Source organism: Thermococcus sp. Bubb.Bath (genome assembly GCF_012027595.1).
Taxonomy (GTDB): Archaea; Methanobacteriota_B; Thermococci; order Thermococcales; family Thermococcaceae; genus Thermococcus.
The window spans coordinates 384,721-495,235 of sequence record NZ_SNUR01000001.1 but is presented as its reverse complement, the minus strand read 5'-3'; the positions used below and the strand labels follow the sequence as shown (position 1 = coordinate 495,235).

Below are 110,515 nucleotides of genomic sequence, written 5' to 3'. Positions count from 1 at the left end.
TGTGGCCGTTAGACTTTCTTCTGAGTACGGGCTGTTACCTAACGATGCTCTTCTACTTGCCACTGCGGAATACTATGGGGTGGAAGCTCTGGTATCCCTTGATTCAGACTTCTCGAATGCATGTAAACGGGAGGGAATATCTCTAATATCCTCTCCCGATGAACTGGAGGTGTGATCATGAAATCCCGCGTCGTTGAGCGCTTCAAGTTCGAGGCGGCCCACGCGGTCATCATAAACGGGCAGGCTGAAGAGATACACGGGCACACCTTCCGCGTTGAGATTGCAGTGGAAGGCCCGCTTAAGAACGGCTATGTCATCGACTTCCTGGAGCTCCGGGCGATTGTGGATAGGATAATCGAGAAACTCGACCACAGGAACCTCAACTCGCTCTTCGAGAACCCCACAACCGAAAACGTCGCCCTCTGGATAGCTGAGGAGGTCAAGAAGAGATTGCCAGAGGATGTTAGGCTCAAGCGCATCGTCCTCTGGGAAGGAGATGAAAACGGCGTAGAGTTTGAGTTTTAGGTCTTTTCGGTGTGTATCTCTTTTATACTCTCAACCATGGTGATGCTGTTTTTGGAACCGTTTAGATCAATCTTGCCTGGAAGCAAGGACTTAACTGGGACTGTCCGGCTTTTCTCTTCCGTGGGTGCCCAGTTTATCAAATCCCCTTCATCAACTTCAAGCGTCTTTATCAGTCCAACGGGACCCTCGATGATGTACTTGGCGGCTTTTTTAGGAGTGTACAGTCGCCATTTCCTGGCAGTCTTGAAGTCAACGACGCGCCTCGTGGAGTCAAGCCAGATTACATCAATGTTGCTCAGCATGAAGAACATGTGAATTGAAGCGTTTGCCCTTGTTTCAGCCGGTAGAACGAAAACAAGGGCTTGACTAACGTTCTTTGTGAGCATTAACCCCCTAAAGCGTTTAAAGAACGTGTCCGCCATCCTGACTGTCCCGTGCCAGACTCGGTCTTTTGTTTCATTCCTCAGCATATCCCTCAGGGAAGAGTCACTGCGGGGACTAAAAGTGTTTTGGAAATCTAAAAACAATGAAGAAAGTGGGAGGCATCAGAGAGTGCTTTTCCCGGCTCTCTCTCCCAGCTCAAAGCCCTTTCTAAGGGCCCTGAGGTTTATCTCTTCGGTTCCATGTGGCACGGCATCCTGAACGGCCTTTTCTATTGCTTCCTTGCTAACAATACTGGTCCACGCCGTTAGGAGGCCGAGGGTTAGTATGTTCATTGTAAGGCTCAACCCGGTTGTGTTCTCCGCTATTTCAGTCAGCGGAAGGGCCACAACGTCGAGCTTCTTCTCGAACTCGAAATCCCTGTGGGGAACAAGGTCTTTCTCGACTATGACTTTAGCGCCCTCCTTCACCGTGTGGAGGTACTTGGTATAAGCCTCCTGCGAGAAGAAGACCGCGTAGTCAGGCTGGAGGGTTTTGGGATAGTCTATGGATTCATCGCTGATGACAACCTCAGCCTTGCTCGCTCCACCCCTTGACTCCGGACCGTAGGCCTGCGTCTGAACTGCGTAGAGTCCCTCATAGACGGCCGCCGCCCGTCCGAGGATGACACCGGCAAGTATGACGCCCTGACCTCCGAAACCGCTGAACAGGACTTCTTTCCTCATTCTTCCCACCCCATCATCTTCTTGGCACGCTCTCTGTATTCCATGTAAGACCTCACCAGACCAGGTCTGTCCCTGTCCGCGAACTCACCTATCACGACCTTCCCCTCAAGCTCTTCTGGGGACATCTTCTTGGCTTTGTTCAGCGGGACGGTTATCTTCTGGTACCAGCGCAGCAGCTCAGGTGCGGTCTTCATCCTGTTCCTCCGTCCAAAGCTGACCGGGCACGGGGAGAGGAACTCGACAAGGGAGAAGCCTTCCTTCTGAAGGGCCTTCTTTATGCTGTTGATGCCCTGGAGGTAGTTGAAGACGCTCCACCTGGCAACGTAGTTTGCCCCCGCCGAGACGGCCAGGCCCGCTATGTCGAAGGGGTTCTCAAACTGACCGTAGGGAGCTGTGGTGCCCTTGAGGCCCTTGAGCGTCGTCGGGGCCACCTGGCCGCCGGTCATTCCGTAGGTGAAGTTGTTGATGAGAATCACAGTTACGTCGAGGTTCCTCCTTATCGCATGGATGAAGTGGTTCCCACCTATGGCAGAGGTGTCTCCATCGCCCATGAAGGCGATTATCTTGAGGTCGGGGTTTGCAAGCTTTATGCCCGTTGCAAACGCTAAAGCCCTTCCATGGGTGGTGTGAAGGCCATCGAAATTGACGTAACCCGGCACACGGGAGGAGCAGCCGATTCCACTGACCCACACTATCTCGTCCTGGCTGTAACCAAGGTCGTCTATTGCCCTTAGGGTGAACTGCAGGGCGGAACCTATACCGCAGCCAGGGCAGAATATTGTAGGGAGCATCTCCTTCCTGAGGTACTTGTCCCTAACATCATAAGCGTCCTTGAGGTACATCATCCCACCACCTTTTCCGCAATCTCCATCGGGGTGTGAACTTCGCCGCCTACCTTAGGTATCAGTTCAACCTCGGCCTTCCCGTTGGCACCCTCTTTCACGAGATGGTAGAGCTGCCCCATGTTCATCTCTGGCACGAGGATTTTCTTCACCCCTTCCGCGAGCTCCTCTATCATGTCAAAGTCAAAGGGCCACACTGTGTGGAGCTTCAGGAGACCTGCTTTAACACCCCTCTCGCGGAGCATCTTAACTGCCCTTATGGCGGAGCGTGAGACTATTCCTGTGGAGACTATGGCAACATCCGCATCGTCCAGCCCGAACTTCTCGTAGCTGATTATGTCGTCTTTGTGATCCAGGATTTTTCTATAAATCCTCCCGATGAGCCTCTCCTGAACTTCGGGCTCCACCGTCCTCGGATGACCGTTCTCGTCGTGCGTTAGGCCGGTAACGTACGTGCGGTAGCCCTTTCCGAAGATTGGCATTGGTGGAACGCCGTCACCGTGTGGGTCTCCGAAGGGAAGCCTCGCCTCCTCCTCGTTAGCCGGAAGCTTCCTGTTGATGACCTCTATCTCATCGGGCGTCGGAATGTAGACGCGCTCACGCATGTGGGCCAGCTCTGCATCTCCAAGGAGAACAACCGGTGTTCTGTACTTCTCGGCCAAGTTGAACGCCCTAATGGTCAGGTCAAAGGCTTCCTGGACGGTGGATGGGCTGAGGACGATTAGCATGTGATCCCCATGTGTACCCCAGATGGCCTGCATTATGTCTCCCTGGGATGGGAACGTCGGCTGCCCAGTGCTAGGGCCACCGCGCATCATGTTGACGACCACTATCGGCGTCTCAGTCATGACGGCATAACCCAGGTTCTCCTGCATGAGACTGAACCCAGGCCCGCTGGTTGCGGTCATGGCCTTCGCCCCGGCCCAGGATGCGCCTATTATCGCGGCTATGCTTCCAAGTTCGTCCTCCATCTGTATGCTCACGCCATCAACTAACGGCATGTATAGCGCCATTGCTTCGAATATCTCGCTCGCAGGCGTAATTGGGTAGCCTGCGTAGAAGCGGCAGCCCGCTAGGATAGCCGCCCTCGCTATGGCTTCATCGCCGGGTATAAAATCGGCTTTTCCGACTGGAAATGGATATCTCATTTTGATCCCTCCTCAAAACCTACCCTAAAGGCACGGAGGTTTATCTCCTCAGTCCCCTTGGGAACGTGCCTTCTAATGGCTTCCTCAACATTCTCCTTCTTTACAACGCCTGTCTTTGCCACGAGGTAACCGAGGGCCACCATGTTCACGGTTAGTGCAAGACCAGTACTCTCCTCGGCGAGCCTCGTGAAGGGAGCGCCTATGTAGTCCCTATCGGGCTTGACAAGGTCCGTCTCTATGATAAGAAGTCCATCCTTCCTTAGCGAATCCTTGACAGTGTCGTAGCCGAGCTGGGCCAACGCTACCAGGACGTCCGCCTTCGTGACTATCACATCGTAGATGGGTTCCTTCGATATTATCACGTCCGCTATCGAGTGGCCGCCCCTGCTGGCCGAGCTGTAGTCCTGGGTCTGGACCACGTTGAGGCCCTCGATGGCAGCGGCCTCACCGAGTATGACCCCGGCCAGGACGACGCCCTGACCGCCTATGCCAGCGAATCTAATCTGCATCGTTCTTACCCTCCAGATAAGATTTTGTGAAAGTCAAAAACTCCTCAGCATACTCCAAAATCTCCCTCGCATCCCTTCCGGTATACTCAACGAAAGCGTCGTAATCGGCCGTGTGACGCATGTTGAGGGCTTTGGAGTAGCCCGTGTAGAGTCTCGCGGGCATTTCGCCAGTTTTCACGCACTCCTTTCCAAGCTGGGCGTGAACCCCCGCATGGCTCTTCGGTGTTATGCCCTTTGAGATGAGAAGTGCCCTTGCACAGTAGAACATTGCGTAGTATGCGCTTGAGATGGCGAATGCATAGTGCCCGCTCTCAAAGAGTTCCTTTGAAGCGGCGAGCCTCTCTTCGGCTTTTCTGAGCAGTGCTTTCACTTCTTCCGCGTTCATACTGCCACACCCTCCGTCTTCGCAGTGGTGTAGAGGCTGTCCTCTCTGGATGTGTGGGGTACTATCATGACCGAAACACCGAGCTCAAGGGTAAGCTCAGCGCTGAGCTTCCCTATGGCGCCCCAGTCTTCTGGCCTTATTCCGTCTCGAAGGATAAGGAGGACGTCAAGGTCGCTGTCCTCTCTGTAGTCTCCCCTAACTCTCGAACCGAAGATGATAACCTCGTCTACCCTGTCTCCAAATGCCTCCCGTATTCTCCTGCCTACGAGCTCGAACTCCATCTCATTCACCCTTAAGCCCGAAGTGCTCCTGAACCTCGTCTATGAGCTTGTTGAGCTCGGTAACGAACTCGGGTCTCTCCCTGTTCACAAACTCGCCGATGACGAACTTACCCTCAAGCTCCTCCGGCTTCATCTTCTTCGCCTTGTTTATTGGAACCGAGTTCTTGAGGAACCAGCGGAGCATCTCTGCAGGTTCTTTCATCCTGTTCCTCCTTCCGAACTGAACTGGACACTGGGAGACGACTTCAACGAGCGAGAAGCCCTTCACCTGGAGGGCCTTCTTTATGCTCTCAATGAGCTGGTAGACATGTGCCGTAGTCCATCTCGCTACGTAGGAGGCACCAGCAGCAGCAACCGTCTCAGAAATCTGGAGCGGATGCTCGATGTTCCTGTATGGGCTTGTAGTAGTCTTTGCTCCGAACGGCGTTGTGGGAGCAACCTGACCGCCAGTCATTCCGTATATCATATTATTAACAAGGATGACGGTTATGTCGATGTTCCTTCTGGCTGCGTGGAGAAGGTGGTTCCCGCCTATACTGGCCAGATCACCGTCCCCGCTTATGACGACGACCTTCTTGTCGGGAAGGCCGACCTTAACGCCGGTGGCAAAGGCTATCGCCCTCCCGTGGGTCGTGTGGAGCGTGTCGGCAAGGAAGTATGGTGAGGCTATCCATGCGGAACAGCCTATACCGCTGACGACAACCAGGTCTTTTGGGTCTATCTTAAGCCCGTCAACAGCGTTGGCAAAGGCGTTGAGAACCGTTCCGCCGCCGCAGCCGGGACAGAGGGCAGTAGGAAGGGCCTCCTTCCTGAGGTACTTAATCATCGGATAAGTGGAGTAGATTTCCTTCGCCATCAGGCAACACCCCTTATCTCGCGCAGGATTTTCCCAACGGTGAGCGGAACGCCGCCTATCCTGTTCACTCCCCTGAGCAGAACGTCGTCGTTGAGGTAGCGCTCGACCTCGATTATCATCTGTCCGAGGTTCATCTCAGCTACAAGAACCGCTCTGACATTCTTTCCGAGCTCCCTCATCCTCTCGCCGGGGAACGGGTGAACTGTCTTCGGCACGAAGAGACCTGCCTTTATTCCCTCTTCCCTCGCCTTGAGGACCGCTCCAAGGGCTGGACGAGCAGTTACGCCCCAGCTCACCACGAGGATTTCAGCATCCTCGGTGAAGTGCTCCTCGTACTTCTCGTAAATGTGCCTGTTCTGTTCTATCTTCCTGTGAAGTCTCCTCACGAGTCTGTCGTGAACCTCAGGGGTGTAAACATCGCGGAGACCGTTCTCCTTGTGTGTCGAGCCAGTAACGTGTGTGAAGTAACCGTGGCCGAAGAGCGGCATTGGTGGAACGCCGTCACCGTGTGGGTCTCCAAAGGGAAGCCTCGCCTCCTCCTCGTTAGCCGGAAGCTTGCGGTAGGCTATCTCCACCTCCTCAACGTTGGGAATCCTTATCTGCTCCCTCGTGTGCGCCAGAACCCCATCGAAGAGGAAGACAACCGGGTTCCTGAGCTTCTCCGCTATGTTGAACGCCCTTATTACCTCCCAGAAGGCGTCCTGACCGCTCGTCGGTGAAACCGCTATTATTGGATGGTCGCCGTGGGTGCCCCAGCGGGCCTGGAAGAAGTCTCCCTGAGCCCCCTTGGTAGCCTGGCCGGTTGATGGACCGCTCCTCTGCACATCGACGAGAACAAGGGGCGTTTCAGTCATTGCCGCATAGCCGAGGTTCTCCTGCATGAGGCTAAACCCAGGGCCGGAGGTTGCAGTCATGACCTTGAAGCCGGTCCATGAGGCGCCGACCATCGCCGCTATGCTGCCTATCTCGTCCTCCATCTGGAGGTAGTAGCCGCCGAGCTTGGGAAGCTCCCTCGCCATCGTCTCGGCTATTTCACTTGAGGGGGTTATTGGATAGCCAGCATAGAAACGGCAGCCAGCGAAGAGCGCACCGTAGGATAAAGCCTCATTTCCCTGCATGAAGTAGTTGCCGGGCTTGTAGAGTTTTTTGAGGAGAGCAACTTGCTCCGGCTCGTCGCCGCGGATTATCATGCGTCACCACCTTACCGAGATGGCAAAGTCTGGGCAGAGCAGCTCACAGAGCTTGCACTTAACACACTTCTCCGCGTGGACAGGGACGGGGTAGTGGACACCCTTTTCGCTGAGCTCTTCGCTCCATTCAAAGACCTTCCTTGGGCACATTTCAACGCAGATTCCGCACCCCTTGCAGAGAAAAGTGTCGATATCGATCTCAACTATTCCCTCTGCCTTGCCGATAACGAGGTATTCTTCCTTCTCAACGGTGGTCTTGCTTTCGACGTCTGCCATAATCATCACCCGCGATTTGCTAAGCCTTTTTACGTTTGTCAACATTTAAAGCTTTCGTGGGTGGACATTAATGTCCATTAAAGAAGTGGTGATTGGGTTTATACACCCTGTGAAAAAGATGGAAGAAATGGGCCAGAATTCAATTCTCCCAACAAAAAGATCCAACCCACGTTTAACATCCCGCTAGCCCTCCCATATTCTAGGTCGTGGAGCATCACGGATGGTTACTAAGTTCATGAAAATAGAAAATTTTATAAGCATTTACGCTTTATTACTTAAGGTGATTTATAGTGACACGATTAAGAAACTACGTAGGGTTGTTTATTATAGTTTTAATTTTAAGTGGGCTCGTGGGAGTTACCAATACAACCTATGCAAAAAGTGAAGCCAGTTTTGTAACTCCCAATGAGGCAATGCTCGTGGCTCAAAAGCACTTACAATGGGCGTATGCAAACATACCGGATTTCAGGGACTGGAAAGATGCAAAGCTTTCCCAGCCTGTGATGTACTACTTCCCAAACGGGACAAGGAGCGCCTATGAATTTACTGTGCTTGTGAAGGGAAAACCTGATGGCTTTATACTCGTAGCGGCACAGAGGTACATGCCTCCCGTTCTTGAGTTTGGGAAGGGAGAAGCGCCAAGCAAAAGACTGGGAAGACTCGGTTCAGCCAGAATTCAAGGATTTTCAACAAAACAGCACAGGTTGCTGTATTATGGTGGATTAAGCTACAGCGTGGAACTTGGAAACGGAAAAACTCTAAATATTCATGGTAGATCAATTTCAGTTCCAAAAGCCGTCAAATTAGAGTTTTGGCACAAACCGTACATCTCATCTGCAGAGACAAAAGGTGATATACACCCCATGTATACTTATGTAGAGAAACATATTCCAAATGTACCAACTTGGACTACAACAGATCCAGGAAGCTACCCAACTGTATATCCCTACAACGTAGGTCCCAACGGGGATCCTTGGTCTTGGTGGGATGGATGTGCACCGATAGCTGCTTCAATGGTGATAGCTTACTATGAGCCCCAGCTCCAGGATCCCTGGAACAGAGAGGCCTTGATTGATATTATTCACCATACTATGAAAACAGATGAAAATGGAGGCACTCAGATTTTCAATGTAGCCCCTGGTATAGAAGATCTCTATGAAGAGTACCAGCATGTTTCAAACTTGATAGCACTCAACAACTTCGTCAGAAATGACTATAATGCTTGGCTGGAAAGTCGTTCAATTGGATTCTATGATGCAATATCTGATATTAACAATGACTATCCCCTTTTACTATTGATGATTAATGGTAGCTCTGCATTAGATCGCTCCCAAGATTATGGGAATCATGCAGTTACTGTAGTTGGTTATGTTGGATATGCTGGTGCATTTTACTGGGAAATTCATGACACCTGGGACAGTGAAGATCACTACATAGCAGATAAAAATTGGGAGGAAGCATGGTTTGTCTTTATACGTGAGAAGTAATACGGGGGGATAATACAATGACTAGAAAGAGTTATCATTTTTCCCTTTTAATTCTTTTCTTGATCTTGATCGGTGGTATCATCGCGGCTGAGATAGGTAGTAGAAACGATGAATGCTTCTCCAAGGTGCCCGTGAATGCGAGCGGTGTTAAACCTCCGCTCGTAATTGGACCCGGCTATCCTCCCAAGGCCCGGTTTGAGGGAGTAGCCATTGATGAAGTTGTAAACGGCAGTCCAGAGCATATATTAGCTGGCTTCTTCAACTTCAGGCCCTTAAACTGGACTGAAAAAAGGCCGAAGTGCTACTTCAGGGCACTGGAGGGCTTTTCAGAGAACTGGACAGGTTTTGTTCTGCCGGGAACTTCCCCTTCGAACGTAACCCTTTCGGGGAGGGTTTACCTGGCACTCTACGTATATCCCAAGGAGACATCCATTATAATCTCAAGAGTTGAGTATGGGAAAACCCCTGAAGAGTCCAAAATAGCCGAGGCCTTTCACCTTAAGTATCCGAAAAGCCCGGAGAAATACCTGAAGGAATACTCGGACTCTCTTAAGGAAGCGGGGTACACCCAGGTTAGGAAGCTCCAGGAGGGGGCCATCTTTGAAGGGGATAAGAATGCCCTGCTTGTACTAGGACTTGAGGACGAGGGTAACATCTATCTCCTGCTGGCAAAGGGAAGCAGAGAGGACATTTCAAAAATGATAAACGCTTTTGGAGGTTAATAGAAGGTGAGCCGGATGAAACTTCAAAGAATCATCATTCCTATTTTTGCTTTTGTGTGGGAATTAATACCCCTCTTTAAAAATCATGGAGGATACTACATTAAAGGCAGAATAGTTCATTTTGAGAACTGGACTGGCGGCCCCGCCGGAAGGCCCTACGTCTGCTGGAGGGAGTATTTGCCCTCTCCAATTTTTGTTCTTCTGGTTCTTCTTCCCGCGCTCGTACTCTTAGCTTTGTATATTTTTCACCGGGATTTATCCCTTAGAAATCTTGGCCTTTCCATGTTGTTTTCACTATTGAGCGTGATCATAGCACCGGTTTTTATTTCCGATTTCTCCATTAATCTCATTCTCCTCATGCTTGTGTCCTTGAGTAGTGGGATCGCCCTTGGAAAGAATATGGGGGAGAAGACAAGCCTCGCCTTTGGGGGATTTCTACCGGGACTGGTGGTGATATGGGTAGTATATGCTCAATTATTCCACGGTGCGTGTTAGATGTGCCAACTGGAGCGTCTTCTCTCCAATCTGTTCTAGTTTTATGACTGACTACTGCTTGGGAAGGGACTCATGTTGCGTACTGATGCGCCTTAAAGGCGTTTGGTTATAAAGAGCAGCTCGCAAACTTTGCCCTTGAAAAGAGTACTCAAAGAAATAGCGAAAAATCTGTGAAAAAATTCACCACGTAATCAGCTGCCAGTCAAGAAGGCCGTTTTCTACTATGTAGCTCCAGCGTTCGCGACACTCAGGTTTTAGGTTCTCCAGGTGACTTAAGTCCTGCGTCGCTGAAAACTTCTTTATTGCCCTTCCAATGGACCTGTCGTAGTCGGTGAGGCAGTTGTGAGGGCCCCTCCTCGAACCAGCGCCGACGGGATCGCTCAGGATTCTCTTGTGGGGGAACTTCCTCTTCGCCCAGATGAGGACTTCAACCGCACTCCAGAGCCACGGCGGCCGGTATTCCCTCTTTTCCCAGAGCCTCTCGTAGAGTGTCCCCTTCTGGATGTCGGTTATGTTGATTGAGAACGTATCTGTGTACGGTTCAGCCTTGATTATGCTATCCTCGGCGTCCTCAATGCCATCGCGTTCGCTCAAGAAAATCGGCTTGAGGAGGAGGTAAGTCTTGACCTTGGCGCCCACTTTGTGGGTTATTTCTGCAGCCCTCACAAATTCAGAGAAGGTGTTCCCTTTGTTTATAGAGACGTCGGCTATATCATCGCTCGCCGTCTCAAGGCCGATGGCCACCTCAAAGTGCTTGTCAGGGACTATCTCGGCGAGCTCTTTAACCGCTTCATATCTCACCAGCTCGCTCCTGCTCTCTATTACTATCTCCTCAACTTCATCCAGCTCCGCGAGGAGTCCGAAGATTTTCCTCCTTGTTTCAGGTTTGAGCTCGCCGTTGTCGAGGAATGAGCCCGAGGTGAACATCCTCACCGCGAAGGGACCCTTCTTACCTTCGATTTTCTTGAGGGCATCCCTCACGTAGTCCACTATCGCCTCCTGGCTCCACTTCACCTTCGGCGCGGCTGTTGGATAGGCGCACATGTAGCACGGCTCACCGACGCGGAAACGGTAGCAGCCTATCGTGGGCAGGATTATGAAAAGGGCCGTTCCGGTTTTTCCGGCAACGTTGTCCTCGCTCGTCCAGTATGTCATTTTCTCACCTGAAGCCCGCTGGGGGTTAGGGTTTTTAAAGGTGAGCTATGGCGGAACCTATTTATATATGGTGAACCAACGGAAAAATGGTGAGAACATGGAAGTTCTGGTGAAGCGGCTGGATTCTCAGGGGAGGCTTCTCCTCCCAAAGGAACTGAGAGAGAAGATGGGGGAGGAGGTAATCATAGTTGACCTTGGGGACCGGATTGAACTCCTGCCGAGGAAAAAGGTTAATCTCACTAAGTTCTTTGACAGCATCGATGTCGAAGAGCTGGATGAGTGGGAGGAACTTAAGAGGGAGCTGTGGTCGAAGTGAGGTTCATAGACGCCAACGTTTTCATATACGCGTTCCTCCGGCCCAGAAAGGAACCATCGGAGAACGTCAGGGCCATCAAAGAGAGTGCAAAGGGGATACTCGGGAGAATCAGCGAAGGAGAAAAGGTCGTTACCACGGTCGTTCACCTCAGTGAGGTGGCCAACGTAATCGAGAGCATGGCCGGAAAGAAAAAAGCAGTTGAGATACTGATGGGCATACTGACTGCGGAGAACATCAAAGTACTGAACGTGTCGACCTCTGATTATCTGAAAGCAACCCTTGTGGCAGAGGAAAAGAGTCTCGGAATAAACGACGCCCTGGCTTATGTGAAGATGAAGGAAGCTGGTATCTACGAGGTTTATACCTTTGACGGAGACTTTGAGAAGCTTGAAGTCAGGGTTGTGAGGGATTAAAAATGAGAATACTCCTCACCAACGATGACGGGATTTACTCCAACGGGATTAGAGCGGCGGTTAAAGCGCTTAGTAAGCCCGGGGAAGTCTACGTCGTTGCTCCACTCTTTCAGAGGAGCGCGAGCGGGAGGGCCATGACGCTCCACAGGCCGATAAGGGCCAAGCGCGTTGATGTGCCGGAGGCAAGGGTTGCCTACGGGATAGACGGCACCCCGACGGACTGCGTCATCTTCGCTATAGCGCGCTTTGGGAAGTTTGATTTGGCTGTTAGTGGGATAAACCTCGGTGAGAACCTCAGCACCGAGATAACCGTTTCAGGGACTGCCTCTGCCGCAATAGAGGCAGCCACCCATGGGATTCCCAGCATCGCGATGAGCCTTGAAGTCGAGTGGAAGAAGACCCTCGGGGACGGCTCGGGCGTGGATTTTGGGGTTTCTTCCATCTTCCTGCGGAGGATTGCGGAGGCCGTCCTTAGAAAAGGCCTTCCGGAGGGGGTGGACATGCTCAACGTGAACGTGCCGAGCGATGCAACGCCCCAAACGCCCATCGCTATAACGAGGCTCGCCAGAAAGCGCTACAACCCCACCGTCGAGGAGAGGATAGACCCCAAGGGCAATCCCTACTACTGGATTGTGGGGAGGCTCGTGGAGAAGTTTGAGCCGGGAACCGACGCTCACGCCCTCAAAGTGGAGAGAAAAGTTAGCGTAACGCCGATAAACATCGACATGACGTCGAGGGTGGATTTTGAAAAAATCCGAGGCATTCTTTTGTAGCGCGCAGGTAGGTTCTTCCCGAACCCCAAATATTCCATAAGGCCAAGAGTAAGCCGTATTTTCCCATATTTTATCGAAGGGGAATCCTTAGATGGCCTTTTCGATTTAGACATGGAGGCTTCACAAGATATTTATAACCTTAGGGAGATACTTCCTCCCGGTGATACCATGAAGAGGATTGCAGCAGTAATCACCCTGTTTGTTTTGTTTGGAGTTTTTGGATTCGCCATGGCCAGCGCAACTACTGTGGCAGTAGATATAACCCACGGTGAGAACGCCAAGTATTTAATCGACCCCTCGACACTTACGGTGAACAACACGACTAAAATTCTCGCCCCTCCCATAGTCCAGGGAGTTGGGGACATGAAGTGGGCATACTTCGGCACCGACAGCAGCCTCGTTAATGAAAGCAACGGCAGCATCGAGTACCTCGGCGACACCATAACAGCAGACGCTCTTAAAAACGTGGACATCCTCATCCTGGGACAGCCAAACAGTTCATTCAGCCCGGACGAACTCCAGGCTATCGCAAACTGGTTCGCTCAAGGCGACAAAGTTCTCTGGGTTGCAGCCGGCAGTGACTACGGAAGCGGGGTCCAGGCCCAAGACGTTGCTGACAGTGTTCTCGACCATCTCGGTTATGGAAACCTCAGGATTGACCCCTGTTCAGTTGAAGACCCGAGCAGCAACGCCGGAGCCGGCTATCGTGTTGTTGGCCACGTCAACCCCGACCCTAACACGCCCTTTGCAGGAGTTATAATCCAAGACTTCCAGAACGGCGGAAAGGTTCTCTACTATCGTCCTGGCGTTGTCGCCTGGGTGGATGACAAAGGTAACTGGCACGCTCTCAACGCGACCTCAAAACCCCCGCTCACTTACAGGATCGTTGTTACCAGCGAGAACGGTACTATCGTCGAGAACAACGATTCACCTGCCAACGCTTATCTCGCCGGTGACACTGGAGTATTCACCCTCCTCGCAGCCCAGATAATCCCGCTTGGCAATGGTAAGCAGAGTGTTCTCATTGTGAGTGGTGGGAGCCCCTACGGTGACTACGAGCCGACTTGGAGCCCGCTCTACCACGGTGTTAAGCTCGACGGTCCACAGTTTGTTAACAATATTCTCCACTGGGCCGCGATGGTTGCTCAGTACGGTGTCCCCAAGGAGATAGCTCACATCAGCGACCCAGTTGGTGACGATCACGGGCCAGGAACTTACACTTACCCAACCAACCCAGTATTTAACCAGACCGGCCTCTTCGACCTCACCGGCGTCAACATCAGCAAGGCAAATGGGGTCTATATATTCAGCTTCCACTTTAAGAACCTTGGTGGCAACCCGTGGAACGCTCCAAACGGTTTCAGCCTTCAGATCATAGAAGCGTACCTCGACTTCAAGAAGGGCGGGAACACTTCTGCCATCAAGCTCGCCGCTAACGGTCCGGGAAGCAACGTCCAGCTTGACCCGAACCACCCATGGAACCTTGCCTTCAGAGTCTTCGGCTGGGGCAAGTACCTCGTCCTCCCAAACGGCACAGTCCTTGACGACCTCAACGTTTTCACTGCTAACAATACCATAAACGTCATCGTTCCGGCCAAGTACATCGGCGACCTCAACGTTAACACCACCAGGATAGCAGTTCTTGTTGGTTCACAGGATGGGTACGGTGTTGATCAGTGGAGGGCTGTTGGTGTTAACGCGTCACAGTGGGTTATTGGTGGTGCTGATCCCAACGCGGTTATCGCTGGAGTCGCCCCGCGCGTCATGGATCTCCTCGTTCCGACCTGGTTCAAGCCGACTCAGGAGGAACAGCTCAAGAGCTACGATGCCAACAACGACAAGCTCGCCACCGTCCGCATGATCCCGCTCACCAAGCCGGAGACAACTACTTCTTCGAGTTCCCCTACAACGACCACAACCACGACTACTACCAGCTCCTCAAGCAGCTCAACCACTACTACAACCACTAGCTCTTCAAGCAGTTCAATAACTACCAGCAACAGTATGACTACTACTTCACAGCCGACTACCAGCTCACAGTCGAGTACTACTCCGTCTTCAAGCAGCAGGAAGGGAACGAGCATTTGCGGTCCGGCGGCCATCGTCGGCCTCGCCATCATACCCCTCCTCCTAAGAAAGAAGAAGTGAATTATTTCTCTTTCTTTACTTTTGACTTGACTTAAAATTTCAGAGCCATCAGAAAGCTTTTATTCTAAGCCCTCTACATCCCTCCGGTGGAAAACGTGATGGGCGCTAAAACCGGCATTTTCATCGTGGCCTTAGTTCTCATGGCTCAGTTTGTTTCCGCATCAGGTATAGTTATTGAGGAGATCAAACAAAATGGCATGACCTCGCTGATGAGCGTTGACTCTGGAGACTTCATCGTCGCAGGCGGAATCTCAAACGGGACGGGTCTTGGTGACTTTGATGCCGTGGTTTACAGGTTTAATAGTTCAGGTTCCCTAGTGTGGGCTAAGGCCTACGGGAGTCAGGGAAGGGATCTTTTAACAACTGTGAAGGTGATAAATGGAAATCGGATACTAGCCGCAGGGGGAAGCTCCTACTTCGGAGGGGGCTGGATATTCGAGCTGGACGGAGACGGAAACGTCCTATGGAGTCGTTCTTACAACACGGAAATAATCACCTCTGTTATCCCATACGGCGACGGTTTTCTGGCGGCCTCTTCAAAGTTAGGGCATGGAATAATCCTCAAGCTCTCTAGCAATGGGAGCCCCCTCTCTGGCTACATGTTTGACTTCAATTACAGTGTGGTGCCGGTTAAGCTGGAGGCACTTCCAGATGGCTCAATCTTCGTCGCAGGCATGATCCATTCCCCCGCCACTAACTCACAGGACATGTGGCTCGCGGAGATATCCAACAACGGAACCGTCATCTGGCAGCGCTCTTTTGGAGGAAACGGGACAGAACAGCTCTACGATATGGAAGTAGATGGAAAGGGAATAACCCTCGTTGGATACACGACTTCCCCCTCTCTAGGTGTGAAGAACAACGTTGACCTCCTTGTAATTAGAACGGACCTCCAGGGGAACCTCTTATGGGCAAAGAGGGTTGGGAGTCCCCAGAACGACTGGGCCAACGCGGTAACGCTCCTTCCTACTGGAGAGCTCCTCGTGGGAGGGATAACCTACGCTATTCCATCCCTAAGCGCTCAGGCGTGGTTGCTCGTCCTAGACTCCGCTGGAAACGTTGAGAGATGGATAACCTTCGGAGGAAAGGGCTCCGACTGGATAAGAGGGATGGTTACACTTCCAGACGGCAGAGTCATCCTTGTCGGCGGAACCAACGGAAAGACAAACGGTCTTGGGCAGCTGTTAAGCTCCAACCCGCTGTTCATTATGCTCAATGGCACAACGTTCCACTTTGAAGGATGCAACCTAAACGTAAAGAGGCCGCTGTTCACCGTGAGCTCGGTCTCTCCTGTGGTGTGGACCGGCCCTGCAGGGCCTCTAATGAAAGTTAGAATAGCCTCGGCGCCCGTGGAACCAGAGGTTAAGGCCCTCAGCCCATCGGTAAGTGTGTTGTGTCCTCAGAGGTCTTCATCATCTCCCATCACGTCCCCTACAACGCATACCCCTACGACTCCCTCCACAACCTCCAGCTTAAAGCCCAGTGAAGGAACCCAGAGCTCAACTTCAAACTCAGCTTCCCCCTCATCCTCCAAGGGTGTATCCTCCTCCGGACATGAGGGAAGCCACGGGATCTGCGGGCCGGCTTTTCTCCTCCTTCCGACGTTGATTGCAGCCATGCTTATGGCAAAAAAAGGGAAGTGAACACAAACATATACCCCGTTACTTTTCCTATTTTTGTAATGCAACCACTTAAAGAACTGATTCCAGTTCTCAAATTCTAGCTCTCAGAGATCTTCCAATCCGAGGGCCAGTTTCACGGCTTTCTCCGCTATCACATTCATCGGGTCAATGAGGGGAACGCTCAAATCTTCCTGCTTTAGCGCCACGCTGACCTCAGTGCAGCCGGTTATTATTCCATCTGATCGCATTTCAAGCTTCTTTGCAACTTTTAGCAGAAGTTCCCTCCCCATTTCAAGATTACCGGCCTTTATCCCTTCGTATATTGCCCGCATCACCTGCGCCTGATCGTTTTTACCGGGCACTGCTATCTGAACGCCGTGTTTCAGGAGTGCCCTGTGGTAGACGAGCCCCTTTATGGTTCCGTTAGTGGCGAGGAGGCCTACCTTTCTGAGCCCCGTTTCTCTAACAACCTCTGCTGTCTCCTCTATCATGCTGACGAGTGGAACCCTTATCGCTTTCTGAATGGTCTCGGCGAAGAAGTGGGCCGTGTTGCAGGGCATTATTATGAAGTCCACTCCCCATCTTTCGAGTTTTTTCGCACTGGCCACAAGTTCGGGCCTTGGGTCTGGACCGTTTCCGAGTATGAAGGCAGTCCTGTCCGGTATCTTCGGGTTGTTGTAGATTATTATCCTCGGATGATCCTGGTCACGCTTTGCGGGGGTTTTCTCGACTATCCGCCTGAAGAGCTCCGCCGTCGCCAGCGGCCCCATTCCCCCGAGGATGCCAATGACGCGCTCTGACATTTTACCCCTCTTTTTCATTCTTGCACGAAAAACTTTTTAAGGTTTTCGTTATGACTGAAAACATAATGTCGTTATTCGACATGTTGAGGTGAGGAATGTGCTGAACTACAAGAGGGTAACGCCGAGGAAAGTTCCGGATATAGAGGAAAGGAAGGTCTACCTCGTCGGCGGTGGTATAGCCTCACTGGCTGCGGCGGTTTTCCTCATAAGGGACGCCAGAATGCCCGGAGAGAACATCAACATCATAGAGAAGACTCCGGTCAACGGCGGCTGTCTCGACGGCTCCGGAGACCCCCAGAAGGGCTATTTGCTAAGAGGCGGCAGGATGTTCGAGGAGCACTACGAGGCAACCTGGGACCTGCTTGGGAGCATCCCCAGCCTCGATGACCCGGAGAAGACGATACTCGACGAGGTTGTTGAGTTCAACAAAGAGTACGTTGGCTCCTCCAAGTGCCGCCTCGTCGGCACCCCGGGCAAGAAGGTCGACTTCAGCAGGTACGAGCTCAGCGTGAGGCACCTGAACGAGCTCAACGAGCTCATTCTCACCCCGGAGGAAAAGCTTGGAGGGGTTACGATAGAGGGGTGGTTCTCGAAGGACTTCTTCCAGACCAACTTCTGGTACTTCTGGGCTACGATGTTCGCCTTCCAGCCCTGGCACAGCGTCGCCGAGATGAGGCGCTACATGCTCCGCTTCATGCATCTCGTCAAGGGCCTCAACAGGATAGAAGGGGTTAAGAGGACTCCCTACAACCAGTACGACTCGATAATCCTCCCGATACAGAATTGGCTCAAGGAGCGCGGTGTTAACTTCATCATGGACACCACCGTCGTCGATGTCGAGATTGAGGAGAGGGACGGAAGGAAGTACGTCACCAAGCTCTACACGAGGGGGCAACAGGAGGGCGCAATCGAGGTCGGCGAGAAGGACCTCGTCTTCATAACCCTCGGCTCGATGGTGGACAACTCCACCTACGGCGACTTCGAGCACCCGCCGGTTCTCAACAGGGGAGAAGGCGACAGCTGGAGGCTCTGGAAGAAGTTGGTGGAGAAGGACCCGTCCCTCGGAAACCCCGACGTCTTCGCCGGCGACATCGACAAGACCAAGTGGGAGTCCTTCACGATAACCTTTAAGGGAGACAAATTCCTCAGGATGCTGGAGGAGTTCACGGGCAACAGGACCGGAACCGGCGGACTGGTCACGTTCAAGGACTCCTCGTGGCTGATGTCCATCGTTGCCTTCAGGCAACCGCACTTCAGGAACCAGCCCGAGGACGTAACCGTTCTCTGGGGCTACGGTCTCTTCGTGGACAAGGAGGGCGACTACATCAAGAAGCCGATGAGCCAGGCCACCGGAAAGGAAATATTCCTCGAACTTCTCTACCACCTCGGCTGGCTCGATAAGAAGGACGAGCTCCTTGAGAGCGTCATAAACGTCAGGACTGCCATGATGCCCTACATCACCGCCCACTTCATGCCTAGGAAACCCGGTGACAGGCCGCCGGTTGTCCCTGAGAACTACGCCAACCTCGCCCTGATGGGGCAGTACGTCGAGATACCTGGAGAGTGCGTCTTCACCGTTGAGTACTCGGTCAAGTCGGCCATGATAGGAGTTTACACTCTCCTCGACCTCGGCAGGGAGGTTCCACCGGCCCACACACCCTACCACGAGGTTCCTGTCATCATCAGCGCCGTTGAGACCCTCCTCGACAACGACAAGAAGGAAGCCCTGAAGCACAGCCTCGGCCTCTACCTGGCCGGAAGGCTGTGAATCCCTTTTCCTTTTTGTCCCAATGAAAACCGGTAAGAATAGAAATACCGGGTTACTCCTCGAGCCAGACGGAGTCATCACCGTAGTAGTTCAGTTTAATGACGAACAGCCTGAAAGGCTCGTCCTTCTCGTTAACCACCCAGTGGACGGTCTTCGGCTTGACGAGGAAGATGTCTCCGGGCTTTGCCAGGTATTCAGTCTCCCCTATCCCCAGCTTTGCCTCACCGCCCATTATGTAGAACAGCTCGTACTGGCGCTCGTGATAGTGTTTTCTGACGGTCTGGCCCGGCTTGACCTCGACAATCTGGGCGTAGCTCCCCTCAGGCAGTTCACCCTCAAAGAGCGGGAGCTTTCGGTAAGTCCCGCGGTCAATGAGGTTTTTGATTTCGGCTTTCATAGTGAATATTCCGAACATGCAGATAAAAACGTTGCGAGGTTAGAGCCCAGAGAGTATCTCACGCTCCCATCACAGCGAAAAGATTATAATATACGGTATGTCCTTATATATGATTGGAGGTGGTAACATGTCGCATCAATGGAAGAGTGCACTTTTAGTCATAATAACCGCGGTTCTGGTGGTTTCGGTGCCAGCGGGGGCATCCCCCGTGAAATCTGAACCCCCTATCCAAACATGGTACGTTAGAAACGTTGTCTGGGCAGGACAGCTGGATAACCACCCGGTTATAGTCGCGGTAAACGGGTTGAAAGAAGCCATTGTTTTGACCCTCAACGAGAGTGGAGGAATCCGCACCATTTTCAGGTACCCCTTTGAGGCTGAGAGGGTCGTGCCCTGGGGGAAAACCCTTCTCCTACTTGGAGAAGACGGTACTGTGATGGACATAAACCCCTTCACGGGGAAGGTAAAGTGGTCTATCAAGTACTCGGGAGGAAGTATCCGGGACGTTTATCCAAGCGGTGACGATCTATACATAGCCGAGAGTTCCGCCAACTCCATAATCCTCCTCCTAGTCAACGGCACGGGCTCCATATTAAAGTCCGATGAATACATCCTTCCAGTTAACGTTTCGATAGCCAGCACCAGGGTTCTGGTGTCCCCTTCGCTGAAGGTCTACCTTCTGATTGGAACAGTAAACCACGGCAGTATGAGTACCTTCCTAGTTGAGACTGCAATCAACGGAAGTCCCATTCACACTGTGGAATATCCCCACTTCATTGTGACAGCGGCTGCATGGAATGGAAGGAGCATAGCCATGGTGGGATTGAGCGATGAAGTGAGCATAAAGTATGACATGGGAAGTACAACCGTCCCAGCCCTCCTCATTGTGGGTCCAGATGGTTCTGTTGATATGGGGAGGGAGTACAACATAATAACTGCGATTGAAGGATCAGCGGCAGAACTGGCGGAGAAAAGCGACCTGGCGATGGTATTCAAATCGCTCTTCAATTCCTCGACGTATGGGATGGACTACACGGGGAACCCCCTCATTTCACAACAGCTCCTAGGGGGAGCCTCCAGTGGCAATGAAACGATAAGGCTGGCTCTGAACCCGCTGGTTTTACCTGCTTACATCAAGAAAGACGGAGACGGATACACGGTTGGGGCAGTTCTCGTTGGCAGGGACACCATTTGGGAAACGCCCAAGGTCATTCATTTTAGGATTTCCCCAGATGGAAAGTTCGATAACGGCATCTACATAGAGCCTAAAATGGACGCGAGTAAGGTTACCTCTGCGTATCCAGGTTCATACAATGGAAAACCCTTCCCCGTTTTTTCAGCAGGGGGCAGCATCCTCACCCATATTGGGGAATCAACAGGGGACTTAATTTATCTCCCCAATGTGGAGGAGTTATACACACTCAACGGGACCGACGGGAAGCCGCTGCAGGTGGCCAAATTAAGCACCCCCTGTTCAGGGGATTATCTCATAATAGCAGAGAACAATGGTAGTTCATGGAAGCTGTTTAAGGGCAAACTTCCCTGGGACGGTGATATAACCGACATCCGGACCTCCGAAAAACTGATGTACGTCGAAATTGGGGATATGTCTTCAGGCCATTACGCTCTAATCAACGGAAATCGGGTTGTGTGGACAGGCACCACTTCCGGAAGGACAATTATGTACTTCGGCGAACACGGACTAGTAACCGCGCCTGCCGGCGACATGTCTCTGCTGCGGGAGATCGAGTACGTCAACGCTAACGGTAGTACGTTCAGAATCCTCCTGAACAAGAGCCACCTGTTACCGCGGGAGGCTTCCGATGCGGTCATTTCGGGGGCTGCTCTCGCTGACAATTCACTGATATTGGGCGTCAAAGGTTATGGTGTAGCCGCTTTAAACCTCAAGGGAAGTCCCTCAATAACATGGACCAAATCCATCGGTGGAGAAGAAATAACGGACGTTGCATCATCCGAGGGAAGAATACTCGTCCTTACTCCGTCTCATCTGGTGGCTCTGAACCCCGATGGGGTGGCAACTTGGGCACTGGAGCTTAAAAAGCCCTTTGACGCCATCAAAACAACGAAGGATGGGAGGATTCTCCTCCTCCGGAAAGGAACTCCCTCAAATGAATACATCGGTGTGACGTTCCTCCTGTTGGACAAGGACGGCAGACTGCTCAAAGGGGGATACCTGACTTCGATTCTCTCATTCACCATGTCAAAGTACCAGCTTAAAGAGAAGTTCAGCGTGAACGGCACCTATCTAACATTCAACACAGAGAAAATTAATCTGAAGGGCTTTACGGCAAACTCGTACGGTCTCCTGGGTCCAAAAGTCAAGGTGGACATTTCCAACTCTGAATCCCTTGAGAAGATCCTGAACATCATCCGCGAGAAAGCAAAAGAACCGGCACTTTCTCTGAACGAGACAACACTGGGGGACATCTACGCTGAGAGGTGCCCAGAGAACATGCTCCAGAACGGCCCCATCAAAAGCGTCTCCGACATGACGAAGATACATTATGACAACTCCACCTGCGAGTACACTACCACGTTTTATGAAAGTCCTATCTCAAGAAGCGTAAAGACTACCAAGCCTAAAATCTTCGCGGCTTCGCTGGACATAGCACCGGATTACACTTACATCTCTCCCAAAACGACAGAAACCGAGAGTCACAAGGGTATCTGCGGGCCTGCAGCGATCCTGGTTATGACGCTGGCAGTGGCCGCAGTCTGGAACCGGAGGAGAGGAATTAGATGACTCACAGCATCCCGAGTTTTGTCTCCTTTATTTCTCCTCTTAATTCTCCGGTTTCACCTCAATTCGAAGCTTTCAATGGAATTTTGAAGCGGGGAGACAAAAAGATCGCTAAGAGTGCTGTATGAGCTGGAGGACGTCCAAAAAAGCCACCACGAGACCGGGAAGGAGGTATTGCCCAGGGGCTGATGTTCCATCCGATGACCACCATGGCCAGTCCAAGGAGGATATATGTTGTGATGGCTATCAGCCCTGCTTTAGGTGTACTTATCTGTGTTTTAAAATAGAAATAGATGAGAAAGGAAATGCCCAGGACTATAATTACTCCAGCCCACGTGTTCATTTTTATCACCCTCACGGGCCAGGAGTCCATCCACTGCAATATGAACCCCAGCTACATGCACTGTAATCCACCTGCCATGGCTTAGACAGCTTCCAGAAGTCTTTTGTGGCCACAAGTTTAAAGAAGGTATGAAGCTCTGACCAGTTTTTCCTGAACTCTGCCCACTGACTTTGTAACTGCAAAAGGATTCACACAGCCCTTGACCTCGGGATACCTAGGGTAGCTGATCACGTAGGCACCATACGCTCCCACCATAGGGAGGGCTACAAATACGGCCAGCAGTGCACGCTTCCTCATTGACCCCCCCAACAGGGTTTTTGCATTATACTATTCTCGCTCATCATATGTAACATTTTTGCTTGAAATAAAGTGGGAATGATAAAGTTTTAATTAGATTATACACAATTCTAGTAATAGGAAGCTCGATCTTCTTTCGACCTTCATCGAAATGTTCAATTTGTCTCAAAAGACTTTTATATCCCAGGGGGAACATATCCTGGACAAATGTCAACGGTGATGGCCATGGAAGAACTTGAAAGGGCCCTTCGGTGGGCTGAGAAAAACCTCAAGGCGGACTACATAGAGCTCCGCTATGAAGACTTGAAGAAGACAACGCTCGGCCTTAAGGACGGCGTTTTTACGAGCTTTACCGGCAAGCTCCAGGGAGGCGTTGCCATAAGGGTTCTGGCGGACGGAGCATGGGGATTTGCCTCGACCAGCGATCTCACAAACCTTGAGAGGAAGATCGAGGAGGCCTACAAGCTGGCAAAGGCAGCGGCACAGACCAAGAAGGAGAAGATAGAGCTGACCGAGATAAAGCCGGTGGAAGACTTCGTCAAGAGCAAGATGAAGGTCAAACCGAGGGAAGTTGACATCGAGGAGAAAGTGAACCACCTCCGCGAGCTGGAGAAGCTCCTCAAGGAAGACGAGGCCGTAAAGAGCGTCCAGGTACGCTACGAGGACGGCGGTGGTAAAAAGCTCCTCCTCACCAACGAGGGGACCAGAATAGAGTGGGACTACAACTACCTCTATCAAGGGACATATGTGACGGGCAAGGCCGACGGCAAGCTCGCCATGGCTAGGGACAGCATTGGAGCAGTGGACTACGGCTGGGAGCTGATGACCGAGAGGGAGCCAAACGAGAAGGTCGCCGAGAGGCTGAAAAGGAAGATGTGGAGCCAGCTCAAAGGTGTGGCTCCAAAGCGCGGCGAGTTCCCCATCGTCGCTGGCCCGATAGTGGTCGGGATTATAGCGCACGAGGCCTTGGGGCACCTCGCTGAGGCGGACCTCACGATAAACTCACCCTTCAAGGACTTAATCGGCAAGCAGATAGCCCCAGAGTATGTCACAATGAGCGAGAGGTACGTTGACGGCGGCTTTGGAAACGATCGCTATGATGACGAGGGCGTCCCCGTCAAAGATATCCACATCATCGAGAACGGGATTCTCAGGCAGATAATGCTAAACCGCGAGTACGCGGCCAGGTGGGATATAGAACCAAACGGACACGCCAGAGCGGAAAGCTACCGCTATCCTCCGATAATCAGAATGAGAAACACGCTCTTCGAGCCAGGTGACCACTCATTTGAAGAGCTGATTGAGGATGTCAAGTTCGGCTACTACGTCGTTGACTTCAGAGGAGGACAGGCACAGCTTAACAGCGCCTTCCAGGTCGGAGTGCAGGAGGGCTACGTCATCAGGGACGGTGAGATCGCCGAGCCGATAAGGGACACCTCAATTACTGGAGTCGCCATCGAGGCCCTCAAGAAGATTTCAGCGGTCGGCAAGGACTTCGGCCTTGAGGTCGGCTTCTGCGGCAAGGGACAGACGGCCTTCGTAAGCTCCGGCGGCCCGCACATGCGCTTCGACGGAGGAATAATCATCGGGTGAGGTGGTGGAGATGGAGAACCTCATACGCTTCGGCGAGAAGTTTTTCGACGAGCTTGAGATAGCGGTCTACCGCTCAAGGGACGTTTCGGCGAGCGTCGAGCTCAACGAGATTTCTATAGCATCAACGAGGAGCGGCGCAGTAACGGTAATCCGCGGGATTAAGGACAGGCGCCTTGGGTTGGCTATTGTCGACAGTGACGAGCCGGAGAAGGTGAAAGGGGCCATAGAACAGGCGGCAAAGATGGCGAAGCTCAACTCACCCGACGAGAAGTGGGTCTCCCTCCCAGAACCGGGCAAGTACAGAGAAAAACCAAAGCCGAACTACGAGCTCAGGGAAGCCTCACCGAATGCCCTCGTCGAGATGCTTGTCCGCGGCATGAAGCTCGCCCGCGAGAAGGACGAGAACCTCGTCGTTGCAGGTGGAGAAGGCGGTGTAAGCTGGGAGGAGAGGAGGATTCTCAACTCCCACGGAATAGACGTTTTTCAGGAGGGCGGGGCGGCGTTCTTCTTCCTGGAATTCGTTGGCAGGAAGGGAGGCGTCGTCACCCCGGGAATCTTCGACTTCGACGCGCGCAGAGACCTAAACCTCGACGTTGAAGGAGTCGTCGAGAGGGCCTCCCAGAGGGTCCAGTGGGCCTACAACGTCGTGCCGAGTAAGAACGAGGAAGTACCGCTAATCTTCGGCCCCTGGGCCATAGCTGGCCTCTTCAGCTATGCTCTCCTTCCAGCCTTCAGCGGAGAAAGGCTAGTTAAGGAGACGACGCCCCTGGCAGGGAAGATCGGAGAGAAGATAGCGAGCGACGTCATAACGCTCTACGACGACCCGTTCCACCCACTGGCCCTCGAACCAGTGGTAGCGGACGGTGAGGGCGTTCCCACCAGAAAGAACGTCCTCATCGATGCTGGAACCTTCAAGGGCTTCGTATGGGACAACTACTGGGCGAAGGTTCACGGTACCGAGAGCACCGGAAACGGTAAGAGGGACGTAAGGAGCGGCGGAATCAGCATAGGCTTCCACAGCACAGTGATAGAGAAGGGGAAGCGCCCACTGGAAGACATTATATCAGAGATAGACAGGGGCTACCTCGTGGATGGCCTCCAGGGTGCACACTCAAGCAACCAGGACAACGGAAACTTCGCGGTAACCGCTAACCCCGCGTTCCTCATAGAGGACGGTGAAGTTAAGGGGTCGAGCGTCTTCCTCATAGCCGGCAACGTCTACGAACTTCTCCAGCAGGCGAGCGAGGTCTCAAAGGAGCAGACTGTAATGCCCTTCATGAACACGATAATAACACCGCACATAAAGTTTGAGAACGTGAAGATAGCGGGGAAGTGATGCCTTTCCTTTTCTAACATTTTTGGTGTCTTATTGGGAAAACGCCTGCGCTATAACCTTGTTTTCCACACAAAACAAACCTTTCACTTCCAAACCCTAAAATCTATCGCGATGTTGAACTGCCTCGGCGCGTAGGGGCGGACCTTCCTCTCGTCGAGGAACTCCACTTTAAAGCCCAGCTCCCTCGCGAAGGCCTTTATCTTCGCCTCGTGCTCCGAGAACAGGTCTTCCTCCGGGCCGAAGCCGTAGTAGTGGATTGTTCCGCCGGACTTAACACTCACCATGGCCTCCCTCAAAAACTTACCCGCGAACTTGGGGAGGTTCATTATCACTCTATCAGCCTCGACCTGGCCCACTATCTTCCGCACATCGCCGAGGATGGGGATGACGTTGAAAGCTTTGTTGAGCCTCCTGTTCTCCTCAAGGTACTTTATCGCCCAGGGGTTTATGTCGCAGGCAAAGACGAGCTTTGCCTTTTTGGCAAGGAGGATTGAGTAGGGGCCGACTCCCGCGAACATGTCAAAGACTACCTCTCCCGGCCGGGTCTTCTCGAAGACCCTCATCCTCTCAGTGGCGAGCCTCGGCGTGTAGTAAACCCTTGCGACGTCGAGCCTCAGCCTTATCCCGTTCTCGCGGTGGAGTGTTTCCGTTCTCCTCTCACCAGTCAGATGGATCAGCTCCCTCACCCGATATTCCCCGGAGACACTGCTCCCCTTTGCGAAGACCGCCTTTATGTGGCGGTGGACTTTGAGGATAGCCTCCCCGATGGCGTTTCCATACTCCATGAGCTCTTCGGGGAGTTCGATTATTGCGATGTCGCCGATGATGTCAAATGAACTCGGGAGAAGCGGCCTCAGCTCATCTGGAACTTTCACGACCTCGCGGTAGCTGTGGGGCCTTATCCCAGTCTCCTTGAACTCGGCCTCGACGAGTTCGAACCCCTCTACTGGCCCTGTGACGGGGAAGAATACAAAATCGCCTTCGCGTTTTGGAGAGTACCCTTTAGCCAGGACGCCGAGTTCGAGGAGCTTTCTTCTCATCCTCTCTGCTTCACGCTTGGGGACTTTTACGGCGAGCATCGAATGGAGTTGGATGGATGGTTAAAAAGATTTTTCAGCTAGGCAGTTTGCAGTTTGCTTCACCGCCTTGAACACACTAAGAGGAGCAGGCACTCATGAAACCGCAATTTATAGAGTAGAACCCTGATAAAAGGCACCATCACCTACTCCTGCCCTCCGTTAAGATGCTCGAACAATAGCGAACGCTGATTTTTGCTGTTAATACTATAAAAATGGGGCGAATCCAAATGGATATTCAATTTGAAAATAAGCCAGTTTGAACAGTTAATCACATTCCGCCAGCGCTTTCGTCAGAAAGGGCTGTTTGGTGCCCCGGCCGGGATTTGAACCCGGGGCGCGGGCTCGAAAGCTACAGTCCTCCCCCCAAATGCCGTTAAATGCGTTTTGGTCTCAACATAAAGAGGCATATAAAAAATGGCTCTCCCTCAGAGTTGCCACAGAGGAAACGAAGCGCCGTTACCCCGCCACCCTTGAGAAGTTTTTCAAGGCATATATGATTCAGAGTTATGAGGACCTCCAAGAAGCACTAATATCAATAGAATATAAGAGGCACATCACAAAGGCTCTCAGGAGTTTTGTGAACTTTCTCAAAAGCAGGGGACTGATAACACGCGAGCAGCATCTTGATCTAAAAGAGATCATCTGGACGAAGCCAGTCAAGCCACGGAAGGTAAATGTTTCAAATGAGCAAATAAGGGCCGCTTTAGAGTATTACGAGCAGAAAGATCCTGTTCTGGCAACAATCTACAAAGCTCTGGTTTTCTCTGGTCTAAGATTAAAAGCAGTGGTCGAGCTCTTCAATGAGTTTGACCGGGAGAAGCTGATCCTTCCAGAAGAGCACCCAAACATCGCGAAATACCCCTTACACCGCCAGAAGGGCCAAAAGAAAGCCTTCTACGCATACCTGCCGCGCGACTTTGCCCTTTCTGAGCTTGAACAACTTCCTCTTGACTATGAGCATGTAAAGAACAGGCTCCGGGTCAAACTTCGCTCAATTAGGGAAACAGAGAAGAGCGTCAAGTTCTCGGCTGCAGCAGTAAGGGAATGGTTCGCGACGTTCCTGGCAAGACAAGGCTGCCCGTTTGAAGTCATCAACTTCATCCAGGGCAGGGCTGAGCGCGGAGTTCTGGAAAAACATTACCTCAATCTGGAGATTCTGGCCGATGAGTGGTATTCTGCGGTTGTTGACGACCTGAAGAAGGTTTTGGAGGGTGAGGGATGAACCCAATTCAGCTTATCTGGCTTGCTTTTGGTGGAGTATTCGTGGTAGTGCTCTCTGCGCTGGCGTATGACATGTTTGCCACATGGTGGGAGGCTCGAAAGTGGGCCTCGAAATATGAAAAAGTCCTGAAAAGATGAAGGAGGTGAATGGAGGATGGCCCGGGGGAAACTAAATGAAACTGGCTCGTACGTGTGGGGTTTCTCAATTGATGATGAGACGCACAGGATGATTGAGGAGCTCTCCGCGTCATTGGGGTTGAAAAACAAGTCGGCAGTTGTTAGACTTGCAATCAGAAAACTCTATCGGGACACTAAAATCTGACCTTTGCGAATTTTTCTCATCTGCTTCTACGCTCTTTCTCATTTCAGTTTCGAGGATTCTTATATATCAGAAGCATACTCTCATTTTTAGGCCCTCCGGGCCCTCCTCCACTCTAATCAGGCTTTTTCAATCGGCAAAGTCCTCTGGAGGCGGTAGTATGGACGCTCTTGAGAAGCTTGAGCGGGAAGTTGAGTTCTGGAAGCGGTACAACTCGCAACTCTCTGAAATGCTGAGCGGACTACAGAAGGAGAAGGCGAAGACGGTACGGATTCTGCAGCAGAAGCAGGCCGAGCTCGCACGTTTGAAGCAGGTTCGCATGACAAAAGCGCGAAGGGTGACGGCGACATGAAGTCGAAGAGTGCTCTGCAGCTGGCCCTCTTTCTGCTGATCGCGGCTTTCTGGTTCAAGATCGCGTGGCCAGTGATGACGAAGGAAGCATTAGCTATCGGAGCGGTCGGCGGTGTGATAATGCATTGGGCAGTCACGAACAAGGGGAACAGGGCGCTGGTCATTATCGAGCCCTTCACGAGCGGCTGGCGCGTGCTACTCTACGACATGATGCTCCTGGCCTTCTTGGCGGCGCTCTATCAGGCGAACGGCACGGCTCTTCTCAACGCGCTCAAGAACTCTGTTCAGAACCTCGCGCTTCTGCTGGCTCTGATCGGTGGAATTGGGGTTGACTATGGAGTTAGGGGGTGAGAACTTGAGAAAGCTAGGCGTTTTGCTGGCGTTGATAGTGCTCGGCTCGCTCTTGACGGTAGGGACGGGCTCGGTTAGGGCAGATACTAGTTCGGGGTATCAGTTCATAGTGAGGGAATACTATTTGGATACGGTGAATATCTCGGCGACGTCGGTTCAGGATAGCAACATCTGGTTACCTTCTGGTTCGACGCTATCGGTTCAGGTTGAGCCTGGTCAGGATTATATCGACTATGTGTTTAGTGTATCGACACTTTCAGACCTTTACGCACTATTTGTTTACGACAGGACAAATAAAATGCAGTTCGAGAAAGCAATAAATGACGTTAAGACGCAGCTGAACATTACTTATACGCTTTCGTCAACAGAGTATTACATAAACGGCTTAAGTGGTGTTACAAAAATATACGCTTATGGTGTTGTGAAGGGTGCGAACTGGATTGGGTCTAATACTTTCATCGGGGAGGTTCAGCTTTCTAATGCTACGACTGTCGCCTTTGCGGGCTTTGATTTGAGATCAGATAGTTCTGACGAGGCTGTTGGCGTCTATGGAATTCCTGACATGGGTGTCTATAACTTCTCTGATGCTTCGACGTGGTTCGGTGTTGCGGCTGTCCATTCGAAAGCGACGTCAAATCTCGGTGTTTCAGAGGATAAAGGACTACAAACGAGGACGGGGGTTCATGTTGGTATTGCTTTGAAGATTTATGATTACTGGAACTCTAAATATACTGGAGGGGCAGCAACAATAGTTATTTTTGGAAATGGGGATACGGTAGTATCAAAATCTGGTTTCACAGTAACTAATCAGCTGGACGTTATCCCTTATACTGATAACGTTCAGTTCTCGCTTAAGGACGCTCTAAGCGGTCAGAGCCTTTCGGGTGTAACGGTGAAGGACACGGATGGCACGGTTTTGGGCACGGTGGACGATGGGGGAACTTTGGAGCTCACAAAGGGCACGCATACGCTCACTTTTGAGAAAAACGGTTACTGGAGCGTTACTAAGACGATTGACGTTCAGGGGGACACTTCTCTTTCTGTTCAGATGTATCCCTCCAGCGCGGCTTTCACGCTTGAAAACTTCCCTACAAACATCAGCATTCCTGAGAACACCATCTATACGCTCACTTTTACTCTCTCACCAATCACTACCGACGCGACCCACAACACTTACCTGAGCATTTCAGGTCTCCAGAACCTTGTATCAGTTGAAAAAGACGGCTCCGTAGTCTCTCCAGAATCGGGGAAATACTACCTCGGCGACATCAGCGGCCCGACGCAGGTTTCTATTAAGTTTAAGGCAGGAGCAGTTGGCCAGCACGGGTTCACGATTGCAGTAGAAAGCCACGATGCTATTCAGAGCAAGACTTACACGACGACGAAGAGCGTCGCCTACCAGGTTGAGCCGCTCCCGTTCTCGGTGCAGATGCCTTCAGAATGGCAGGTTGGACAGAACGAACTGATTGTTAGTGAGAGTAGTGGTCAAAGCTACCTCATTACTGCAATTCTGAAGGATAGTCAGGGCAATGAAGTTTGGAGTGATTCATACGCATTTAGTCCATATGAGGCGCACACTTTCAAGCCAAAAATCCCGAAGGAAGGCTCCTACACGCTCGATCTGCAGTGGAACGGCCAGACTGCAGAATATTCCATCCAAGTGAATCCAGCCATCACCCTCAAGACGAAGACCCTCACCGTGCAGAAGGGTAGCGAGGGCGCGATCGTCATTCACTTCAAGAACCCAAGTTCCGACGTGCAGTACTACACGATCGTGGTCTCCGGCGGCTTCCTATCCAACCCAATTAACCAGAGCATTTCAGTTGCCCCGCTCACTGAAAAGAATGTTTCAATAGCGTTTGCGGTTCCGGATCATCTCGAGTACGATGCATACGAGCTGAATGTTGTGGTTGATCAGGGGAATGCGCAGGTCTTTCAGGACAAGGTAGCAGTCAGCATTAGCGGTTCGAGTGGGTTCCACCTATTGGGGGGTGGAAACAGCCACGGTAGAGTCTTCATCTACCTTCTTGCAGGGCTACTTGTGGCCGGCCTCGCGGTGGTAATGGTTAGGCGGAGGTGAGCAGATGAAGCTCTTCTTTTCACTTTTTTCGAAAAGCAATGATGAAGAAGATGACAAAGAAAAGGCGAAGAAACAGCGGCCTCGGAATGCAAGGAGGGTTGTGGCAGGAACTGCGATCATGTTGCTCATGGTAATGAGTATCTACGCACAGCCTGCGGCAGCGTTCGGATTCAGTAGCATTACCCACATGGTGTCAGGCACTGTGAATAAGGTCAAGAAGACTGTTGAGGGCATGGGGGCTGGTGCTGTAGTTGGGGCAGCGATAGGTGCAGTGGTTGGTTCGATTGTTCCGGGAGCGGGTACTGTTGTAGGTGCAGAGGTCGGGGCAGCGCTCGGTGCTGCGATTGGTGGCTATCTTGGGTATCGCTCAAGTTCGAGTTCATCCTCGTCAGGTAAGGACGATGATTCTGTTATAATTTACAACCAGCAGAACGCTACCACGGAGGATGTTCTTAATGATAAGGATGTTGTGTCAGGTACTGCAAAGGTGCTAGATGACACGCAGCAGGCTGCGTACAAGCAGATAGCTGAGTTGAACGCTGTTCTTCGTTCGGACCTTACTGAATACGATATTTCTGAGACCGGAGCAACGGGGGATCTTTGGGCTAAGATTTACGCTCCTCAGAAAGTCTATGGCTTTAGTGCGTTTCCAGTTCAGGTCGAAGTATTCACGAAAAAGAGCAATATTCCGTTCAGTTATGTTCACCTGCGCTCTGTCAAGGTTTATATCAAGGAGCAAAACTCAAGCATTCCTCTGTGGACAAGGACATGGGATTATGGAGATGGTAGTGAGGGGCTCAATGGACAGAATGTCGTTTACTCGACAGTTCTCAAGGTGCCAGACCCGTATCAGTATTCAGTCAAGCAGATGATAGATACTGGACAGGTTAACAAGGACCTCATTATGGAGCTCTTCAACAATGCAACTACAAAGCATTGGGAGATTTTCGTTGACATTGATGCGTATCGTGAGGAGTGGCAGAATGATCCACAGTACACGGATCAAAGCTCGTGTGAGGCGCAGCCCAACCATAAGTGGGATGCAAACACTTCGACATGCTATGCGAAGATCATGGATAAGGATATCGATTACCACATAGAAACCACGTCTGCATGGATGCACGTTACAATGGCTAGAGACATTGGGCTGTTGACTCAGGGAATGTACGCGAGTCTGCCGATTAGGTTTGCAAAGACAAATCTGGCTTCGAAGTGGACTCTTTACCAGGAGAAGTTCGTTGGGTCAGTTAGCAACTTTATCACATTGACATATGCCGCTCCAGTACATGTCATGGGTTCAACCGCTGATTACAAGTTCTACATTGCCCCGAATCCTGGTTACTTTAAACCGCTGAACATCACGATGACTGACGATTTCAGGTTCTTCACGGTTCGCGTTAGAGATGGTGGTTCATGGGAGCTTGCGGATTCAGTCTTCGGACATCTTGGGGATCTTACGGAGACTGGAGTGCCGAAAGACCTCAACGCGCATTATACAACTGGAACAGACGTCCTAACGTATGAGGTATTTGGTATTGCTTACTTCACTATTACTCGGAAAGACGGCCAGCAGATCCCAATTTGGGAAATAGTCTGGCCAAAGGTTTCAGTTGAACCAAATGAGCGCCAAGTACTAGATGATCCACAGGTTCAGCAGCTGGTGACGATAGTCAATCAGAGCACTCTCACCGCTGATGATCTTGCGCAGTTGAAAGCAAGTGTCAATGCTCTCATTAACGGTCTAAACGAGAAGCTTCAGACGGCAAAAGCACTAGAAGAACAGGCTCATGGTGTGGGGAACTCGGATGCAGAGAGTTATGCGAAGAAAGCAGAATCCGCATATCAGGCTGCTATTGATGCTTTGAACCATGCTGCGAGCTCAAAAGACAAGCAGCAGATTCTAAATTATCTCAATGCTGCCAAGAAGTATGAGCAGGCCGGTGACTTCTACATATCTGCTTCAAAGAAGGCCATGTACGGTGCTCCAGAACAGGCAAAGCTCGACGCAAAGATGGGCGATCATATATCCAATATTGCGGAGCAGTACCAGCCCCATATCAGTGTATTTGGCACAGCAAAGAACGCTTTGAGCAAGAAGATCCTCGGAATTCCACTGTGGATGATTCTCGTGATTCTCTTTGCCCTAGCTGGAGCTTTCGTGATTTGGAAGAAACTGCTCTGAGGTGGTGAAAAGATGGGTGACGGAAAAGGCGGCGGGGGCGCTGGCCCTCGCTTTTCAAAATGGAGTTTTAGGGTAGTGGTGACGGCAATACTGGCCCTGATGGCCTGGTACGCGGGACAGCACAACGTTACAGCACAGCAGTTTAACGAGGCCTTCGCCAGAATCCCGTTTACCGCCATACTCCTCGCCATGTTCTTTGACTACGGCCTGGACAGCGGCAAACTCTACGACAAGATGGTCAAGAAGCCGAGCAACAGGATGGTGGGGCTTATCTATGCCCTAATTGCCACAGGAGTGTTCTTCTTTGCCTTCCTGTGGCTGATAGCGGGCAGTATTCAGGCGGCCAGTGCTGCGGCAGTAATAGCATCCGGCGCAGTGGCCCTACTGGTCCTCATGCCGAACACCGGAACAAGCGAGTGGGTCCTGTGGATGTGGGTGGCTGAGACGCTCGTGACGGCCGGAAAGTTCCTGACAATCCTGCCGGGGGTGCACTGAAGTGGGAAACAATTTTCAGGTCCCAAAGCACGGGCTGATACTGCTTAGAGGCATCCTCGCGGGCTTAATGTTTGCCGGGTTGTTCTGGTACGGTGACTCACATGAGGCCACAGTTTCAGATCTCGTCAAAGTCATTGCAGGGACAAGCTTCTGGCTAATCCTCGGCGCAGAGCTCCTCGACAAAATAGCGGGAAGAGAAGACTACGCGAAGATGTACGCCTGGATGGGCGGCAAACTTGGAAGGGGCGGGAGTACTGGTGGCCTTTTCGCGGTAATTATCATGAGCTCGATAATCTTCGCGGCGGCCCTCTACTTCGTGGCCGGTTCAATTACGTTCAACCTCAATAGTTACTCTCCAGCGACGCTTCTGTGGGCCGGCCTGGTGGCCACGTACATCACCCTCCCTGAAACAGGGGATAATGAGCTCCTGCTCTGGATCTGGCTCGGCGCTACAATTGCAACAAAAGGGCAGTACATACACCAGGCCCTGCTCCTCCCTGGAGTGTTCCATTTGACCAAACTCCTCCTTGCGAGGCTCTGAGGTGATTAGCAATGCTCGGCAGGATTGCAGCAGCCATCATCGTTTACATCCTCTGCGTCTTTCATTTCCAGCACAGCATGGTTACAGTGGGCCAGCTCTTTGGCCTCAGTGGATTTTGGGCGCTCTACATCCCCTCGGCCCTTGTAGGGCTTTCAGTTTACAGGATTGCGGATCTGGAGAGTTGGGGTATTTGGGACGCGGCCAGCTTCCTCATCATCGGGAGCATCATCATGCTTGCAATGACCTCGAACCCTGAAGCTACCGCCTACGAGCTCGTTAAGGGCGTCGTGAGCTTCAGCGTTGCCGCCATCCTCGGCGCTCTCGCATTCAGAGGGGGTGCGAACTATGGACGTTAACAGCGTGATCAGTCAGTTTCAGAGCATAGCGCAGGCGCACCCGTACCTTGCCCTTGCAGTCATCCTCTTCCTGCTTTCAATGTTCTCAAAGAACAAGCTCTTAGATTACTTGCTTTGGTTCCTCGCAGCGATAGCCTTGCTCAAGGCATTTGGCTTATCAGATACTTTCTTTTCTTTCCTGAAGTCAGTTCCTAGTACGGTAAAGGAAATGATAAGCATGTTTGGAGGTGCTTGAGAAATGAGGAAGAATGAGAGACAGATGTTGACTCTTGCCCTGCTGGTCCTGTTTGGGGCTATTGCCTGGTGGGCGTACCACGGTGGAGGCGGCGGTTTCGTGGACATAACCAACACCCTGAGTGGGAATACTACCAACACGACCGAGACCTATCAGCTTGCGGTTTCGGACCTTGCCGCGACCGTTGATCAGTCCACTGGCCACGTGGCGGTTTCGTTCAACCTGACGAATGAGGAACACTTCAACATTTCCAGCGTTCAGGTCCTCTACGCGCTCAACGTCGCAGACCCGAACAACGCAACTTATACGGCTGCCAACGCGACCGAGGTAAACGGCACGTACAAAGTCGAGATCCCGAGCAAGTTCGGTGACGTGGTTTATTACAAGGTCAAGGTGGCTTATAACGCCGGAAAGACTCTTGAGAGCGATGTCAAGAGCATTACCGTCAAGGATACGACCGCTCCGACTCTGAGCTCTGTTAGCCTCGACTACAACAGCACAGCTGGAACCTTCAGCATTAACTTCAACGCGACCGACAACGACCAGATAGCGGCCTATCATGTGTATTGGGCCGACCTCGGCACTAACAACACCGTGAGCAATACGACAGTCTTCACCGAGGTCAACGCGACTACCCTGCCGGTCGTTCTGAGCAACATCACTGCAAACAACTACTATGCATTCTACTTCAGTGTCGAGGACCTGAGCGGCAACAAGGCCATGCTCTTCAACGAGAGCAGCCCGTACATCATTCAGGCCAACTCGACCACAACCTGGCCGGTTGTCGTGAAGCAGAACTCTAGCTGAGGTGGGCTGATATGTACGCCCACCGTTCCTCCCCTTCTTTTTCCCGTGTGATACTCCGGCTGTTCCTGTTGATTTCGGTTATTTTGGGGAGTTATTATGCGTATTCGGCCTTTCATCAGGTTGACCCTCTCCAGGCGCGGCTTCATGCGCTTGGTTATCCTGAGAAGGGCTTTATCATGACTGGAAACATCATCCGGTGGGCAGATGGGCATCTAACAGTCATGCAGGGGGATTATGTCGAGAACTATCCGATCACGGCAGCGGCAGCGTACTCTGCAGCTGAGAACTATCTAGCTCCTTACAATCTAAAGCTCAAGGCGCACGGGTATGCTCTCAAGGTCAAGGAAAGCAGCCTAACGGAGATGGAGAAGGACGGTCAGAAGTACTTTGTTTTTGAGGTTCAGCTGGATACGGGCCGCAACAGCCTGTTTGCGGGCATGGTTTGGGTCAACCGGAAGACTGGAACGGTTAGCTTGAAGGGCCTTTTGGGGTGAGAACAATGAACTTTCGAGGTATGAAAACACTTATTCTTATATTAGTATATATGATATTGTGCTTTGGGAGCGCGTCAGCATACACATGGACCGGAGAGGTCGGGGCAGGGCAAACCCTATATCTCTCTGATGGTCAGCTCAACACGACTGTCCAGGTGCTCCCTGATCCGGTAGCCCTGCTTGAGATTGGCAGTACTCCATACTTCCTCTTGAATGGGACGGTTCTGCTCGGCAGAATGAACCTGACGGTCGTTCCTGTCAACTACACCACGATGAGGATAACCGTTAGCTCTGAGAAGCCCTTCTCGGCCACGTTCTGGCCGATCACAATAACAAAGGTCGTGAACAGGACAATAATCGTGAACCAGACGAACGAGACGCGGGTGAAAGAGCTTGAGGCCACTATTCATGAGCTGAATACCACCATTCAGAACCTGACTACGCAGATAAAGCAGCTCCAGGACGAGAAGGCTAACCTTGAGACCCTCATTAGCCAACTCAACTCTACAAATACTGCTCTCGTTGCCAGCCTTCAGAACATGAGCCTAAGAATTCAATCCCTCCAGGTGGAAAAAGCCGAGCTGGAGAAGACAAAAGCAGCGCTCGAACAGGAGAAAGAGGCCCTACTAAGTCAGCTGGCTGAGGCGAATCAGACGATCGCAAACATGAGTTCTGAATTAGGAGAGTTGAATGCTACGAAACTTGAGCTTCAGAAGTTGAATGAGACCCTCAGGGAGAAGGACCGGAGGATACAGAACCTTACTGCGATTAATTCAAGACTTCAGTCTGAGAAGAAACAGCTTGCCGGCCAGGTTGCAGCTCTTCAGAACCGTACGAAGGAGTTTCCAAAGCTCCAGGCTCAATTGTTAAACCTCACAAAGGAGAACCGGCAGCTCAAGGAGCAGCTGGCGAACCTCACGAACAGGTACAACCAGCTGAAGGCGAAGGCTGATTTTCTTGAGCAGCAGAATGGAGAGTACAAGCAGATCATAGATCAGGCGATGAAGTCGACAAGCGAGAAGAACAAAGATCAGTATATCGAGCAGGCGAAGAAAGAGAGAACATGGGGGTCAATTCTTTGGAAAACGCTGCTTATCAGCGGCATAATTGTTGGGCTCATTGGATATGGACTCTATCGGAAGAAAAGGTCGTGGGAGCTTGGCCGCCTCTAAAAAGGGTGTGTGGGAGAGTTACATAGTTTTATTTTCAAAGCACAAGAGGAAAAGGCTGGAATTAAGAAAAAGAAAGAGGAAAACGCCTAATCTCTATAATTAATGACGATTGGCGCCGTATTTGGCAATCATAGAAAGCACCTGGAGGTGTGGGTTAGATGGGGGTATCGATATATATCGGAAAGAACACGGACAAAGAGAAACGGTACGTAGAGCTCAAGGAGACTGAAGCAAATCACATCACTTTCCTTGGGCCGAGCGGTAGCGGGAAGACCACGGTCATGAGGGCCCTCGCAGAGGAAATCTTCGACAAAGTTCCAGGAGCCCTGGTGGTAGTCATCGAGCAGAAATACGATAAAAACAAGGCAAAAGACCTCATGGACTTCCTAGCATTCGCGGCAAAGAAAAAGGGAAAGGACTTCGTTAAAGAGAACTTTCAGGGCATTCTCCAGTATTACAACCTCCTTTCCAATGATGGAGTGACGTACGGGAAGCCTGGCGATTTTGCCTTTGGCTGGCCCAACTGGCCCTTTACGACAATTCCTCCGTTCCCTGGAGATAAACACTCCATCCTTAGCTGGCACGGGTTGAAGCCAAAAGCGTTCCCTGTTAAGAGGATAGTTTTCCGGCCCACGCGAGACCTCGGAGTCATTGAAAGAGACAACAACTGCTCGGCCATCTCGGGAACAGTACGGTATAAAGACGTGGATTTTGAGTTCATCTCCCGGCTCGGGCAGATAAACAGGAACACAATCTATGGAAGGGTTATCAGGCAGGCGTGGGACCTCGAGAGGAAAAGGGATCCTGATGAGCTCGAGCGCTTTGGGTATGAGTGGGAAAAGAAATACAAGCCCAACTCCGCTGTCCCAAGTCAAACCCTCCTCAGCATCCTCGAGGTCTGCGCGCTCCTCAGGAGTGACACAATCTTCTCAAAGCACAAAGATTTTACCTCCGAACTTTCGACCGACACAATCAACGTCATAGATTTCTCTGCCAACTCCGAGCTGACGCCCGCTGAGGAGGCCTGGATATTCAAGCATCTGGTTATGTACATCGTGACCAAGTTCGTCCGGTTCAGAAATACTCCAGTATTCTTTATCATCGACGAGATCCAGAATCTCCTCCAGCATCCTGACGGCAGAAAAGCCTTAGACAAGCTGAACAGGGAGGGCCGTTCTAATTGGGTGAACATTATTAGCGGAACTCAATACATGTACGGCCTGCCTGCCTTCCTCATATACGGCGCAGCTCATCTCGGCATAATTGGAAGAATAGCCAGTGCTGACGATGAGCTTCTTCTTAGAAAAGTCATCAGGGACTTTAACCGCATCAAAAACCCCAAAGTGAAGAGCTTTCGGGAGTATAAGAACGTGAAGCCCTGGTTAAAGGGCCGTGGCTGGTTCTCCTTTGATAAAATGTACACGGAGCGGATTTACTTCCGCCCGCCACAAAGTTTGTGAGGTGATCGAGATGGTCTGGCCGTTTGGAAAGAAAAAGAAGGAAAAGGATCTTGAGACGTCTGCGCAGGTCCTTGAGGAAAGCGGAGGCATTACCATAATACCTGAAAGCAAGATAAAAGAGCACGCTGAAAAGCTCCGCGAGCTGAATTATAAGTTCGCCCAAGTTTACGAGCCAAAACAGAACATCATCATCTGGTTCAACGGGAAAGAAAGCCGCGTTATCGGGTACCCGGTGGGGCTGCGGGAGGACCTAAACGACTACGTGATACTTTATCAGGTTCGCCCGCCGAGCTGGCTTGACAGCGTTGTTTACAGCCTTCTCCGCGTTGTTGGCAAGAGGCCGCCCACGGCCCTCCTCCGAGCCCCAAAGAAAATAACGTACTTCGGAGATGAGACCATTACGATCCTCGCCAGCGCTTTCATCCTGAACGAACACTACGAACATGAAGCCGTGCCCCTGACTGCGGACCTCGTTGATGCCAAACTCTACCTCGCCCTCAAGCAGGAGAACGATATGCTTTGGGACCTCATTACCATCCTCCGCTACCGCGTGCCCGAAGTCGTAGAGGATGCCATGAAGATGAACCCGAGGATTAAGACGTACATGAGCACAAAGAACCAGGACCAGGACGAAGGGAAGAAAACAGAGAAGTTCGGTGGGGTAGAAGTGGCCTTTGACGACAACCCCTTCAAGCGCTGGAGGGTGTAACATGATTGAAGACGCTTACCAGGTCGTTCCTCACGGTCTCGATGACATCCTGAGTGATGATGAAAAGCCAGAGGAGAAGAAACAGAAAAAGAGTGGGGATAGCCGGCCCGGAAAACTGCCAAAGGCGGCTCTGAACAAAAAACTCATCACGGCTATCGTGAGGAGGCTCCGCGTCCTCTACCTCGACGTCCCAAAGAAAGAGGACAGGATACTTATCAATGAGATCCTTGATGATCTTGAGCAGCTGATGATACTGAACGGGATTGCCACGGACCTATTAGATGAAAAGTACAAAGAGGATTAGGAGCGTCCCCTTTTCATCTTCATCGCCCATGGTCGCTCATCGCCCGCGGAGCTCTCCGGGACGCTGATCCTTCTCACGGTGCATCCCTGGCTTCATGAAGATCCACTAGGGCCAACCTCTCAAAGGATCAAGTATCTAAACGCAGAAAGCTATATATTAAACTTTCGCCACAGCGCATTGGAAACCTTAAGAGAGCGATACTGTACTACTGCACAGTAGACCCCCCTAGGAGAAATCTTTAAGTTATTATACATCATTATCTTACTGAAGGTGAGAACTATGGAAGCAATATCCTCACGGACGAGCACATGGGATAATATCATCGCAGATAGATTCGTCAATGAGCTATTTGATAGTATTCTTGGCTCGTTGGATCCCCGATTTCATTCTGATTATGCAATTAGGCGGAAACATCTTTCTAAAGTTTTCAATGAATTGCTACAACTAAAAACGCTTCCAATCGAGAGAAAAGAGAAAATAATAAACAGACTTGTCCAGGCCTTACCGGAATACCCTCATAAAGTTGCATACATAGAATCTAAACTCAAAATGCTCAGAATACTTGAAGAAGAACTCCCCGATATTCTGGTCGAACTAGAAAGGCTCCAAAAGTACATCGGCTTGCAAGAAATAGAACGCTCACTCAAAATAGACACAATCAAACAGAAGAACAGCATAGGTGCATTGAGAGAGGCTATAAATGAAGTCATTTTAAGTACTGACGAGGATTTATCCCCTTTAGACATTGAAAAGTACCTAACCTTAGACCAAGCCCTATCTCTTCTAATGGAGTTATATAAGAAAAGCATTCAAGGTGGGACGATTGGGGACTTTGGAAAATACGGGCCATATATTTTAATACTTCTTCTCAGAACATACAAAGTACTTACTGGTAAAGGAGACATCAAAGAGCTCCAGGAAGACATTATTGAAATAGCACCAATAATATCCAAAGGCGGGGACGAGGAAACCCTAAAAACTGTAGTCACGTTGGTGGGGTAAAGTGGAAATCGTGTTTCTTGACACTAACCTCTTTTACGCCACAATACTTAAGAATGATGCCCACCACGAGTTAGCAACTAAGACAATAGAAACTCTAACACGGAAGGGTACTCCAATAATAATACCCGAGGCAGTCTCCCGGGAGCTCCGCCAAAGTTTCTACCGCAAGTACCTAAACGCCCAAAGTCGTATAATCCATCATTATCGAAAGGCAATACGCCACGGGCTCAGAAATCCCCAAGAGATCTTCCAATACATTCAGAAGGAAACACTAGAATACGCCAACCAATACGACAGAAAATCCCTAAATATGTATCAGTACCTTCTTGAATACATCCAAAAGAACCAGTTGCTCTCCAAGGAGAACCGGCCCCAATTTGCCAAACTCCTCAGCGACCACCTAATACAACTAATGTCAAAAATTCAGCCAATAGAAGACCGGGCAATTTCTCTAAACCTCAGGGAGGAGGAACTAGAAATCTACAGAGACATTTACGACAAAGTTGGATACCTCTTCAAAGACGAACCAGACGCAGAAATATTCTGCCAAGTAGCCTCCTCAGTAGCCACAGAGGGAGAAGATGCGAAATTTATCTTATACACAGCAGATAGAGAATTTTCAAAAACCGGAACAAAGGCTGTCGAAATATTAAACCAAGAGGGCTACAATATAAATCTTGAGATCAGATACCTACCAGAACACCCTATCCAGGACTAATTTCCCACTTTGCACATGCTCTCACCTCACGACAACTGCCCGACCTCGTGACCATCGACAAAGAAGCCAACTTTCCTCCTTATCTAATTATTATCTTCCTCCTTGCATCTTGAATGATAATCTCCTTGGAGCGGCCTTTCCTCCTTATGTCTCCCTCTAAAATTACAACTTCGGCGCCGAGCTTTCGGAGTTTCTGGACATAGCTGTCAATGTCTACATTGGCACCCACATCGAGAATTACCGCAATCACCTCATCAAAGTATTCTACATAGTCCAATACCTGGCCCACTAACCTTTGGAGTTTACTTCTGCTCTCTGCAATCTTGATTTCAATACCAATCCTGCCTCCGATGGCAATGTCAATCTTCTGATCCCCTACAGGGTACTGCCGGGTAACACGGCTTCCAAGGCGTGCCTTAAGGTACTGATAAAGTTGTTTCTCAAGGTCCTCCTCATCCCTCACGGTCTCCGGCTCAAAGTCAAAGAGGATGTCCAGGATATCGGGTTCTGATGAGTAACCCTCTTCCTTTGAAGCTTCTCCAACTGGTCCTCCCTCACTATTGAGTGACTCAACGGTTTCCTCATTTAGGTCAATTGTCTCAACATCAGTAGCCTGCCCTCCAAAGAGTTGAGCCTTATAATTATCAAGTTCTTTCTGCTTTTGCTCCTTGAACGCCTTTAATGCTTCATTAGCCTCTTCCAGCCATTTTTGGAAATGCTGAACCACGTGGCGAGACTTGACCTTGTATCTCTTGGCAACCCCTGCTACCTCCTCAAGAGTCAAGTGGCTGGCAACAACATCAATGAGCTCGTCTTTATTTCGGATTTTGTAGCGCCTTTTTTCCCCATTCACAGTGGTTGTTCTGTATGTAGGTATGCCCTTAGCGGCGCACACTGCCTCAAGTTGTCTCATTTTGAGCTGAGATAATATCTCACGTTTGGCCTCGAACTCCTTCTTCATAACTTCCTCCCTGAACTTCTTCTCAGCTTCAGATATCTCCCTTTTGATCTCTAGCGCCTTTGCATGGTATTTTGCTTCCTTTGCAGCCTTATCCATAGCCTTTTTAGTGGCGTCCCCGACCTTCTTAAGAAACCCACCAATACCCATTCATACCCCTCAAACTCAGTTTTAGCACCCTGAACTTATAATAATTTCCGTCCGTAATCTTTACGCTCACTTTCCGTAGTGGGGTTTTACCTCTCTAACTCGGCTCGGGATAGTGAGATAATGAATCAGTCGCTTAACGGTAAACCTTATTTAACCAAAATGTCAAATAGCACTATACGGGGAGGTTCACATGGAATTTGGCCCCCACTGGCCAATCGAGCGGTCCTTACATTGATCACACAGGTGAGGGTATATAGTAGATAAGGATAGGTATTCATAAAATCAGCACGCCCGAGGTGAGCCAATGAAAGAAACCAAAGAACCACTAGCGAAGTTCCACGCACGGCTGGACAAGGAGGGAAGGATAGCTATCCCTAAGGCAATTAGAGAAGCATTGAATATAGAGAAAAACGATTACGTTGAGGTCATTATTCGCAGAATTGAGATCGATTCTGAGAGATCACTAATCAGAGTTCTTAAGCAAGGGTATTTAGTGGCTAGGGTAGGAACTAAAGGATTAATTTTCCTTCCAGCTGATCTCAAACGTGATTTTGGGCTTCATGAGAAAGACATCATTGAAGTCTTACTGCTTGGATATCACAAATTTGACGAATTGGTCAGTGAAAAAGGCAAAAAACTGCTCTCAAAGGTTCAAGCATCGGGTAAATGGATTGAGGTCAAACAAGGTGAGCTCATTCCAGAGGACAAAATCATGAGACACTTCACATATGTTTTTGTTTAGTTTAAGTTTAATATTAAGTACTTATAATATAATATATAATATAGGGAAGAGCAGAGAGTAGCATTGGTTCTTTAGAGCAATTTCCTGGCTGTTTTTGAAGTGGTCTAATTAATATGCAGGAAAAATATTTAAGTTTACGATTTCAAAGCGTCATGTTTAGGATCTTTTCGATGATTCTTACTCATTAATGTCCACGCAATCTTTTTAAGGAAATCCTTCGTACTATCTTACGAGAAATATTCTCGTATGAGAAAAAATCTCGAAAGGTGAGGATGATGGGAAGACGGGCAAGATATGACGGACCTGTCAAACGCTTTGAAGCATGGTTGCCCTTTGACGCGTACAAGGAGATGGAAGAAGAAAAGCAGCGTAGGGGCATTTCGTGGTCAGAGTTGATTCTTGACATGTGGGCTAAGTACAAGGCCACGAGAAGGTGAAGTTTATGCGAATACCCGCGAGAGGTCCTGGCCGCCCAAGGAAATGGAAAAGTCCACTGATACAGTGGAGAAGCGATATTCCTTTGGACGATTTCGAGTTTGCTGAAGAAAAAAGAACTGAGTTGGGCCTCTCGCGGGCAGAGTTCTTCCATGCTCTGCTTTACCATACCAACTGGAGCGTAGTAGAGCTTCATTCAGAGAACAAAAAGAAAGACGAACAAATAAAAGAACTTGAAAAAGAAAACGAGGAACTTAAACGCCTTGTCAAGAGCCTCCAGGAGCGCATTGAAAAGCTCGAACTTGAGAACCAGGCGCTCAAGCAGGGCCGCTCGGTCAGATCCTACCAGGACGCGAAGATGCTCAAGGCCCTGGCAGAAAAGGCCCGCGAGGGCGTGAGCTGGAAGGCCCTCTGTGCTGAGGTCCTCGGCCTGCGCGATGAGAACAAGATCAAGCGCCTGCTCAAGCTGGCTTTTGTCATCAAGAAGGACCAACACAACAAGTTCCCGGACACATTCTACCCGAAGGATATTGCCGAGGAGTTCCATGAGTGGGCCCTCAAGCGGCCAGAGGGCGTTGCCGATGTGATTGACTACGTCCTCTACAAGGAGGACACGCTCAAGGCCGCGAAGGGCCTGGCCGTTGGAAAGGCCGTGGGGGTTGGAAAGGCCGTGGGGGAAAAAGCGCCGGTCGTGACGGCCCTCAAGAGCGGGAGGACCGCGGAGCAGTTGATTGATGCCGTTTTTGCCGTTGCCCACCATGAGTACATGGGACTGATTGAGAAGAGGAGGGGGAAGGAGGCGAAAGAGTTCCTGCAGGAGCAGGTCCCTGAGCGGTTAGAGAAGGTCCTACAAAAGATCGACCCTGCTGACAGACGCAGGGCAGTTCTGGCAGTGATTGAGCGGCACGAGGCCGCTAGCGATTGGAATGAGGCTTTCGTTTCTAACCTGAGGCGCGTTGCCATGCGCCTTCTGAACGCGCACTATTCAAAACCGCTGGAGGTTGAGGCCGATGTCTGAGTTTCCCTTGAGATAGTTCCCCTGGAAGACGTCTGAGTTGCCCCTGAATGAGAGGTTGCCCGTTTCCAAGAAGACCAAGCAGTATCTCCTGGAGTTCGTCCGGAGTCATAGGAAGGAGGTTAGGGACGTGGATGATGCGATCTTGTTCCTGCTGAGGTTCTACTACCAGCACGGGGGCGAAAACCATGAGTGAGCCTATGCCTGTTGAAGAGTTCGTCCAGGTCCTGCTGGACGAGATGCCCGAGAGCGTTAGGTCACAAGTAGAAGTAGAGATGGTCAAAGGCACGAACGTCGCGTGGCTGTACTTCAAGAACGGAATGAAGGCGCACTTGATGTCTTCTCAGGGCGGAGTCAGAGTCCTTGCCACGTGGGAGCAGGGGATTGCTGAAGTAAAGCTAACCGCTAAGGGACTTAAGAGTGTTGACGAGGTTCTCGCTTTCCTTGTTCTAGCAGGAAAGGCCCACAAGTGCTTAGGGGGTGGCCCCTGATGGTAGCCGAGTTCTCTGAGAAGGTCAGCATTACCAAACCCTCGGAGGTCCCGGGCGCAGTGGTGCTGAGCCTCACAACACCGGCCTCGTGGGAGGATTTTCAGGGCTTCCTCAAGGCGGTTGAATCCCTGCAAAGCGATGGTTTCGTTGTTCGCTCGGTCGAGTCGAGCTACAAGCTGTTTAGAGTCTGGTTAAGGAGGGAGGAGGAATGAGCGCTGAGGTGTTGGATGACAGAGCTCTGGAGCTGGCTGGAACGGGCTCAGGTTGGGCAACAATCGCAGAGTGCAGGCTGAAAGCATCGGACAGGGGGCTTGAACTCGTCAGTGTTGACAGGGTTTGGTTCGAGGACTACGTTGACGATCCCGCGTGGCTCGAGGAAGAGCTCGAGGTTTGGGGCATCAGGAGGAAGTTCAGGGCCCACTTCTACAGGTGGAGGGGCTTCAAGGAGGAGGATGGAGAATCCGCTCCGGACCTGAACCGGTGGTATGTTGCAATCTCGGACCTCGAGGAGGCTGGAGAGCTTGAGCTGTGGTTTTGAGGTGGCGAAAATGGCAGAGGCAGATTTCTGGTCTTGGGTCTCGGAAGAGAAGCGCAAGCTGGACACGGTGTTGGAAGGGGTCGAGGAAGTGCCGGATTTGCTGACTTACCTGGAGCGCGAAATCCAGGTCGCGAAGGACGCGGCGTTCTCGCTCAGCATTCGCGGGGAGAATGGGGCCGAGTACTGGAGGGGCTACGCGGACGCGTTGGAGGACTTGATGAAGAAGATTCAGAGAAGGGAGGTGAGAGCATGAACCCGCGCGAGGTTTGGGTCAAGCTCGGTGAGGGGGGCTTGCACGCCCACAAGACGAACGTCTACGCGGTCATCAGGAAGCTGAAGCGCGGCGGGTACTCATTCAGGCTTGTCGAGCGTGGCTTCAATGGTTACATGGTCTCCACAAGGACGGAGCGCTACGAGAGTCTTGAGGCCCTCTTCAAGGAGGTTTCGCCGGAGGACCTCTACCGTGCCATCCAGAACCACCCTGACCAGGAAGCCAGGGAGGTTTGGGCCGAGGAGCTTGAGTTCCTGAAGGGCCTTCTCGAAAAGCCGGCTGAGAAGAAGGCCGCCACGCCAACGCGCCAGACGACGCTCGCGGAGGTGATCCCGTGAGCACTTCCTTTCAGACGGCCCTTGAGCTCTACTCGGAGCGGGAGCAGCAGGAGAGGCGGAGGATCCTCGCGGCGGCGCAGGGGTTGAAAAAGCGGGCCGAGGCGTTCAGGAGGACGTACAGGAAGGACATCATGAAGGAGATTATGGAGGTCCTCCTCGGGGGTGGAGAGTGATGGTTCAGTATTTCTTCTTTGGAGTTGGTGAGGGATCATCAAGAAAGGCAATAGAAAGCTTTGCTCCCCGCAGGTTTAATGTCATGATCAACTACGCCAGCGCGGTCAAGCCGATTCCAAAAAACGTCAACAAACTCTTCATTGATTCGGGCGGCTTCAGCTTCTTCTTCAAGCTCCGGGAATATCCAGATCCTCATGAGAAGTACCTTGAATTCGTCCTGAAAAAGAACGCTGACTTCTTCGCAAACAGAGACTACCCCTGCGAGCCAGAGGTTCTCCGCCAGACTGGTCGCACCGTCATGGAGAATCAGCTCAAGACTATCGAGAATCAAATAGCAATACAGGATCTTATTGACGACCAGTATCCTGAGCTCAGGAATCGCTTCGTTGCAGTAGTCCAGGGCTGGACGCTCGACGATTACCTGCGCATGCTCGATGAGATGAAAAGTCAGGGCCTCCTCACGAGGCTAATCGGCATTGGTTCGGTTTGCAGACGTGGACAGGAAAGGCAGATACGCCGCATCATCACCACTCTCCGTGCAGAGCTCCCGCGTAAGTATGGGCTTCATGCTTTTGGGGTGAAATTCAGCGTTCTGAAGTATAAAAACGTGTGGGACGCGCTATATTCGGCAGACAGCCTCGCGTACAGGTATGGCATTGATAGGGTGAAGGATCCGAGGCCAATCCCTGAGCAAATACGTGAATCCCTTGGAAAATGGATCAACCGGCTTGATGCCCTCGCGACGGCCCACTCAAATCAAATGAGCCTTATGGAGGTGATCTAATGGCTTCCCGCACTGCTTTTGTTTATCAGGATGCGCTCAGCATTGATGACGCGTTCACGTACTTCAAGCGCTTGATGAAGGACGCGGAGAACCGGGTCGCGTTTTCCAGAACGCTCCAGAAGGCGAGGAAGGGTCTCGACGTACATATGTACGTGACGGACGTGGACAGCCTTATGATCCAGTATCTCAACCGGGGCGGCACGAAGAGGCTCAGGTTCACTGGCTTTGAGCTGAAAAATATGAACCCACACTCGGCGATTGTGAGCAATAAGGTCAAGGTGAATGGGAAGCAGTATGAGGGTCACTACTGGTTCTCGCGGAAGGCTGGCATTGACTTCCTCTATCTCGTCAACCTCGGCAGGGAGTTCTTAGTATGGAACGTGGCTCATACACACGCGGATTTCAGGTGGTACGGACAGGGGAGCGCTTACGATTATTATGCCTTTGTCGACTTGGAGGATGTGATTCGTGTTTCCGCTCAGGAGCTGCCGGGCACGCTCAGGTTCCTGTTGTGGGGGAGGTGATATTGTGAAGCTAAAAGAGTATACTGTCCGTATCCACCACACGTACATTTGTGAGGCTAATAGTGAGACCGAGGCCCTCCAGAAGGCCCTTGCAGCATTAGTCGGTGATGCTGCTGGAGCTGCAGCGGACTATCTTGCGAAGAGGGACTCGCTTAGAGGAGCCTTGGACATAAGGTTTGACTTCGAGGTTGAGGAGAGTGAGGGACGATGAATACTAACGCTTCCTGTATAGTATCATTCTTTCCCAAACATCTTTCCGGTACAAGCAACTTCATTCGCCACCAAACCCCTAATAATAACAAAAACTGTTACTATACCAGCCACTTCCCGAAACAAAACTCAGAGAATAATAGTTTTGGAATGTTAGCCAACCAAACGGAGGTGTTGTTATGCCAAGGAGAAGGAAACTTCCCGACTATGTTGCCCTGAAGATCCCCACTTATGAACCCGCCGACAACCCACTTGAGCTTATCTTTGATGGCAGGAGCTTAGAGGTAGCCTCTAAAGTTTTGGAGCATGTCAAAGAACACGGGCGCCTTTATCCTGATGATTACAAAGAGCTCTTTCCTGAGAAGACGGATCAGGTGCTTTACTTCCGTGTCATCAAGAAAATGCTTGCCCTCAAAATGCTCCGCGTCAGTTCGGACAAGTCCTATATCCTCAGTGACGGTTTCTCCAGCCGCATGGAGACAATTGCCAAACTCTGGAAATTCCAGATTGGCGACCTGAAGGATCTCTGGTGATGCCTCATGACCGCAATGTCTATAACAATGGGGCGCGGATTTTCAGGGTGTAGCCACATGTGGCCACGTGTGGCCACACAAATAGAGCCGTGGAGAGTGCTTTACATGCCCAAAAAAGGACCGAGGAGGCGTAGAATTCCCGTGCACATCACTTTGGATCCAGAGGTCCTCAATCTTCTAGATAGTGTGACTTATAACAGGTCTCGTTTCATTGAAGATGCCATTAAAGCGCGGCTCTCACTGGAAGAACAGCCCTTAGATGAGAGAAGCGCGATTCTGGTGCCCCGGCCGGGATTTGAACCCGGGGCGCGGGCTCGAAAGGCCCGCATGTTTGACCGGGCTACACCACCGGGGCTCGATATTAGGGAAGGGGGAGCATTTAAAAATCTTTCGGGTTCAGTTAATGCCCACGAGAATGCTCCCCACGATTATGAGGAGCACCCCCACCCAGCGAAGCGCGTGGACAGGCTCTTTTAGATAAACCGCCGCCAGCAGGACCGTCAGCACGTAGGCCAGGTTCAGTAGGGGATACATCAGACTTGCCGGCAAATCGGAAAGAGAAACCAGCCACAGGAAGGAGGAGACTGCGTAGAACGTCAAACCAGCTAGGGCATATCTGTTCGTCAGAAATGCCTTAACCGCACCGAAGGAAAGGCCCTCCCCCTTAATCTGAACCAGAGCAAGCTTGAAGAATATCGGACTGATTCCTGCCAGGATGAGCGAGGCTCCCAGGCTCGCGTAGGTTATCGGCTTCATGGCACCACCGCCCCTGAGTTGTAAAAGGCAACTATAAAAAATTAGCCCAAACTTTTTTAAATCCCCCCATAACCCCCATCGATGCCCATGAAAACACTCGCCGACGTTCTCAGGGGAATCCTACGGGAGAAAGGCGTAGAGGAAGTTGGTGCCCTTTCAAAGCGCTTCAGGAAATCCCAGAACCCAATACAGGACATAGCGATTGAGATAGTGTACGGAAAGGGCGCGATAGTTCGGCTTAAAGAGAGGACTCACGGGGCATGGGATTTAAACGGAAACCGCGTTGAGGGCTCTTTTTATGCTTACGTTCCGAGCTGTATGGTGGAGCGCTTTGAGCCGATAGTGAGGCGCGACGACCTTCTTAAGCTCCTTCCGGACTGGCCCCGCTTTATCATCGACCTGATGCACTGGGATAATCACACCCAGACGGAAAAGGGCAAAATATGCCTCCAGGCGGTTCAGTGCTACGGTCTCCTGCGCGACTACTTCACGGGGAGAGAGCTGGCCGTAACGTGGGCCAATGACGAGTTCAGAAGGATGTACAACGGACCGCTCGACAGGATAACGGTCTACGACGGGCCAACTGCGGAGTTTCTGGAGAAAGAGGGCATAGACGAGGTCGTTCTCCTCGACCCCTGGGCAGAGGAAGTCCTGAGCGAGGATGACTTCAACGCTAAGGCTTTCATAATCGGCGGCATAGTTGATACATCCGGAAGCAAGAAAAAAACCACCCCAAAAATCGGCGAGGAGCTCGAAAAAGCTGGGATAAGGGCACGCAGGAGGAAAATAGTTCTCAAGGGAAAGACAATCGGCGTCCCGGACAGAATAAACCGCATCCTCGGCATAATCCTCAAAATGATGGTAGAAGGGAAGAGTATGAACGAAGCGGTCTATGAGATGCAGGAACCACTCCATGCCCGCTGGCGCCTGAGGAAGGAGCTGCCCAAGCACGTTATCAAATACAGAATTAATGGCAAAACTTATCGCGTTGTTGAGAAAGAGCTCTTCGATGAGTACTCCAAATGGCTGAAAATACGCTGGGAGGACTTTATCAAGGCCCTCAAGGACACGGACATAATAGCACTGGAAAGGAAGCGCATCCACCATCTCAACAAAATCTCCGCCCCGAGGGTCATCCACGGAAAAACCTACCGCGTCATACTCCTGAAGAAGGCCGCGATGCTGTGCTACAACTGCTGAACTCCTTTTTACAAAAAGAAAAATACAGTAAAAAGACCTCACAGAGCCCAGAGGAGGTAAAGGAAAACGCTCACTGCAGCCAGCAGAATGTATGCGACGTAGACGCTGTCCGAGCCCCTCATGAGGCCGTGCCTGAACCACTCCGAAAAGCTGAGGTAGCCCTTTGAAAGCCGGTCGTAGGCCAAACTGAAGCGCTCCTTCCAGTAGAGCCTGCCGCTCTCCTCCCTAGTTCCGTAGAGCCACCCCTCCGTCACGAGGAGTATAGCCGAGTGGGCAATCGGCGGGTACTCAGGATTAATCAAGCCTCCGCTCCAGGCCCTCACGTGCCTCGTTTTGAGGATTCCAGCTCCTCTAATTACTGCGTACGTGCCGAGGGCGGAGAGCGACACTATGAGGAATAGGTAAGTCGGCGAGATTCCTCCAAAGCCCTTGGCAACAACGAGGAAGCCTCCCTTTATTCCGAGCGCTCCCCCGAGGAATTCGGTGGCCTTCAACCCGGAGAAGGCTTCTACGGTGGGATTCACCAACCCGAAGAGGAATCCTGGGAGGATTCCAACGAGGAGGAGAACGGAAACGGCGAAGAGATATCCCGCATCTTCCACGCCGTAGCCTTTTCTCCCCCCTGCCTTCTGCGCCCCGTGGGTTATCATCTTGCTCATCGCGACACCAGCTATTCCTGCCGTTAGCGCTACGAGAGAACCCACGAGCATCAGGAGGATCCTCATCCCGGGGTCGGGAAGCTTGAAGCTCTGGAGGAGGCTCTCTAATCCCAGCCATTCTCCGAGGAAGCCGGGGAATGGGGGTATCCCGGCTAGGCTGAGGGCTGATGCGTAGCCAGCCAGGACACCGAGGAGCGAGAGCCTGCCGCGAACCACCTCCGGGAACCTCCCGGTTCCGTTCTCAAGCCTGCCGGCTATTAGGAAAAGCAGTCCCTTTGCAACGCTGTGGGCGAAGGCAAAGAAGAGGAGCGCCAGTAAGGTGAAGGCCGCGAGCGTCGCATTGCCGTAGTTGAGGGCAACGACTGCACCGCCGAAGAGGGCCAGAAGAACCCCGTCGTTTTCCACCGTGCTGTATCCGGGGAGCTTCTTTACGTGGTCAGTTCCCGCCGCATACGCTGCCCCCAGGATGGCGGTTAAACCCCCGAACAGGAGGAAGAAAACGCCTATCCAGTCGGCTGGCCTCTGGATCAGGAGCATCCTTACCATCCCATAGAGGCCCATGAGGGTTAGAACGGCGCTGAGCTGGGCCGAGAGGTTGGCTGGGGCGTTTCCGTGGGCTTTCGGGAGCCAGACGTGGAACGGGAATATCGCCATCTTCACCGCAAAGCCAAGGGTCGCGAGGAAGAAGGCAACGTTCCAGAGGGGCGAGCCCTTCCAGCCTGAAAAGTGCACCGAGCCGCTCTGGATGGAGAGGAGACCGAAGCCCGCTAAGATTAAGAGGGCGCTCAGCTCGCCGAAGGCGAGGAACCTGTAGGCGTTGCGGCCTTCCTTCTCCTTGGCTGTTATGCCGAGATAGCTCGCCACCGTCATGACCTCCCAGCCAACGAGGAATGTCACCGCGTCTTCCGTCAGGAGGATTAGGAGCATCCCGGCTATCGCCATTGAGAAAGAGGCAGCTAAAGTCCTCGGGTAGTGGTCGTCGTAGTCAACGCTGTAGAGGGAAGCGGTCAGCCAGACGATTGCCGAAATCAGCGCGAAGTACCTTGCGGTTCCGTCAATGCTCTCCGGTTTGAAGAGGAGAACGCCGAGGAGGAGAGCAGATAGCGCCGCGTCCGTCCAGTACGTTAGCTTCCTTGAGGCGAGCGGAAGGAGCGACGCGAGGGCGAATCCAAGGGTTATGATGTAGTACACGTTCATTCAGCATCCCTCCCGGCCATCTTGAGCAGGCCCCGGATTATCTGAACTGGCGATGGAGGACAGCCCGAGACGTAGCCGTCAACCGGGACGAAGTCCTCGACCTTTCTCCTGCAGAGGGAGCCGTTTGCGCAGGCTCCGAGGACCAGAACGCGCTTTGGCTCCGGCATGAGCTCATAGGCCTCCTTGAGGACGGGGACCATGCCGTCGGTCGGGCAGCCCGCCACGAGCAGGACGTCAGCGTGCTTCGGCGTCGGCGTGAAGAATATTCCGAGTCTGTGGACGTCGTAGTAGGGGCCCTGGAGCTGGGCCACCTCGCGATTGCAGGCGTGGCAGGTCCCAACGTCCAAGAAGAAGACGTGGAGCGAGCGTTTGAAGTCGAGGGGGTTCCTTACGTCGTCAACATCGAGTTTCCTTCCGAAGGGAACGTTGCAGAGGCGACAGTTGAGGCACTTTTTCGGGTCGAGCTTTCCGTCCTTGACGGCGCCGAACGGGCATTCCTTCGGAGTTTCGAGCGGAAAGCTCGGCGGAAGCTCCTCGTCGCTGACCTTCTTTGGATAGTCGCTCGTTATGACGCCCTTTCTGAGTCCTTTGATTATCCACATCACTCCACACCCCCCTGCCAGAGGTCTGCATCGGCGAAGTTCAGCCCGAAGCTCTCTAAGCCAAAGGGAAAGTCCGTGAAGATGTTTCCGGTTATACCCCTGGAGAACGCGATGTAGTTCACCCTCGAAGCACCCCTGAGGCCAATCCACGAGATTCTCCCATCCTTCACCTCGACCAGCGTGAGCACGTCCCCGTGGGCCGCCTCTGCAACCCCGAGGTTGAGGCCTTCCTTAACCGACGGGTCGGAGCGAACGGCTTTGACGTCAACGGAGTCGATTATCTCAAAGGAGCGCTCTATCTCCTCCAGCCTTACCATCATCCTGGCTAAAGCGTCGCCCTCTTCGCAGGTAACGGGTTTGTATGAGTAGTACCTGTCGAAGCTCCTGACGTCCCTCGCTATTCCTGAGCCGCGTGCCGCTATTCCAACCGCGTCAAGCTCGATTATGTCCTCCCTGCTCAGCCTGCAGGTGTTGTGGAGACGGTCGATGAATATCTTACTCTCAAGGAGCTCTTCCCTGAGGGAGCGGAACTCCTCACGGATTTTTCCAAGTCTCTCAACGGCTTTGGGTTCGAGTATCCTAACCTCCCCAGGCCTATTGGCGCTGAAGCCGTAGCGATGTCCCGTCAGCCGTGAGAGGAGCCTGAGGACGTCCTCCTCAAGCGCGTGGAAGTGCATTGTCGCGACCTTCTGTGAGGCCGCCCCTGCCAGCTTGTGTATTGCGTTGAAGTGGTTGTAAAGCCTCTCAATCTCCAGGAGGGCCTTCCTGACTTCCCACACCTCCTCGTCTGGATTTTCCTCAATGGCCTTAAGGAGGGCGTAGGTGTAGGCTAAAGAGAAGTTCCCCGTTGCCCTCTCAAGGACAACTACGGATTCTTCAATGGGGCGGTTCAATAGTCTCTCCTCGATGCCCCTCCTCTTGTAGCCGTAGACGGGCCGTATGGAGACTATCCTCTCGCCGTAGGTGAGTATCTCAAACGCCCCGGCCTGACCGAGACCTCCGGCGGCGGGACCGAAGGTGAGCGGAACGGCGTTGCTTCCAGGAGGGATGGTGATGTACGGGCTGGTATCGCTGATTAACGCCGGCGCTATCTTCCTGTCAGGGAGTTTGTCCGTGTATTCTAACTCTGCCCTCCCGGTTTCGTAGTCGAGCCAGACACTGAGGAACTTTCCGTTTTTCCTAAAGACCGCTGAAAGAACCTTCATGCTACCAGACCCCCTGTGAGGACGAGATACCACGCGTATACGCTGATTCCCAGGGAGACGAGGGTCATCGTGAGGGGAACGAGACCAGAGTCGAGGGAGACTCCTTCCCCATCGCCGAAGGCCATCCTCGCGGAGTGCCAGTTGAGGGCGAGGAACGAGAGCAGTAATCCCGTTCCCACGAAGAACGCCCACCAGTAGCTGATGGAGAGGGAAACTCCGAGGATGGCCAGCTCGGCTATGAAGGTCGCGAAGGGGGGTGAACCCGTGACCGACAGCGCCGAGAGGACCAACGACAACCCCTGACCGGGGGAGGCGCGGAAGACTCCCCTTATTCCTCCAATTTCGTGGGTTCCGTATGCTCTCACAAGGCTCCCCGAGGTAAGGAAGAGCGCCCCCTTGGAGAAGGCGTGAACGGCGAGCAAAACGAAGACCAGCCTGAGTAGGGAGGGGTGGTAGTAGGAAAGCCCGATTCCCGTGGTGGCTACCCCCATCATGTCCATGCTCGAGTAAGCGAGGAGGCGCTTGATGAACCTCTGAGACGCCATCAGCAGGGAGGCGACGATGAGCGTCAGGACGCCGAAGAGTATAGTGGCCTCGGCTATTACCCTGCTGTTCCCCGCCCTAAAGATGCGGAGGTAGACAAGGAGGGCCGTAGGGAGTAACGTTCCTGAGAGCATGGCGCTGACCGGTGACGGAGCGCTCCCATGGGCATCTGGAAGCCAGCTGTGCATCGGAAAGAGGCCGACCTTCGTCCCAAAGCCGATTAAGGCCAGAAGGGCCACCAGGAGACCGTCCTCCGGCGTGAAGCTCAGCCCCCTAAAGTCGAGGGTTCCAGAGGTGGAGTAAGCCAGAACCACGGAGAGAAAGGCTATTCCGAGGCCGGCCGATGCCACTATCATGTACCTCCAGGCACCCTCGACGTTCCTCCTCTCGCCCTCCGTTAAAATCAGGAGCGCGCTGACGACGGTCGTCCCCTCAAGTCCTATCCACATCCAGCCGAGGTTGGAAACGAGGGCCGTGAAGAGCATGGTGAAAGCGAAGAGCGAAAGGAAGCTCCAGTAGTAGCGGAGGTCAAAGAAGGGCCTCTCAATGCCCTTCGTGTAATAAAGCGATGCAAGTGAAGCGAAGAAGTACACCCAGCTCACTATGTTCACTATGATGAGGGAGTACCAGTCCGCGTACAAGTTCTGCGTTGATATAGTGTAACCTTTCCAAAGCATGGCCGTTGCCAGGACCCCGGTGGCGAAGGTAAAGGCTGGGGTTATAAGCCGGGCGAGCCTCTCTGAGGCGAGCGCCAGGAGAGAGGCCGCCAACGGAAGTATTAAGAGGTAGATTGCCGCCTCCATGTTATCACCCCGTGAGCTCCTCCAGTTCCAGCGGACCGTAGCGCTTCTCCGCTCCTACGATGACCGCCAGGAGGACGAAGGCTATTATATCCAGCAGTATGCCGAACTCAAGTATAAGGGGCATCGGCGTCAGCATAGCCGCGAAGTAGAGGAGGGCGTTCTCCTCGCTGACGTAGCCGATTATCTGGGCCAGTGAGTTTCTCCTGTCTGCTATGATGAGGAGGCTCAGGAAGAGAAGTATGAAGGGTATGACTCCGCTCCAGTTCCTGGTAACCCTGTAAACGGGCACGTAGAGGAAGTAAGCGAGGACGGCAACTATCAGCCCCACGACGATTGCGTGGTGCGTCGTCCTGATTTCCCTGTTGCGCCAGATGTAGTCCCTTCCCACGTCCTTCCAGAGAATCCAGGGGATTAAGAGCGTCCTAAAGGCTATCGTCACGCCAGCCAGGATTACCATCTCGGGGATGGCCTTTTCCCAGCCGATTATCGCCAGGATAGTGCCTATGAGGAGCGACTGGAACGCCACGAGCCTTACAAGCGAGTGCATGTAGGACTCCGTTAGGAGGAGGAACGCCACGAGGAGCACCGTGACGCCGAGCAGGTTTATTACTTCGGTGGTTACGCTAATCAAAGTCCACCACCCCCGATGAGGAAGCTTATGACGCCCATGATGGCAAGCAGGAAGCTCGCCGACAGGTAGTCGATTATCCTGAACAGCCGTATCTTCGCGAGGGTCTCCTCAACGACCACGAAGGCCCCGATGAGGCCGAGCATCTTCACGAAGAGCCAGAAAGTGCCTTTGGCAATCTCGTAGAGGGATGCATTTGTGGCGAGCCCCCAGGGAACCGCGAAGACGTTGAGGAAGACCGACATGAGGATGAAGGACTTCATGTAGCCCGCCCAGCTGTTGAGGGCGTAGAGCGGTCCAGTGTACTCGAGCCCCTTCCCCTGGTCGAGCATGCCGAGCTCGTTGCTCCCATGGGACTCTATGGGGAGCTTTCCGGTGTCGAAGAGGAGGAGCATGAAGAAGGCCGACATTATGAGGATGTGCGTCGGGTTGAGGTACCAGCCTTCCGCGGTTACCCTGTGGTTCATCAGGAACGGGTTGTTCGTGCCTGTAAGTATGGCCACGCCGAAGAAGACCATTATCAGGACGGGTTCCGCGAAGGCACCGAAGTTGACGGCCCTCGTTGCTCCGATGCCCGTGTAGTAGCTCCCAGTCCTTTCCGTTGCTAGGATTGATGACATCGCCGCGAGGCCGAAGATGAACGTTCCTCCGAAAAAGTCAACCGTAGGAGCGAGCCAGCTCGGAAAGTTGCCGATTATCGGCAGCACCCACGGCAAGGTGAGCATCGCGCCGAAGGCTATGAAAGGCGCCGCAACGAAGAACGGCCCGACCCCCTCTGAAATGAGCGTCTCCTTCCTGAAGAACTTGGCCAGGTCGTAGTAGGGCTGGAAGATACTGATTCCCTTCCGCGACTCGATTCTTGCCTCCGCCTTCTTCAGTATGCCCACCATCAACGGTGAGAGGGCTAATACCACTATAACCTGGACTAAGCCTATAAGTACCTCTCCTTCCGGGTTCAATGGCGTCACCTCCAGTCTTGGAGAGAACAGGCGTCATTAGCCCGTGGAGGGCACTTAGGGCGGACGCCTTCGCCCGGAATTTTACCCGTCGGTGGTATAGCCAATCCCTTTTAAACTTTTTGCGAACGGAAGGGTTCATCGATGATTATCTCTGGAGCTATTGACTTTTCTGTTCACTTTTTTCTTTTACGAGGTACTTGTCCATCACCCTCTTTGCCTCCTCGTCGTTCCAGCTCCCGCCGAGGAGCCTGTTCTCGGCTATGTATCCGGCAAGTTTAATCGCCAGCGTCATGTTCTCCTCGTAGAGCTCGTACATCTTGAAGTTGAGGGACGCCTCCCTCTTGGAGAGTTCCAGGAGTCGTTGCCTTAGATCATTCTCTTCCATTGTTCCCACCCTTTAGCTTCTCGTTCTCTATTTTCAGCTCCTTAATAGCCCTGTTAAGGATCTCGTTATCACGTTTCATCTCCTCGTATTTCGCCTCCATGCGTTTTAGGAGGCTTTCTATCTCTTCAATCCTCTTTCTGAGAATCTCCTCTTCCAATTTCTACACCCCCATAAAGTGAACGAAGTGACGTAAAAATTTAGCGGGATGAATGTTATAAGAGAAGGCCGCGATGTTGTGCTACAACTGTTAGTGCAACTCACATTGATTTATAAGATCCTCCGTTATTTCTTCCGCCTCATCAACCGTACCCAGAAGCTCATCCGAGGAGCTTTTACGTGAATAGTACAGCTTCACTATCACACCTGCATCTTTTGCTGCTTTGACAGCAGGCACAAAGTCATTATCTCCGGCTACCAATACAGCAATTTTTATGTGGCCCGCCCAGCTAAGACGGACGAGATCAACTGCAAGCTGAACATCGACTCCTTTTTGAGCAAAATACTCCTTTCCCTCCGCAGTATATCTCTTGACAGTCTTTCCTGTAACTACCTCAAAACGTTCTAACCGATCGATTGAGTGGAAAAACCGCATTGCTTTTCGGTACCTTTCCTTTTCTTCTGAGGTCGGGGGGCTACTCTGATACGGTGAGGCATTGTAGTAATATGTCCTCAACCGCTTCCCGGGGCATATGACTTCAGACAACTTTAGAAAGTCTATGCGCGTCCCACCAAACTCATCTTTCAGGACTTTAGCAAGATAACCCCCATCAATAAAAACTGCACACCATTCAGAAGACAAGTCTGAATTCACAAAACCACCCCAACAATATTATCTGCCGTCCCCAGGACAACATGCCCCAGGGACGACAGCGGGCATATTCCTATTAAGTAGCTCTTTGAGACGATTTATAACCTTTCCGGTGAATGGGATCCTCTATTAAGGGACAATGAAATAAAAAGTTCAGAAGAAGAGCACTACCGCATCCCCAACAACCGCCGTCTCGACCTCTTCTCCCTCGCTGAAGACGGCTTTTCTGAGCACGATGTCGTCCTTCGTCAGCTCGACCTTCTGACCATCGACCTCGAACTCGACCTTTCCGCCCTCCTTGAGGGCCTTTGCAACCTCTTCCGCGTTCTCCTTGAGGTAAGCGGTGATCTTCGGCACGAGCTTTCCATACTTCGGCCCGACGGTCTTGAAGTTCGGCTTTATCTCGGTGATGCGCTCCTCAAGCTCAGGTTCGCCCCCGATGATCTCGAGCTTCTCGATGTTCATGGTTCCCGCGATGCCCTTCTCTATGGTTTTGAGCTTCTCGTAAGAATCTGTGGCGTAGATGGCAACGTGCTTGAGCTTGGCGTTGAGCGACAGGCCGTGGCCGTTCTTGTAGCGCCTCATGACGCCGACTATCTCCCTCGCCAGCTCTCCGAGCTTCTCGGCCTCTTCGTCTATCCTGCCCTGGTCGTACTTTGGCCATTCGAGTAGGTGGACGCTCTTGGCACCGACGTGCTCCTTGAACATCTCCTGGTAGAGCTCCTCTGTGATGTGCGGCGTGAGCGGGGCGAGCAGGAGCATCACGTTGTAGAGCAGCTCGTAGAGGGCAGCTTTGGCCCTGAGCTTGCTCTCCCCGTCGTCCCCGTAGAGCCTGTACTTGATCATCTCAATGTAGTCGTCCGCAACCTCGTGCCAGACGAAGTTTATCAGTTCCCTGGTGAGCAGGTTGAAGCGGTACTTCTCCATTTCTTCAGTTGCGAACTTAATCAGGCGGTGGAGCCTGCTGAGTATCCAGCGGTCTAGAGGCTCAAGCTCCTCCGGCGCATTAGCAGGATCAAAGCCCTCGAGATGTCTCTCGGCGAAGCGGTAGATGTTCCAGACCTTCTGAAGGAAGCGGTAGTTGTAATCAACTGTCTCCCACTTGAACGGGTGGTCCTCCCCGGGCGGTGCCAAAGCTGTCCAGAGCCTGAGAGCGTCGGCGCCGTACTTTGGTATAACCTCATCGGGAGCAACCACGTTGCCGTAGCTCTTGCTCATCTTCCTTCCGTCTGGTCCGGCCACCATACCGTTGATTAGGATGTCATCCCAGGGCTTCTCGCCGGTGAGGACCCACGTCCGGAATATTGTGTAGAACGCCCACGTCCTTATGATGTCCGTTCCCTGGGGCCTGAGTGCTGTCGGGAAGTTGTGCTCGAACCAGCGCTTGCCTTCCTCGTCTCCTCTGATCGCGTCGTACCAGCGGCTTATCATGAGGGCGCTCATACTCGAATCCACCCAGCAGTCGAGGACGTCAGTTACCGGCTTCGGCTCACTTCCGTCCGAGCACTTCCTCGGCGGCCTGTCAAAGCGCGGGTCGACCGGTAAATCTTCCTCGTTCGGCAGGATTACCTCACCGTTATCGCAGACCCAGAACGGGATGGGCGTTCCGAAAACCCTCTGCCTGCTTATAACCCAGTCCCAGTCCATTGACTCCGCCCAGTCTTTGAGGCGGAGGAACATGTCTGGCGGATACCAGTTGATTTTCTCAGCCACTTTAACTATCTCGTCGGTGAAGTCCTTCACCTTGATGAACCACTGTTTCCTGGGCAGGAGCTCAATCGGGGCCATACAGGAGCTCCTCTCGGTGTGACGGAGAACCCTGTGGTGTATCTTCTTCCTGTCGTAGAGGAGGCCCATCTTCTCAAGGTCTTCGGCGATCTTCTTTCTGGCTTCCTCGGTCTTGAGCCCCTTGTATGGCCCGGCGTTCTCGTTCATTGTCCCGTCTTCGTTTATGGCTATGATGACCGGAAGGTTGTAGCGCTTCTGCCAGACGACGTCCTGCTCGTCGCCGTAGGTACAGTTGTAAACGGCACCGGTTCCGAACTCGGGGTCAACGTCCCCGTCGGCTATAACTGGCACTTCCCTCTCGAATATTGGGAGCTTCACCTTCTTGCCGACCACATCTTTGTAGCGCTCGTCCTCGGGGTGGACAAAGACCGCAACACAGGCGGGCATGAGTTCCGGCCTGGTGGTGGCTATAGGCACGTGGCCGCTTCCATCGGCGAGCGGGAGCTTGATGTAGTAGAGGAAGCCATCTTCCTCAACGTAACCTACTTCGGCCTTCGCCAAACTCGTCCTGCAGCGCGGGCACCAGTAAACTGGATGCTCGTCGCGGTAGAGCATTCCCTTCTTGTAGAACTCGATGAGGGACTTTTGAACTGCCGCCTTATACCAGTCGTCCATCGTGTGGTACTCCAGCTCCCAGTCGGCGGAGTAGCCTATCCTTATGAACTGATTTCTCATAGCTTCTATGGCCTGCCAGGTCCACTCTATACACTTCTGGAGGAACTTCTCTGGCTGGTCCTTGCTTATGCCGAACTCCTTCTCGACCTTAAGCTCGGTCGGGAGGCCGTGGTTGTCAAAGCCCTGCGGGAAGAGCACGTTGTAACCGGTCATCCTCTTGTAGCGGGCCACGATGTCGATCCAGGTGTGGCTGAGCACGTGACCGAGGTGCAGCGTTCCGCTCGTGAACGGTGGGGGAGTGTCTATAGCGTAGCTCGGCCTCTTTTCGTCCAGCTCGTATTTATAAATCCGTTCGTCCAGCCAGAACTTCTGCCATTTCGGCTCAATCTCGTTGGGGTTGTAGGTTTTAGGAAGCATGGGCATCACCTTTTCGGTTTTTTGAAGATGAGATACCCTCAGAAGGGTGGCTTAAAAATCTTAGCCGCGGTGGTGCTGGAGTTAGGACTAACCCAAAAGGGCGGAACGCCTGGAGTTCAGGGCTTGAAATCGGTGTTACGGTGGACGATAGGCACCACCAGGGTATAGACATGGGCAGGGGTTTAAAAATTTTGGGGTAGCCCTGATCCAGCAGAAAGAGTGCATTAATCACTAAAAACATTATTAAGTAAGTAAATAATTGTTTAAGACTTGTTTTTGTTTTGTGAAGCTGCCGGGAAGAACGCAGAACATCAGGATTATTTATCCATCGGCGGATTTTTAAAACGCTATCGAGACCCCCATACCATGATAGAGGTTTCCCTTCCCCACGTGAGCTTTGAGGACAACGGCGAGAGCGTAAGGCTGGTGTGGCGAGAGACACTTTACGCTGACTTCGACAAGAAGGAGCTCGCAAGAGCCCTCAAGAGGAAATACCGAATAAAACCCGAGCTCATTGTGAAGGACGGAAGGCTCTTCATTGATACCGATTATCCCGGAATCGAGAAGTATCTTGCCATCTACATCCAGAACAACCTTGGGGCGCTCCTCAGGAACAGGTACACGAACAGAAAAGTCCTCTATATCCACGAGGACCTCGACGTTCCCCTCCTCGGCTACAATGCCTTCGGTCTAATTGACAGGGGGACGAACCTAATACAGATACGCGGTGTGAGTGGCTGCAACTTAAGCTGTGTCTTCTGCTCCGTTGATGAGGGGCCGTATTCAAGGACGAGGAAGCTGGATTACGTTGTGGACGTGGATTATTTGATGAAGTGGTTCGATGAGGTGGCAAGGATAAAGGGAAAAGGACTGGAAGCCCACCTCGACGGTCAGGGTGAGCCGCTCATCTACCCCTTCCACGTTGAGCTCGTGCAGGCGCTCAAAGATCATCCAAACGTTTCAGTAATCTCGATGCAGAGCAACGGGACGCTCCTGAACGACAAACTCGTTGAGGAGCTGGCAGAGGCGGGTCTGGATAGAGTAAACCTCTCAATTCACTCCCTCGACCCCGACAAAGCGAAGATGCTCATGGGAATGAAGAACTACGATTTGGAGCACGTTCTAGACATGGCGAAAGCACTTGTAAACGCGGGAGTGGACGTCCTAATAGCGCCCGTCATAATCTTTGGCGTGAACGACGACGAGGCAGAGGCGTTCATAGAGTTCGCGAGAAAAATCGGTGCTGGAAAGCGCTGGCCCGCCCTAGGCTTCCAGAACTATGTTCCCTACAAGTTCGGCAGGAACCCCACGATAGCGAAGGTTAAGCCTTTTAGGGAGTTCTACACCTGGCTCCGTTCGCTGGAGGAGAAAACGGGCATGAAACCCCTAGTTCTCAAACCCAAACACTTTGGAATGGAGAAGAGGGAGTTCATCCCGCTGGCATTCAGGCCGGGGGAAATAGTCAAGGCGGAGATAGTCCTGCCCGGTAGGATAGAAGGCGAGATGATAGCCAAGGCCAGGAACAGGCTGATAGAGGTTATAAACACGAGGGCCGAAGTGGGTGACAGGGTTAGGGTCAGGATAGTTAGGACGAGGCACGGGATATACATAGGGACCGAGGTTTAGGGCAAACTTTAATACCCCCAACTTGTATTCACTGTAGGTGATACATGTGCGAAAGGCATTTCTCCTTGTCGTGACGTTCCTTCTGATAGCGAGTGTTTTTGCCGCCGGTTGTCTGGGCGGCAGTGGAGAGCAGGCTCAAACATCCACGCAGAGCCAACACCCCACGACTACTTCCACCACGACCTCTGAACTTAGCCAAACAGGTACTTCAACCTCTACCAACTCTATGGGAACAACCACCACAACATCCGAAACAAAGACACCTTCAAGCACTTCTACGACTTCCACAACTTCATCGCCCTCAACGCTAACAGCGACCACGTCAACGACCTTTACAGGAGAAACCGAGTTCGGTCTTCTTGAGAGGTACTCGAAGATATACGTCAACTCCTCAGGTTCGTCATGCCCAACGGGTAAAGTCCCTGTGGAGTTCGTCTACACTCCAAAGAACTCGACGCCGAAGATAGTCAGCGTTAGGGGCTCCTTCAACGACTGGGGTCAGTGGTATATGAGGAAGACCCCCAACGGTACCTGGGTTCTCAAGACCTGCCTAAAGCCTGGAACGTACCAGTACAAGTTCTTCATCGACGGCAACTGGGTTAAAGACATGTCCAAGGTCGATCCCACTGCCAACGGCTACGCGGACGATGGATACGGGGGCAAGAATGCAGTTAAGGTCGTTAGGGGCTCTTCAGCCATCTCCGTGGAATTCAACCCTGGAAATCCAGCCTATTTATCTATCGCGGACAACAGAACCGTACTGCGGTTCCAGGTTGGCAGGGGACTTATCGAGAACGCCACTCTTGTCACCAACGTTGGAACATTTCCGATGGAGAGGCAAGTCTGGTGGGACTCCGGCGAGGTGTGGCGGGCTGAGGTTCCCGCAGAGGAGCCCTTTGAATACTACTTCACAGTTCAGGCAAACGAGTCAAGTTACGCAGTTCTCAACAGCAAGGGTGAGCCGTTCTTCAGGTTCGATGGAAAGGACACCTTCCCACAGCTCCAGTGGGTTAGTGTTGGCGTTGGTTATCAGATATTCCCCGACAGGTTCTACAATGGAAACAGGAGCAACGATGTCCTTGCCCTCGACCACGACGAACTTGTCCTGAATCAGGTCAACCCAGGAAAGCCAATCCTCTCCAACTGGAGCGACCCAATAACACCCCTCCACTGCTGCCACCAGTACTTCGGCGGGGACATCGCGGGAATCACGCAGAAGCTCGACTACCTGCAGTCCCTCGGCGTTACCTTAATCTACCTGAACCCCATCTCCCTCTCTGGAAGCGCTCACGGCTACGATCCATACGACTACTACAAAATAGACCCCAAGTTCGGAACCGATGCGGAGCTGAGAACATTCATAAACGAGGCCCACAAGAGGGGGATCAGGGTTATCTTCGACTTCGTGCCCGACCATACTGGCATAGGCCACTGGGCGTTCCTCGACGTCTGGAAGAGGGGCAACCAGAGCCCCTACTGGGACTGGTACTTCATTAAGAAGTGGCCCTTCAAGCTCGGCGATGGGAGAGCCTACACCGGCTGGTGGGGGATAGGGAGTCTCCCGAAGCTCAACACAGCCAACCCGGAGGTGAAGGAGTATCTTATGAACGCAACGCTAAAGTGGCTTGACTTTGGCTTCGACGGCTTCAGGGTTGACGTTCCAAACGATTTGGTGAACGCGGACGAGTTCTTCCGCGAGCTCAGGGAGAGGGTGAAAGGGAAGCACCCCAACGCTTACATGGTTGGCGAAATCTGGACCCTCTCACCGGATTGGGTGGATGGAACCAAGTTCGACTCCCTGATGAACTACGCCCTGGGAAGGGACATCCTTCTGCCCTACGCAAGGGGCTCCCTGAGTGGAAAGAGCACCATGAACCTCCTTGGGGAGTACTACGCGGCCTACGGAGAGAACGTCGTTGCGATGGGATTTAACCTCGTGGATTCCCACGACACCTCAAGGGTTCTAACGGACCTTGGAGGAGGAAAGCTCGGTGACGAACCCAGCCCAGAGGCCATCCAGAGGCAGAAACTCCTCTCAGCCCTCCTCTACACCCTTCCAGGTATGCCAATAACCTTCCAGGGCGACGAGTGTGCATTTTTAGGGGACAAATCCCACTACGACGAGCAGCGCTACCCCATCCAGTGGGACAAGTGCAATGAGGACATGCTCAATCACTACCGCTCACTGGCAGAGCTGAGGAAGAGCGTTCCAGCTCTAACGAGCAGTAAAATAGAGTTCTACAGAGCTCAGGGAGGGGTTATCTCATTCTTTAGGGGGCACGAAAACGGGGTGCTCGTCATAGCCAACAACGGCGAGCAAACGGACTTCACACTTCCAGCGGGGACATGGAGGGAAGTGTGGCCGGAGAAAGGAAAGAAGTTCCAGGGGAGCATTGAAATTCCCGCGGTTTCTCTGATTGTTCTTGAGAGGGGTTAATCCCTCCCCAATTTTCTACCTTTCTCATTTAATCCCCGCAAGCTGCGGGGTTATGAACGCCTCAATGAAGGCCGCCAGGAGGAGCATCCCTATTGAGATGGCGTAGAGCTTGAGGGATTTCATAGCCATCTCCTTCCCGCCACCCCGGAGCAGGGCCTTATAAAGGAGGACGCCGGAGGTTGCCGCCAGTAGTATCGCCGGTATCTCGATGATTCCATGGGGCAGGATTGCAAGGAGCACCCTCTGAACGCTGATAGCCCCTGAGTGAACAAGGTACGTGGTCACAACGCCCAGCATCAGCCCGTTAAACGCGACGATGAGAACGGGGACTATCCCGAACAGGACTCCGAGGGCGTAGGCTGTGGTGGCGGCCCCGGCGTTGTTGAAGAAGATGCCCACAAAGAGACGGAACCCAAAGGAATCCCTGCCCACCTTGCTAAGGAGGGTTTTTGCAATTTCTGCGGTGAACTTTCCAGCGAGGTCAGGACTGAGATAGACCACGATGGCGCCTACCAGGGTGAACCCAAGGAATATAGCGGTCATTACGAGGAATATCCTCCAAACCTGCCCCTTTCCTCTCATTCAATCACTTCCCAAGGCCTTCTTCAGCGCTATTTTGAAGTCCTCAACGTTGATGTAGGGCATCTCAACGTCCATCCTCATCGCGAAGAACTCGTCCATCAGGGCTTCGAGCTCGTCAACACGGTGTTCCTCCAGCTCCTGTTCCAGCTCGTGGACGACCTCCTCCGGATGCATGAAGAAGTCGCCGGTAATCCTGACGTGCTCCACAACGCCGTTCTCCTCGTCGAACTCTATTCTGATGAGGCCCTTCCTAGCCTTGTGCTCGCCGACGCGGTGCTTCATCCCACTCACCCCCAGAGTAAATTCGCGGGAGAAGTTTTTAAAGGTTGGGCCCAAGTGGGGCCGGTGGTGTAAATGGGCTATGCTGAAGTTAAGAAACATGTAAAGCTCATCCTTAAGGAAACGCTTGATGAAATGCTCAAAGAAGCGGAAAAAGAATGGAAGGGCGAGATAATCTTCGACGAGACGCCAAGCATCGAGCTGGGCGACTTTGCAACTACGGTATCTTTCCAGCTGGCGAGGGTCTTCAGGAAGGCCCCAAAGCTCATAGCAGAGAAGATAGTCGAGAGACTGAAGAAGAGGCTTCCGGAGGAAGTAGCGGACGTTAAGGCCGTGAACGGCTACATAAACTTCTACCTCGACTACGACAAGTTTGGAAGGGAGCTCGTTGGGGAGATACTCGAAAAGGGGCCGAACTACGGCAAGAGCGAAATCGGAGCGGGGAAAAAGGTCATCGTCGAGCACACCTCCGTGAACCCGACAAAACCGCTCCACATGGGGCACGCGAGGAACTCCGTTCTCGGTGACACAATGGCGAGGATAATGCGCAAGCTCGGCTACACCGTCGAGGTCCAGAACTACATAGACGACCTCGGCGTTCAGTTCGCCCAAGTTCTATGGGGCTACCTCAACCTGAAGGAGGAGTTTGAGAGGATTGAAGCGGAGCTCCGGGGGAAGGGCCTGAAGGAGGACTTCATAGACCACGTAATGGGCCTGCTCTATGTCGAGGTGAACAAGCGCATAGAGACAAATCCTGAGGTTGAGGGGGAAGTCCGCGAGCTGATGAAGAAGCTCGAAGAGGGGGACAACGAGATAGCTGAGATTGGAAGGAAGCTTGCCGAGCGCGTTGTTAGGGCACAGATGCTGACGACCTACCGCATGGGGATAACCTACGACCTCCTAAGCTGGGAGAGCGACATAATGAAGAGCGGCATCTTTGGAGAGGCCTACGGACTTATAGAGAAGAACGAGAACTTCTTCTGGGCGACGGAGGGTAAGTATAAAGGAACCTTCGTGATGGACCTGAGGAAGCTCTTCCCCGACATGAAGAACCCGTTCCTGGTGCTCAAGAGGAGCGACGGGACGGCAACTTACACGGGCAAGGACATAGCCTACCACCTCTGGAAGTTTGGCAAGGTAAAGGCTGACATGCTCTACAAGCCCTGGGACAAGAGAGAGAACCACGAGACGTGGACGACGGCCCTCGATGGAAAAGAGATGCCCGGAAAGTTCGGAGGGGCGGATATAGTCATCAATGTCATCGGTGCAGAGCAGAAGCACCCGCAGATGGCGGTAAAGTACGCTCTCCAGCTCCTTGGCTTCGAGGATCCCGCCGAGAACTTCCACCACCTCGCCTACGAGCACGTTGTAAGACCGGAGGGTTCGTTCTCTGGAAGGAAGGGGACGTGGGTCGGCTTCACCGTCGATGAGGTTCTCAACGAGGCGGTTCAGAGGGCGAGGGAGCTGGTCGAGCAGAAGAACCCGAGCCTGACGGACGAGGAGAAGGACGAGATAGCTGAAGCGGTGGGAGTTGGAGCCGTCCGGTATAACCTCATCAAGTACAGCCCGGACAAGATAATCACATTCCGCTGGGACGATGTGCTGAACTTCGAGGGGGACAGCGCGCCCTACCTCCAGTACGCCCACGCCCGCTGTGCATCAATCCTCAGGAAGGCCGGAGAGAGCGGGGTAGAAACGGAGTGGAAGGCCCTGTTTGAGAAGGCCAACTTCTCAAAGCTCACCAGCAGGGAGAAGGAGCTCATCAAGCTCCTCGCGAAGTTCCCAGAGGTCATCCAGAGCGCCGGCAGGGACGTCAAGCCGCACCTCGTTCCATCCTATCTCAACGACCTGGCTTCGCTTTTCAACAAGTTCTACATGGACCACCCGGTGCTCAAGGCTGAGGAGGGCATCGTCGAGGAACGGCTGCTCCTCGTGCTGGCCACCAAGCAGGTTCTCAGGAACGCCCTGGAGCTCCTCGGCATCGAGGCACCGGAGAGGATGTAACTATCCCTCTCTCATCACTTTTTCCACAACGGGGTCTACCATCAAATAGCGGCCGTTCTCCTTCTTTATCCAGCCCATCTTCTCCAGGTTTACGAGAAGGCTGTTTAGGCGTGCGTTGGTCACCGGGCCCCCCTTGGCTTCCACGTAGTCCTTTATCTTAGACCACCTTGAAAGTCCAATTGAAATTGCCTCTAAAATCAAAGCGTAGCGAGGGGAGCGTTTTTCCAGCTCAAAAAGCTCTTCCTTTATCATTGCCCTTGCTCTGTTCAGGGTCGCTTCAATAGCCTTCTCAAAGCTTCCCTTTTTCCAGTAGTTGAAGCCGAACTCCACGAGCCACCCGGGGATTCCGTCAAGGTTGTCCACTGCCCTCTTTATCTCTTCTTCAGGAACTTTAAGTTCAACCTCCTCAAAGCCCTCCCGTAGGAACTCCTCTGAGAGCTTCCGGGGGAACGGTTTTACCTCAATTTCCTCTGATATTCTGCCGTAGAGAGGGCTTGAATAGTCATCAATTCCAACGAAGTCGTGAAGGAGGCCCACCTCGGAACCTGTAAACACGAAGCCAATGTTTGGGAGTGAATCGTAGGCGTAAGCCACTCCAGCGAGGAAGTCTTTACCCCCTCTGGAGCCAAAAAAGCGGAGGTATTGCGCCTCGTCAAAGGCAACGACGACCTTTTTTCCGGTTTTTCTGCCGAGTTGCTCCATCCCGTCCAGGAGGTCAACCCACGTTGATTCACGGGGTTTTAAGTGCAGGCCGGCAAGATTCACCTTCTCAACCTTGATTCCCCTAAGAAAACCAACCCTGCCCTTTCCAAGGAGTATCCTTGTTATCTCGTCAACGAGCACGGCTGAGCTTATGCTGCCGCTACCGGCAGAATATAGGCGGCGGGTATCGATGTAGATCCCAATACCGGGATATTCGTTCAGGGCAACTTTCAGCAGGGAGCTTTTTCCAACCCGTCTGATTCCTATTATAAGGCTTATAGGATACTCACGCATTCCGTTGAGTATGCTCTCCAGTTCTTTGTCTCTGTCAAAAATCTCTTCCCTCCTCTCCTTAGGCCTTGGATCAAACAGCATTTGGTATCGCCCCCGATACTAGGTATCGCCCCCGATACTTAAGGGTTTCTACCAACGACACAAAGTCCGTTTCAAAAGCTTAGGCAAGGAATTGTTACGGCTAAATGGGTTGGTTTAAAAGAAGAAAAGAGGCTTACAAACAACATCACTGAATCTTGTACCTCAAAAAGGCGGCGATTCCACCGAAGGCCTTGTAGAACTGCTGGCCCTCCTCCGTGTCAAGGGATATGACCTCAACGTTCGAGCCAGCTTCCTCTGCCATCTTTATGAGCTCCTCGGCCACGTCCCACTTCTCGAAGCTGATGTTCTGGCTGCCGCACTTCGGGCAGTGGGTAAGTCTCTTCTTGTAAACGTGGAATTCCCCCTCACTCATGGTCTTTACCTCTTCCCAGCCACAGTTGTTACAGTGGGCTTTGACGCGAACCCTGTCGTAGCCCTCGCTGATGAGGAGGGTATCGACCGCCCCGAGCTCAAGGGCCTTTCTAACTTCTTTCTCACCGTAGGTTATCATTCCCGTGTCCTTAACGAGGTGCCTGAAAAAATCCTGAATGAGGTGGCGCTCCTTGATGGCCTCATGATCCTTCAGTATGTCGCTCGCCTTCTCCACCAGCTCCTTGAGGCCGTACTCGCCGCTGTAGCTTATATCCACGACGCCGATTATCTTCTTCTGGAGTTCGTGGTGGAGGTAGCCCTTCTCGACGAACTCCTCCTTGGTCGGGCCCGGACCACCGATGATTATGCCTCTAAGCTCTCCCTTCTCAAGGAGCGGGAGGAAAGCGTTGTTCGCGTGCTCCGCTATTCTCTTCATGAACTCGTGGGTCTCCTGCTCCCTAATGCGCTCGTAACGCCTCGCCGACTGACCACCGGCGCGGGTCTTTCCTGGGACGGTGGAGTGGAGGTCGTCTATAAGCTCTATTCTCTTTCCTCGGAGGAGCCCGATGGTGGCGTCGTTCTTCTCGACGGTTATGAGGCCGTAGGCGTCTTTAACGCGGAGCATCTCCTCAAGGGGTTCCGTGACAAAGGTCTGGTCACATCGATAGAGCCTCACCTTCAGCGGCTCAGGGGGGACTATCGCCCAGAGTCTTATATCACTCACGCCCTCCTGCTCGCTGACGTTTCCAACGAAGAGAGCCAGACCATTCTCAGGTGTCTGCTTGTAGAGTTTAAGGTGCTGCATTGCCCTTTCCAGTGCCCCAAGAACGTTCTTTCGCGTCGATTTGCTCTTGATGTTCTGTGCCGTTCCGTACTCCTCTCGCAGCTGCTGCATGACCTTGTTGATATCGTAACCGTCCGGGACGTAGAGGCTTACAAGCTCAGTGGCTCGACCTCGATATTCCTTCAACTCCTCGACCTTCTTTTTGAGCTCATACATTTCCGCTGACTTGTGAGACATGAGAATCACCTCCAGATTGCTCTCGCCGAAAATGGCACGAAATGGGAATTTATAAACCTTTGGAGAAAACGGGAAGAGAAAGGAGAGGGGGCTAAACGTAATCGTCAATGGTCTTTGCCCTTACCATTATACTGGCTTTTTCGCGGCCGTAGAATACTTCAACAAGGCCGTCGGACTCAAGCTTCTTCAGCGTTGATAGAAGTGCCGGCATGGGGGTTTCGAGCTCTGAGCTCAAGTGCTGAAGGGCCACAGCCCGCTTTTTGGTTGCCAGAACCTTATACACCATGTCCTTTCTCCTGCCGAGCATCCGGGAAACACCACTATAATCTACGCCTCAACATAAATAAACTTTGCTGGACAAAACTTGGCAGTGTGACGACCGTAAGATTTTATAAAGGTTTCTGAGAACGGCCCCAGATGACGGCGAGAACAAGGATTGAACGATTGGACGAGGATGGACTTGGGGTAGCCCCTCTCGGAAAAAGGCAGACTAGAGTGCCATTTACAGCCCCCGGAGACGTTGTCGTGGTGAATAAAACGCGCAGAAAGAAGAGAAAGCTCATTGCAACAGAGTTCGAAGTCCTGGAACCTTCAAAGATGAGGATCGAGCCCAAGTGTCCCTATTTCGGTCGCTGCGGGGGCTGCTTGCTCCAGCATCTCCCATACGAGGAGCAGATTCGTTTCAAGGAGGCAAAACTTAACTCTATCTTGGGTATGAATGTTGAAGTTGTCCCCTCTCCAAAGATTTTTAGACATAGAAATCGCATTGATATTGTCATTTCAACAAAAGGCATCGGCTTTAGAAGATACGGAACATGGTGGGATGTAGTCGATATAGAGGAGTGCCCGGTTTTTGGGCCGTCCTCTCAAAAGGTCTTGCGCTCCGTTAGGGAGTTCATAGCAGAGGAAAAGCCCACACTATACGAGATAGGGAAGAACACGGGTTTTCTGAGGTACGTTGTAATAAGGGAGGGCAAGTTCACCGGCGACCTCATGGTGAACCTCGTAACGTCCCAGGGAGATCTCCCGGAGGACTTCCCAGAGTACTTTGAATACGCTGATTCCATTTACTGGAGCGTCAACAGAACCCAGAGCGATGTCTCCTACGGGGATGTCGAGAGGTTCTGGGGAAAGGAGTACATAACTGAGGAGCTCGATGGTGTAAGGTACCTCATCCACCCCAACAGCTTCTTTCAGACCAATAGCTATCAGGCGGTCAACCTCCTTAAGGAAGTCGCGGCCCTTGTGGACGGAGAGAGAGTTTTTGATCTGTACTCCGGCGTGGGAACCTTCGGGATATACGTGGCCAAAGGGGGGGCCTCCGTAGAGGGGATTGAGGTGAACCCATTCGCCGTCGAGATGGCACGAAAGAACGCCGAGTTCAACGGGGTAGAAGCTAAGTTTGAAGTTGGGGAGGATAGGGACGTAAAAGACCTATCCAAATACGACACCGTGATAGTGGATCCTCCAAGGGGCGGTCTCCATCCGCGGCTGCGCAGAAGGCTCCTCCGCGATGGACCCGAAAACCTTATTTACGTATCGTGCAATCCGAAGACGCTTACAAACGATTTGAAAGAGCTTAAGGAGGGGTATCATGTCGAGAACGTGCGCGGTTTCGACATGTTTCCCCACACTCCCCACGTCGAAGTGGTGGTCGGTTTAAGACGTTTGAAAAAAGGAACCATTAAGTTAATATAGGGTTACGTCGTAGTTTGAAATCAGATAGATGGAGGTGGGGAATTTGCTTGATGAGAGGGATAAGGTAATAATTGACATGCTAACAAAGGACGCCAGAACGCCCTTCACCGAGATAGCGAAGGTACTCGGCATTAGCGAGACAGCCGTCAGGAAGCGCGTGAAGGCCCTTGAAGAGGCTGGGGTTATAAAGCAGTACACAGTCGTCATAGACCCCTCCAGACTCGGATACAACCTGGTCAGCCTGACAGGGGTGGATACCCTTCCAGAGAAGATATTTGAGGTTGCTGAAAAGCTCAAGGAGTTCGAGTTCGTTAGGAACCTCTACCTGACGAGCGGAGACCACATGATAATGACGGAGATATGGGCCAAGAACGGGGAGGACCTCTCCGACATAATATCAAACAAAATAGGCAAGATACCCGGCGTTACAAAGGTATGCCCCGCCATAATCCTGGAAAGACTCAAGTGAACCTCAACCACCATTTTTATTCTCTTTTAAGGTATTCTCGCAGGTTGTCTCACGGAGCCTTCCGTCCACGAGTTCGTAAGTTCTATCGCAGAGAGGGCACATGACCTCTGGAAGATGTGTGACTATGAGCATAGTTTTTCCACTCTCTTTCATTCTGGAAAGAAGCTTCAAAACCGCGTTTCTTGAATCGTAGTCAAGGGACACCAGGGGTTCGTCCGGAATGAGTAGCTCAGGGTCTCCAACCAGGGCACACAGAAGCTCAGCCTTCTTCGCGTTGCCGTGGGACATGTCCATGACCCTCTTGTTTACCTCACCTGACATTCCGAGGAGTTCCACCAACTCACTTATTTCGCTTCCCATCTCCACTCCCATAAGTGCGCTGAAGAGGCTCAGGTTCTCCCAAACAGTTAGGCGGGGATAGAGGGCTGGGTTCTGAGAGAGGAAGCCCACTTTATTCACCTTCACCTCAATCCTTCCTTCGCACGATGTTGTGCCGAGTATGGAGTTCAGAAGGGTAGTCTTGCCGGCCCCGTTCCTCCCGAGGATGCACACTGTCTCGCCCCGTTTCAGTACGAGGTTCACTCCACGTAGGACTTCTTTGCCCCCGTAGGACTTCCTGAGGTTCTCAACCTTTAGGACGCTCCCCATTCTCTTATCCTCCTGTAGAGTACAAAGTCAATGATGACGAGGGCTACAATGGTCAGGAGGAGGATTTCCATGTAATCAGTGAAAAGCCCAATAGATACATCCCTATACATGAACGCCCTGAGCATAACGCTGGAATAGTACGTGGGAGTTAGAAGGGCAAGCTTTTGGAGGGAAGGAGGGAAGAATCCCACTGGGTAGAAGAAGCCGGAGATGAATATCAAAAACCCCGCCAGCATCTGGAGAAAGCTCTTTGCGTGCCTCTGGAATCGGAAGAGGAAAACTGTTCCCAAACCAATGAGGGAAAGGTAGAGAGTTGACAGCACGAGCACGGCAACGGCTCCCCAGCTGAACCCCACGCTGGTACCGGTTAACACGTAATAGCTTGGTCAGAACCGCCTGGAAGAGCATCACAAGAATCGCAACGGCTATCCTGATTGTAAAATTCAAGGAAAGCGACGAGAAAGCCCTAAGCCTCGGCAGGGCAGTCCCTTCCTCAAGGGTGTTGTCCGAGACCACCTCGAACCCGACGATTACTGCCAGAAGGAGCAGAACCCCTGGGAAAAAGAACTCTGGGAGAGAAACGTGCTCGTTAACGGGATGCTCCTCTATATCAGTTCCTCCCAAACGCGCCCGAAGAAGCTCAAGCAGGTCTGAGGAGACCGAAGCAACGGGGGTCATTGAGTCATCGTAGTAGACGACGTAGCTGGCGTTCGTAAAGCTCTCGTAGCGCTTTATCTCGATGACAACGTAGTAGTCCTCTCTCTGAAGGCCACTAAGTGCCCGCGGGAGGTCACTGACTAAGTGTGGATGGGAAAAGGTGGAGGCTATGACCATTATTTCCTTCACAGTAACTGGGGGAAGTTTCTCATCGATTACTATCGCCACAGGGGTATCCCGTGGGATGGCGCTTGTGTAACTTGAAAAGACAAGGCCAAAGAAAACCGGAAGGAGAATGAGAAGAAAGAGCACCGTGGGTCTCCTGGATATGAGCTTCAGTTCCTTGATCAGGAGGGGGATGAGCTTTCCCATGGGCACCACCTCAAGAAAAAGGGCAGTTCTGTTTAAAAGATAAAAAGAAATGTGAAAATCCTCATCCGCCGAAGTTCGGTGAGGTCGTGGTTATCTGAATCTCTGTCGTGCTGTTATCAAGTGAGCCACCGGGATACTTTGACATGCCGAACTCGTTACCAGCCAGCTCCATGCTGGCCACTTCCTCTAGTTGCTTCTCCATGACATCCAGCCCCATCGAGACAAAGCTTCCATCCTGCTTTACAGATATGGAGTTCAAGAGTTCGAGCGCGGCCTTGAACTGGCTGCTGTTACCCGCCACCTGGGCCCTAAAGGTGAGCGTAGTGTTGAGGAGGGTAAGACCAGCTTTTACGTTCTTGGCTATCATCCGGGCACCGTCCTCGTCATCGGCCTCGATAACGACCCTTATGCGGTACTCCTCCGAGCCCACGTTCAGCCTGAGGGCGACGTACTTCATGTGATTTTCAATCGGCCGAATTAGTACCTCTGTCCTGCCCTCCCCTGGCTTGTTCAAGCCCATCTTGCCCGCGAAGTACCTTGCGTCGGCAACGGCCACCAGGTTGCCCCCGCCGGCTTTGCCCACAACGTCGCTGTACTGCTTGGCCCAGTTCCCCTTCCCATTCTTAAGGTCAATGACCTGCTCAACAACACTCTTAGATCCAAGGATGATGTAATCGGAGGTAAACGCGACGGCCGAGTTGTCCTCTGGGTAGTAATAGAGGGTCACCCCATCATACGTGGTCTTCGTCAGGTTAACCTTGCTTTCCTTAATCTTTGACTCAAACTTCTCCGTGTCCACTTTACCCTCCACGTAGAGCGCGATATCGGGGATGGTATACTCGTTGGAATCCACGTCGTTCACCACAAATATCGCCCTATGAAGCGTCTCGATGTCAATCCCTGTCTCGTTCAGCACTTCCTGCCTGAACTGGAGATACTCCCTGTAGAGAGTCAGGTTTTTGAGGACATCCTGGACGGCCTTCTCCTTTACTGTCGAGACGTCAAAAACAGCGGCCGCAACCGCGTTTGCAGGAACGAGTTCAAGCCAGTTCTTCTCACTTGAACCTGAACCACCAACACAACCGCTGGCTGTTGAAGCTGCCGCCACAACGGCGACGATCATCATTAGGGTAAGAAAACTTCTGGTAATCCCACCCCTTTTCCTGTTTCGACATACGTTGGCACCTCAAAGAGGAATTTAACAATTATTGTATTAAAATCTTTTGGTTCTTATCCGTTATGGGGGGGCGACACAAAAATGTCAAATTCATATGACAAAGCTTTAAAAGCGAACAGGTAGAGGTTCAACTGAAAAATCCTCGGAGGTCGAGGGATGATACTTCAGGTTGCACTTGATTTAACCGACATAGAGCAGGCCATTTCTATAGCCGAGAAAGCCGCCCGCGGCGGCGCTCACTGGCTTGAAGTTGGGACACCCCTCATAAAGAAAGAGGGAATGCGTGCAGTGGAACTACTCAAGAGGCGCTTCCCGGACAGGAAAATCGTCGCTGATCTTAAGACGATGGACACAGGAGCCCTCGAAGTGGAGATAGCCGCAAGACACGGGGCAGACGTTGTTTCTATTCTAGGCGTTGCAGATGACAAGACAATAAAGGACGCCGTTGAGGTGGCCAAGCGCTACGGCGTAAAGGTGATGGTTGACCTCATTGGCGTAAAGGACAAAGTGAAGAGGGCGAAGGAAATAGAGGCCATGGGGGTCCATTATATCCTCGTCCATACGGGGATAGACGAACAGGTTCAGGGAAAGAGCCCACTCGAAGACCTCGAAAAGGTCATCAGCGCGGTCAAGATACCCGTTGCTGTGGCCGGAGGACTTAATCTGAAAACCATCCCAAGGGTCATAGAGCTAGGTGCAACAATAGTCATAGTCGGCGGCGCCATAACGAAGGCAAAGGATCCGGAGAAAGTTACCAGACAGATAATAGACCTCTTCTGGGGTGAGTACATGGAAACCATCAGGAAGGCTATGAAGGACATAGCGGAGCACATTTCCAGTGTCTCCGACTCGCTCAAGCTTGAGCAGGTTCGCGGATTCGTAGATGCCATGATAGGCGCCAACAAAATCTTCGTGTATGGCGCAGGAAGGAGCGGTCTGGTGGGCAAAGCCTTTGCAATGAGACTTATGCACCTCGACTTCAACGTCTACGTCGTTGGCGAGACCATAACCCCTGCATTCGAACCCGGTGACCTTCTCATAGCTATCAGCGGCTCCGGCGAGACCCAGAGCATAGTCGACGCCGCTAAGATAGCGAAGGAGCAGGGCGGAAAGGTGGCCGCGATAACCTCCTACTCAAACTCCACCCTTGGAAAGCTCGCCGATGTCGTCGTGGAGATTCCGGGCAGAACGAAGAGCGACGTGCCAACTGATTACATAGCGAGACAGATGCTCACCCAGTACAAATGGATAGCTCCCATGGGAACCCTCTTTGAGGATTCCACGATGGTCTTCATGGACGGTGTTATAGCCCTCCTCATGGCCACGTTCCAGAAGACCGAGAAGGACATGAAGAGGAAGCACGCTACTTTGGAGTGAACTCTTTCAGTCTCAATATTTTTAAACCCCCCTTCTATTTTCTCACTGGTGAAAACAGGTGTCTGTACTCGTCCTCCTTCGACACGGTGAGAGCCTCTGGAATAAGTTAAACCTCTTTACTGGCTGGGTTGACGTTCCGCTCAGCGAGAGGGGGATCCAGGAGGCATTAAAAGCAGGAAAACTCCTGAGGGGATGGCACTTTGACATTATTTTCACATCCGAGCTCGTCAGGGCCATTCAGACTGCGATGCTGGCAATGACAGAGAGCGAAAGGGTTCCAGTGATACTCCACGAGGGTAAGATGGGCGAGTGGGGAAAAATACACGGAAAAGACGGAAAGGACTTCATACCTGTAATCAAGAGCTGGCACCTCAACGAGCGCTACTACGGCGAGCTTCAGGGATGGGATAAGGACCACGCGAGGAGGGTCTTTGGAGAGGAGCAAGTCCACCTCTGGCGGAGGAGCTACGACATCGCCCCACCGAGAGGTGAGAGCCTCAAGGATACTGCAGAGAGGACGGTGCCGTTCTTCAAGGAGAAAATCCTTCCAGCGCTGGGGGAGGGAAAGAACGTCCTCGTCTCCGCCCACGGAAACAGCCTAAGGTCGATAGTGATGCACATAGAGGGGCTCACGAAGGAAGAAGTTCTACGTCTCAACATCCCCACTGGAGTGCCACTCGTTTACGATTATGTTGATGGGAAACTCGTGAGGAGGGGATACCTCACCGAAGAAGGTTATGAGAGGGATTTGGGAGTGTAGAGGGTTCAGAGCCCTCACCCTTCTAATTCCTTCACAACTCTCATTAGATCCCTATGAAAGGTTTTATTAAGAGGCCCGCCCATCATAGAATCTGGGGAGACAAGTGCTGGGGTTCACCCACGTTTTCGCTGGAATCGGAAAGACTGGTGGAATGGTGGTCGACGGCGTGTCTTCGGATGTTGTTAAGGTTAGAATAGACCCCGGCCGCTACATCCTGCGAACCGAGAGGTACCGCGAGAGGATCAGCTCCTTCTTCTCCGCTCTCCCGGAGCGGTCCATCGTCTGGGTGGTCGCTGAGGACAGGTCTGTAAACATCGAAATTCTCAACATCATCGCCGAGAGTGCTCCTGAAGGCACCCTGAGGCTGGCTTACATATTCACGCCAGAAAGGGAGCTTGTTAATGAGGAGAAACCCGAATGGGCGGATTCCTTTGAGACAGTCTTCTACGATTCCCTGTGGGAGTTTCTGCATCAGGACATACCTCTGGTCGAGGCATATCAGAGGGCCGCAGAAACTATCGCACGGGCATTTACATACCTCCACACAAACCTCGAAGGGAGGATGTTAATAAACGTTGATTACGCCGATTTTTTCACTGTCACCGGCGGGGGCAACGTCGGGATTCTGAGGCTGCTGGACAGAATAGACTTCGACTGGCACTGGGGGCTGTGGGACAGGGGGCTGGTAGTGACACTTGTTGGAGATGACGTAGCCCTAAGGGAGGCCCATTCAGTGCTTGAACGGTTCCAGGGGCTCCTGCGAGAGAAGGATATAATCTGGGGGATGGTGGTCGATGGAAACCTCAGAGGAAAGGCACAAGTGCTTGCACTGCTGGTTAAGAAGTGGGGGGAGTAAGGAATGGTAAAGGCGATTCTCTTTGATATAGATCACACATTGCTGACCGAGGAGCCTTTAATGATGCTGTTCCTGCCCCAGGTCTACGAAAAGCTGGCAAAAAAACGGGGCATCAACAAGGAAGAGGCCAGGAACATCTTTCTGAATGAGATAATGGAGAGAAGGGACTCCTACGAGTGGCACGACTGGAACTTCTTCTTTGATCTCTTCGAGCTTGATATGAAATACGAGGATATCCTGAGAGGGTACCCCCACAAGCTCCATGTCTACTCGGACGTGCCACCAGTCTTAGAATGGCTCCGGGAGGAGGGATACTCCCTAGGAGTCGTCACCAGCGGGCCAGAGTACCAGAGGCTGAAGCTTGAACTAACAGGGCTTTCAAAATACTTCGACGTGGTGGTTACCAGAGAAGACGCCGGGACGGTAAAGCCGGATCCAAAGATGTTCCTCCTCGCCCTTGAGGCACTTGGTGCGGAGCCCTCCGAGGCCGTTATGGTTGGGGATTCCCCGTGGCAGGACGTTTATGGGGCTAAAAACGTCGGGATGACCTCTGTATGGATAGACAGAAAGGGGGAGCACGACATACACCTCGCGGACTTTAAGATTCATACCCTGTACGAACTGAGAAAAGTGTTGGAGGTGGTTGGATGAAGGGGAAGGAAATATTCTCAGGGAAAGGTGTTTTTGTGAAGTTCAAGGAGAGAGAAGTGGAGCTTGAAAACGGCCACAAGCTGAAACACAGGAGCGAGGAGCCGACGGAGCTCTGGTGGGAACTCAAGGAAGCCATCAAAGGAAAGAGGGTCAAAATAGTTGCCTACGAAGTTGGTGAGGGCGAATGATAGCCCACCTCATAAACACGGACGTCGGGAACAGGGGCATCCTGGATGTGTACCTCCGCTACCGGGGGGAAAATCCTAATTTTTTACATAATTCTTCAAAAATACTTTTAGACAATTATTCAAAAGTTCTGATAATCACGGGCTTTCCGGTGCCTCCTGCCTGGAAGCCAGAGACGGACGGGCCACCCGGAGCCTTGGCCCTCTATCGAGCCGTTGAAAGGATGGGTGGAAAGGCGGATATCCTCACTTACCCTGAAGTGGAGAGCGCCCTCGCCCCATTCGGTTCATCCCTCGTCAGGAAACCTGACGTTTCAAGCTACTCCCTGGTTGTTACGATAGAGACGCCGGGAATGGCCCCGGACGGGAACAGGTACTCAATGAGGGGAATTAAGGTTGAACGGGAAGCCCTTGACTGGGCCGTTATCGAGGCCACAAACCTCGGAATCCCAACGATAGGAATAGGCGACGGAGGCAACGAGGCCGGAATGGGAAAAATCCGGGAACTCATTGAGAGGTTCATTCCCAACGGCGAGAAAATAGGAAGCGTTGTCGAAACCGATGAGCTGATAGTTTCCGCGGTTTCCAACTGGGGAGCCTACGGCCTCGTGGCCCAAGCCGCAATAGAGTACGGCCAGAACCTGCTGGAGGACTGGAGTGAAAGTAAAATCGTTTCCACATTGTCCGAGAGAGGTCTCATAGACGGTGTAACCGGCAAAGCCGAGGCCAGCGTTGATGGCATCCCCCTAAAGGTCCACGTGGCGATGGTTGAACTTTTAAAGGCACTCATCAACGCTGAACTGGGTGATTGAATGAAACTTGAGGAGTTCCTGCCGGACCCACGTTCCAGAGCGCTGGTGGAGAAGACGAGGGAGTTCGCCAGGGGATTCTTTGAAAGGGAAGGAACGCATGGCTTCAGCCACGTGGAGAGGGTCTTCAACCTCTGCCTGCACATAGGGAAGGAGGAAGGAGGCAACTTGGAGGTTCTGGCCTTGGCGGCTCTACTGCACGATGTTGCCAGGCCTCTTGAAAGCGCCGGAAAGGTAGAGGACCATGCCCTTGAGGGGGCGAGGATAGCGCGGAGATTCCTGCGGGGACTCAGCTATCCTGAAGAGAAAGTGGAGGCGGTTGCTCATGCAATAGAGGCCCATAGATTCTCCCGTGGCCCGGAACCAAGAACCCTTGAGGCCAAAATCCTCAGCGATGCTGATAAGCTCGATGCCGTTGGGGCCATAGGAATCGCGCGGGTGTTCATGTACTCCGGGGAGCACGGGCGCAGCATCGAGGACTCGCTCAAGCACTTCGAGGAGAAGATTCTAAAGCTGAAGGATCTGATGTACACGGAAACCGCCAAGCGGGTCGCGGAGGAGCGCCATCACTTCACAGAGGAGTTCGTACGTAGAATAAGGCTGGAAATCGAGGGGGAGCTCTAGATTTCCCCTAGAATTTATCGCACTTTTCATCTCCGCACGCATATAATAACCTTTTTAAATGCCTTCCTGAATTTAGGTTAGCCCGTTCACGGTCATTCTGGAGGTGAGCGAATGAAGGCGCCGATATGTGAGGTGTGCTTGAAGACGGATGGTATTCTCTGTCCCGCGGACGAGAAGAAGCTTCAGGAGGGTATAATCTCTGAGCTCGATGTTAAGGTGGCTAGGATGCTCTACAAGCTCCTAGGTGACGTTGATATAGAGTTAAAGAAGGCCGTTGAGGCTGGAGATCTCGTCGTCATCGCCGTCGGGAAGGGTGATGTCCCCATTGTGATAGGAAAGGGTGGAAAGAACATAAAGGCCATGGTAAAGGAGCTAGGCAAGAGGGTTCGCGTCATAGAGGTTGCAGAGGGTGAGGCGACTGAGGAGCTCAAGAAGCTTGCCACGGACCTGTTCTACCCTGCCAGCGTTTTCGGGGTGAACATAGTTCACAAGCCCGGTGGAAAGCAGTCCTACAAGGTCTTAGTCCTCAGCAGGGACAGGAAAAGGCTCCCCGAGAAGCCGGAGCTTCTTGAGAAGGTCATGACCCTTCTCACTGGAAAGGACGTCAAAATCGCCTTCGTCTGACGGCCCCTTGTTTTCCCTCTTCTTCCGATAACCCTTCCTATAACTTTAAAAGCATGGCAACCCGCTTTCTCCGGTGATGCTCATGCTGCGGACTCACTACTCCAACGAGATAACCGAGAAGCTCAACGGCCAGAAGGTTAAGGTTGCAGGATGGGTATGGGAGGTTAAGGACCTAGGAGGAATAAAGTTCCTCTGGATACGGGACAGGGAAGGAATAGTCCAGATAACCGCCCCCAAGAAGAAGGTCGACCCCGAACTGTTCAAGCTCATACCCAAACTCAACGCCGAGGACGTTGTTGCGGTGGAGGGAGTTGTGAACTTTACCCCCAAGGCCAAACTCGGCTTTGAAATCCTACCAGAGAAGCTCGAAGTCCTCAGCAGGGCGGAGAGCCCTCTCCCGCTTGATCCCACGGGAAAAGTGAAGGCAGAGCTCGACACTCGCCTTGACAACCGCTTCATGGACCTCAGGAACCCAGAGGTAATGGCCATCTTTAAGATACGTTCAAGCGTTCTCAAGGCCGTCAGGGACTTTTTCCACGAGAACGGATTCGTTGAGGTTCACACTCCGAAGATCATAGCTACCGCCACGGAGGGCGGAACCGAGCTCTTCCCGATGAAGTACTTCGAGGAAGACGCCTTCCTTGCCCAGAGCCCCCAGCTCTACAAGCAGATAATGATGGCGAGCGGCCTGGACAGGGTTTACGAGATAGCTCCGATTTTCAGGGCCGAGGAGCACAACACCACAAGACACCTCAACGAGGCCTGGAGCATAGACAGCGAGATGGCCTTCATCGAGAACGAGGAGGAGGTTATGGACTTCCTTGAGGGACTTGTCGCCCGTGCCGTGGAATACGTCCGCGAGAACAACGCCAGGGAGCTTGAAATCCTCAACTTCGAGCTTGAGGAGCCGAAGCTGCCCTTCCCGCGCGTGAGCTACGAGGGGGCCCTTGAGATTCTCGCCGACCTCGGCAAGGAGATTTCCTGGGGCGAGGACATAGACACAGAAGGTGAGAGGCTCCTTGGAAAGTACATGATGGAGAACGAAGGGGCTCCCCTCTACTTCCTGCACCGCTACCCCAGCGAGGCCAAGCCGTTCTATATAATGAGATATGATAATAAGCCCGAAGTGTGCAGGGCCTTTGACCTTGAGTACCGCGGTGTGGAGATAAGCTCCGGCGGCCAGAGGGAGCACCGCTACGACGTCCTCGTCGAGCAGATAAAGGAGAAAGGTCTCAACCCAGAGAGCTTTGAGTTCTACCTCAAGGCCTTCCGCTACGGCATGCCGCCCCATGGAGGCTTTGGTCTGGGCGCGGAGAGGCTCATAAAGCAGATGCTGAACCTTCCCAACATAAGGGAGGTCATACTATTCCCGCGCGACAGGCGGAGGCTCACGCCGTAAGGCCTTTATACTTTCCTTCCTATTTTGGTCAGCTTCGATAGTAATAACGTTTTGGAGGCGAAAGGATGAGAAAGGAACTTGCCCTGCTGTTAATCGGCCTTCTGGTTTTAATACCGCTGCCCTACATAGGGGCCACCTCTACTCTGAGGGCTTCAATCACCCCGATAACCCTCGGTCTCGGCGACAGCGTGGAGATAGCCAACTATACGATACAGTTCTACGATGTGAGCACCAACTGGAGTCTCGTCACAATCCAGGTGCTTCATCCGGGGGGCGCCCAGCTCTTCTTCCTGAGGGAAGGAGAGACGGGCTACTTTCCATCGAGGGGCTCAGAGATATTCGAGGTAACGGTGCAGACAATAGACAGGGCTAAGGGCACGGTGACCCTGCTCATATCGTCCCCCCTGAAAGTCGTCAGAGACAACCTTGAAATGACGAAAAACGAGACGGTAGTTCTAAATTCCAACGTCCAGGTTCGTCTGTATGACTCCTGGGAAAACGGCGCCAAACTTGGCGTTAGGATACCCCCCTACTCGGGCTTCATAACCTTCATTCTCCACCGGTTTGAGGGGAAGTCCTTTAATTATCCACTCTCGGATTCGCTCCGCTACGAAAATTATCTGCACATCTTATTGGTCTCAGCATCACCGTCTTCCGCGGTGCTGGACATTTACATGCCCGCCCTGAACGCCGAGAACCTGACGCTCACCACGATTCCCGCCGGCAACTCCTCCGTACCCGTGAAACCGAAGGAGCCAAAACCCTACATACCCGTTTACTCAGGCTACCTCTTCACCGGCGAATCCCTCAACGTCACGACTGAAAACGGGACATACACCGTTCTCCTAACTGGAATCAAAAACGGCTCCGCGACAATTGAACTAAACGGAGAAAGCGGGAACTCCACGTCACTCACCCTCTCCCCGGACAACGAACCGGTTCAGCCGGAGGGCTTTGCGCTCATGGTATCCCTCGGTGATATCGACTCCGAACATGGCAGGGCCTTTATCAACGTGTACGCCCCAATGGGCTCCTCCGTCATAGCTCCTCAGAGACCCGCCAACGTAAACCTCTCTGTAAGCACCGTCCCCACGGAGCTCATGGTGGGGGGAGAAGTTGCAGTTTACATAAACGTTGAGAACCTCGGACCCGGTGATGCCAGAAACCTCGTTGTGGCCGCACCCATACCCTCCGGCTTTGAGCTCGTTGGAAAAGAGGCAGGATGGTCGGTCGGCGACCTCCCGGCTTATTCCCGCGTTCCGGCCCTCGTTTACATTCTCCGCCCAACTTCTCCCGGCGAGTTCAAGATTTCAGGCATTATGGCAACGTACTACAACGAATCGGGCTCGAAGGTTCAAGTCACCTCAGAGCCGGAGACGGTCAGGGTTTACGCACTCCCGGAGCTCCGGATGAACGTCCTGGCCTCCAACTCGACCTACGGCGGAAACTGGAGAACGTACGTGAAGATTGAGAAGGGGCATCCTGCGACCATCCTCTTCAACGTCTCCGCCATCGGGGACAACCCCGAATTTGAGTTCGTCAAGGATGCGGCCATCCACGTGGAGTATCCGGCGGGTGTCGTTGGCCCGGCACTCATAGGTGTAGGCAACATAAGCGCAGGAAAGAGCGTCCAAAAGGCTATCCAGGTCAGGGTTCTCTCAGAGGGTCGCTTTCCGATCAAAGTCTCTCTGACTTACAAAGACCCGCTTGGAAACGAACACGAGCTGAACATTGGCACGGCCATCGTCCTGGACAGCGTGCCTCCAAAGGTCATATTGAAGGAGAAGACCGTCCACGTTTACCCAAACGAGAACCAGCTCCCCTCCTTCGTGAATCAGACCCTCCAGAACTCCACGAACGCAACGGCCCTCGCCCAGCGGCTCCAGGGAGTTATATCTGACTACCTGCCCAAGAAGAGCGAACCGGATTACTGGAAGATAACCTCAATCATCCTCCTGATACTAGCGCTGATCCTGGCGTACCTGGCATACGGGTACTACAGGGAGGTTCAGATTTTCCGCAAGGTCCTCCTGCGTAAGAGGAGGAGCAGGCCAGGGGGACTTCCGAAGAGGTGGAAGCGCGACGAGCTGGAGCAGCTCATAAGGGAGCTCAGGGTTGAGATGATTGAGAAGTCCGAGAGGCGTTAGAGAGGCCAATTTTTTAAACCCCTCTCCATTCTTTTCTTCCATGAGCGAGTTTAAGTTCAAACAGGTTATGGTCACGAGAAGGGACCTCAAGCTCAGCAAGGGCAAGTTCGCAGTTCAGGTGGCGCATGGGGCAGTTACAGCTGCTTTAAAGGCCCAGAAAGAAAAGCCAGAGTGGTTCAAGGCGTGGTTCCATGAGGGACAGAAGAAAGTCGTCGTTAAAGCCGAGAATCTTGAGGAGCTCTTCAAACTCAAGGCCGAAGCGGAGAAACTTGGCCTCCCAACTGCCCTCATAAGGGACGCGGGTTTGACGGAGATTCCGCCGGGCACGATAACGGTTCTCGCAGTTGGCCCAGGGCCGGAGGAACTGGTTGACAAAGTGACGGGACACCTCAAGCTGGTGTGAGGCGGAATTCTTTAATATTCCTCACCGTTTTGTTACATGGTGAGAGAGATGTGGTTAAAGAAACTCATCGTTAAGAACTTCAAGAGCCTGCGAGACTGCGAGGTTGAGCTTAGTAAGTTCAACGTTCTAATCGGAGCCAACGCATCTGGAAAAACCAATCTAATCGAGGTTTTCAAGCTTCTCAGGAAGATCTACGTTGAGAAAGATACCAACCCGTTCCTTGAATGGTGGGGCTACAACAACGTCGTTTGGAGCGGAAAGGAAGAGCTTCCAATAACCATCGGAATGCTCTTTGATGTGGATGGCTACGAGGTGTATTTTGAGACGACATTTACTGGAACGGGAGGGAGCTTTAGGATTCTGAAAGAGATATTAGGTGTAAAAGGTTACTTGAAGCTAGTCAAAGAGGGTGTTTCACTTCGTATTTCATACGCTTCTGAGTGGTTGGGAACTGCTGTCTCCAAGCTTCCGGTTACAGTCGAAACCAGGGAATTTGAAATGTTTTCCGCGTTGAAAACAGTGAAAGAGTACATTCTTCCAGATAAATATACAAACAAAAGTCTTTTCGAGCTGTGTGAAGCCAGTGAAGGCCACTACTCCAAAGACAAATCGATTTCATATCAAATGTGCTACCTATCGGGGGAGGACTTTAGGATTAAAGATGCTGCTATACCCGTAGTATGCCCCAATTTGAGTGACTCCTTACCCGGAATCTTAGGGGTGATAAGTGAAGTCACTATTTATGTCTCCAAGCTTCTACTTTTGGAACCTCTGAGTTTGAATCAAGTCAAGGCCCCTAAGATCCCTCGCAAAGAAACCCTTCTCATGGAGGACGCCTCAAACCTCATCCCGGTTCTCTACAACATCTGGCTCCGCGAGGGAAAGTTACCCGCTGAGATAGCCGAACCGCTCTCAATTGCCTTTCCTGACACCAGGGTCTTCTTCCAGCTTACTGAAGATGGAAGGGTAATGATGAAGGTCTTCGAGGGCGAACTCGAACTCGCACCTCCTGGAATATCCGATGGATTCTACAAAACCCTTGCAATTCTCACAGCTGTGTATCTCAAACCTTCTCTCCTTATCATCGACGAGGTGGAAAACTCACTGCATCCGGAGACCCTTGAACTGCTCCTCGACACGCTAAGGAACAGCGAGAGCCAGGCCATAATAACCACTCACTCACCGGTTGTGGTTGATATGACCGATCCTGCAGATGTAATCTTTGTTGAAAAGATTCATGGAGAAACTGTATTCAAGAGAATCCCCAATCCAGAGGAAATTAAAAAGATGCTTCAGGAGAAAGGACTCGCTTTCAGCGAAGGATGGCTCTACGGAGAGATATTCAAAGAGTAAAAAAAGATCGGTGAGTGCAATGCCGTCGAATCCAAAGGAGATTGCTCTAATCGTGGAAGACGCATACGGGGGAGAGTTCTTCAGAAGGGTTCTAAAGAGACTCAACGAGTTAGGAATGCTAAGTCACAAAGTCCGTCTTAAACGACTTAGAGGCAGAAAGAACCCGGTTCACGCTCCCTACCTGTGCAATCCGAAGCCAGACAAGATTATACGAGCGGTCAGCACCTCATCCCCAGACGCCATTATAGTGGCCTACGATGGTGACGGCCCAAATAACTATCACAAACGACTTAATGAAGTCAAAAGCCACATCCCCAAGAATATTAAAACACCTGTTAGGGTGTTTCTTTTTGAATACGAGATTGAAGAGTGGATATGTAAAAGTCTAGGCATAACGTGGAGTACCAAGCCCTCCGACGAACTCAAAAGAAAAATGAGATACACAAAATCACTGCTCCCCACTTATGCAGATAAGCTGAATTTTGACAAGCTCAAGCATAACTGTAAGTCTTTTAGGGAATTCCTAAGAATTCTGGAGGAATGATTATGGACTACCGCGAGTTCTTCTCCCAGTTCAGGCATCTCAGCGAGAAGCCCGGGATAGGCGGGCGGATAAAAGCTCAACCTGAGGACTTTGTAGTTATCGAAGACCCCCTTCCTTCAATTTTTGAGGGGAGGAAGCACGCTATATTCCTTCTCAAAAAGCGGAACTGGGACACGATGGCCACCATCAAAGAGATAGCCAAGAGGGCCGGAATGAGGCACCGCGATATCGGCTTTGCAGGAACGAAGGACAGGCACGCCGTTACCTACCAGTACATAAGCGTCCCAGCCGATGCAAAGGAGAGGGTTGAGGGCCTTCAGATTAAAGACATCGAGCTCCGCTTCATTTCCTACGGCCGCTTCATAAAGCTCGGCCATCTAATCGGCAACCGGTTTAAAATAATCGTGAGGGACGTTCCTGAGGACGCTTTTGGCAGAACGAAGGAAATCGTGAGAGAGCTCCGCGAGAAAGGCGGCTTCCCCAATTACTTCGGCTACCAGCGTTTCGGGGAAAGGAGGGTCACGAACCACATCATCGGAAAGCTCCTCCTGCAGGGAGACTTTGGGGGGGCGGCGAGGCTTTTCCTCGGTGCCCACGAAGGTCGAATGGAGGGAGACGAAGCGAGAAAGAACTTCTGGGAGACGGGAGACGTTGACAGAGCCTTGGAAGAGTTCCCAAACTTCCTCCGTTACGAGAGGACGCTCTTGCACATGTATAAAGAGACTGGCAGCTGGAGGAGGTCCTTCCTCAGCCTCCCCCTTCCTATAATGCGTATCTTCATACACTCCTACCAGAGCTACCTCTTCAACCTCTACATCTCAAGGAGGATTGAGGAGGGTCTGCCCCTAAACAAAGCTCTCGTTGGGGATGTTGTCGTTCAGGTGAAAGGTGGAGTACCATACCGCGACAGAACCTACCGCGTCACCGAGACCAACGCTGATTTCGTGAACGAGAAGATAAGGAGAAACGAAGCGATGATTTCCGGTCCGCTGTTCGGCTTTGCAATGAGGCGAGCAAAAGGCATCCCCGGAAGGCTTGAGGAGGAAATCCTTGAAGGAGAGGGAATCTCGCTTGATGTCTTTAAGAGACTCCCGAAGCCGATGGCGGAGCCCGGCGGGAGGAGGGAACTGCTCATAAGACCCATTGGGCTTACCTATGGTTACATCTCAGAAACAGGCATGTGCTTCCGCTTCTTCCTTCCAAAGGGAGTCTACGCCACGAGCGTGCTGAGGGAGATAATGAAGGACCACTGAACACGGAAAGGTTTAAAAACGGAATCCGCCTTCCTACCTTGACAACTGGATGAACGATGAGGTTTCGGAGGGATGAAAGATGGCGAAGCCGAGCTACGTGAAGTTTGAGGTTCCAAGCGAGCTTGCTGAGAAGGCCCTTGAGGCCGTCGAGGTTGCTCGCGACACCGGAAGGATAAGGAAGGGTACCAACGAGACCACCAAGGCCATAGAGAGGGGCCAGGCCAGGCTCGTTGTAATCGCTGAGGACGTTGATCCTGAGGAGATAGTTGCCCACCTCCCGCCGCTGTGCGAGGAGAAGGAGATACCGTACATATACGTTCCGAGCAAGAAGGAGCTCGGCGCCGCCGCCGGCCTTGAGGTTCCGGCCGCGAGCGTCGCCATAGTTGAGGCGGGCAAGGCCCGCGAGCTCGTTGAGGATATAGCCACGAAGGTTAAGGAGCTTATGAAGTGAGCTCCTTTTCCTTCATTCACATCAAATTCATCGCGAGGTTTTAAGGGGTGTGAAGAATGAGCGACGAAGGCTTTCCCGCTGAGGTTATAGAGATCATCGCAAGGGCCGGCGTCACCGGTGGCGTCACCCAGGTAAAGGTTCGCGTTCTTGAGGGCCGCGACAAGAGCCGCGTCATCAGGAGGAACATCAAGGGGCCGGTCCGCGTTGGTGACATAGTCATCCTCAGAGAGACCGAGCGTGAGGCCAGAGAGATCAGGAGGAGGAGATGAAGATGGCCCGCTGGAACGTCTGCTCCTACTGCGGAAAGGAGTTCGAGCCGGGAACCGGCAAGATGTACGTCAGGAACGACGGCAGAGTCCTGTTCTTCTGCTCCGGCAAGTGCGAGAAGCTCTACTTCATGGGCAGGAACCCAAGGAAGCTCAAGTGGACCAAGGCCTTCCAGGAGGCCCGCCTCCAGAGGGCCAAGAGGAAGTGAATTTTCTATTTTTCTTTAGTAATTTTAGTCCAATGCATAGCTTTTTTGATTGTTAATTTCTAACATGCAAAAGGCTTAAATACTTTGGATGCGCTAACTATATTGACAACCCTGTTGGGGGGGTCAGATGCGACAAAAGATAGTGTGGTTTGTACTTGGAGTTTTGATTGGAAGTCTCTTCGTGGTTGCAGCATACCCCACAAGTAGGGCGGTTCAGTACGGCGTCCCAACCGTTCAGAAGATTGATGGAAGCAATTACACCGCTTATCTCCTTTACAATGAGGAAGGTCTCCCACTGAACACGGATGTCCTTAAAAACACGGTTCAGAAGCTTGCCGAAGAAAGCACTCCAAATGCTAAATGGCACGCCTATGCGGTTCCGGGACTTCCAAAAGGCTTAGCTATAACAGGCTACGGTATGAAAGTGACCCAAGATGGAAGGGTTGATATTCTGATCACTGTAAAGAGGGCTGGTTCTCCTATTGATGTTGAAAAAATCCAGAGTAGGCTTTTGGAGTGGAGCAAGAAAGCACCAACATTCAAGCCAGATAGGATCCCAAAGAGAAAGATCGGTGTCCCCAAGGGTTGGGAAGTTAAAACCGTGGGTAGCAACGGAAATGTCAAGGTTTACTCCACTGAGAGCTCTCCATACTGGCACAATTTTGGCAGAGTGGAATTGAACTATGATGATTCCCCCTATGGAAAGTTGTATGCCCAGTTCTCTATTTGGGGACTCTGGAATGATGGAAACCCAAATGAAGAAAGGTTGTTATGTACTACTGATGAGGACGGACATGGAACTTACCGCGTTACACCAGGAGTAGCCATAGGCGGCGATTATGGAAGCTACTTTACGGATGGTATAAAAATCACCCATGATTGGGGCATTGACTCTGCACTAAGTGGGCGCTTGGGAGAGATGAAGCCTGCTGGTACTCTGGAGAAAGATCAGACAATGACTATATCTATAGGACCTGTCTCTTACCCAATAGCAATAGGCGGATACAAAGTCTATGGAGATGCAATTGATCCCCAGGCAATATGGAACTTTGACATACCATATAATGAAGACTCATCCCATCATACAATTGAATTCATGCCCTCTTCAGAGGGTATAGTAAAAGAGTCAACTCTCCATGACGGATCATGGCATACGGTTATTCGTGTTACACTGTGGGCAAGATTCAGACATACAACTGTTTTAGGGCTCCTATACCACCATGATAGTTCCGTTTGGGTTGATTGGACTATTAAAGTCGGATGACAACTATTTTTAAAATTTTCCTCTGTCTATTACTATTGATGAACATACCACACTTATCAATGACAAACCTTATCGTTGAGGAAGTAGAAATAATCGAAATGGATAAATACTCCATTCCCAAACTTCTCCGGTGACCATAATGAGCTGGAAGGAGAGGCTCGGTTTAGTCCACATCTATACTGGAAACGGGAAGGGGAAGACGACGGCCGCCTTCGGCCTCGCTGTGAGGATGCTCGGCTCTGGTGGAAAGGTTCTGATAATCCAGTTCATGAAAGCTCCAAAGGCCTACGGAGAGCAAAAGAAGATCGAGGAGTGCGGGGCAGTCATAGAGTCCTACGGTCTGCCAAAGTTCGTGCACGGAAAACCGAGCGAGGAGGACATAGAGGCCGCCAAGAAAGCTCTCCAAAGGGCTAGAGAGGCAGTTTCAAGCGGTGAGTGGGACCTCGTCATCCTCGACGAGGTCTGCGTGGCCCTGGGCTTTAACATGCTATCGGTTGAGGAGATCAAGGAGCTCATTGAAAGCAAGGCACCAAACACCGAACTCGTTCTGACGGGAAGGTACTGCCCTGAGGAGCTCTTTCAGATGGCCGACTACGTCACGGAGATGAGGGAGATAAAGCACCCCTACCAGCGGGGTGTCCTGGCCAGGAGAGGGGTGGAGTACTGAGGCTGGATAGTGAATAAGAAATAAAGCTAAAAGATGGCTCAGTACTCTCTTTATTCGCCTAGACCTCAAACTCGGATTTTAATATAGAAGAGCAAAAAATGGTTCTTCATGCTTTAAATTTTCGATTGGAGAATTACTCACTTCCAAAAAAACATTGGAGGATTCAACGGCTAGGATTACAACTTAAGAAACTCGAAAAAGTTATAAATAGTAACTGTGTTTTGTATAATAAAGAAATGTACAACTGGAGAAATGGCAAGTTAAGGGGTGAGCCAGACGTGAGAACGGAAAGAGGTTTTGCCGCCATTTTTCTTATTTTCATTCTTTTTATCCAGACGTTCTTAACTGCCTCCGCTTTTGTCTCAGCTCAGGGCACGGAGCAAGAGAATATAACGTTCCCGGTCGTTATCTGGCCATTAAACGGAAGCTTCAAAGTGATACCCTACCATGTAAACGGCTGCATCCTGTACAGGGGAAACAGAACTTTGGGGTATACCATCAACTCGACTTCGGCGGTCTTTGTTAAGGGGAACATCTACGTTAACTGCAAAAACGTTACCGGCACCAGCATCATCATAAAGGGAGAAAACAGCAAAACAGAAAACAACTACACGACGACAACCATAATGTCCAGCATTTACATGAACACGCCGTTTCCAGCGGTTGAAGAACTCCGCTCCAGAAACCTAACGATAGAATACGACTACTACAACGAGAGCTATGCCCTCGTGAAGGTAACTTTTTCCAACTTAACCGTTTCTCCAGACATAGGATGGGCGTTTGGCTCGTTCGACCCAGCCCAATACGGCTGGCCAAGGGAGATAAAGCTCTCATTTCTCGTAAACAGGGACAACGGCGACTCATACCTACTTGATAACGGTTCAAAGAGGTACGTTGGAAACCTCCCGCTCCTCATGCCCCAGTTCGATATTATGAATTATCTCCACAGTGCGGTTAAAAACGCACAGGCTTTTGTTCAGCAGGTAAAGGAGAACCCATGGGTGATTGAGAACATCATAAACAAGGCAAAGATGAGCTCCGGCTACAATGCGTCAGAGATAATATCCAACGCAACACTTAACTTCACACACAGGATATTCAGCGTTAAGGGCATCTACCTTGGTCTGCCAATAAAACTGGCTGCAGAGGGAAATGGATCATCCGTCTATGCCCCACCGGTTAATTTTTCAATGCCCCTGCCCCTGCCGTGGGTGAACATAAGCAGGATACAGAGCAACGACACTGTGGAAGCCATAATAGAATACATCAAAACAGGGGATACCCGGGCCCTCAAGGACGAAATAAGACACACTCTGTACTGGAAATATCTTCCTTATCTCTCAACGAACCATTTCATTGCCACGTACATCCCTCCGAGGCCGGGGGACATCTTGGTTCTGCCCCTGAGTAAGAAGTACGAAGAGCAGCTGAACGCATCATACATCCTGTTCTATATTACCCCAAGCTCCGGTCAGTACCTTCACGTTAAGTACGACCCCCGGGTTCTCAACCCTCAGAAGGCAGAGGAGGACTGGAAGAGATACGGCTCATGCGTTCCCCTCATAGAGAGTGACCTCTTTGAGAGCCTCTCGAACTTCATGAACGATGCACTCACAACGGGGAGGATAAACCAGACCAAGCTCGATAACGTTTATCTAACCGTCAAGGGGGACGTGGCCAAATGCCTCGGTCAGAACGCCTCGGAGGATACTTCTCCAAGCGGTAAAGCTATTGGCGGTGCGGCTCCAAGTACCTCTTCGCCTAAAAACAGCCCCAGCGCTCAGAACACCGGAGAAAAGAAGGGACATGGAATCTGTGGTCCTGCTTTCATCGTTCCCCTGGCGTTAATCCCTGTCTGTGTGTGGAGGAAGAGAAAATGAACCCCCATGCTTTAAATTTTCGATTGGAGGATTACTTAATTCCAAAAAAAAACATTGGAGGATTAAGATGCCAAATTTACAATTTAGAAAATCCAAAAAGATTATAAACAATAATGGTATTATTAAGAATGGGCACGGTAGTGCCCGGAGGTGAATGGCCATGAGGAAAAAACTGGTAAGCCTCCTCGGAATACTGATTTTAGTAGCAGCAGTAACAATACCAGCAGTCGGGGCAACAACAGACACAACAGAACAGATAACTGAAAAAGGGATCTATTATCAAACAGGCACATCTTGGTCTGGCACCAATGACTATACAATAGTCTCAACAGTATATCCTACCGCCGGAGGTGCAACACCATCAGTTACCACTACAATCCCATGGGATGAGCTAGCTTCAGCAGACATACTCGTAACATACCTTAAGAGTGGAATCGAAACAAACACTGGAGATACTAAAAAATTCATTGAGGCAATGGGTTCGGTGTTCTATGGAAAAGGGAGTTATCACGAGTTTTCAGATCCTACCGGGAATGGATACGATAAATATTGGGTGTCTCCCTCGGACATGTACGGTCATGGAGGCAAAACAGGAAAAACTATCACCGTAAAGTACAGCTTAACACTCTACGCAGAATCAAAAGTCGAGGCAGAAGAAAAAATAAAAGCCGGTTTTGAGGCACTGGGACTTGAGGCAGAAGTCTCAGTTGTAGCATCTCAGACGGTTGGAACAAAAGTTGAGTATACAGTTGAGGTAACAACAACACTATACCAGCATTATTATACTACATGGTACGAGGGATCAATATGGAGACACTATCATGTAAATTCAAACTCTAACTTCATCCCAACTTCTTTCCCAAACAATAAAAACATGGCTTTCTCCATGGGGGGGACATATGACATTCAGGACCACAAGGACTTTAGTTTCTCAAAACATTTTACATTCTACAGTTATGATGACGTAGATTTAAGTTCTTTGGGAGCATATGGAACCCTAACGTCCTAAAGGAGGGAGTTAAGAAAATGAGATACTTCAGATTTCCCCTTCTTTTTTTTGTTTTCTTTATCGTTATAATGAGCCTAATGTACTCTCCTGTAACCACTGCAGGGGACATGGGTTCAAATTCCAACCCGGGAGAAATCTCCACCGACTGGGACATAGATTTCGTAGTGATGCAACCCCTCGATGACAACTTTAAGGTGATGCTCCCTCACATCAACTCATGTACTCCTTATCCTTATCTGAAAAATCGTCTGATCGGTTCCTACATAAACTCCTCAGCGGCCCTCTATGTACGTGCGACAGTCTACATAGGGTGCAACAATGTTTCTGACACGGACGTTGAAGTACTCCAGCCAAAAATCACAGGAGATGAAAACTTCAAGCGCATTACCGTCCCGGTGAGTGTGTACACAAACCTGCCCCTTCCATTCCCCCTTGAACTTAGATCAAACAAAGTGTCAATATCCTACGAATACCACAACTCGACTCATTTCTTTATCCTCATGAAGTTTCTCAACATAACCCTTTCCCCTGACCTTGAGAGTACCTTCGGCACCAGCAACCCAGCATCCTTTGGATGGCCAAAGAACATGACCCTTAGATTTATCGTTAACAAAGAAACCGGCGATTCATACCTCCTGGACAACGGCAAAAAGAGGTATGTTGGCGTGTTGCCACTGTACCTTCCTGAGTTCAATCCCAAACATTATTTGCTAACAATTAAAGAAAATGCTTTCAATTTTGTGCAGAGTGTGAAGTCGAATCCATGGGTTGTGGCGAGTGTAGCCCAGAAGGCCAAGCTCACCAACTCCACGAGGGAAAGAGACGAAATCATAAACGAAGCTGCAATGAACTTCAGCGAGAGAATACTCAATGTTGATCATAGATACCTTGGACTCCCTATAAAAATTCAAGGAGAAGTGGTGCTGGGATCCAGTGCAAACAGGGGAGAGGAAGTTAAAGAAATCAGGGCAAACGTCACCGCCATACTATCCTCCGCGAACACGACAAGGAAAGCCGTCTTAGAGTACCTCAAAACAGGTAACAAAGAAGGCATACTAAACCTCGTTAACAGGACTTTGTATATTCGCAGGGAATACCTCCCTCCGGCATTTATAAAGGTCCAAATCCCTCCAGTAAACGTGGATGACCAGTTGCCCCTGCCTTTGCCAGAGGAGTACTCAAACATGCTCGGAGCGAAGTATATTTATCTCCTTCTCGAAAGAAACACAACAAAGTATCCCTACGTCCACTATGATCCCAGAATATTTGACCCTAACAAGATTTCCAAGGAGTGGAACAGCCTCAGACCGTTTATTTCAGTCCTGTACTCCGATGTTTACAGCAACATGACTAACATACTTTACTCGGGGATTACAGAGGGAGACGTCAACTACACTCAGTTTGATGAGCTTTACCAAAAAATCTCATCGATGATAGACGAGTACTTTAAAGTGAACTACGGGGAAATTCCAAAATCAGAGAAAATAGACACGACGTCGGAAGGCAACATGGAGATAGCCAAGGATCAAATCTCATCTGCAAACCCTGCATCAGAGACTACAATGACCAAAAAGAAGGACATCTGCGGTCCTGCATTTATAGTTCCACTGGCGTTAATCCCGGTCTGGGCGTGGAGGAAGAGAAAGTGAGCCCATTGGATTTAGAAGTGAACTAACAAGCTGAGGTGAAGAGTAATGTTGGGAAAATCTCTTCGCAGAGGCCTCATTTTTCTTCTTTTTATCTTGATAATCAGCGGAACTCAACTCCCTTTCCGATATGTAAGTGCAGATAATAACACAAATGAAAGCGAGGGAACAATGCAACCAATCCCTATTCCGGTATGGCCTCTCGACTCCAATTTTAGAGTTCTCACTCCGAATGTCTCCTGTGTTTCACCCGTAGGTATGAACAATAGACTCATTGCTTATTACGTGAATTCTACCCATAGTTTATCCATAAGAATTTCCTTGTATGTCTCGTGCTCCAATATCTCAGGATATAGAGACCAGTTCCAATCGAATTATTCTCTAGAGGGTAGAGCACTTAGAGAGTCCATTTTTGTAATGTCGCCGAACATTACAAAGCTCTCAGAGAACTATACCAAAGTTGTTGTCCCAGTTAAAATCTACACAACTCTACTATACCCTTATCCCCTTGAAATCAGAACAAAGAATCTCAATATAAACTACGACACATATAACTCCACCTACCTAAAAGTTGAAGTGGACATCTCAAATACAACAGTTTCCCCGATGATGGAATGGACTTTGGGAGGCAGTGATCCAGCTTATTATGGACTGCCCAGAGAGATCAAAATTAATTTTCTTATAGACAAGCACACTGGAGAAGCATATCTACTGGATAATGGAGCCAAAAAATACGTGGGAGTGCTTCCCTTGTATCTTCCCGAATTTAATGTTAAAGAGTATCTCGTAGGTATCCAAGGGAATATGAAAGAGCTGATAAAAACCATAAAGTCAAATCCTTGGATTGTGGAGAATGTACTGCAAAAAGCAAAGCTGGCTAATTCCACAATGGAGCAGGACAAGATTATATCTCAGACAGTACTCAAGTTTGTCAATGAGATCTTTGGGAAAGGATACATGTACCTTGGTATCCCATTTAACGTGACATCAGGCGAAAGATTATACACTATCAGTCCTTATATTGAGTTCCACCGGATACTCCCAGTAGCCTATGTGAACAATGACCTAGTCCTGACAAAACAGAATCTGACTAAGGTTGCTATTGAGGAATATCTAACATCAAACAACACCGAAAAGATCATTCAATTAATTAATAGCACAATAAACATCCGCAGAATGCCGATCCCGAGGCTAAGTACCAATACATTCGTCTCCACCTCGGTCCCTATCCAACCAGGAGACCTGATAGTACTTCCACTTCCGGAGAGATACACAAGTCAACTTAACGCCACGTATGTGTATATATACATTCCGCACAATGCTAAGAGGTACCTGCATGTTACTTATAATCCGCAGGCATTTAATCCAAATAAAACCATAGAAGAATGGAAGAAGACGTCTTCCTTTATATATGTATTAAGAAGCGAGACCGCAGGGAATATCTCCAGATTTTTGTACTCCTCACTGACATCGGGGACGTTGAACTACACTCTCCTTGATGGGATATACTATCAGCTCTCCTCAGAGATTAGTTCCTATCTCCCTACTATATCCCCCTCATCAAAGGAGGTGACAACCATTTCCTCAGAGCTCCCGCAGAGCACTTCAACAACCTCCCCGGGGAAATCCTCCAGGGAAGGGAAAGGAGGCATTTGTGGACCTGCGTCCCTTCTTCCACTGGCGTTAATTCCAGCCTGGCTCTGGAGGAAAAGAAAATGAGCTCTCATATTCTTCTATCTTTGGAGTTTCAAGAGGATAACCCCACCGCTCCCCCACAACATCGGGGGCATCTACCACAGGGAGGTTGAAAAGATGAAGGCCCTAATGAAGAACGCGTTTTCAGACTACCTCCACGTTGAGATACTGGCGGTTATTCTGGCGGCAGTAATGGTCGCAGCGGTCACATCCTACATAGCGGCGGATTCCGTCTACAAGGCGTCGATCATCGGGGGCTCCGTAACTCCCCTCCTCGGAGCCCCAGGCCACCTCTCGGGGCAGGTTCAGGAGAAGGCACCGAGCTATTATGCCTCCCAGTACCTCACGATGAAGGAGAAGATAGCGGGCCTCTTCGGGGCCCTCGTGTGGTCGAACTCCAGCCTGCTCTCGTCCGTCTATGTCGTGGCCGTGATGATAGCCCTCTTCCCCTTGATGTACAGAACGAGGTCCTCATTTGTTCCCCTGCTCTTCAGGGAGAGGGCTTCGCCTGCGAAGACGGCTTTAATCGGACTCGCGGCCTCTTTCATCATCTTCCTGCCCCTGGCGTTCTCCGCCCTCTTTCCCATAGGAGTTGTCTCACTAAAATGGCTCTCCGGAATAAGTCAGGACTCCCTCATCCTGCTATCTTCCATCCTCCTCTCCCTTCTCCTGGCGGCAACGCTCGCCGTCTACTCAACCTACATCCTGTGGGGCAGGCTCGACCTCTCCATAGTATTCACCCTCCTCCTGGCTTTCCTCCTCTCCGGAAAGCTCGGCTTTGAGTGGAGGACTGTGTGGGTCTACCTCGGAACCTCCGCGGGCCTCATTGTAATCATGCTTTACTCCTTCCACAGGAGGTGGATGAGCGTATGAACTGGTCAAAAACCCTCACGGCAGTGGTAGTGCTCTCGCTCCTGCTCTCGGCTTCGGTCGCCGTCCTCGGAATCCCCTACTGGAGTCCCCTTAAGTCCTCGATGCACGCTGAAATAAGGCTCGATCAGGCGGACCAGCTCCTGAAGTTCGGCAGGGCCGTTGACAAAAACGTTACCTACTCCTTCGACGTTTTCTGGCCCCTTAAGGCGGGAAAAACCGAGTTGAACGTGAACCTCGCCAACCTGGCCTGCCCGGAGAACGCCAACTACACCATCAAAATCGTCACAATGAACGGCAGGGTTTTCCAGGGCTCAGGGCCGGTGAGCTTCGAGTTCAACAGGAGGGATCCGTTCCTCTACCTCCACGTTACCGTGGAGATTCCAAACTCCTGCGGGGTTCTTCCAAGCAGAAACGGCCCGGAGGTGGTTGTGGATGCCCGTTCGTGAGCTCGCCAGCGCTAAAGACCTCACTGTGAAGTTCCGCTACAACGTCGCCCTCGATGGAATAACCCTCGATCTAAAGGGCAACAGGATTCTTCTCCTCGGCTCCAACGGTTCCGGAAAGACCACCTTAATGAGGGTTCTATCCGGAATTCTCAGACCAACCGAAGGCTCAGTGAAGGTTCTCGGGTTTGATCCCTTCGAAAATCCTTCCAGGCTCTACTCCAGGATGCTCTACGTGAGGGACGTTGAGGATATCCCTTACATGATGAGGGTTTCAAGCGTCATCGACTACCTCTCCGATCTCTACGGCCCGGAACCCGTCAAAAACGCCGTTGAAACGCTTGGACTTAAAGAACACGCCTTCAAGCGTGTCGGGGAGCTTTCAAAGGGCCTTAGGAGGAGGGTGGCGATGATAGAGCCCCTGGCTTCCGATAGGGAGCTCATCCTGATGGACGAACCCTTCAGCGGCCTTGACGCGACGAGCAGGATAATCATAGCGAAGGCCCTCAACGACCTTCCTAAGAAAACAGGCCTCATCATAGCCAGCCACATACCTCTGAACCTTGGGATAGACCAGATGGTCGTCCTCGAAGGTGGAAAGCTCACGTACTCCGGCCCCTATCAAGAGGAGGTCGCAAAGAGGTACCTGGCCTGGATGGACTTTGACTCCAAAAAACCTATTAACCCCAGTGATCAATAAAACCCGGTGTTGGAAATGGCAGAGAACAGGATAGAGAGAACCCTCGTTATTCTAAAGCCCGATGCCGTCGTCAGGGGCCTCATGGGAGAGATAATCTCCAGGTTTGAGAAGCGCGGCCTTAAGATCGTCGGAATGAAGATGATATGGATAACGAGGGAGCTGGCAGAGAAGCACTATGAGGAGCACAAGGGCAAGCCCTTCTTCGAGCCGCTCATAGACTACATAACAAAGGCCCCCAGCGTCGTCATGGTCGTTGAAGGAAGATACGCCATAAGCGTCGTCAGAAAGATGTGCGGTGCCACCGACCCAAAGGACGCTGAGCCTGGAAGCATACGCGGTGACTACGGCCTCGACATAGGCGACTCGATATACAACGTCGTCCACGCCTCCGACAGCCCGGAGAGCGCCGAGAGGGAGATAAACCTCTACTTCAGGCCGGAAGAGCTCTTCGAGTACTGCAAGGCCGCCGACTGGTTCTACCACACCCACGCGAAGGCAAAGAAAGAGTACATGGACGAAATGGACTGCTTAGAGCGCTAATCTATGACAACGGCCTTCTTGTCCTTCTCTTTAAATTTCCTCCTTTAAAACTTCGCGTATTCGTCCATGACCTCTCTACATTCTTCAGGAAGGCTTCTCTTCGTTCTCCCCACGCGATAACTGCCCACGATCACCATCAGGGCGAAAGCGAGCACTATAATCAAAGATGAAGCCAGCAGCCCCGGCTTCATAAAAACACCAACGATACCAGGAAGAAACGCGAACCCGTAGCCTAAAGCTTTATCCCATATACCCGAAGAGGGAACAGCTAACATGCATTCCACGACCTTCCTCCAGCGCGGGAACTCCTCCGGGAGCTTTCCGCCGACCACCAGAGCACTACCGATTTTGTAAACACCGTAGCTGACTTTATCACTCAGACAACCGAAACCTTCCCTTTCGGCGAGTTCCCTTAGCTCTCCTCCGCACGGGACAGCCCTTAGATCGCGGCCGGGTTTTCTTGCGTGGAGAATAAGCACAACTGCCAGTATAACGAAGCCGGTTCCCATAAAGACTGGTCCCGCCGTTGCCATTAGGCCCACGTCCATTCCAAAGGCCGCCCAGAGGAAGAGACCGAGGCCCTGGTATTCATCCACGCTGAGGGCACCCTTCGAGCGGATCCAGACATAGGTTAAGGCCACGAGCGCTGCAAGAGCGGTATCCAGACCGATTGAGAACCTGCTCTGAACGAAGTCCCCGATGGGCGTTGAAACCACGGCAACAGCCCCAGGCACGTCAAAGTTTCCGTAGAACTGGAGCGAGAGCAGGTATGTGAAGAACGGTATCAGGACCGCCATCTCGATTTCTCCCGCCATCCCCTTGAGCCTGCCGTAGATGGCCGCCAAAAGCAACCCAATTCCCGTGCCTATGAGCAACCCTATCATCACCACCGGGCGGAATTACTACAGTAGTTTTTAATACTCGCGCCGAACCCTTTAAAAGCCCACACCTGATTTTAGCTCAGGTGAGAGAAATGGCGAAGAGGATTAGACAGCCCATCATCGCGGTTCTCGGCCACGTGGATCACGGCAAGACTACCTTGCTTGATAAGATAAGACATACTAATGTAGCAAGTAATGAAGCGGGAGGAATAACCCAGCACATAGGGGCCACTGAGGTTCCGATAGAGACCGTTCGGACCCTTGCCGGGCCGCTCATCAAGCTCTGGAAGGGAGAGATAAAGCTTCCCGGACTGCTATTCATAGATACCCCCGGTCACGAGGCATTCACGAGCCTCAGGGCTAGGGGAGGGAGCCTCGCCGACCTCGCGGTTCTCATCGTGGACATCAACGAGGGCTTTCAGCCGCAGACGATAGAGAGCATCGAGATACTCAGAAAGAACAGGACACCCTTCATAGTCGCCGCAAACAAGATAGACAGGATAAAGGGCTGGAAGGTCAAGGAGGACGAGCCCTTCCTCGTCAACATCAAGAAGCAGGACCAGGGAGCACAGCAAGAACTCGAAACCAAGCTCTGGGAGCTCATCGGGAAGTTCTACGAGATGGGCTTCAACGCCAACCGCTTCGACCGCGTCCAGGACTTTACACGCGAGCTGGCGATAGTGCCGATTTCCGCCAAGTACGGCATCGGTGTTCCAGAACTGCTGGTTCTCATAGCTGGCCTTTCACAGAAGTACCTCGAGGAGAAGCTTAAGATAGAGGTGGAGGGCCCCGCGCGCGGCACCATTCTCGAAGTTCGCGAGGAGCTCGGACTCGGAACCACGATAGACGTCATCATCTATGACGGAACCCTCAGGAAAGACGACACCATAGTTGTCGGCGGGAAGGACAAGGCGATAGTGACCAAAATCCGCGCCCTGCTCAAGCCCAAGCCCCTCGACGAGATAAGGGACCCAAGGTTCCGCTTTGACCAGGTGGATGAAGTGGTTGCAGCGGCAGGTATCAAGGTAGCCGCGCCCGGCCTGGAAGAGGCCCTTGCAGGTTCTCCGGTCATAGCGGCCCGCTCCGAGGAGGAGATTGAGAAGGCCAAAGAGGAGATACTCAGCCAGATACAGAGCGTCGTCATAAGCACCGGAAAGGTCGGCGTCATCGTCAAGGCCGACACCCTTGGAAGCCTTGAGGCCCTCAGCAAGGAGCTCGGAGAGAAGAACATCCCAATAAGGAAGGCCGACGTCGGCAACATCAGCAAGACGGACGTTATGGAGGCCCTGAGCGTCAAAGAGGAGGAGCCGAAGTACGGCGTCGTCCTCGGCTTCAACGTCAAGGTCAACGAGGACGCTGAGGAGGTTGCGAACGCCAAGGGCGTGCCCATCTTCGTCGGCAACATCATCTACAAGCTCATAGAGGACTACGAGGCCTGGGTCAAAGAGGAGGAAGAGAAGAGGAAGCGCGAGCTCCTCAAGAACGTCACCTTCCCCGGTGTCATCAGGCTCTACCCAGATGAGCGCTACGTCTTCAGGAGGAGCCACCCTGCCATAGTGGGGGTTGAGGTCGTGGAAGGTAGAATAAAGCCCGGTGTTGTCCTCATCAAGCAGAACGGCCAGAAGGTCGGCGTCATCAAGTCGATAAAGAACAAGAACGACTTCGTCCAGGAGGCGAAGAAGGGCGACGCGGTCGCGGTTGCTATAGAAGGAGCGATGGTGGGCAGACACATCCACCCAGGCGAAACCCTCTACGTGGATTTGAGCAAGAACGACGTCGTTCTGCTGGCGAAGCAGCTCAAGAACGAGCTCGACGAGACCGACATAAAAGCCCTGAAGATGACTGCGAAGGTGAAGGCCCAGCAGGATCCGTTCTGGAAGGCCGTTTGAGGCCTACCATTTCTTCTTCAGTTTTACTGCTGCCTCAACGTGCGGCGTGTGGGGGAACATGTCGATGAGGACGGTATCCTCGACACGGTAGGTCTTCTTCAGGTGGTTCTCGTAGTCGAGCTTGAAGGCCCTTGGGTTGCAGGAGACGTAAACCACGTTCTCAACTCCGCTTTTAACGAGCAGCTCTCCGGCCTCATTCAGCCCCTTACGCGGCGGGTCAACTATCACGGTGTCGTACTCTCCTATCGGCGTCTCCTCTGCCTTTCCCACCATAAATCTAGCCCCGGCGCCGTTGAGCTCAGCGTTCTTGTTAGCCACCTCCACCGCGAAGGGGTTGACTTCGACGCCTTCAACCTCGAAGCCCCTCTTCGCGAGATAAATGCCAAATGTCCCGACGCCGGCGTAGAGGTCGAGAACCTTCTCACCTTCCGTAAAGCCCTCCACAGCCTTCAAAAGGATATGTAAAGCGTAGCTGTTGGTCTGGAAGAAGCTGTTGGGGCGGATGAGGTAAGTAACGTCCTCAACCCGCTCGCGGATGTAAGGCTCTCCAGCCACGAGTTGGGCATCGCCGCGCGGATCGTCCCTCTCATTCTCCTTAACGCTCCAGTAGAGGGAGTCGGCAAAGGAGAAATAGCCCTTAAACACCTCAAGAACTCCCCCAGATGGCTTCACGTGGGCGATGAGGTTTACCATAACATCTCCCGTGAACTTGCCCTCCTTCACTTGCAGATAGTGGACTTCGCCGGTTTTTCTCCTTAGATCCCACGGTTTAAGACTGGTCTCGCTGAGGAAGCCCTTCAGAGCATCCAAATATTTGGGTGTCTTCTTTGAAAAGACTGGGCACTCTGTTAGCCCTACCACCCCGAGAGGATTGCCGTACTCTTTCAGCCCAATTCCAGAGGTGGTTGCTATGAAGTTGCTCACGTTGCGAAAGCTCCATATCCTGGGCGAGCCCTTAATCTCGGCGCTTATCCCAGTTATCCTCTCAAAAGCCCCGGCCTTGAGCAGGAGCTGTTCCTTATACTTCAACCCCTGCCAGAGACAGCCGCCGCATCTTCCAAAATGAACGCACCTGGGCCTCTGACGAAGAGGAGATTCCTCAATGAGGCCAAAATCGGTTGCGATTTTTCTGCCGAATCGGCGCTTTGCCTTCTTGACGCTGACAACGTCTCCAGGATATGCGAAGGGGACATAAAACTCCCTGTCTTCGTATTTTAGAACTCCAAGACCGTTCTCGCTTATTCCCATGATCTCTCCAGTGACCTTCATGTGCCTAAGTCTGTGCCTATGTTTAAGAGGTTTCCCGGTGTCAAACGAAAGCCATTTATACTTCCATCGAGTAGTAACAATGGTGATTGCTGTGGAGAAAAGACAGCTTAAGTGTCCCCTCTGTGGGGGTACAGACTTCCAGGTCGAGGAGGGCAAACTTGACAGCAAGTGGGGCTTTACAGCCCACAAGGTCAAGATCGTCATCTGCAAGAACTGTGGCTACGTCATGATGTTCTACAAGGGGAGGACGATATGGGATTTCGATTGAGGACAAATCCTTAAACCTCTCTTTTAACTTTTTCTTCGGTGGTTGAAGTGAAGCCGAAGGTGTTCATCACGCGCAGGATTCCCGAGAACGGGATAGAGCTCTTGAAGGAGCACTTCGATGTCGAAGTCTGGGAGGACGAGCATGAGATACCGCGGGAAGTCCTCCTTGAGCAGGTGAGAAATGTTGACGCCCTCGTTACAATGTTGAGCGAGAGAATAGACACCGAGATATTCGACGCCGCCCCAAAACTAAGGATAGTGGCAAATTACGCCGTCGGCTACGACAACGTTGACATTGAAGAGGCGACCAAGCGCGGAATCTACGTCACCAACACGCCCAACGTCCTCACAAACGCTACCGCAGACTTCGCTTGGACTCTCCTCTTAGCCACCGCCAGGAGACTCGTTGAGGCGGACAACTTCGTCCGCTCTGGAGAGTGGAAGAGGCGCGGCGTGGCCTGGCACCCGCTTATGTACCTCGGCCATGACGTCTACGGCAAGACGATTGGGATAGTCGGCTTCGGAAGGATAGGCCAAGCGATAGCTAGGAGGGCAAAGGGATTTGACATGAGAATCCTCTACAACGCAAGGAGCAGAAAACCAGATGTCGAGATGGAGCTCGGAGCGGAGTTCAGATCCCTTGAAGAGCTTTTGAGGGAGAGTGACTTCGTTGTCCTAGCAGTTCCTCTCACGAAAGAAACCCACCACATGATAAACGAGGAGCACTTGAAGCTCATGAAGCCGACGGCAATTCTGGTCAACATAGCGCGCGGCAAGGTTGTGGACACCCAGGCACTCATCAAGGCCCTCAAAGAGGGTTGGATCGCAGGTGCCGGCCTGGATGTCTTCGAGGAGGAGCCATACTACAACGAGGGGCTATTCAGCCTTAAGAACGTCGTTCTGGCACCACACATAGGGAGCGCCACCTACGGAGCGAGGGAGGGAATGGCAGGGCTCGTTGCAAGGAACCTCATAGCCTTCAAGAACGGAGAAGTCCCACCAACCCTTGTGAACAGGGAAGTCTTGAACGTCAAAAGGCCGGGGTTTGAGTGAGGCTTATATCTTCCGGTTCCAAGACTTCACGCAATGATAACATCCAGCATTCCCGACTGGACCGTGATGAGCAGGTGGTAGTATGAAGTGCCTTGTAATCGGCCACGTCGTCAGGGACATCGTGAAGAAACGTGGAGAGAGCATTGAAAGGCTTGGGGGTGGAGCCTACTACTCGGCCCTGGCCCTCTCCCACTTTTGCAACGTTGAGATACTGACATCCTTCTCGGAACTTCCAGAAAGCTGGATTTCGGAGCTTGAATCAATCGGAAAACTGAAAGTGATCCCATCGGAGAATACAACCACCTACGAGCTGACCTACCTCGACGGGAACCGGAAGGAGCTGAGACTGCTTGGGAGGGCTTCGCCCATTGAAGAACTACCCTCCGGTAATTACGACGCAGTTCTTATCAACCCCGTTGCCGGGGAGGTGGATCCAGAACTCGTAAGAAGGGCGGTGAGGAGGTTCCCCTTTGTAGGGGCAGACCTTCAGGGGTTCATACGCTCTACCGGACAGGGAGAGGTCTCATACGGGTCTTTTGATGGCTCAACGCTGGAGGGTTTGAGAGTCCTACACGCGGACGTTTCCGAGTTCGATTACCTAAGGAACTTCTCCCCGAACGCGGTTGAGGTGCTCCTGCTTTCAAACGGGCCTGAGGGGGGAAGGGCTTTCATGAGAGGGAAGGAGTACTCCTTCCATCCGATCCGAGTTGAAGTGGACGAGTCAACTGGAGCAGGTGACGTTTTCTTGGGCGCATTTGCGGGGTTCTACCTTAGATGTCCTTTCATTCAGGCCCTAAAACGGGCCGTTGCATTCACTGCCCTCTTCCTAGCGCGCAGGAGTATAAACCTCTCGATGGATGAAATTAATAAGCTGGCAATAAAGGTTGGGGTGAAAAGGGTATAAACCCCAAGCCATAATTTGTCTGCCGATGATGAAACGTCAGCACGCTGAATAATGAAGAGAAGGGACGTCACTGAGGTGGTGGGTATGGATAGGTACGTTCTCTTAATAAAGGCCCCAAAGGGGGCGGATGTAACCACCTTCCAAGAGGAAGCGAGGGAGCTGGCTGAGAAGCACGGCTTTAAGGCCGGAGTCCACCGGTGTATAGGCCTAACGGTCGATGCAGTGATAATCTACAACAACGGGGTCGTTCTGATAAAGCGGAAGAACGAGCCATTCAAGGACCACTACGCCCTTCCCGGCGGCTTCGTCGAGTACGGGGAAACCGTCGAAGAGGCCCTTCTTCGGGAGGTTAAGGAAGAAACAGGGATTGAAGTGAGGCCGGTGAAAGTGGTTGGTGTTTACTCAAGGCCGGATAGGGATCCGAGGGGGCACACAGTCACGGTTGCGTTTCTCTGTATCGGGGAGGGCGAGCTGAAAGCTGGCGACGACGCCAAAGAGGTCTCCGTGTTTCCAGTGGAGGAGGCCCTGAAGCTCCCGCTGGCCTTTGACCACAGGGAAATCCTGGAGGATGCCCTCAGCCTGGAGTGGTGAGAGTATGAGGCTAGAATACCCCGCCTTTGGGAGGATATTGGTCGATGGAAAGGAATACGAACACGACATCGTCGTCTATCCAAGCGGAAAAGTTGAGCGGAGGAAGAAGGAGATAAGCAAGGGGAAGCACGGGACGAGCCATAAACCCGACCCGGAGGAGCTCAGGAAATACCTGCGGGAAGACTTCGACGTTCTCATCGTGGGCACTGGCATGTATGGGGAACTCTCACTCCTCCCGGAAAGCAAAAAACTCGTAGAAGGAAAGGAAGTCGTGGAGCTCCCCACAGGCGAGGCGGTTAGGCTCTTCAACGAACTCCAAAGAGAGAATAGGGTTCTGGGGATTTTCCACGTCACGTGCTGACTGCTGCCACGTACTTCCTGCTCTCCCCTTCAAAACCTTTGAAGGAGCCGAGCTTGAGCTTCTGGATGGCCCGCTCGATGTTAAACACCTTCATGGCCGCCAGATGAGTCACTCCAGTCCCCTTGACGAAGTCGGGATGGAGCTGGGCTGTCGGTCCCGTCAGAACAAGCAGTTCCGCCTTTTTTGCCCTGTCGAGTATCATCTCCAGGGTTCCGTTAACGAGCGCCGAGCCGCTGACGAGCACCGCCTCAACCTCTGGAAGGAGAAGGTATTCAAGGGCATCACTGAGCGTCTCCCTGTCCCAGAGCTTCGGGTTCCTTTCGAAAACGAACGTTTTAATCCCTCTCCCGCGGAGAGCCCGAACAACGGGCGGCATGTTCCCTATTACCGCCACCCTTTCAAAGTCCATCACAAGCTCAACCGCGTCAGCATCGGGAAGACTGGAAACGTCAAGGTGGTACTGTGAAACCGCGTTTATCGCCGCTATACCAAGGGTCCGCTCGATGACGTTTAAGCTGTCGGTTTTCTCAATTAAAGCCTCCAGGGAAGGTTCTTCAACTGAGTTTCTGTAGACCTGTATCTCCTCAGGAAGTGTCATAGAGACTCCAAGCGCCCTTTTCCCTCCCCCTTTAAGGAGAGCCCATGTGTAGGGCAGTCCAAAGCTGAAATCCACCAACTCAAGCCCTTCCGCCAGACGAAGAGCCTTTTTCTTTATCTTCGAAAGTAGTGGCATAGCCATCACTTCACCGCCTTTATCACGACGAAACTTCCCTCACCGTAGCCTAACCTCACGGGTTCGACCGAGTTAACCTCATCCAACTTATGGAAGAGGGTCTGCATTATCTCGAACTCCCTGAAGCCGATCTTTTTGAGGAGTTTGAGGAGCTCCCCCGTCGAGAAGAACCTTGCGTCCCTGTAGAAAGTGCTCTCGTTCTTGTGCTCCTCGTAGAACCTCCCGATGGGGCTATTCTTGTCAACGAAGCCGATTATCAACGCTCCGTTGGGCTTCAGGACGCGGTAGGCTTCCCTTAAAGCCTTCTCGGGATCGTCAACAAAGCATATGGCTGTGACCATGAGGAGGTAGTCCATACTGTTGTCATCGAATGGAAGATTTTCGGCCGTTCCCTCAATGACCTCGATTCCCCTCTTCCTCGCTATCTCAGCCATTGCCTTGGAAGGCTCAACGCCAAGCTTTATCCCGAGCGGGGCCGCGAACCTCCCCGTCCCAACGCCTATCTCCGCTCCATTTCCCCCCTTTGGCAGGATCTTCCTAACGGCCTCAAGCTCCGAAAGGTAAGCGTAGCGGTTCCTCTCAAACCAGTTTTCATATCTGTCGCGATGCTTCTCGAAGGGTTCAATCTTGGGCACGGTACCACCCCGAAGGTCACTCAACGGCTCCTCCTGAACTCCCCGTGATACTCGTCGAGGATTCTCCTAATCGTCCTTCCTATGCGGAGGTAGTCAATCTCCCTAAGGTTGGCGAGTGAAACCCTCGCGGAGGGATGGGGAACCTCAAAGCCCCTCCCAGGGAGGAGAACAACACCAGCCTCTTCCGCGAGGCGGACTATGAATTCCTCAGGCGGGAAGTTCTCCATGAACCACTCCGAGAACTCCTTTCCGTAGAGCCTCTCACTGAGCTCCTCCATGTCGAGCAGGATGTAATAGTGAGTGTAGTCCGGATTCTCGGGAGGCTCAATCCCTATCCCCCTATATAAGGCCCGATACCTTCTCAGGAGGATTCTCTTCACGGCCTTCTTGTAGTCCCCCTTCTCGTCCATCAGAGCGTAGAGCGCAAAGAGAACCATCTGAACCTGCTGGGGCGTTGAGAGGCCGGAGGTGTGCCTCAAAGCGACGTTCCTGCTGTCTGCGACGAGCCGGTCTATGAACTTCAGCTCCCTTGGGTTGGGTGTTATCGTCGCATACCTCCTATCGAGCTCCTCCTTGACCTCCTCCGGGAGCTCCGCGATGAGTTTGTCCACAACGTTGTCCCTGTGGAGGGCTATGACACCGAGGCGCCAGCCGGTGGCCCCGAAGTACTTGGAGAAGGAATAGACGAGTATTGTGTTGTGGGGCAGGACGGAATAGACAGACTTGAAATCATCGACGAAGGTAGCGTAAACGTCGTCCGTGATTATGATGAGGTCGTCCCTCTCGTTTTCAACTATATCTCTCAGCTTCTCAAGGACGCCCTCTTCGAGCTTCACCGCGGTAGGATTCCCCGGGTTGACGAGGAAGAACGCCTTTATCTCCGGATTTCTGAGCTTTTCGAGTTCCTCATCCGGTATCTGGTATCCGAGCTCTGGGTCCGCCTTAACCTCAACTATCTCAAGCCTGTACTGGTCCAGTGTGGGTATCTCAAGGTAAGGGCTGAATATCGGAACCGCCATCGCGATTTTATCTTCAGGATTGAGGACGCGGTTGGCCTTCAGGGATTCAAAGAGGTACGCCATCGCGCCGGTTCCGCCTTCCACTGCGAAGAGCTGGGTCTCCTCGACTATGGAGTAACCCAGGTCGTAGCCAGCGCCCATCTCTTTGAGGAGGTACCTCTTTACTATCTCCTCGGCCAGCGGAAGCATCCTCGGCGGGGAAGGGTATTCACAACCGAGGTAACCTTGAACCATCTCGCAGAGAAAATCCTCGGCAGAAAGGCCCAGGTAGTCCCTCACGTAGCTAACTGCCGAGTGCAGAAACCTCGTTCCCCTCTCTTCCCAGTGGTTCCTGACGAATATCTCAAAGCGGGCCCCTATTCCGTCCTTCTCGCACTGCCCGCCGATTAGCTCTCCCATGTAACCGAAGTGCCTCTCCGCCTCGCTTAGGGCGAATTTGCCAAGCTGGATGTGGGCATACCTCGGCTCCAGTGCTAGAAAGTTCGGGTTCCCCCTTCCTGCGTTGAGCATCATCCTCTCTGACTTCTTCTCCGCGAGCTTTATCAGCAACTCCTTGAACTCGAAGGGACTGAGCTCCTCAAGGCGCTTAAGGTTCCCCAGAATCGATTCGTCCTTCCCCATAGGTAACACCAAACTGAATATATGTCAAACCTTCAAAAACTTTATAGGTATTTAGGCGGACCTAATTCCGGTGATGTTATGATAGCCTTTGGAC

128 protein-coding genes, 1 tRNA gene, 1 pseudogene and 1 riboswitch (2 of these 131 running past the window's edge) are annotated in these 110,515 nt (G+C 51.9%); of the genes and pseudogenes, 86 read left to right on the top strand and 44 right to left on the bottom strand.

Annotation, left to right across the window (positions count from 1 at the left end; genetic code table 11):
- Both E3E29_RS02735 and E3E29_RS02730 read left to right on the top strand, forming a co-directional pair.
- Positions 1-175: the final stretch of a type II toxin-antitoxin system VapC family toxin gene (locus tag E3E29_RS02735; protein WP_342764650.1), read on the top strand. Its footprint begins 272 nt before the window's first position; the window shows 175 of its 447 coding nt (coding positions 273-447); its start codon lies off the left edge, out of view; the stop codon is at positions 173-175.
- Positions 176-177: 2 nt separating this feature from the next.
- Positions 178-525 (top strand): 6-carboxytetrahydropterin synthase, encoded by a 348-nt coding sequence (locus tag E3E29_RS02730; RefSeq protein WP_167909381.1) that lies wholly within the window; start codon positions 178-180, stop codon positions 523-525.
- On the opposite strand, the gene E3E29_RS02725 is transcribed toward E3E29_RS02730, so the two are convergent.
- The 10 genes from E3E29_RS02725 to E3E29_RS02680 form a co-directional block, all read right to left on the bottom strand.
- Positions 522-995: a DUF192 domain-containing protein gene (locus E3E29_RS02725; protein ID WP_167909380.1), complete on the bottom strand. Its 474-nt coding sequence runs from the start codon at positions 993-995 to the stop codon at positions 522-524. The genes E3E29_RS02730 and E3E29_RS02725 overlap by 4 nt on opposite strands.
- A 75-nt stretch (positions 996-1,070) precedes the next feature.
- Complete coding sequence (locus tag E3E29_RS02720) at positions 1,071-1,631, bottom strand: 2-oxoacid:ferredoxin oxidoreductase subunit gamma (RefSeq protein ID WP_167909379.1); 561 nt, start codon at positions 1,629-1,631, stop codon at positions 1,071-1,073.
- A complete protein-coding gene (locus E3E29_RS02715) occupies positions 1,628-2,473 on the bottom strand; it encodes a 2-oxoacid:ferredoxin oxidoreductase subunit beta (RefSeq protein ID WP_167909832.1) in 846 nt (281 codons plus the stop codon). Before E3E29_RS02715 ends, E3E29_RS02720 begins: the two co-directional genes overlap by 4 nt.
- Positions 2,473-3,621 (bottom strand): 2-oxoacid:acceptor oxidoreductase subunit alpha, encoded by a 1,149-nt coding sequence (locus tag E3E29_RS02710; protein WP_167909378.1) that lies wholly within the window; start codon positions 3,619-3,621, stop codon positions 2,473-2,475. The genes E3E29_RS02715 and E3E29_RS02710 overlap by 1 nt, the downstream gene beginning before the upstream one ends.
- A complete protein-coding gene (locus tag E3E29_RS02705) occupies positions 3,618-4,130 on the bottom strand; it encodes a 2-oxoacid:ferredoxin oxidoreductase subunit gamma (RefSeq protein ID WP_167909377.1) in 513 nt (170 codons plus the stop codon). Before E3E29_RS02705 ends, E3E29_RS02710 begins: the two co-directional genes overlap by 4 nt.
- Entirely contained in the window at positions 4,120-4,515 is a 396-nt protein-coding gene (locus E3E29_RS02700; protein WP_167909376.1) for a HEPN domain-containing protein, read from the bottom strand. Before E3E29_RS02700 ends, E3E29_RS02705 begins: the two co-directional genes overlap by 11 nt.
- Entirely contained in the window at positions 4,512-4,796 is a 285-nt protein-coding gene (locus E3E29_RS02695) for a nucleotidyltransferase family protein (RefSeq protein ID WP_167909375.1), read from the bottom strand. The genes E3E29_RS02700 and E3E29_RS02695 overlap by 4 nt, the downstream gene beginning before the upstream one ends.
- Position 4,797: 1 nt before the next feature.
- A complete protein-coding gene (locus E3E29_RS02690; protein WP_167909374.1) occupies positions 4,798-5,652 on the bottom strand; it encodes a 2-oxoacid:ferredoxin oxidoreductase subunit beta in 855 nt (284 codons plus the stop codon).
- Positions 5,652-6,842 (bottom strand): 2-oxoacid:acceptor oxidoreductase subunit alpha, encoded by a 1,191-nt coding sequence (locus E3E29_RS02685; RefSeq protein ID WP_167909373.1) that lies wholly within the window; start codon positions 6,840-6,842, stop codon positions 5,652-5,654. Before E3E29_RS02685 ends, E3E29_RS02690 begins: the two co-directional genes overlap by 1 nt.
- A gap of 3 nt (positions 6,843-6,845) precedes the next feature.
- On the bottom strand, positions 6,846-7,118 hold the full coding sequence (locus E3E29_RS02680) for a 2-oxoglutarate ferredoxin oxidoreductase subunit delta (RefSeq protein WP_167909372.1): 273 nt from the start codon (positions 7,116-7,118) through the stop codon (positions 6,846-6,848).
- Positions 7,119-7,408: 290 nt separating this feature from the next.
- Here E3E29_RS02680 and E3E29_RS12025 point away from each other — a divergent pair, with 290 nt between their 5' ends.
- Genes E3E29_RS12025 through E3E29_RS02665 form a run of 3 tightly spaced genes read left to right on the top strand, consistent with a single transcriptional unit; the run spans position 7,409 to position 9,822 of the window.
- Positions 7,409-8,605 (top strand): C39 family peptidase, encoded by a 1,197-nt coding sequence (locus tag E3E29_RS12025; RefSeq protein WP_167909371.1) that lies wholly within the window; start codon positions 7,409-7,411, stop codon positions 8,603-8,605.
- A gap of 17 nt (positions 8,606-8,622) precedes the next feature.
- Positions 8,623-9,327, top strand: a complete 705-nt coding sequence (locus tag E3E29_RS02670; protein ID WP_167909370.1) for a hypothetical protein — start codon at positions 8,623-8,625, stop codon at positions 9,325-9,327.
- Between the two features lie 6 nt (positions 9,328-9,333).
- Positions 9,334-9,822, top strand: a complete 489-nt coding sequence (locus E3E29_RS02665; protein WP_167909369.1) for a hypothetical protein — start codon at positions 9,334-9,336, stop codon at positions 9,820-9,822.
- A 180-nt stretch (positions 9,823-10,002) separates the two neighbouring features.
- Here the strand turns inward: E3E29_RS02665 and E3E29_RS02660 are convergent, their stop codons facing one another.
- A complete protein-coding gene (locus tag E3E29_RS02660; protein ID WP_167909368.1) occupies positions 10,003-10,977 on the bottom strand; it encodes an archaeosine biosynthesis radical SAM protein RaSEA in 975 nt (324 codons plus the stop codon).
- A 97-nt stretch (positions 10,978-11,074) separates the two neighbouring features.
- Here E3E29_RS02660 and E3E29_RS02655 point away from each other — a divergent pair, with 97 nt between their 5' ends.
- From E3E29_RS02655 to E3E29_RS02635, 5 genes are all read left to right on the top strand, one after another.
- Complete coding sequence (locus E3E29_RS02655) at positions 11,075-11,293, top strand: division/cell wall cluster transcriptional repressor MraZ (protein WP_167909367.1); 219 nt, start codon at positions 11,075-11,077, stop codon at positions 11,291-11,293.
- The gene (locus E3E29_RS02650; RefSeq protein ID WP_167909831.1) at positions 11,290-11,706 is read left to right on the top strand and encodes a type II toxin-antitoxin system VapC family toxin; all 417 of its coding nucleotides are present in this window, start codon (positions 11,290-11,292) and stop codon (positions 11,704-11,706) included. The genes E3E29_RS02655 and E3E29_RS02650 overlap by 4 nt, the downstream gene beginning before the upstream one ends.
- Positions 11,707-11,708: 2 nt before the next feature.
- Positions 11,709-12,479 (top strand): 5'/3'-nucleotidase SurE, encoded by a 771-nt coding sequence (gene surE / locus E3E29_RS02645; RefSeq protein ID WP_167909366.1) that lies wholly within the window; start codon positions 11,709-11,711, stop codon positions 12,477-12,479.
- Positions 12,480-12,647: 168 nt separating this feature from the next.
- Positions 12,648-14,627: a glucodextranase DOMON-like domain-containing protein gene (locus tag E3E29_RS02640; protein WP_167909365.1), complete on the top strand. Its 1,980-nt coding sequence runs from the start codon at positions 12,648-12,650 to the stop codon at positions 14,625-14,627.
- A gap of 86 nt (positions 14,628-14,713) precedes the next feature.
- Positions 14,714-16,270 (top strand): PQQ-like beta-propeller repeat protein, encoded by a 1,557-nt coding sequence (locus tag E3E29_RS02635; protein ID WP_167909364.1) that lies wholly within the window; start codon positions 14,714-14,716, stop codon positions 16,268-16,270.
- Positions 16,271-16,353: 83 nt separating this feature from the next.
- On the opposite strand, the gene E3E29_RS02630 is transcribed toward E3E29_RS02635, so the two are convergent.
- Positions 16,354-17,052, bottom strand: coding sequence for an aspartate racemase (locus tag E3E29_RS02630; protein ID WP_167909830.1), 699 nt, complete (start codon positions 17,050-17,052; stop codon positions 16,354-16,356).
- 97 nt (positions 17,053-17,149) lie between these two features.
- Between E3E29_RS02630 and E3E29_RS02625 the strand changes: the two genes are divergently transcribed.
- The gene (locus E3E29_RS02625; RefSeq protein WP_167909363.1) at positions 17,150-18,820 is read left to right on the top strand and encodes an oleate hydratase; all 1,671 of its coding nucleotides are present in this window, start codon (positions 17,150-17,152) and stop codon (positions 18,818-18,820) included.
- Between the two features lie 52 nt (positions 18,821-18,872).
- Here the strand turns inward: E3E29_RS02625 and E3E29_RS02620 are convergent, their stop codons facing one another.
- Positions 18,873-19,217 (bottom strand): cupin domain-containing protein, encoded by a 345-nt coding sequence (locus tag E3E29_RS02620; protein ID WP_167909362.1) that lies wholly within the window; start codon positions 19,215-19,217, stop codon positions 18,873-18,875.
- A 127-nt stretch (positions 19,218-19,344) separates the two neighbouring features.
- On the opposite strand from E3E29_RS02620, the gene E3E29_RS02615 reads away from it, so the two are divergent.
- Positions 19,345-21,981, top strand: a complete 2,637-nt coding sequence (locus E3E29_RS02615; RefSeq protein ID WP_167909361.1) for a hypothetical protein — start codon at positions 19,345-19,347, stop codon at positions 21,979-21,981.
- Positions 21,982-22,039: 58 nt separating this feature from the next.
- Here the strand turns inward: E3E29_RS02615 and E3E29_RS02610 are convergent, their stop codons facing one another.
- Together E3E29_RS02610 and E3E29_RS02605 are read right to left on the bottom strand one after the other, a co-directional pair.
- Positions 22,040-22,360: a hypothetical protein gene (locus E3E29_RS02610; RefSeq protein WP_167909360.1), complete on the bottom strand. Its 321-nt coding sequence runs from the start codon at positions 22,358-22,360 to the stop codon at positions 22,040-22,042.
- A gap of 78 nt (positions 22,361-22,438) precedes the next feature.
- Positions 22,439-22,618, bottom strand: coding sequence for a hypothetical protein (locus E3E29_RS02605; protein ID WP_167909359.1), 180 nt, complete (start codon positions 22,616-22,618; stop codon positions 22,439-22,441).
- 225 nt (positions 22,619-22,843) lie between these two features.
- Here E3E29_RS02605 and E3E29_RS02600 point away from each other — a divergent pair, with 225 nt between their 5' ends.
- Together E3E29_RS02600 and E3E29_RS02595 are read left to right on the top strand one after the other, a co-directional pair.
- On the top strand, positions 22,844-24,211 hold the full coding sequence (locus E3E29_RS02600) for a TldD/PmbA family protein (protein ID WP_167909829.1): 1,368 nt from the start codon (positions 22,844-22,846) through the stop codon (positions 24,209-24,211).
- A gap of 10 nt (positions 24,212-24,221) precedes the next feature.
- Entirely contained in the window at positions 24,222-25,547 is a 1,326-nt protein-coding gene (locus E3E29_RS02595) for a TldD/PmbA family protein (RefSeq protein WP_167909358.1), read from the top strand.
- An 83-nt stretch (positions 25,548-25,630) separates the two neighbouring features.
- Here E3E29_RS02595 and E3E29_RS02590 read toward each other — a convergent pair whose 3' ends face one another.
- Positions 25,631-26,626: a class I SAM-dependent methyltransferase family protein gene (locus E3E29_RS02590; protein ID WP_167909357.1), complete on the bottom strand. Its 996-nt coding sequence runs from the start codon at positions 26,624-26,626 to the stop codon at positions 25,631-25,633.
- Positions 26,627-26,933: 307 nt separating this feature from the next.
- Here E3E29_RS02590 and E3E29_RS02585 point away from each other — a divergent pair, with 307 nt between their 5' ends.
- The 18 genes from E3E29_RS02585 (at position 26,934) to E3E29_RS02500 (ending at position 41,423) form a co-directional block, all read left to right on the top strand.
- Positions 26,934-27,848 carry an integrase gene (locus E3E29_RS02585; protein WP_167909356.1) on the top strand — a complete coding sequence of 305 codons (915 nt, stop codon included), beginning with the start codon at positions 26,934-26,936 and terminating at the stop codon, positions 27,846-27,848.
- Positions 27,849-28,001: 153 nt separating this feature from the next.
- Entirely contained in the window at positions 28,002-28,169 is a 168-nt protein-coding gene (locus E3E29_RS02580; protein WP_167909355.1) for a ribbon-helix-helix protein, CopG family, read from the top strand.
- Positions 28,170-28,326: 157 nt separating this feature from the next.
- Positions 28,327-28,518 (top strand): hypothetical protein, encoded by a 192-nt coding sequence (locus E3E29_RS02575; RefSeq protein WP_167909354.1) that lies wholly within the window; start codon positions 28,327-28,329, stop codon positions 28,516-28,518.
- A 74-nt stretch (positions 28,519-28,592) separates the two neighbouring features.
- Complete coding sequence (locus E3E29_RS02570) at positions 28,593-28,868, top strand: hypothetical protein (RefSeq protein ID WP_240922732.1); 276 nt, start codon at positions 28,593-28,595, stop codon at positions 28,866-28,868.
- 4 nt (positions 28,869-28,872) lie between these two features.
- On the top strand, positions 28,873-30,948 hold the full coding sequence (locus E3E29_RS11745) for a hypothetical protein (RefSeq protein WP_240922731.1): 2,076 nt from the start codon (positions 28,873-28,875) through the stop codon (positions 30,946-30,948).
- A gap of 4 nt (positions 30,949-30,952) precedes the next feature.
- Entirely contained in the window at positions 30,953-33,130 is a 2,178-nt protein-coding gene (locus E3E29_RS02560) for a DUF6861 domain-containing protein (protein WP_167909352.1), read from the top strand.
- Positions 33,131-33,142: 12 nt separating this feature from the next.
- Positions 33,143-33,625, top strand: coding sequence for a hypothetical protein (locus E3E29_RS02555; protein WP_167909351.1), 483 nt, complete (start codon positions 33,143-33,145; stop codon positions 33,623-33,625).
- Between the two features lies 1 nt (position 33,626).
- The gene (locus E3E29_RS02550; RefSeq protein WP_167909350.1) at positions 33,627-34,166 is read left to right on the top strand and encodes a hypothetical protein; all 540 of its coding nucleotides are present in this window, start codon (positions 33,627-33,629) and stop codon (positions 34,164-34,166) included.
- Positions 34,167-34,177: 11 nt separating this feature from the next.
- Entirely contained in the window at positions 34,178-34,522 is a 345-nt protein-coding gene (locus E3E29_RS02545; RefSeq protein ID WP_167909349.1) for a hypothetical protein, read from the top strand.
- Positions 34,512-34,757, top strand: a complete 246-nt coding sequence (locus E3E29_RS02540; RefSeq protein WP_167909348.1) for a t26-9p — start codon at positions 34,512-34,514, stop codon at positions 34,755-34,757. The genes E3E29_RS02545 and E3E29_RS02540 overlap by 11 nt, the downstream gene beginning before the upstream one ends.
- Before the next feature lie 3 nt (positions 34,758-34,760).
- Positions 34,761-35,564, top strand: coding sequence for a hypothetical protein (locus tag E3E29_RS02535; protein ID WP_167909347.1), 804 nt, complete (start codon positions 34,761-34,763; stop codon positions 35,562-35,564).
- A gap of 11 nt (positions 35,565-35,575) precedes the next feature.
- Complete coding sequence (locus E3E29_RS02530; RefSeq protein ID WP_167909346.1) at positions 35,576-36,058, top strand: hypothetical protein; 483 nt, start codon at positions 35,576-35,578, stop codon at positions 36,056-36,058.
- Positions 36,059-36,108: 50 nt separating this feature from the next.
- Positions 36,109-37,230: a hypothetical protein gene (locus E3E29_RS02525; RefSeq protein ID WP_206205750.1), complete on the top strand. Its 1,122-nt coding sequence runs from the start codon at positions 36,109-36,111 to the stop codon at positions 37,228-37,230.
- A 158-nt stretch (positions 37,231-37,388) separates the two neighbouring features.
- Positions 37,389-38,690 (top strand): ATPase, encoded by a 1,302-nt coding sequence (locus E3E29_RS02520; RefSeq protein ID WP_167909344.1) that lies wholly within the window; start codon positions 37,389-37,391, stop codon positions 38,688-38,690.
- A gap of 10 nt (positions 38,691-38,700) precedes the next feature.
- Positions 38,701-39,399, top strand: a complete 699-nt coding sequence (locus tag E3E29_RS02515; RefSeq protein WP_206205749.1) for a hypothetical protein — start codon at positions 38,701-38,703, stop codon at positions 39,397-39,399.
- Position 39,400: 1 nt separating this feature from the next.
- Positions 39,401-39,703: a hypothetical protein gene (locus tag E3E29_RS02510; protein ID WP_167909343.1), complete on the top strand. Its 303-nt coding sequence runs from the start codon at positions 39,401-39,403 to the stop codon at positions 39,701-39,703.
- A 270-nt stretch (positions 39,704-39,973) separates the two neighbouring features.
- Positions 39,974-40,705, top strand: coding sequence for a hypothetical protein (locus E3E29_RS02505; protein ID WP_167909342.1), 732 nt, complete (start codon positions 39,974-39,976; stop codon positions 40,703-40,705).
- A 1-nt stretch (position 40,706) separates the two neighbouring features.
- Entirely contained in the window at positions 40,707-41,423 is a 717-nt protein-coding gene (locus E3E29_RS02500; RefSeq protein WP_167909341.1) for a TetR-like C-terminal domain-containing protein, read from the top strand.
- Between the two features lie 79 nt (positions 41,424-41,502).
- Here the strand turns inward: E3E29_RS02500 and E3E29_RS02495 are convergent, their stop codons facing one another.
- Complete coding sequence (locus E3E29_RS02495; protein WP_167909340.1) at positions 41,503-42,531, bottom strand: hypothetical protein; 1,029 nt, start codon at positions 42,529-42,531, stop codon at positions 41,503-41,505.
- Between the two features lie 304 nt (positions 42,532-42,835).
- Between E3E29_RS02495 and E3E29_RS02490 the strand changes: the two genes are divergently transcribed.
- The 14 genes from E3E29_RS02490 to E3E29_RS02425 all read left to right on the top strand — a co-directional run bounded on the left by E3E29_RS02490 (position 42,836) and on the right by E3E29_RS02425 (position 48,586).
- Complete coding sequence (locus E3E29_RS02490; protein ID WP_167909339.1) at positions 42,836-43,273, top strand: AbrB/MazE/SpoVT family DNA-binding domain-containing protein; 438 nt, start codon at positions 42,836-42,838, stop codon at positions 43,271-43,273.
- A 266-nt stretch (positions 43,274-43,539) separates the two neighbouring features.
- Positions 43,540-43,710: a hypothetical protein gene (locus E3E29_RS02485; RefSeq protein WP_206205748.1), complete on the top strand. Its 171-nt coding sequence runs from the start codon at positions 43,540-43,542 to the stop codon at positions 43,708-43,710.
- Between the two features lie 83 nt (positions 43,711-43,793).
- Positions 43,794-44,726, top strand: coding sequence for a hypothetical protein (locus E3E29_RS02480; RefSeq protein ID WP_167909337.1), 933 nt, complete (start codon positions 43,794-43,796; stop codon positions 44,724-44,726).
- Positions 44,727-44,763: 37 nt separating this feature from the next.
- Positions 44,764-44,919: a hypothetical protein gene (locus E3E29_RS02475; protein ID WP_167909336.1), complete on the top strand. Its 156-nt coding sequence runs from the start codon at positions 44,764-44,766 to the stop codon at positions 44,917-44,919.
- Complete coding sequence (locus E3E29_RS02470; protein ID WP_167909335.1) at positions 44,912-45,214, top strand: hypothetical protein; 303 nt, start codon at positions 44,912-44,914, stop codon at positions 45,212-45,214. Before E3E29_RS02475 ends, E3E29_RS02470 begins: the two co-directional genes overlap by 8 nt.
- Entirely contained in the window at positions 45,214-45,426 is a 213-nt protein-coding gene (locus tag E3E29_RS02465; protein ID WP_167909334.1) for a hypothetical protein, read from the top strand. Before E3E29_RS02470 ends, E3E29_RS02465 begins: the two co-directional genes overlap by 1 nt.
- Positions 45,423-45,752 carry a hypothetical protein gene (locus E3E29_RS02460; protein ID WP_167909333.1) on the top strand — a complete coding sequence of 110 codons (330 nt, stop codon included), beginning with the start codon at positions 45,423-45,425 and terminating at the stop codon, positions 45,750-45,752. The genes E3E29_RS02465 and E3E29_RS02460 overlap by 4 nt, the downstream gene beginning before the upstream one ends.
- Positions 45,753-45,762: 10 nt before the next feature.
- Complete coding sequence (locus E3E29_RS02455) at positions 45,763-46,005, top strand: hypothetical protein (RefSeq protein ID WP_167909332.1); 243 nt, start codon at positions 45,763-45,765, stop codon at positions 46,003-46,005.
- On the top strand, positions 46,002-46,361 hold the full coding sequence (locus E3E29_RS02450) for a hypothetical protein (RefSeq protein WP_167909331.1): 360 nt from the start codon (positions 46,002-46,004) through the stop codon (positions 46,359-46,361). Before E3E29_RS02455 ends, E3E29_RS02450 begins: the two co-directional genes overlap by 4 nt.
- Positions 46,358-46,534 (top strand): hypothetical protein, encoded by a 177-nt coding sequence (locus E3E29_RS02445; protein WP_167909330.1) that lies wholly within the window; start codon positions 46,358-46,360, stop codon positions 46,532-46,534. Before E3E29_RS02450 ends, E3E29_RS02445 begins: the two co-directional genes overlap by 4 nt.
- Entirely contained in the window at positions 46,534-47,319 is a 786-nt protein-coding gene (locus E3E29_RS02440; RefSeq protein ID WP_167909329.1) for a hypothetical protein, read from the top strand. Before E3E29_RS02445 ends, E3E29_RS02440 begins: the two co-directional genes overlap by 1 nt.
- Positions 47,319-47,843, top strand: a complete 525-nt coding sequence (locus tag E3E29_RS02435; RefSeq protein ID WP_167909328.1) for a hypothetical protein — start codon at positions 47,319-47,321, stop codon at positions 47,841-47,843. The genes E3E29_RS02440 and E3E29_RS02435 overlap by 1 nt, the downstream gene beginning before the upstream one ends.
- A 4-nt stretch (positions 47,844-47,847) precedes the next feature.
- Complete coding sequence (locus E3E29_RS02430) at positions 47,848-48,054, top strand: hypothetical protein (protein ID WP_167909327.1); 207 nt, start codon at positions 47,848-47,850, stop codon at positions 48,052-48,054.
- Positions 48,055-48,232: 178 nt separating this feature from the next.
- The gene (locus tag E3E29_RS02425) at positions 48,233-48,586 is read left to right on the top strand and encodes a hypothetical protein (protein WP_167909326.1); all 354 of its coding nucleotides are present in this window, start codon (positions 48,233-48,235) and stop codon (positions 48,584-48,586) included.
- Positions 48,587-48,863: 277 nt separating this feature from the next.
- Here E3E29_RS02425 and E3E29_RS02420 read toward each other — a convergent pair.
- Positions 48,864-48,941: transfer RNA gene (locus tag E3E29_RS02420), tRNA-Glu, on the bottom strand.
- A 41-nt stretch (positions 48,942-48,982) separates the two neighbouring features.
- Complete coding sequence (locus E3E29_RS02415; protein WP_167909325.1) at positions 48,983-49,342, bottom strand: EamA family transporter; 360 nt, start codon at positions 49,340-49,342, stop codon at positions 48,983-48,985.
- Positions 49,343-49,429: 87 nt separating this feature from the next.
- Here E3E29_RS02415 and trm10 point away from each other — a divergent pair, with 87 nt between their 5' ends.
- A complete protein-coding gene (trm10, locus tag E3E29_RS02410; RefSeq protein WP_167909827.1) occupies positions 49,430-50,542 on the top strand; it encodes a tRNA (guanine(9)-/adenine(9)-N1)-methyltransferase in 1,113 nt (370 codons plus the stop codon).
- Between the two features lie 38 nt (positions 50,543-50,580).
- Here the strand turns inward: trm10 and E3E29_RS02405 are convergent, their stop codons facing one another.
- The 10 genes from E3E29_RS02405 to E3E29_RS02360 form a co-directional block, all read right to left on the bottom strand.
- Positions 50,581-52,398 (bottom strand): proton-conducting transporter membrane subunit, encoded by a 1,818-nt coding sequence (locus E3E29_RS02405; RefSeq protein ID WP_167909324.1) that lies wholly within the window; start codon positions 52,396-52,398, stop codon positions 50,581-50,583.
- Positions 52,395-53,000 (bottom strand): NADH-quinone oxidoreductase subunit B family protein, encoded by a 606-nt coding sequence (locus tag E3E29_RS02400; RefSeq protein ID WP_167909826.1) that lies wholly within the window; start codon positions 52,998-53,000, stop codon positions 52,395-52,397. The genes E3E29_RS02405 and E3E29_RS02400 overlap by 4 nt, the downstream gene beginning before the upstream one ends.
- On the bottom strand, positions 53,000-54,205 hold the full coding sequence (locus tag E3E29_RS02395) for an NADH-quinone oxidoreductase subunit F (RefSeq protein ID WP_167909323.1): 1,206 nt from the start codon (positions 54,203-54,205) through the stop codon (positions 53,000-53,002). The genes E3E29_RS02400 and E3E29_RS02395 overlap by 1 nt, the downstream gene beginning before the upstream one ends.
- Positions 54,202-55,551, bottom strand: coding sequence for a proton-conducting transporter membrane subunit (locus tag E3E29_RS02390; RefSeq protein WP_167909322.1), 1,350 nt, complete (start codon positions 55,549-55,551; stop codon positions 54,202-54,204). The genes E3E29_RS02395 and E3E29_RS02390 overlap by 4 nt, the downstream gene beginning before the upstream one ends.
- 4 nt (positions 55,552-55,555) lie before the next feature.
- Positions 55,556-56,182, bottom strand: a complete 627-nt coding sequence (locus tag E3E29_RS02385) for a hydrogenase (protein WP_167909321.1) — start codon at positions 56,180-56,182, stop codon at positions 55,556-55,558.
- On the bottom strand, positions 56,179-57,138 hold the full coding sequence (locus E3E29_RS02380; RefSeq protein WP_206205746.1) for a respiratory chain complex I subunit 1 family protein: 960 nt from the start codon (positions 57,136-57,138) through the stop codon (positions 56,179-56,181). The genes E3E29_RS02385 and E3E29_RS02380 overlap by 4 nt, the downstream gene beginning before the upstream one ends.
- Before the next feature lie 20 nt (positions 57,139-57,158).
- Positions 57,159-57,221: riboswitch (Fluoride riboswitch) on the bottom strand.
- Between the two features lie 74 nt (positions 57,222-57,295).
- Positions 57,296-57,523, bottom strand: coding sequence for a hypothetical protein (locus E3E29_RS02375; protein ID WP_167909320.1), 228 nt, complete (start codon positions 57,521-57,523; stop codon positions 57,296-57,298).
- The gene (locus E3E29_RS02370) at positions 57,510-57,680 is read right to left on the bottom strand and encodes a hypothetical protein (protein ID WP_167909319.1); all 171 of its coding nucleotides are present in this window, start codon (positions 57,678-57,680) and stop codon (positions 57,510-57,512) included. The genes E3E29_RS02375 and E3E29_RS02370 overlap by 14 nt, the downstream gene beginning before the upstream one ends.
- A 90-nt stretch (positions 57,681-57,770) precedes the next feature.
- A complete protein-coding gene (locus E3E29_RS02365; protein ID WP_167909318.1) occupies positions 57,771-58,334 on the bottom strand; it encodes an NYN domain-containing protein in 564 nt (187 codons plus the stop codon).
- Positions 58,335-58,484: 150 nt separating this feature from the next.
- Positions 58,485-61,151 (bottom strand): valine--tRNA ligase, encoded by a 2,667-nt coding sequence (locus E3E29_RS02360; RefSeq protein WP_167909824.1) that lies wholly within the window; start codon positions 61,149-61,151, stop codon positions 58,485-58,487.
- 366 nt (positions 61,152-61,517) lie between these two features.
- Here E3E29_RS02360 and E3E29_RS02355 point away from each other — a divergent pair, with 366 nt between their 5' ends.
- Positions 61,518-62,777 (top strand): radical SAM protein, encoded by a 1,260-nt coding sequence (locus E3E29_RS02355; RefSeq protein WP_167909317.1) that lies wholly within the window; start codon positions 61,518-61,520, stop codon positions 62,775-62,777.
- Between the two features lie 135 nt (positions 62,778-62,912).
- On the opposite strand, the gene E3E29_RS11740 is transcribed toward E3E29_RS02355, so the two are convergent.
- Positions 62,913-63,164, bottom strand: coding sequence for a hypothetical protein (locus E3E29_RS11740; RefSeq protein ID WP_240922730.1), 252 nt, complete (start codon positions 63,162-63,164; stop codon positions 62,913-62,915).
- A gap of 37 nt (positions 63,165-63,201) precedes the next feature.
- Here E3E29_RS11740 and E3E29_RS02350 point away from each other — a divergent pair, with 37 nt between their 5' ends.
- A complete protein-coding gene (locus tag E3E29_RS02350; RefSeq protein ID WP_342764649.1) occupies positions 63,202-65,214 on the top strand; it encodes an alpha-amylase family glycosyl hydrolase in 2,013 nt (670 codons plus the stop codon).
- A 24-nt stretch (positions 65,215-65,238) separates the two neighbouring features.
- On the opposite strand, the gene E3E29_RS02345 is transcribed toward E3E29_RS02350, so the two are convergent.
- A complete protein-coding gene (locus E3E29_RS02345) occupies positions 65,239-65,796 on the bottom strand; it encodes a stage II sporulation protein M (RefSeq protein ID WP_167909316.1) in 558 nt (185 codons plus the stop codon).
- Positions 65,797-66,078 carry a lipoate protein ligase C-terminal domain-containing protein gene (locus E3E29_RS02340; protein WP_167909822.1) on the bottom strand — a complete coding sequence of 94 codons (282 nt, stop codon included), beginning with the start codon at positions 66,076-66,078 and terminating at the stop codon, positions 65,797-65,799.
- Positions 66,079-66,150: 72 nt separating this feature from the next.
- On the opposite strand from E3E29_RS02340, the gene E3E29_RS02335 reads away from it, so the two are divergent.
- The gene (locus E3E29_RS02335) at positions 66,151-68,079 is read left to right on the top strand and encodes an arginine--tRNA ligase (RefSeq protein ID WP_167909315.1); all 1,929 of its coding nucleotides are present in this window, start codon (positions 66,151-66,153) and stop codon (positions 68,077-68,079) included.
- On the opposite strand, the gene E3E29_RS02330 is transcribed toward E3E29_RS02335, so the two are convergent.
- The 3 genes from E3E29_RS02330 to E3E29_RS02320 form a co-directional block, all read right to left on the bottom strand.
- A complete protein-coding gene (locus tag E3E29_RS02330) occupies positions 68,080-69,156 on the bottom strand; it encodes an ATP-binding protein (RefSeq protein WP_167909314.1) in 1,077 nt (358 codons plus the stop codon).
- A 145-nt stretch (positions 69,157-69,301) separates the two neighbouring features.
- A complete protein-coding gene (gene prf1 / locus E3E29_RS02325) occupies positions 69,302-70,549 on the bottom strand; it encodes a peptide chain release factor aRF-1 (protein WP_167909313.1) in 1,248 nt (415 codons plus the stop codon).
- A gap of 91 nt (positions 70,550-70,640) precedes the next feature.
- Positions 70,641-70,856: an ArsR family transcriptional regulator gene (locus tag E3E29_RS02320; RefSeq protein WP_167909312.1), complete on the bottom strand. Its 216-nt coding sequence runs from the start codon at positions 70,854-70,856 to the stop codon at positions 70,641-70,643.
- Between the two features lie 110 nt (positions 70,857-70,966).
- Here E3E29_RS02320 and rlmD (E3E29_RS02315) point away from each other — a divergent pair, with 110 nt between their 5' ends.
- Positions 70,967-72,247, top strand: coding sequence for a 23S rRNA (uracil(1939)-C(5))-methyltransferase RlmD (gene rlmD, locus E3E29_RS02315; protein WP_167909311.1), 1,281 nt, complete (start codon positions 70,967-70,969; stop codon positions 72,245-72,247).
- Between the two features lie 43 nt (positions 72,248-72,290).
- Positions 72,291-72,716, top strand: coding sequence for an HTH-type transcriptional regulator LrpA (gene lrpA / locus E3E29_RS02310; protein WP_167909310.1), 426 nt, complete (start codon positions 72,291-72,293; stop codon positions 72,714-72,716).
- Positions 72,717-72,719: 3 nt separating this feature from the next.
- Here the strand turns inward: lrpA and E3E29_RS02305 are convergent, their stop codons facing one another.
- The 4 genes and pseudogenes from E3E29_RS02305 to E3E29_RS02295 all read right to left on the bottom strand — a co-directional run bounded on the left by E3E29_RS02305 (position 72,720) and on the right by E3E29_RS02295 (position 75,519).
- Positions 72,720-73,364 (bottom strand): ABC transporter ATP-binding protein, encoded by a 645-nt coding sequence (locus E3E29_RS02305; protein WP_167909309.1) that lies wholly within the window; start codon positions 73,362-73,364, stop codon positions 72,720-72,722.
- Entirely contained in the window at positions 73,349-73,489 is a 141-nt protein-coding gene (locus E3E29_RS11730) for a hypothetical protein (protein WP_240922729.1), read from the bottom strand. The genes E3E29_RS02305 and E3E29_RS11730 overlap by 16 nt, the downstream gene beginning before the upstream one ends.
- A 42-nt stretch (positions 73,490-73,531) precedes the next feature.
- A pseudogene (locus tag E3E29_RS12085) lies at positions 73,532-73,687 on the bottom strand (ABC transporter permease); the annotation flags it as partial.
- 767 nt (positions 73,688-74,454) lie between these two features.
- Complete coding sequence (locus E3E29_RS02295; protein WP_167909307.1) at positions 74,455-75,519, bottom strand: hypothetical protein; 1,065 nt, start codon at positions 75,517-75,519, stop codon at positions 74,455-74,457.
- A gap of 207 nt (positions 75,520-75,726) precedes the next feature.
- Here E3E29_RS02295 and hxlAB point away from each other — a divergent pair, with 207 nt between their 5' ends.
- The 27 genes from hxlAB (at position 75,727) to ndk (ending at position 100,198) form a co-directional block, all read left to right on the top strand.
- Positions 75,727-76,947: a bifunctional 3-hexulose-6-phosphate synthase/6-phospho-3-hexuloisomerase gene (hxlAB, locus tag E3E29_RS02290; protein ID WP_167909306.1), complete on the top strand. Its 1,221-nt coding sequence runs from the start codon at positions 75,727-75,729 to the stop codon at positions 76,945-76,947.
- Between the two features lie 58 nt (positions 76,948-77,005).
- Positions 77,006-77,707 (top strand): 2,3-bisphosphoglycerate-dependent phosphoglycerate mutase, encoded by a 702-nt coding sequence (locus E3E29_RS02285; RefSeq protein ID WP_167909305.1) that lies wholly within the window; start codon positions 77,006-77,008, stop codon positions 77,705-77,707.
- A 103-nt stretch (positions 77,708-77,810) separates the two neighbouring features.
- Positions 77,811-78,563, top strand: coding sequence for a hypothetical protein (locus E3E29_RS02280; protein WP_167909304.1), 753 nt, complete (start codon positions 77,811-77,813; stop codon positions 78,561-78,563).
- A 3-nt stretch (positions 78,564-78,566) separates the two neighbouring features.
- Positions 78,567-79,214 carry a TIGR02253 family HAD-type hydrolase gene (locus E3E29_RS02275; RefSeq protein ID WP_167909303.1) on the top strand — a complete coding sequence of 216 codons (648 nt, stop codon included), beginning with the start codon at positions 78,567-78,569 and terminating at the stop codon, positions 79,212-79,214.
- A complete protein-coding gene (locus E3E29_RS02270; protein ID WP_167909302.1) occupies positions 79,211-79,402 on the top strand; it encodes a hypothetical protein in 192 nt (63 codons plus the stop codon). Before E3E29_RS02275 ends, E3E29_RS02270 begins: the two co-directional genes overlap by 4 nt.
- Entirely contained in the window at positions 79,399-80,211 is an 813-nt protein-coding gene (locus E3E29_RS02265) for a glutamate cyclase domain-containing protein (protein WP_167909301.1), read from the top strand. Before E3E29_RS02270 ends, E3E29_RS02265 begins: the two co-directional genes overlap by 4 nt.
- Complete coding sequence (locus E3E29_RS02260) at positions 80,212-80,832, top strand: HD domain-containing protein (RefSeq protein ID WP_167909300.1); 621 nt, start codon at positions 80,212-80,214, stop codon at positions 80,830-80,832.
- A gap of 111 nt (positions 80,833-80,943) precedes the next feature.
- Positions 80,944-81,456, top strand: coding sequence for a KH domain-containing protein (locus tag E3E29_RS02255; RefSeq protein WP_167909299.1), 513 nt, complete (start codon positions 80,944-80,946; stop codon positions 81,454-81,456).
- Positions 81,457-81,538: 82 nt separating this feature from the next.
- On the top strand, positions 81,539-82,855 hold the full coding sequence (gene aspS, locus E3E29_RS02250; RefSeq protein WP_167909821.1) for an aspartate--tRNA(Asn) ligase: 1,317 nt from the start codon (positions 81,539-81,541) through the stop codon (positions 82,853-82,855).
- A 65-nt stretch (positions 82,856-82,920) separates the two neighbouring features.
- A complete protein-coding gene (locus tag E3E29_RS02245) occupies positions 82,921-85,002 on the top strand; it encodes a DUF11 domain-containing protein (RefSeq protein WP_167909298.1) in 2,082 nt (693 codons plus the stop codon).
- A gap of 40 nt (positions 85,003-85,042) precedes the next feature.
- Positions 85,043-85,405 carry a peptidyl-tRNA hydrolase Pth2 gene (gene pth2, locus E3E29_RS02240; protein WP_167909297.1) on the top strand — a complete coding sequence of 121 codons (363 nt, stop codon included), beginning with the start codon at positions 85,043-85,045 and terminating at the stop codon, positions 85,403-85,405.
- 48 nt (positions 85,406-85,453) lie between these two features.
- Positions 85,454-86,758, top strand: a complete 1,305-nt coding sequence (locus E3E29_RS02235) for an AAA family ATPase (RefSeq protein WP_167909820.1) — start codon at positions 85,454-85,456, stop codon at positions 86,756-86,758.
- 10 nt (positions 86,759-86,768) lie between these two features.
- Positions 86,769-87,302 carry a hypothetical protein gene (locus tag E3E29_RS02230; RefSeq protein WP_167909296.1) on the top strand — a complete coding sequence of 178 codons (534 nt, stop codon included), beginning with the start codon at positions 86,769-86,771 and terminating at the stop codon, positions 87,300-87,302.
- 2 nt (positions 87,303-87,304) lie between these two features.
- Positions 87,305-88,555 carry a tRNA pseudouridine(13) synthase TruD gene (gene truD, locus E3E29_RS02225; RefSeq protein ID WP_167909819.1) on the top strand — a complete coding sequence of 417 codons (1,251 nt, stop codon included), beginning with the start codon at positions 87,305-87,307 and terminating at the stop codon, positions 88,553-88,555.
- Positions 88,556-88,634: 79 nt separating this feature from the next.
- The gene (gene rpl7ae, locus E3E29_RS02220; RefSeq protein ID WP_167909295.1) at positions 88,635-89,006 is read left to right on the top strand and encodes a 50S ribosomal protein L7Ae; all 372 of its coding nucleotides are present in this window, start codon (positions 88,635-88,637) and stop codon (positions 89,004-89,006) included.
- A 56-nt stretch (positions 89,007-89,062) separates the two neighbouring features.
- Positions 89,063-89,275, top strand: coding sequence for a 30S ribosomal protein S28e (locus tag E3E29_RS02215; protein ID WP_167909294.1), 213 nt, complete (start codon positions 89,063-89,065; stop codon positions 89,273-89,275).
- A gap of 2 nt (positions 89,276-89,277) precedes the next feature.
- Complete coding sequence (locus E3E29_RS02210) at positions 89,278-89,481, top strand: 50S ribosomal protein L24e (protein WP_167909818.1); 204 nt, start codon at positions 89,278-89,280, stop codon at positions 89,479-89,481.
- A gap of 127 nt (positions 89,482-89,608) precedes the next feature.
- A complete protein-coding gene (locus tag E3E29_RS02205) occupies positions 89,609-90,745 on the top strand; it encodes a hypothetical protein (RefSeq protein ID WP_167909293.1) in 1,137 nt (378 codons plus the stop codon).
- Between the two features lie 139 nt (positions 90,746-90,884).
- Complete coding sequence (gene cobO / locus E3E29_RS02200) at positions 90,885-91,412, top strand: cob(I)yrinic acid a,c-diamide adenosyltransferase (protein ID WP_167909292.1); 528 nt, start codon at positions 90,885-90,887, stop codon at positions 91,410-91,412.
- A 278-nt stretch (positions 91,413-91,690) separates the two neighbouring features.
- Positions 91,691-93,292, top strand: coding sequence for a hypothetical protein (locus E3E29_RS02195; RefSeq protein WP_167909291.1), 1,602 nt, complete (start codon positions 91,691-91,693; stop codon positions 93,290-93,292).
- A 160-nt stretch (positions 93,293-93,452) separates the two neighbouring features.
- Positions 93,453-94,301 (top strand): hypothetical protein, encoded by an 849-nt coding sequence (locus E3E29_RS02190; protein WP_167909290.1) that lies wholly within the window; start codon positions 93,453-93,455, stop codon positions 94,299-94,301.
- A gap of 17 nt (positions 94,302-94,318) precedes the next feature.
- Positions 94,319-95,950, top strand: coding sequence for a CGP-CTERM sorting domain-containing protein (locus E3E29_RS02185; protein WP_167909289.1), 1,632 nt, complete (start codon positions 94,319-94,321; stop codon positions 95,948-95,950).
- A gap of 45 nt (positions 95,951-95,995) precedes the next feature.
- On the top strand, positions 95,996-97,666 hold the full coding sequence (locus tag E3E29_RS02180) for a hypothetical protein (protein ID WP_167909288.1): 1,671 nt from the start codon (positions 95,996-95,998) through the stop codon (positions 97,664-97,666).
- A gap of 93 nt (positions 97,667-97,759) precedes the next feature.
- Positions 97,760-98,515 carry a hypothetical protein gene (locus E3E29_RS02175; RefSeq protein ID WP_167909287.1) on the top strand — a complete coding sequence of 252 codons (756 nt, stop codon included), beginning with the start codon at positions 97,760-97,762 and terminating at the stop codon, positions 98,513-98,515.
- Positions 98,512-98,961: a hypothetical protein gene (locus E3E29_RS02170; RefSeq protein WP_167909286.1), complete on the top strand. Its 450-nt coding sequence runs from the start codon at positions 98,512-98,514 to the stop codon at positions 98,959-98,961. Before E3E29_RS02175 ends, E3E29_RS02170 begins: the two co-directional genes overlap by 4 nt.
- Positions 98,948-99,658: an ATP-binding cassette domain-containing protein gene (locus E3E29_RS02165; RefSeq protein ID WP_167909285.1), complete on the top strand. Its 711-nt coding sequence runs from the start codon at positions 98,948-98,950 to the stop codon at positions 99,656-99,658. The genes E3E29_RS02170 and E3E29_RS02165 overlap by 14 nt, the downstream gene beginning before the upstream one ends.
- A gap of 15 nt (positions 99,659-99,673) precedes the next feature.
- On the top strand, positions 99,674-100,198 hold the full coding sequence (gene ndk / locus E3E29_RS02160) for a nucleoside-diphosphate kinase (protein ID WP_167909817.1): 525 nt from the start codon (positions 99,674-99,676) through the stop codon (positions 100,196-100,198).
- A gap of 44 nt (positions 100,199-100,242) precedes the next feature.
- Here the strand turns inward: ndk and E3E29_RS02155 are convergent, their stop codons facing one another.
- Positions 100,243-101,082: a hypothetical protein gene (locus tag E3E29_RS02155; protein WP_167909284.1), complete on the bottom strand. Its 840-nt coding sequence runs from the start codon at positions 101,080-101,082 to the stop codon at positions 100,243-100,245.
- An 89-nt stretch (positions 101,083-101,171) separates the two neighbouring features.
- On the opposite strand from E3E29_RS02155, the gene infB reads away from it, so the two are divergent.
- On the top strand, positions 101,172-102,968 hold the full coding sequence (infB, locus tag E3E29_RS02150) for a translation initiation factor IF-2 (RefSeq protein ID WP_167909816.1): 1,797 nt from the start codon (positions 101,172-101,174) through the stop codon (positions 102,966-102,968).
- 3 nt (positions 102,969-102,971) lie between these two features.
- Here infB and rlmD (E3E29_RS02145) read toward each other — a convergent pair whose 3' ends face one another.
- Complete coding sequence (gene rlmD, locus E3E29_RS02145) at positions 102,972-104,237, bottom strand: 23S rRNA (uracil(1939)-C(5))-methyltransferase RlmD (RefSeq protein WP_167909283.1); 1,266 nt, start codon at positions 104,235-104,237, stop codon at positions 102,972-102,974.
- A gap of 79 nt (positions 104,238-104,316) precedes the next feature.
- On the opposite strand from rlmD (E3E29_RS02145), the gene E3E29_RS02140 reads away from it, so the two are divergent.
- The 5 genes from E3E29_RS02140 (at position 104,317) to E3E29_RS02120 (ending at position 107,413) form a co-directional block, all read left to right on the top strand.
- On the top strand, positions 104,317-104,505 hold the full coding sequence (locus E3E29_RS02140) for a hypothetical protein (RefSeq protein ID WP_167908967.1): 189 nt from the start codon (positions 104,317-104,319) through the stop codon (positions 104,503-104,505).
- Positions 104,506-104,552: 47 nt separating this feature from the next.
- Positions 104,553-105,557: a glyoxylate reductase gene (gyaR, locus tag E3E29_RS02135; RefSeq protein ID WP_167909815.1), complete on the top strand. Its 1,005-nt coding sequence runs from the start codon at positions 104,553-104,555 to the stop codon at positions 105,555-105,557.
- 82 nt (positions 105,558-105,639) lie between these two features.
- Entirely contained in the window at positions 105,640-106,461 is an 822-nt protein-coding gene (locus tag E3E29_RS02130) for a PfkB family carbohydrate kinase (RefSeq protein WP_167909282.1), read from the top strand.
- A gap of 84 nt (positions 106,462-106,545) precedes the next feature.
- Entirely contained in the window at positions 106,546-107,052 is a 507-nt protein-coding gene (locus E3E29_RS02125; protein WP_167909281.1) for an NUDIX hydrolase, read from the top strand.
- A 4-nt stretch (positions 107,053-107,056) separates the two neighbouring features.
- Positions 107,057-107,413 carry an Mth938-like domain-containing protein gene (locus tag E3E29_RS02120; protein WP_167909280.1) on the top strand — a complete coding sequence of 119 codons (357 nt, stop codon included), beginning with the start codon at positions 107,057-107,059 and terminating at the stop codon, positions 107,411-107,413.
- Here E3E29_RS02120 and E3E29_RS02115 read toward each other — a convergent pair.
- From E3E29_RS02115 to E3E29_RS02105, 3 genes are read right to left on the bottom strand one after another with little or no spacing between them, the layout of a single operon-like run.
- Positions 107,403-108,152, bottom strand: a complete 750-nt coding sequence (locus E3E29_RS02115) for a Rossmann-like domain-containing protein (RefSeq protein ID WP_167909279.1) — start codon at positions 108,150-108,152, stop codon at positions 107,403-107,405. The genes E3E29_RS02120 and E3E29_RS02115 overlap by 11 nt on opposite strands.
- Complete coding sequence (locus E3E29_RS02110) at positions 108,152-108,781, bottom strand: class I SAM-dependent methyltransferase (protein WP_167909278.1); 630 nt, start codon at positions 108,779-108,781, stop codon at positions 108,152-108,154. The genes E3E29_RS02115 and E3E29_RS02110 overlap by 1 nt, the downstream gene beginning before the upstream one ends.
- 20 nt (positions 108,782-108,801) lie before the next feature.
- On the bottom strand, positions 108,802-110,421 hold the full coding sequence (locus E3E29_RS02105; protein WP_167909814.1) for a bifunctional aspartate transaminase/aspartate 4-decarboxylase: 1,620 nt from the start codon (positions 110,419-110,421) through the stop codon (positions 108,802-108,804).
- Positions 110,422-110,499: 78 nt separating this feature from the next.
- Between E3E29_RS02105 and E3E29_RS02100 the strand changes: the two genes are divergently transcribed.
- Positions 110,500-110,515: the 5' portion of a radical SAM protein gene (locus E3E29_RS02100; RefSeq protein WP_167909277.1), read on the top strand. 932 nt of this gene lie beyond the right edge of the window; 16 of the gene's 948 nt are visible here — the first part of the coding sequence; the start codon lies at positions 110,500-110,502; the stop codon falls past the right edge of the window.

Excerpts from the sequence above, each read along its gene's own strand:
- E3E29_RS02730 (WP_167909381.1), top strand. The coding sequence starts at position 178 with ATGAAATCCCGCGTCGTTGAGCGCTTCAAGTTCGAGGCGGCCCACGCG.
- E3E29_RS02725 (WP_167909380.1), bottom strand. The coding sequence starts at position 995 with ATGCTGAGGAATGAAACAAAAGACCGAGTCTGGCACGGGACAGTCAGG.
- E3E29_RS02720 (WP_167909379.1), bottom strand. The coding sequence starts at position 1,631 with ATGAGGAAAGAAGTCCTGTTCAGCGGTTTCGGAGGTCAGGGCGTCATA.
- E3E29_RS02715 (WP_167909832.1), bottom strand. The coding sequence starts at position 2,473 with ATGTACCTCAAGGACGCTTATGATGTTAGGGACAAGTACCTCAGGAAG.
- E3E29_RS02710 (WP_167909378.1), bottom strand. The coding sequence starts at position 3,621 with ATGAGATATCCATTTCCAGTCGGAAAAGCCGATTTTATACCCGGCGAT.
- E3E29_RS02705 (WP_167909377.1), bottom strand. The coding sequence starts at position 4,130 with ATGCAGATTAGATTCGCTGGCATAGGCGGTCAGGGCGTCGTCCTGGCC.
- E3E29_RS02700 (WP_167909376.1), bottom strand. The coding sequence starts at position 4,515 with ATGAACGCGGAAGAAGTGAAAGCACTGCTCAGAAAAGCCGAAGAGAGG.
- E3E29_RS02695 (WP_167909375.1), bottom strand. The coding sequence starts at position 4,796 with ATGGAGTTCGAGCTCGTAGGCAGGAGAATACGGGAGGCATTTGGAGAC.
- E3E29_RS02690 (WP_167909374.1), bottom strand. The coding sequence starts at position 5,652 with ATGGCGAAGGAAATCTACTCCACTTATCCGATGATTAAGTACCTCAGG.
- E3E29_RS02685 (WP_167909373.1), bottom strand. The coding sequence starts at position 6,842 with ATGATAATCCGCGGCGACGAGCCGGAGCAAGTTGCTCTCCTCAAAAAA.
- E3E29_RS02680 (WP_167909372.1), bottom strand. The coding sequence starts at position 7,118 with ATGGCAGACGTCGAAAGCAAGACCACCGTTGAGAAGGAAGAATACCTC.
- E3E29_RS02670 (WP_167909370.1), top strand. The coding sequence starts at position 8,623 with ATGACTAGAAAGAGTTATCATTTTTCCCTTTTAATTCTTTTCTTGATC.
- E3E29_RS02660 (WP_167909368.1), bottom strand. The coding sequence starts at position 10,977 with ATGACATACTGGACGAGCGAGGACAACGTTGCCGGAAAAACCGGAACG.
- E3E29_RS02655 (WP_167909367.1), top strand. The coding sequence starts at position 11,075 with ATGGAAGTTCTGGTGAAGCGGCTGGATTCTCAGGGGAGGCTTCTCCTC.
- surE (WP_167909366.1), top strand. The coding sequence starts at position 11,709 with ATGAGAATACTCCTCACCAACGATGACGGGATTTACTCCAACGGGATT.
- E3E29_RS02640 (WP_167909365.1), top strand. The coding sequence starts at position 12,648 with ATGAAGAGGATTGCAGCAGTAATCACCCTGTTTGTTTTGTTTGGAGTT.
- E3E29_RS02630 (WP_167909830.1), bottom strand. The coding sequence starts at position 17,052 with ATGTCAGAGCGCGTCATTGGCATCCTCGGGGGAATGGGGCCGCTGGCG.
- E3E29_RS02620 (WP_167909362.1), bottom strand. The coding sequence starts at position 19,217 with ATGAAAGCCGAAATCAAAAACCTCATTGACCGCGGGACTTACCGAAAG.
- E3E29_RS02615 (WP_167909361.1), top strand. The coding sequence starts at position 19,345 with ATGTCGCATCAATGGAAGAGTGCACTTTTAGTCATAATAACCGCGGTT.
- E3E29_RS02605 (WP_167909359.1), bottom strand. The coding sequence starts at position 22,618 with ATGAGGAAGCGTGCACTGCTGGCCGTATTTGTAGCCCTCCCTATGGTG.
- E3E29_RS02600 (WP_167909829.1), top strand. The coding sequence starts at position 22,844 with ATGGAAGAACTTGAAAGGGCCCTTCGGTGGGCTGAGAAAAACCTCAAG.
- E3E29_RS02595 (WP_167909358.1), top strand. The coding sequence starts at position 24,222 with ATGGAGAACCTCATACGCTTCGGCGAGAAGTTTTTCGACGAGCTTGAG.
- E3E29_RS02590 (WP_167909357.1), bottom strand. The coding sequence starts at position 26,626 with ATGCTCGCCGTAAAAGTCCCCAAGCGTGAAGCAGAGAGGATGAGAAGA.
- E3E29_RS02580 (WP_167909355.1), top strand. The coding sequence starts at position 28,002 with ATGGCCCGGGGGAAACTAAATGAAACTGGCTCGTACGTGTGGGGTTTC.
- E3E29_RS02575 (WP_167909354.1), top strand. The coding sequence starts at position 28,327 with ATGGACGCTCTTGAGAAGCTTGAGCGGGAAGTTGAGTTCTGGAAGCGG.
- E3E29_RS02570 (WP_240922732.1), top strand. The coding sequence starts at position 28,593 with ATGACGAAGGAAGCATTAGCTATCGGAGCGGTCGGCGGTGTGATAATG.
- E3E29_RS02560 (WP_167909352.1), top strand. The coding sequence starts at position 30,953 with ATGAAGCTCTTCTTTTCACTTTTTTCGAAAAGCAATGATGAAGAAGAT.
- E3E29_RS02555 (WP_167909351.1), top strand. The coding sequence starts at position 33,143 with ATGGGTGACGGAAAAGGCGGCGGGGGCGCTGGCCCTCGCTTTTCAAAA.
- E3E29_RS02545 (WP_167909349.1), top strand. The coding sequence starts at position 34,178 with ATGCTCGGCAGGATTGCAGCAGCCATCATCGTTTACATCCTCTGCGTC.
- E3E29_RS02540 (WP_167909348.1), top strand. The coding sequence starts at position 34,512 with ATGGACGTTAACAGCGTGATCAGTCAGTTTCAGAGCATAGCGCAGGCG.
- E3E29_RS02535 (WP_167909347.1), top strand. The coding sequence starts at position 34,761 with ATGAGGAAGAATGAGAGACAGATGTTGACTCTTGCCCTGCTGGTCCTG.
- E3E29_RS02530 (WP_167909346.1), top strand. The coding sequence starts at position 35,576 with ATGTACGCCCACCGTTCCTCCCCTTCTTTTTCCCGTGTGATACTCCGG.
- E3E29_RS02525 (WP_206205750.1), top strand. The coding sequence starts at position 36,109 with ATGATATTGTGCTTTGGGAGCGCGTCAGCATACACATGGACCGGAGAG.
- E3E29_RS02520 (WP_167909344.1), top strand. The coding sequence starts at position 37,389 with ATGGGGGTATCGATATATATCGGAAAGAACACGGACAAAGAGAAACGG.
- E3E29_RS02515 (WP_206205749.1), top strand. The coding sequence starts at position 38,701 with ATGGTCTGGCCGTTTGGAAAGAAAAAGAAGGAAAAGGATCTTGAGACG.
- E3E29_RS02510 (WP_167909343.1), top strand. The coding sequence starts at position 39,401 with ATGATTGAAGACGCTTACCAGGTCGTTCCTCACGGTCTCGATGACATC.
- E3E29_RS02495 (WP_167909340.1), bottom strand. The coding sequence starts at position 42,531 with ATGGGTATTGGTGGGTTTCTTAAGAAGGTCGGGGACGCCACTAAAAAG.
- E3E29_RS02490 (WP_167909339.1), top strand. The coding sequence starts at position 42,836 with ATGAAAGAAACCAAAGAACCACTAGCGAAGTTCCACGCACGGCTGGAC.
- E3E29_RS02470 (WP_167909335.1), top strand. The coding sequence starts at position 44,912 with ATGAGTGAGCCTATGCCTGTTGAAGAGTTCGTCCAGGTCCTGCTGGAC.
- E3E29_RS02465 (WP_167909334.1), top strand. The coding sequence starts at position 45,214 with ATGGTAGCCGAGTTCTCTGAGAAGGTCAGCATTACCAAACCCTCGGAG.
- E3E29_RS02460 (WP_167909333.1), top strand. The coding sequence starts at position 45,423 with ATGAGCGCTGAGGTGTTGGATGACAGAGCTCTGGAGCTGGCTGGAACG.
- E3E29_RS02455 (WP_167909332.1), top strand. The coding sequence starts at position 45,763 with ATGGCAGAGGCAGATTTCTGGTCTTGGGTCTCGGAAGAGAAGCGCAAG.
- E3E29_RS02450 (WP_167909331.1), top strand. The coding sequence starts at position 46,002 with ATGAACCCGCGCGAGGTTTGGGTCAAGCTCGGTGAGGGGGGCTTGCAC.
- E3E29_RS02440 (WP_167909329.1), top strand. The coding sequence starts at position 46,534 with ATGGTTCAGTATTTCTTCTTTGGAGTTGGTGAGGGATCATCAAGAAAG.
- E3E29_RS02435 (WP_167909328.1), top strand. The coding sequence starts at position 47,319 with ATGGCTTCCCGCACTGCTTTTGTTTATCAGGATGCGCTCAGCATTGAT.
- E3E29_RS02425 (WP_167909326.1), top strand. The coding sequence starts at position 48,233 with ATGCCAAGGAGAAGGAAACTTCCCGACTATGTTGCCCTGAAGATCCCC.
- E3E29_RS02415 (WP_167909325.1), bottom strand. The coding sequence starts at position 49,342 with ATGAAGCCGATAACCTACGCGAGCCTGGGAGCCTCGCTCATCCTGGCA.
- trm10 (WP_167909827.1), top strand. The coding sequence starts at position 49,430 with ATGAAAACACTCGCCGACGTTCTCAGGGGAATCCTACGGGAGAAAGGC.
- E3E29_RS02405 (WP_167909324.1), bottom strand. The coding sequence starts at position 52,398 with ATGAACGTGTACTACATCATAACCCTTGGATTCGCCCTCGCGTCGCTC.
- E3E29_RS02400 (WP_167909826.1), bottom strand. The coding sequence starts at position 53,000 with ATGTGGATAATCAAAGGACTCAGAAAGGGCGTCATAACGAGCGACTAT.
- E3E29_RS02395 (WP_167909323.1), bottom strand. The coding sequence starts at position 54,205 with ATGAAGGTTCTTTCAGCGGTCTTTAGGAAAAACGGAAAGTTCCTCAGT.
- E3E29_RS02390 (WP_167909322.1), bottom strand. The coding sequence starts at position 55,551 with ATGGAGGCGGCAATCTACCTCTTAATACTTCCGTTGGCGGCCTCTCTC.
- E3E29_RS02375 (WP_167909320.1), bottom strand. The coding sequence starts at position 57,523 with ATGGAAGAGAATGATCTAAGGCAACGACTCCTGGAACTCTCCAAGAGG.
- E3E29_RS02360 (WP_167909824.1), bottom strand. The coding sequence starts at position 61,151 with ATGCTTCCTAAAACCTACAACCCCAACGAGATTGAGCCGAAATGGCAG.
- E3E29_RS02355 (WP_167909317.1), top strand. The coding sequence starts at position 61,518 with ATGATAGAGGTTTCCCTTCCCCACGTGAGCTTTGAGGACAACGGCGAG.
- E3E29_RS02345 (WP_167909316.1), bottom strand. The coding sequence starts at position 65,796 with ATGAGAGGAAAGGGGCAGGTTTGGAGGATATTCCTCGTAATGACCGCT.
- E3E29_RS02340 (WP_167909822.1), bottom strand. The coding sequence starts at position 66,078 with ATGAAGCACCGCGTCGGCGAGCACAAGGCTAGGAAGGGCCTCATCAGA.
- E3E29_RS02335 (WP_167909315.1), top strand. The coding sequence starts at position 66,151 with ATGGGCTATGCTGAAGTTAAGAAACATGTAAAGCTCATCCTTAAGGAA.
- E3E29_RS02330 (WP_167909314.1), bottom strand. The coding sequence starts at position 69,156 with ATGCTGTTTGATCCAAGGCCTAAGGAGAGGAGGGAAGAGATTTTTGAC.
- prf1 (WP_167909313.1), bottom strand. The coding sequence starts at position 70,549 with ATGTCTCACAAGTCAGCGGAAATGTATGAGCTCAAAAAGAAGGTCGAG.
- E3E29_RS02320 (WP_167909312.1), bottom strand. The coding sequence starts at position 70,856 with ATGCTCGGCAGGAGAAAGGACATGGTGTATAAGGTTCTGGCAACCAAA.
- rlmD (WP_167909311.1), top strand. The coding sequence starts at position 70,967 with ATGACGGCGAGAACAAGGATTGAACGATTGGACGAGGATGGACTTGGG.
- E3E29_RS02305 (WP_167909309.1), bottom strand. The coding sequence starts at position 73,364 with ATGGGGAGCGTCCTAAAGGTTGAGAACCTCAGGAAGTCCTACGGGGGC.
- E3E29_RS11730 (WP_240922729.1), bottom strand. The coding sequence starts at position 73,489 with ATGCTCAGGGCGTTCATGTATAGGGATGTATCTATTGGGCTTTTCACT.
- E3E29_RS02295 (WP_167909307.1), bottom strand. The coding sequence starts at position 75,519 with ATGATGATCGTCGCCGTTGTGGCGGCAGCTTCAACAGCCAGCGGTTGT.
- hxlAB (WP_167909306.1), top strand. The coding sequence starts at position 75,727 with ATGATACTTCAGGTTGCACTTGATTTAACCGACATAGAGCAGGCCATT.
- E3E29_RS02275 (WP_167909303.1), top strand. The coding sequence starts at position 78,567 with ATGGTAAAGGCGATTCTCTTTGATATAGATCACACATTGCTGACCGAG.
- E3E29_RS02270 (WP_167909302.1), top strand. The coding sequence starts at position 79,211 with ATGAAGGGGAAGGAAATATTCTCAGGGAAAGGTGTTTTTGTGAAGTTC.
- E3E29_RS02265 (WP_167909301.1), top strand. The coding sequence starts at position 79,399 with ATGATAGCCCACCTCATAAACACGGACGTCGGGAACAGGGGCATCCTG.
- E3E29_RS02260 (WP_167909300.1), top strand. The coding sequence starts at position 80,212 with ATGAAACTTGAGGAGTTCCTGCCGGACCCACGTTCCAGAGCGCTGGTG.
- E3E29_RS02255 (WP_167909299.1), top strand. The coding sequence starts at position 80,944 with ATGAAGGCGCCGATATGTGAGGTGTGCTTGAAGACGGATGGTATTCTC.
- aspS (WP_167909821.1), top strand. The coding sequence starts at position 81,539 with ATGCTGCGGACTCACTACTCCAACGAGATAACCGAGAAGCTCAACGGC.
- E3E29_RS02245 (WP_167909298.1), top strand. The coding sequence starts at position 82,921 with ATGAGAAAGGAACTTGCCCTGCTGTTAATCGGCCTTCTGGTTTTAATA.
- pth2 (WP_167909297.1), top strand. The coding sequence starts at position 85,043 with ATGAGCGAGTTTAAGTTCAAACAGGTTATGGTCACGAGAAGGGACCTC.
- E3E29_RS02235 (WP_167909820.1), top strand. The coding sequence starts at position 85,454 with ATGTGGTTAAAGAAACTCATCGTTAAGAACTTCAAGAGCCTGCGAGAC.
- truD (WP_167909819.1), top strand. The coding sequence starts at position 87,305 with ATGGACTACCGCGAGTTCTTCTCCCAGTTCAGGCATCTCAGCGAGAAG.
- rpl7ae (WP_167909295.1), top strand. The coding sequence starts at position 88,635 with ATGGCGAAGCCGAGCTACGTGAAGTTTGAGGTTCCAAGCGAGCTTGCT.
- E3E29_RS02215 (WP_167909294.1), top strand. The coding sequence starts at position 89,063 with ATGAGCGACGAAGGCTTTCCCGCTGAGGTTATAGAGATCATCGCAAGG.
- E3E29_RS02210 (WP_167909818.1), top strand. The coding sequence starts at position 89,278 with ATGGCCCGCTGGAACGTCTGCTCCTACTGCGGAAAGGAGTTCGAGCCG.
- E3E29_RS02205 (WP_167909293.1), top strand. The coding sequence starts at position 89,609 with ATGCGACAAAAGATAGTGTGGTTTGTACTTGGAGTTTTGATTGGAAGT.
- cobO (WP_167909292.1), top strand. The coding sequence starts at position 90,885 with ATGAGCTGGAAGGAGAGGCTCGGTTTAGTCCACATCTATACTGGAAAC.
- E3E29_RS02190 (WP_167909290.1), top strand. The coding sequence starts at position 93,453 with ATGAGGAAAAAACTGGTAAGCCTCCTCGGAATACTGATTTTAGTAGCA.
- E3E29_RS02185 (WP_167909289.1), top strand. The coding sequence starts at position 94,319 with ATGAGATACTTCAGATTTCCCCTTCTTTTTTTTGTTTTCTTTATCGTT.
- E3E29_RS02180 (WP_167909288.1), top strand. The coding sequence starts at position 95,996 with ATGTTGGGAAAATCTCTTCGCAGAGGCCTCATTTTTCTTCTTTTTATC.
- E3E29_RS02175 (WP_167909287.1), top strand. The coding sequence starts at position 97,760 with ATGAAGGCCCTAATGAAGAACGCGTTTTCAGACTACCTCCACGTTGAG.
- E3E29_RS02170 (WP_167909286.1), top strand. The coding sequence starts at position 98,512 with ATGAACTGGTCAAAAACCCTCACGGCAGTGGTAGTGCTCTCGCTCCTG.
- E3E29_RS02165 (WP_167909285.1), top strand. The coding sequence starts at position 98,948 with ATGCCCGTTCGTGAGCTCGCCAGCGCTAAAGACCTCACTGTGAAGTTC.
- ndk (WP_167909817.1), top strand. The coding sequence starts at position 99,674 with ATGGCAGAGAACAGGATAGAGAGAACCCTCGTTATTCTAAAGCCCGAT.
- E3E29_RS02155 (WP_167909284.1), bottom strand. The coding sequence starts at position 101,082 with ATGATAGGGTTGCTCATAGGCACGGGAATTGGGTTGCTTTTGGCGGCC.
- infB (WP_167909816.1), top strand. The coding sequence starts at position 101,172 with ATGGCGAAGAGGATTAGACAGCCCATCATCGCGGTTCTCGGCCACGTG.
- rlmD (WP_167909283.1), bottom strand. The coding sequence starts at position 104,237 with ATGAAGGTCACTGGAGAGATCATGGGAATAAGCGAGAACGGTCTTGGA.
- E3E29_RS02140 (WP_167908967.1), top strand. The coding sequence starts at position 104,317 with ATGGTGATTGCTGTGGAGAAAAGACAGCTTAAGTGTCCCCTCTGTGGG.
- E3E29_RS02130 (WP_167909282.1), top strand. The coding sequence starts at position 105,640 with ATGAAGTGCCTTGTAATCGGCCACGTCGTCAGGGACATCGTGAAGAAA.
- E3E29_RS02125 (WP_167909281.1), top strand. The coding sequence starts at position 106,546 with ATGGATAGGTACGTTCTCTTAATAAAGGCCCCAAAGGGGGCGGATGTA.
- E3E29_RS02120 (WP_167909280.1), top strand. The coding sequence starts at position 107,057 with ATGAGGCTAGAATACCCCGCCTTTGGGAGGATATTGGTCGATGGAAAG.
- E3E29_RS02115 (WP_167909279.1), bottom strand. The coding sequence starts at position 108,152 with ATGGCTATGCCACTACTTTCGAAGATAAAGAAAAAGGCTCTTCGTCTG.
- E3E29_RS02105 (WP_167909814.1), bottom strand. The coding sequence starts at position 110,421 with ATGGGGAAGGACGAATCGATTCTGGGGAACCTTAAGCGCCTTGAGGAG.